Raw genomic sequence first — 115343 nt, 5'->3', positions numbered from 1 at the left:
GGAACCCCGCCCGTAGGGGCCAGAGCCGGTCGCGGTCCAGGCCAGAACGGCGCCGAGTGCGAAGACATCACTGGCGGCGGTGGTGGGGTCGCCCACCAACTGTTCAGGGGAGATGAAGCCAGGGGTGCCGATGAGCATGCCGGTCTGGGTGAGCTGAGTGTCATCGGCCGCCAGCGAGATCCCGAAGTCGATCACCCGCGGGCCGTCCGCGGCCAGCAGCACATTCAACGGCTTCAGGTCCCGGTGGACCAGGCCGGCCTGGTGGATCCCCTCCAGGGCCTCCGCCAGGGCGGCCCCCAGCGTGCGCACAGCCCGCTCGGACCACGCCCCGTACTCCGCAACCGCCGTACTCAGCGGCAACCCGGGCACATACGCGGTGGCCAGCCAGGGGGGATCGCCCTCCGGGTCGGCGTCCACGACCGCCGCGGTGAAGAACCCGGTCACACGGCGCGCCGCCGCCACCTCACGCACGAAACGACGCCGGAGTCCGGGGTCGTGGCCCAGCTCCGCTCGCACCACCTTCACCGCGACCAACCGCCCGCTCGCGGACCGCCCCAGGTACACCTGGCCCATCCCGCCCCGTCCCAGCCGCCCGACGAGCCGGTACTGCCCCACCTGCTCCGGGTCCTCTGCCGACAGCGGCGTGTACGACGGTGCCACAGCGCCCTCTCCCCCTACCGTGCCCGGCCGGCTCCGCAGTACGCCGTCGCCAAGCTTCCTCCGCAGCGGCGGTCCGCACAGAGGACGGTGCGCGATGTCTCAACTGCCGTCGATCCTAACGTGGTTGTACAACCAGGGGCCACGGGCTGTGCCGCAGTGCGTGACAAGGTCCCCCGGTTCTGCTCGTACCGGCCCCAGCGGCGCGGCTGCAGGCGCTCCCAGAGCGACCTAGCGATCTAGGGATTTAGCGATCTGCCGGCACTCCGTCGACGCCTCGGACCTCGAACCGGTCCGCGCAAGGGAGACCAAGGGGGTGCGGTCGGGAACGAGGCGCCTGGCCGCGCAAGGCGGGCTTGCTGGTCGAGTCGGGCGCGGCAGAAGGCATCCGACTCGGCCAGCGCATCGCAGAGCGCCGGCCACGCCTCGCAGGGTGGAGGCGCATCGGGTGGAGGGCCGCCGCACATGGGGGCGACACGGACATCGAGATGGTGGTGGGTGACCGACTGCGAGCCCGCCTGCGCGCAGACGCCAGGCATGCGCGGTGCCGGGCTGCTTCCGGTGGCGGACCACTCCAGGACCTCCACGGCCTGGCTCGGCTGAGGGACGGCCGCCGACTCCGCGGTGCGCGGCGATGTCCGTGTCGGTGGAATCGGACAGGCCGGCATCACGCCGCCAGGGGCGACGCGTGGAGGGACGTGAACGGTACTCTCTCTCGCTTCGTCTCCCTCCGCACACCACGCGACGCAGCACGAACAGTGCGGGGGTGCCGCGGATCGGCAGAAGAGGTCGGCATCCTCCAGCAGACAGGTGCTCTGCGTGGAGATGCCGAACGACCCGAGTGTGGCGCGAGCCCGGTCAGGGGGCGGCGGGGTGGAGGGCAGGAGACAGCGCCGGTGCCGGAATCGGTGTGGCTGGCCACGCAGGCCGGCAATACCGGTGGCACGGCAATCGGTCGTCTGGGAGAAAGAACGGGATACCCAACCGATTCCGTGAGGCTTCCCGTGACGATCGCATGGCGCAGACTCGACGAGTCCGACTTCCCGCAGCTGAGAACGTGGCTCCTCCAGCCTCATGTCGCACGCTGGTGGAACCACGAGACCTCGCCCGAGGCGGTCGCACGCGACTTCGGGCCGGCGGCCCGGGGCGAGGAGCCTTCGGAGGACTTCGTCGTCGATATCGACGGAAACCCGGTCGCTTTGGTGCAGCGATGCTGGTTCGCCGACTATCCCCAGTACCTCGGCGATCTGAGGCCCCAGGTGGAGGTTCCCGAGCAGGCGATGACGGTCGACTACCTGATCGGTGACCCGCAGCTGACCGGCCGGGGGCTCGGCACGCGCATCATCCGAGCTTTCGTCGCGGCCACCTGGACCGATCACCCTGAGGCGGAGAGCATCATTGTCCCCGTCCACTCCGCGAACCGCGCCTCCTGGCGGATGCTGGAGAAAGCGGGTTTCCACCGCTGCACGGAGGCTCTCCTGAAACCCGACAACTCCATTGACGACCGCCTGCACTTCGTCTACCGCGTCGATCGCCCGACCGGCTAACCGCTCCCCGCCAACCCCCCAGGCGCCCCGAAAGACAGCCCTCTCCCCCGACGCGCCGGGAGCGGCCTCACCCGAGCCGACCTGTCGGCTGTCTCCACGGCCTGCTGACAGGCGTGCACCGCCGAGAGCTCATGCTTCCCAGGTCCCGCACCTTCCGGCCCCCCTCGCCACCCGCCACAGCCCCGTCGAGTCGTGGTGGGCAACAGCCATGGCGAAGGCCCCCGGTGCAAGGGGCCCGTCTCACATGTTGCCGAGGTTGTCGGCAACGGTGGAGGCCGGGGTGTAAAGGATGGCATCGAAGGCGTCGAGGATGGGGGTGTGGAGGTAGGCGCTTTGTATCCGGATGCGGTCCGGGCCCGGGGCCAGGCCGGCATCTGCCTGGGCCGCTTGCGTGCGTGCCGGGTGGAGTCCGGCGATGCTGAGCCCGAGTTGCGCGTCGGCGAAGGCGGCTTCGATGCTTCCCGGCTCGGCCGGCTCCAGCGCGGTGGCCTCGATGGTGAAGCCGAAGGGTGTGTTCTCGTCGCGGGGCATGTCTGCGGTATGCCCGGTGGTGCTCGTCAGGCCGACGGCGAAGTAGTCATCACCGAGCGCGCCGTGCAGATGCTGTCCCATGGGGAGTGCTGTGGTGTGGCCGTTGAAGGAGACCGGTGTCTTCTGGATATGGGCGTTGTGAGCCGCCAACACGACGCGGGTCCCGGGTTCGAAGCGCTCCAGGTGCCACAGGAGTGACTCGGCCATGTAGACGTCGCGGGCGGAGGTGTCGGCGGCCGGCCCTTTGCCCGCGAAGAGATCGGCCATGGCGCGGAAGGTGTAGTCGGCGTGGCAGGCGCCTTCGAGCCGGCGCAGGGCGATGTCGTAGCTGTGCTGGTCGCCGCGTGAGACGTACAGCGGTTCCACGGAGCGGAACCGGATGAGCAGGCGCGACAGCTTCGCGCTGAGAGCATGCTGTTCGGCGGTGGGCAGACGGGCCCACCTGGGTGCGGCGACGGCCCCGGAGCCACTGGCGAATGTTTCGGCGATCCGCATCGCCTCCTGGACGACCGGCAGGGTTTCGGGGTCGGTCCGGCGCAGGTAGTCGGCGACCGGGGCCAGGGCGGGGAGCAAGGACCCGCCGGCCGCGGGGATGTCGACGCCTGCGAAGCGCACCGGTGTCGAGGCGGTGCGGTTGTACCGGCGGATCCAGCGCAGCGGCTCGTCGACTCCCACGGGGATCGCCCCGGCGAGGTCCGCGGACAGCTCGTCATCGGTGCCTTCCCCCTGGGCCCATGCGTCGAGCGAGAAGCCTTCGCTGAAGCCGTACTCGAAGGCCAGGACGGTGAATCCGCAGCGCTCGACCAGGAAGCGAAGGATACGCGCGCGCATGGCCGCGAACTCATCGATGAAGTGGGAACTCTCACCGATCGCGACGACACGTGCGTTACCGATGATGGCGCGCAGCGGTTCCAGATCGTCAAGTGGTGCCTCGGGGTTCAGATGGTCGAGGGCGACGGCGTGGGTGCTAAGCCAGTCGGTGAACGGGTCGTGGCGGGGTGAATCAGGCATACGGACAGCTCATCTCCCGGTACTGGAGTGGTGGGGCGCGGCGAGGCAAGCGGATCGCCGCGCGGGTCGTCATCGGCCGGGTCGGCTCGGCGGTCCGTGGCCTGCTGGGTTGGTGCGTCCTGACGTTCGGTTTCCCGCTGCTACGGCGCCACGTCTTCCAGGTCGTCGATGGTGCCGGACATGATCGTGCGGATGTGTTCGGTGAGGTGCTGGAGCGGCCAGTCCCACCAGGCCAGGGCGAGGAGGCGGTCGATGTCGGCGTCGCTGTAGCGGCGGCGGATGAGGCGGGCGGGGTTACCGCCGACGATGCCGTAGTCGGGCACGTCGCCGACGACGACGGAGCCGGAGGCGATGACGGCTCCGTGCCCGATGCGGACGCCGGGCATCACCATGGACCGGTAGCCGAACCAGACGTCATGACCCACCACAGTGTCGCCTCGTCCGGGCAGGCCGGTGATGAGGTCGAAGTGCTCGGACCAGGAACCGCCCATGATCGGGAAGGGGAACGTGGAGGGGCCGTCCATGCGGTGGTTGGCACCGTTCATGATGAACCGCACGCCCTCGCCCAGCGCGCAGAACTTCCCGATGACCAGCTTCTCCGGCCCGTAGTGGTACAGCACGTTGCGCGTCTCGAAAGCGGTCGGGTCATCGGGGTCGTCGTAGTAGGAGAAGTCCCCGGCCTCGATCAGCGGTGAGGTGATCAGGGGTTTCAGCAGCACCAACCTCGGCTGCTCGGGCATCGGGTGCACCACGGCCGGGTCGGCGGGAACAGGCGGCATCACGGATCTCGTCCTTCCTGCGGATCACGCAACTAGTGCAACGTATGCCGCGTCAGGACCCTGTCACAACGACGACGTTCCGAGCAAAGGTATTCAGCGATGGCTCCCGCAGGCCCAAGGCCGGATGGCACCCGTCCGCCTTCGGGCCGCCGTCGGCCCGGAGGCCGCACCGCCCGGATCCGTCAGCACGTGATCGACGCGGTCATCGCCGAGTTCGGCGAACACGGGTATGACGGGCTCAGCACCCATGCCGTCGTCGCAGCCGACGGCGCCTTCGCCGAGCGCCGTCAGCACGCGGTGGCTGAGCGGGACCTCAGCAGTGTCGGCATCCCCCACGCGCCGAACCCTCGGCGTGCCGACCCGCCGCGGGCGAGCCGGCGTCGAACACGAGAGGGCGTCACTGGCCGGCTCGGCCTTCCCCAAGGCTCGACGGACCGGCCGGCTGACACACCACCCGGTAGCGGAGGTGGACGACTTTCGAGCTGAAGGTGCGGGTCTCGACGAGTTCGAGGTCCACCCGGCGCTCGTGCTGGGGGAAGAACGGAATGCCGCCGCCGACCAGCACCGGGTGGATCCGGATCCGGTACTCGTCGATGAGCCCCAACGCGGCCGCCTCGGCGGCGAGCGTCGCGCCGCCGATCGCGATGTCGCCGTCCCCCGGCTCGGCCCGCCAACGCTCGATCTCTTCCGCCAGGCCGCCTGAGGCCAAGCGGGCATTGCCCTGTACCGCCGAAAGCGTGGTGGAGAACACCACCTTGGGGAGCCGCTTCCAGATCGCGGCGAACTCGAGCGTCGAGAAGTCGAGCGAGGGATTCTGGTCGGCGGTCTCCCAGTACAGCATTGTCTCGTACAGCCGTCGTCCCAGCAGGTGGACGCCGGCCTCTCGCACCTCGTCGGTGGCGAAGCGAAAGACCTCCTCCAGGGGCGCCGTCCAGTCGAAGCCGCCGTCCGGCCCGACGATGTATCCATCGAGTGAGACACCCATCGAACAGGTCACGCTGCGCATCAGAAGTCCTCCTCGGTGCCGGGTCCGACAGTACGACCGCCGGACGCCGCAGAACTCATCGCGGCTCGCGACATCTCTTGGGCCGAGTCACCCTCGCGAGGTCATGGTGTGTGGTGTGAGCAGCGCAGCGGACGCTTCCCGCCCGGTACGGGGAAGCGCCCGCTGTCACCGGCCCGTCAGGTCTGCTGTGAGGCAAAGGTCAGTGGCTCTTCGCGGCAGCACGACTGCTGCCACGCCGCGCGTCCTCGATGCGCCCGCTGTCCATGGGCAGGACGGCACCACCCACCACAGGGTTGCCGAGCGGATGCGGGCCCGGCTGGAGATGCCGGCGTCGAGCTGAGTGGTGGTCAGGTCACGGCCGCAGCGAGCATGAAGGCGGCCACGGCCAACAGGACGACCGCGAAAGCGCGCTGCAAGCGGGGCCCGGAGACCTTCGCGGCCATGCGCTTGCCGTCCCAGGCGCCCAGGATCGCGGCGCCGATGAACGGGCCGGTCGTCGCCCAGTCGAGCGAGGCAGCGGCGCCGGAGCGAGTGGCCAGAGAAGCCAGCGAGTTGGCCGTGATGACCAGCAAGCTGGTGCCGACGGCTGCCTCCATCTCAAAGGCCAGGACGGAGACCAGGGCGGGGACGGCGAGGAAGCCGCCGCCTACACCGAGCAGCCCGGTCAGGGTGCCCAGGCCGGCTCCGGTCCCGGCCGCCTTGCCGAGCCGTACGTCGCCGCCTCCATGGCGGGTGGCCCCACCGGTCCGGAGCATGGCGACGGCGGCGACAGCTGCTACAGCGGCGAAGGCGGTGGTGAGGAGCGCCTGGGGCAAGTGGGCGGAGGCTGCTCCGGCGGCGGCCGCCGGGAGGATCCCGGCGGCCGCGAACGCCGCTCCCGCCTTCCACCGCACGTGGCCTGCCCGGGCGTGCGCGTACAGGGCGGTCAGGGAGGTCACGGTGACGATGATCAGGCTCGCGGTGACGGCCGCGGCGGGGGTGAAGCCGAGCAGGTAGATCAGCGCCGGTACAGCCAGGACGCCGCCGCCGCCACCGAGGGCGCCGAGGGCGAGACCGACGACGGCTCCGGCGGTCAGGGCCAGGATGAGGGCGGTCACGCTCTGATCCCGCTGTGTCCGAGCCCGCCCAGTGGTGCGGCATGGTCGCCGCTGACGCGGATGCGGGCCTGTTCGGTGTCGGGGCTGCGATGACCGCGGAGGGAGAGGGACATCAGTGCCTTCGTTGTGCGGGTGGGCAAGGGAGTCAGGGGCGGGTGAGGTTCAGGCCCGCGTCGAGGGCGGCCTCGAAGCCGTCATCGACGGCGACGACCTTCCGTCCGGTCGCGTCCAGGAGGGAGGCGGCGATTGCCGCGCGCATGCCGCCGGCGCAGTGCACCCACACCGTGCCGCCGGGCACCTCGCCGATCCGGCCGTGCAGCTCGTGGAGCGGAATGTGCACGGAGCCGGTGATGAAGCCGTTCGCACGCTCGGAATTCCGGCGGACGTCCAGGACCACCACGTCCTCGCCGCGCTCGCGTGCCTCGGCGAGGGCGGTGAAGCGGGCACGGGGGAAGGAGGCGAGCTGTTCTCCTTCGCGTATCCAGGCGGCCGGGTTTCCGGTGGCGGCGGCGGCCGGGCGGTCGATGCCGACCCGGACCAGCTCCCGCTGGGCGTCGGAGATCTGCGCCGGGGTTTCGGCGAGCAGGGTGACCGGCTTGCCCCACGGGATCAGCCAGGCCAGGTAGGTGGCCGGCTGGCCGGTGCCCTCGAAGTTGAACGACCCGGCCACATGGCCGTCCGCGAAGGCGGTCCGGCTGCGCAGGTCCACCAGCCACTCGCCGGCTGCGAGCCGCTTGGCGATCTCGTGGGCGTCGGCGGGCTCGGGCGGGGTCAGGTCGACCGGCGAGGGACCGGCGGCGTTGGCGGGACCCATGTGCGCGTAGTAGGCGGGAACGTCGTCCAGCCCGTCCAGGAGCCGCTTGACGAAGGTGTCCTCGTCCAAGGTGAGAGCGTCGTTGCCGGCGCGTTCCTTGCCGATCGTGGTGGCGTCGCCTTCGGCCTGGGAGGAGGAGCAGAAACTGCCGAAGCCGTGCGTGGGCAGCACGGGCACCTCATCGTCGAGCGTGGCCGCCAGCCGGTGAGCGGAAGTGTGCTGCGCCCGGGCCAGTTGCTCGGTCAGCCGGGGGTCGACGAGGTCCGGACGCCCCACGGTGCCGATCAGGAGCGAGCCGCCGGTGAAGACCGCTACCGCGTGGCCGTCCTCCTCCAGCACGTAGGAGGTGTGGTGCGGGGTGTGGCCCGGAGTGGCGATCGCCCGCAGCACCAATTGCTCGTCCACCTCGACCGAGTCGCCGTCCGAGACGGGGGTGCGGGAGAAGGAGACGTCGGCGTCGGCCGGGACCAGGTACCGGGCGCCGGTGAGGCGGGCCAGTTCCAGCCCGCCGGTGACGTAGTCGTTGTGCAGGTGCGTCTCCGCCACGTAGGCGATGCGCACCCCGTGCCGGGCGGCGGTGGCGATGATCTGGTCGACGTCTCGCGGCGGATCGACCACGACCGCTGTGTGCGAACCGCCAGCAAGGTAACTGCGGTTGCCCAAGCCCGCGAACTCCAGGGTGTCGACGAAAAACATGGTACGGCTCCTGCTGGGAATGGTGTAACCGGGTAGCCGGGTGGAATGTGAAGTCTGGGAAATTGGGGGGGCACCGCCGCCTGACCGCGCCCCCGTCGTGTCACAGGCGCGCGCTGCTACGAACTGCTCATGGCGCCAGCGCCTCGCGTCATCGCTCTCTGCGGAAACGGCGGCCGGGATTTTCAGGATTCTCCCGGTGGGGCGAGGCGGGCGGCGGCCCGAACGCCTCATACGGGCGGGCGGGCGGCTGGCCAGCCGGCCGGTACGAGGGTTGTCCGCCGGTCGTTGTCCGTCCTCAGGCCTCGCGCACCGCGGCTTCGGCGCGGTCACGGTTGTTCTCCGCTCCCCCGCGGTCGGCGCGGGTGACCGGCAGCCCTGCCGCTTCCCATGCCTCAAGGCCGCCTGCCACGCTGAAGACGGCGGTCCGGCCCGCGCGGATCGCCCGCGCACCGCCTTGCACGCTGCGAGAGCCCGTACGGCAGACGAAGGCCAGCGGGCCGTCGGGCAGGTCTGGCAGCGAGGCGGGCAGCGTGCTGAGAGGAGCGTGGACGGCGCCGGCCGGGTGGCGTACTGCCCATTCGTCGTCTTCCCGGACATCGACCAGCGTGAGTGTCCCGTCCGCGACCTGACGGTGCGCCTCGGCCGGGGACAGGGCCTCGGGTGTGTGTCCCTGTCCGGGGGCCGGGCCCTCAGCAGGCAGGACCGTGCGGATCGCCTCATAGTTCGAGGCATGGGCGACGGCTATCTGTTGTCCCAGCATCGGGCACACGTTCATCGCCTTCTCCCAGTGAGAGGTGGATTCCCATTCGGCCACGTTCACCAGGGAGAATCTGCTGCCGGGCACGATGGTGCGGAACATGTACGTCCGGATGAAGCCGGGCTGAGCGGCCATCACTTCCGCGGCGTCCTGCCATGCGGCAAGGTATTCGCTCTCCTTCTCCTCGTCGATCTCGATAGGAATGATCACGACATGACGATTTTCCATCTGCTGCCTCCCCGGCTGTTTCGCCTGCTGCATGCCGCTCAGGCCGAAGGAGTGTCCCGGGGAAAGGAGAAGGGGACACGGCCGGTTCCAAGAGGTACCGGCTTTCGGCTGTGAGCCAGCGCTTGCTGGACGCAGCCTGCGCGCACGGGTCCAGGGGCAACAAATATTCTTGCTGAAGCGGCAAGGCGTGGTGAGCGGCACAGCGGGATGCGGGCAGCTCCGGAGGGGCGTGTGACCCGACACGAAAGGCAGCCTTGCCAGAACAGCATGAGATTGGCCGCATCCGTGGTGACGTCACACCCTGGCAGATGGTGACATCACACTCTGACGGCATGCCCCGCAAGGCTCCGGCCACCGGCGCCCCCCACATTCCCCGGCGACCGGGTCAGGTGCTGCGGGCCCTCAGATGGGCCCGTTCCCCCTGGCGTCCGAACAGAATGAGGAGTTCGACGGCCTGGTCGCCGTCGGCGCCGAGCCAGTGCGGCACATGCGTGTCGAACTCCGCGGCCTCACCTGGTTTCAGGCTCAGGCTCTGGTCACCCAGCAGCAGCCTGAGCCGCCCGCCGAGCACATAGAGCCATTCGAACCCCTCATGGGTCTGCAACTCCGGCTCGGCATGAGACGTGGGTGGAATGAGCAGCTTGTACGCTTGAACGCCGCCGGGATCACTGAGCGGCACGAACGTCCTGTCCCCCCGGACCACCGGACGCAGATGAATGCGCGGGTCTCCTGTTCGGGGCGCCCCGACGAGGTGGTCGAGGGGCACCGCGTAGATCTCGGCCAGTGGCAGCAGCAGCTCCAAGGTGGGCTTGCGACTGCCGCCCTCCAGACGAGACAGCGTGCTCTCGCTGATCCCGGTCCGCTGGGAGAGTTCAGCCAGCGTGAGTCCGCGGCGACGCCGCAGCTCCCGCAGCCGGGGCCCCACCGCTTCCAGAACATCCTTCTTCGCACTGTTCACACCTGGATGCTGCCGAAACAGCACGGCGTTTTGCAATACGAGCCGGGCAGGGCCCGGCTGGGAGTGAGGGCGACGGCTGCGGCCATGCGGTGGCGCAGTGGCTGCTCGCGTAGCCCCATGGGCATCGACTGACCCCGGGGTTACGCATACGGCGATGACCCGGCGGGTGCCGGCCTCCTCGCGCTCGCGGCGCCCCACCGGTGCGGACCCTGTCCCGGCGTGGGGCGTACCGAGGATACCACCTTTCGGTTGACCGACCTTAAAAGTAGAGCAGTTGCATTTATTGAGTCGGTGTGCTGTCCTGGCGTGGCGGTCGCGAGGTCGCCGTACACCGCACTTCCACTTCTTGATCATCCAATGCCCGAAAAGAGTGATTCGTCATGTCTGCAGCTCTCCCCTCCGCAGACCCCCCAGCTGTGCCGAAGAACGTGCGCTGGGTGCTGCTCGGCGTCATGCTCGCGATGCTGCTCTCGATGCTCGACAACATGGTCGTCAGCACAGCGATGCCGACCATCGTCGGCGACCTCGGCGGGCTGGAGCACATCTCCTGGGTGGTGACCGCCTACACGCTCGTCACCGCCGTGACCACGCCGGTCTGGGGCAAGTTCGGTGACCTGTTCGGGCGCAAGCGCATGTACCTGGCGTCAACCGCACTGTTCATCGTCGGCTCGGCTCTGTGCGGAGCCGCCCAGTCGATGACCGGACTCATCGCCTTCCGCGTCGTACAGGGCGTCGGTGCCGGCGGCATCGGGGCGGGAGCCTTCGCGCTGATCGGTGCGCTCGTGCCGCCGCGTGAGCGCGGCAAGTACCAGGGCATGACCGCCTCCGTCATGGCCATCGGCACCATCGGCGGCCCACTGCTGGGCGGATTCATCACCGGCCACTTCGACTGGCGCTGGGCTTTCTACATCAACCTGCCGCTCGGTCTGATCGCCCTGGTGTGGCTCGCGTTGATGCTCCACCTGCCCGCCCAGCGCATCAAGGCCCGTATCGACTGGGCCGGCATCGCGCTTCTCACCGTCTCCATCACCGCGGTCGTCCTGGCAGCGACCTGGGCCGGCACCACCTACGCGTGGGGCTCCTGGCAGGTCATCGGCCTCGGCACCGTAGCCGTGCTCGGGCTCAGCGCGTTCGTCGCCGTGGAGAAGCGGGTCAGCGAGCCGCTGCTGCCCCTCAGCGTGTTCACGAACCATCGCAACTTCCCGCTCGCGATGGTGTTGATCCTCGTCGCCGGTGTCGTCATGTTCGGCGCGGGCCTGTACCTCCCCCTGTTCCAGCAGACCGTGCAGAGCGCTTCGGCCACCAACTCCGGACTGCTGATGCTGCCCATGGTGATCCCCGTCGTGATCGTCTCGACCATCGCCGGCAAGATCATGTCGGCAACCGGCCGGTACAAGATCTTCCCCGTCCTCGGCGCCGTCTTCCTCACCACGGGCATGGGACTGCTCACCACCATGGACACGCACACGTCCTCCTGGCTGACCAGTGCCTACATGGTCCTCGTCGGCATCGGCCTGGGCTTCTCCATGCAGATGGCCGGCACCATCGCGCAGAACAGCGTCCCGCTGCGCAACATGGGCGCCGCGATGAGTTCGGTCAACCTCTTCCGCACTCTGGGCGGATCGCTCGGCGTCGCCGTCTTCGGCTCCCTGTTCACCCGCGCCGTCCAGCCCGTGCAGCCCGCCGGAGCCAAGGACGTCTACCTCCAGGCGGTCGCCACCGGTACCAGCCACATCTTTCTGACCACCGCCATTCTGTGCGCGCTCGCCTTCCTCGCCGCCCTCTTCGTCATCGAAGTCCCGCTGAAGAAGGCCGGACCGCCCACTTCCTCGACCGGCTCCAGCAAGAGCGCCCTCGCCACCGCCGCCGACTGACACGGCGTACGGCACCGAGGGACACGCACACCGACGCCCTCCCGTCGCCCCCGTCAGGGGTGCTCATGGAGGCAGCAGCCTCTTGATACGCAGGCGGCCCGCCCGAAAAGCTTCCGGGCGGGCCGCTTTGTGCCCACGGGCGGTTGCGGACCCGAGCGCCGTTCTCCAGGTACCGGTGCGGCCTGCCGAGGGAGGGGGAACAGCCGGACCGGGAGCACCGGCACCTCGCAGCCATGCCCGAAGTATCCGCCCCCGCCGGGTTGTCGGCGGAGGCCGGGATCACTCGGTCGGGTTGTCGGCGATCCGGTCGCGGTGCGGGCCGAGGGCGGCAAGGTTGGACTGTTGGCGCATCTTTGCGAGTGCGGCGGCTACGACGCAGAGCGTATGTGCGCTCCGGTCGACGTGTGCGGCACCCCCGGACGTCAGGCAACTGGCCTAGCTGGTGCGCCGCATCCGCCAAGGGCGGCCATGGCGCGGGGTGGGATGCCGGTGCATATTCGTGAAGCGTCCTCGCCGTAGGTGACGTCCCGCAAGTGGTGCAGGGCCGCAACCGACCAGTGTTACCGGGCGAGTTCGTCGAGTTGTGGTGGGCAGACCTGCTCGGGCAGCAGGCCGGTGATCGCGTAGACGGTCTTGGCCTCGGCCTTGCCGGTCCTTGCGGTGGGTGCGCCGGCGCTTGACCTCCATCGCCTGGACCGCGTGCGCGAAGAGCAGACCTGGCCGGACGGTGCAGACCTTCAGGCAGCGGACCTCACGGCGGCCGTGTCCGGCCCCGGTAGTACGGGCCTGCGGCGGAATCGGCTTCCATGGCAGGCACCGCAGCTGCTTGCGCAGCTTCTTCTGGTTGCCCTTCACGACCAGGAGGTGGTGGCCGCCAGCGGTGATGACGTGCTCGGCGTGGGCGCGCTGGGTGTGCGTCGCATCGGCAGTGACGACGACGCCGCGAAGGTCGATCCGTTCCAGCAGCGGGGCGGAGGCGGCGAAGCCACTTGCTGTGGCGTCGAGAGGGTCAGACGCGGAGTAGGTCGGTCGAGACCCTCCAGAGGCGCTTGGCGGTCTCGGGATCGAGCGCCCATTGCTTGACACCGTGCGGATGCTGCGCGAGGTCGGCGTCGTTCGTGACGGTGTAGGCCTCTTGTGAATCGTCAAGGTAGTGGCCTCCGGAGTGCGCGAACTCCGGGGCGACGGCCGCGACGATGCTGGTGGCAGCCCCCTGCTCGACCGTTTTGTACGTGAAGACTCCGGCGGCTTCGGCCGCATCGAGCGACTCCTTCTGCTGCCTGGTGAAGTTCCGCTGCAGTCCCGTCGCGACACCGCCGGGATTCACCGCATTGGCAACGATGCCGTCGGACGCCCAGAGACGAGTCGCCTCGACGGCGAAGAGTGAGTTCGCCGTCTTCGACTGGGCGTAGGCAATCTGCGGGTCGTAGCTGCGACGCTCGAAGTGGAGGTCGTCGAAATCGATGCCGGAACGCATGTGCGCCGTCGAACTGACCGAGACGATCCGTGCTCCGTCGCGGTCGGCCGCCCCCAGGGCCAGGGCGTCATGAAGGCCGTTGGCGAGGGCGAAGTGGCCGAGATGGTTCGTCGCGAATTGCAGCTCCCAGCCCTCACGTGTTCGTTCGAGGCCACCAGTGACCACGCCCGCGTTGTTGATCAGCAGGTGAAGCGGGCCGCCCCACGCGTCAAAGAATCGCGTGACGGTGGTCCTGTCGGCGAGGTCGAGCCGGACGACTCGGGGCCGTATCCCTCCGGTCGACTTCGCGATCGTCTCAGCGACGGCGTCACCCGCAGTCGGGTTCCGGACAGCGAGCGTCACCTCTGCCCCGGCAGCGGTCAACGCACGAGCCGTCTCGGTCCCGATTCCCGAGGAAGCTCCCGTCACGATTGCCCGGACACCGGTGAGGTCGACGCCCCGCAGTACCTCGTCCGTCGTGCTGGAGGCGGTGAAGGGGGTGGAGATCCGTGCGCAAGTCATGGCGGCGACTATACTCAGTAGACTTGATTTGTATAGTACGACTCTCACTCGTATGCTCGGTCCATGAGCAGTCCCGATGCCGGCCACCGGCCGTCGACAGTCGCCGGTACCGACCGCCGGACCATGGTTCTGGACTCCGCCATGGTCACGTTCGCGCGCTTCGGTTACCGGAAGACCTCGATGGAGGAGGTGGCGCGGGCGGCGCACATCTCCCGGCCCGGGCTCTACTTCCTCTTCTCCTCGAAGGAGACTCTGTTCCGTGCCGCGGTCGCCCAGGCCCTGGAGCGGGACATCACAGCGGTCGAACATGTCCTGGCCGACACCGGCCGTCCCCTTCCACAGCGCCTCGTCGAAGCGTTCGACCAGTGGGCGGGCCGCTACATCGGCCCGCTGACGCGCGATGTCTCGGCGATCATCGAGGACAACCCCGACCTCCTCGGAGAGATCGCCGAGACCGCGCCGCGACGTTTCGAGGAACTGATCACAGAAGCGATCGCCGTCGAGTCAGGACGAGAGGCTGCCCCCCTTGTCGCACAGACGATGATCAGCGCATCGATCGGCCTCAAGCATCAGGCCGCATCACGGGAGTTCTACCTCGAACGGCTGAAGGTCGCCATCGAACTCCTGGTGCGCTGAAGACGCTTACCGAAGCCGCGGGAGAGAGCCCGGCCGAACAACCAGGTCCGCCCGCCCGGCCAGATCTGGCACCGGTCCCCCGCCACTCGACGATGCTCCGGCACCCCCCGGAACGTACGCCAACCCGGCACGTTTCCATCCCTGTTCGGTCCGCTGCAACTCATCGATCCACAGGAAAGATGAGACAGGCGATCGGCTCATCTCGCCGGCTGAGAACGCATCAGTCCTGCCCGGCGCCCCCGGCCGACGCGCAGCCGAGTGGGCACCCGATCCCCCCATCTCGGTGTCGCCGCCCGCCCCGCTGCCGTCCCATGTTCCTCCACCCGGCCAGGAGGTGGTCGTCGGACTTGGTCGTCCGAGTTTCGGGCGGCCATGGACGGGGCGGTCGGGCGAGTTCGAGGGGCGTCAGTCGTCGGCGGCGATGAAGTCCGTTACCGCGGCGGCGACGGCTTCGGGCTGCTCGTCGGGGATGAAGTGTCCGGCGTCGGGCACGATGACGCGGGTGGTGTTGTCGGCCCATGGGCCGATGGAGGCGGCCATGTCCGGAATGGAACCGTGACTGCTGGAGATTCCGAGGACGGGCACGCTCAGGTGCCGCGACTCGAGCGCTTCGCGGTTCTTGCGCGCAGACTCGGCGGCGTCCCGGTAGTACGCGAGGGAAGCGCGCAGGCCGCCCTCGGCGGCGACGGACGCCGCGTAGTGGTCGACTTCGGCGTCGTCGAACGTGTCGGGAGACAGAGTCTTCACCTTCAGGAACCAGTCGACGTACTCGCGTTCACGGCCGGCAAGCAGCGTCTCGGGCAGGTCGGGCACGAGGTGGAACGCGAAATGCCACGTCTTCCACGCTCGATCCGGATCGGTGGGGATCGCCTCCGGGAGAGTGATACCGGGAATCCCGGCGTCGAGCAGAGCGAGCCGGCGCAGGTGGTTCTCGAAGTTGAGGGCGAGGGAGAAAGCGACCCAGGCACCGATGTCGTGGGCGACCAGGGAGTACGTCGACACTCCGAGGGCCTTCACGGCGGCCTGGACGTGCGCGGCGACCGTGTGCGTGTCGTAGCTGCGCTCCGGACGCTCGGAGTGGCCCTGACCAGGCAGATCAATCGCGATGACGTGGAATTGGTGGGCGAGGCCGGGCATCACCTTTCGCCAGGCCCACCAGGTTTGCGGGAACCCGGCGAGCAGGACGACGGCCGGGGCGCCCGGCCGTCCGCCTTCGACGGCGTGGAGGCGGACGCCGTCCGCGTCGACCCAGCGGTGGGTGAAACCGGCCAGATGCTGTAGGGGCAGGTCACGGACGGGGTTGCTTTCGAAGGCATGCGGAGTGCTGGTTGCGGGGCCGGTCACAGGGGTCCTCCGTCGGTGTCAGGTGTGCGGTTGGGACGGTGTGGCTGACGGCGGCTGGGGCCACGAGCTGTGTGTTTCTCGTGCGGTCACGAAAAGTGCGCGGTATGCCCGGCCTGACCACGCTTGAAGGCTAACACATCTTGAACCGAGCAGTTCAAGATAGAATGGTGCGCGACACAGCCCCAACCATCGACGCATCGGCAAGGAAGTGGCCGCGTGGCAGGCAAGAAGCAGTTCGACATGGACACGGCGCTCGACGCCGCGATGATCCAGTTCTGGCGCGACGGCTACGCCGACACCTCATTGGACGATTTGTCCCGGGCAACCGGCCTGAACCGCAGTTCCATCTACTCCTCCCTCGGCGACAAGGACACGCTCTTTTTGCGCTGCCTGGACCTCTACGCCGCGCGCTACGGGGCGAAGTACGACGCCGCCCTGTCGTGTGCGGCCTCGGAACCCGTTGCCGCTGTTCGTGGGTTCTTCGAGGTCACCCTCGAGCGCATAGCCGATCCCGGACTACCTGATGGATGCCTGATCGCCCAGTCGGCCATGGCAATTCCAGTACTGAGCCCGAAGGTCGCTGCGCACGCCAAGCAGGCGCTCGGCTCCCAGCGCGCGCGCCTGCGCGCCGCACTGAAGGCCGGCCGACTCACCGACCAGGACGCCGAGGCTTTCGCCGTTCACGCGGCGGCTGTGAACCAGTCGCTCGCCGTCATGAGCAGGGCCGGGGCGAGCCCGGCGCAGCTCACGGCCATCGTGGACGTGACCGTTGACGCGCTGTCGCAGGCGTTGCACGCATAACGACGTCCGATACGACCGTGGGACCTGCGGCTCGGCACACACGGTGATCGCGTGAGTTCGTGGTGTGTGCGGCGGCTATGCCGATAGGCTCGGGTCTGGTGACTCCGCCGCCGATCGGGCCAGGCCAGAGGCACGCGAGGTCCGGGCCGGGTCAGCCCGGCGCCGACCGCAAGGTACGCCCGCGCCTCGCAGAGGCGGCCCGCGCCTCGCGGAGGCGGCCCGCGCCTCGCGGAGGCGGAATCACCCGGCCGCTGCCTTGAGTCTCTTGAGGTCCGACTTGAGCTTGCGTGCCTGCGCGGAGTCGAGCGGGACGAACCGGGTGCTCGCCGTGATGTTGGCGTGGTGCTCGACGAAGTACTCCACGAAGTCCTCCACCTCCGGCCGCTTCAGCGCTTTCGTGGTGGAGTAGATGAACAGGGGCCGGGACAGCGGCTTGTACGTGCCGTCCTGCACGCTTGTGACGCTGGGGACGACGCAACCGTCCCCGGCGTCGATCATGAGGGATTTGAGGTTGCTCTCGTTCTCCTCGGAGTAGGAGAAGCCGAAGTAGCCCATCCCTCCCCGGGAACCGGCGACGCCCCGAACCGTGTCGTTGTCGTCCGCGGTCGGCCTGTAGTCGGTGCGGGAGGCGCCCTCTTCGCCGTTGATGGCCCTGGTGAAGTAGTCGAATGTGCCCGAGTCCCTGTCGGGGCCGAAAAGGACCAGGGGCTCGTCGGGAAAGCGCGGGTCGACCTGGTGCCAGTTCGTGATGTCGGAGCCCGGTTCCCAGATCCGCTTCAGCTGCTCGGTCGAGAGGCAGTCCACCCAGTGCGCGTTCTTGTTGACCACGACGGTCAGGGCGTCATTGGCGAGCGACAGCTTTTCGTACCTGACGCCCTTCTTCTCACATGCCGCCTTCTCCGTCTCCTTGATCACCCGTGAGGCGTCGGTGATGTCCGTGGCGCCCGCGCAGAACTTCTTGAAGCCTCCACCGGTGCCGGAGGTTTTGACGGTTACCCGGACGCCGGGCTGCTTGTCGGCGTAGAACTGCGCGGCGGCCGTGGCCAGCGGGGCGACGGTGCTGGAACCGTCCACCCTCACCCTGCCCGTGAGTCTCTCCTCCCCAGCCGACTCCCGCCAGAAATGAGTGATCCCGCACGCGCTCAAAGCGAAGAAGGCGACAAGGGCCAGTACGATGACGTTGAAGAGCGCTCTCGGCCTCGTGGATGCGTTCACGTTCCCCGGTCCTTGGCATCGGGCCCACTGCGTACGGCTGGCATTGAGAACGAGCCTGCAACGGCTCCCGTTCAGCAATCCGATGGAAGAGCGGCCGAACGAATTCCAGGTGCACGGAGTGCGGCTTCGGAGTGAACCGCGAACATGAACACATCGACGCCCCCGCCGGGCCGGGGCATCAGCGTCCTCGCGGCCGCGGCAACCCGCATCTCCCGGTACTGCGGCGCGACAGGAGCGGCGTTCTTCCTGGTAGGGCTGGGGCTCCTCCCTGCCGCGGTCTTCGAGGGAGCCTCGTTGGAAGAGTGCGAACGGGATCCGAGCGACTCCAGCACCTCCTGTCCCTGAAGCGTGTGGCAGAGGCTGCGGATCCAGGACGATGATGGCCTTCAGCCGCACACGAGGACCCGTGCATGTGCGGCCCTCTTCCGGGTCAGCCGGATGCCACGACGTCCGCTCGGGCGATGAGCATGTCCAGCAGCGAGAGCAGCGCACCGCGCACGTCGTCCCGGGAGCGGGCGTCGAGCAGGAGGACGGGTGTCTCCGGGTCGACCAGATGAAGCGCCGCCCGGATCTCTTCGACGGTGTACGGCTGTTCTCCGTGGAAACAGTTCGCACCGACCACGAAGGGAAGTCCCCGGTTCTCGAAGAAGTCGACAGCCGGGAAGCTGCGGTCGAGGCGTCGTGTGTCGACCAGCACGATCGCCCCGAGTGCCCCGTTCAGCAGGTCGTCCCACATGAACCAGAAGCGCTCCTGGCCCGGTGTGCCGAACAGGTAGAGGACGACCTGTGCGTCGGTGAGGGTGATGCGGCCGAAGTCCATCGCGACGGTGGTGACCGCCTTGGACTCGATGCCGTCGAGGTCGTCGACGCCGACGCCCGCGCTCGTCAGCCGCTCCTCGGTCCGCAACGGCTCGATCTCGGAGACCGTCTCGACCAGGGTCGTCTTGCCGACGCCGAATCCCCCAGCGATGAGGATCTTGACGGGACGAACTTCCTGGGCAGGGGTGTCATATCCGGGCAAGGTTGTCCCTGATTCTCATGAGCAGGTGGACGTTGGTGGTCTCGGTCTCCTTCAGGGGCGGCCGGTGTGTGATCAGCCCCCGGTCCGCGAGTTCACCGAGAAGAAGCGTCGTCGGAGTGAGGCGCATGTGCATGCGCGCCGCGATCTCGGCGACCGCCAGGCCGCCCGGTGGCGGACACATGGCGAGGACGGCCTGCCACTCGGTGGGCAGACCGGCGTGACCGTCGGCGACGGCCACCGCCGTGATCGTGGTCTCCATGGTGAGGACGGTGCGGGCAGCCTCCGTACGGCCATCGGTCAGCGCGTACAACCGCGTCCGGCGGCTGCCGCCCTGTCGCGGCTCGGGCTCGTCCGCCATTACGACGGCTGCGTCCCGCCGCGCTCAGGCGTGCTCAGCCACTCACCGAGCGCCTGGGCGGTCCGCACGGCTTCCCCACCCAGCTCACCGAGCCGCGCCTTGCGGGAGGTCACCACGATGAGCGTGCTGCCCTCCCCGCATCCGACGATGCAGAGGTAACTGTTATCCAGCTCCACCAGCTGGCGGATCACCCGGCCGCCGTCGATCTCCCTGGACAGCGCCTTCATGGTGGCCGCGATGCCGGAGGCCGCGGCGGCTATGCGCTCCGCCCGGTCCCGTTCCAGCTGGTACGAGCTGAGTTTGATCCCGTCGTTGGACAGGAGGACGGCTCCTTGGACACCTGCGATCCTGCTCAGGTTGTTGTCCAGGACGCTGTAGATCATGTCGTTCGTTGTCGTCATGGCTGATCCTGTCGGAGCTCTTCTTCCACTGTCTGGGTGCCGTGTTCGTAGTCCGCCCAGGCGTCAGCCACCTCTTCCGGCGTCGCCGCGTCCTGCCCGGTGGCGGTTTCCGCTGTGCGTGGCGCGCGGAGCTGCTTGGCGATGTGGGCCTGCGGTACCCGCTCGGGGAGGGCGGGCTTCGCCTGTCGGTCCGGTGCCGCGGAAGGGGCCGGAGGCTCACTCGCCGGCCGTCCGGGCGAGCTTCCGGGCTTCCGACGGCTGGGCAGCCCGCTCTTCGTACGCACGATGGGACCGGGCGGGCTTTCGCCTTCGCCTTCGCCTTCGTTTTCGCTTTCGCCTGCGCCTTCCCCGTTGCCCTCGTTCCCGCCGTCGTCCTGGCGTCCGCCCGTGGGCTCGTCCTGGGATTTACCCCTGGGTTCGTCCTCGGGCTTGTCCCGGGGCCCGCCCCCGGGACCGACGAGAAGGCCCGGTGCCGGGGCGGACGGCTCCGACGCACGAGAGGTTTCCGTTCCCGCCCGGGCCGATTCGGTCGGAACCAGCAGATTCTCGGGAAGGATGACCACGGCCGACGTCCCCCCGTATACCGAGCGGCGCAGCGTCACCGTCGCGCCGAGCTGTTCGGCGAGGTGGCCGACCACGAAGAGACCGAGCCGGTGCGCGTTCTCGGCCAGGACGGAATACGGCGGGGCCGAGCGCAGGCGTGCGTTCATCTCCTCGTAGGTCGCGGCGGTCACCCGGGGGCCACGGTCCTCGATCTCGACCAGCAACCCGTCTGACACGAGTTCGCCACGTACGACCACCTTCGACTGCGGCGGCGAGAACCGCGTGGCGTTGTCGAGGAGTTCCGCCAGGAGGTGGCTGATCTCGCTGACCACCCGCGGTTCCACGCTGATCTCGTCCAGGGCCTGACGCTCGATCCGCCGGAAGTCCTCGACCTCCGCCGCGGCTTCGCGCAGCAGGTCGGCGACGCGCATGGGCTCGGTGTGCGGATCAGGGATCTCGCCGCCCGCCAGGATGAGCAGGTTCTCGATCTGCCGCCGCATACCCACCGTCAGCTGGTCGGACCGCATCAACCCGGCGAGAAGCTCTTCGTCGTGGCCGAAGGCGTCCTGAAGTTCGTCGGTGAGTGCCAGCTGACGGCTGACCAGGTTCCCGGTGCGCGAGGCTATGCCGGCGGCGAACACACCGAAGCCATGGCGCTCGGCCGCGAGCTGCGCATGCCCGTCGACGGAGACCGAGACGACCCGGGCGAACGCGTCGCTGATACGTCCGACCTCGTCCTGGTCCCCGCTGACCGCCGGCAGGGCGTCGTCATCGACCGGCTGGCCACGCCGGAGCCGGGCCACGACACCCGGCAGCGTGTCCTCGGCGATGGCCACCGTACGCCGGTGCAGACGGTTCAGGCGGCGGAGCACGGAGCGCGTGGTGAACACGATGACGGCCGCGACGGCCAGCAGGGCTCCGCCGTTTCCGACGATCAGCCAGGCGACCTGCGTCTCCAGTTTCGCGGCCTTGGCGTCGGCCCGTGCGATGACGTCGCGCGCCTGCTTCACGTTGAGGGCGTCAAGGCGCCCCACGAACTGTTGGTGCGCGGCCTGCCAGGCGCGGACCTCCCTCGGCAGCCTGACGCCGGACCCGAGGTTCCGGTGGTCGGAGATGACCGCGTTCTCGATGCGCTCCTTGGTCTTCCAGCCGTCGGAGCCGATGATCCGCTGGTAGGCCGCTCTGTCCTCGGCCGCGAGATACGGCTCGACCCACTCGGAGTACTGATACCGCTGCGATCCGACCGAGTTGACGAATTCGGTGAACCCCGAGGAACTCAGCCGCCTGGACGGCCCGGCCGACACGAGCAGGGCGGTCTCCCGGGACACCATCTCGGACACCGAGAACATCGTGACGACCACGCCGCTCGCCTGGATGAAATCAGCGTCCTGTGCGTGGCTGAACTCGTCCTGGTACACGTGGATCATGTGGTCGATCAGGCCGGAGTAGTAGCTGATCGTCCGTTCCGCGCCTCCCCTGCGGGTGTCCGCACGCTCGCGGTACGCGGCCAGGTCCGCGAGGTTGTGCTTCAGCTTCGCGATGTGACGCCCGGTCTCGGGCCGCTCCGCCGGGGCTCTGTCCGCCGACCGGAGCAGTTCGTCCACGGCCCGGTCCGTGGCCAGGCGCTTGCCGCGCAGTTCCTCCGCGGACACGGAGCCGCCCGCCCACCGTGCGGCGGTCGCCGTCCGCTCGGCCTGCACCTGGACCATCAGTCTGGACAGGGGCACGCCGACCCGCTCGCCGACCGCCACGTCGGAGCGCAGGTGCTCCGACTGGTCCAGCAACGTCCGTACGGTCATGCCCACTTGGGCGCTCATCGCCAGAATGGGGACGATTGCCAGCCAAATAAGCAGGGTGCGCAGGCGCACGGTACGGCGCCTGCGTGTCGTCGACCGCCCTCGCGGGCCGTCGGTTTCCATGGGAGCCATCAGTCCTCGGGGAGCGGTGGAACGGCGGGTACAGCTCGAAACTGCCGAGAACAGACGCAGTCCTGGGTGGGGGCGCAGGACTGGGGGAAAGTCCGGTTCCGGCTTCGGCAGGGCGTGGGGGGTGTCGATGATAACCAGCCATGCCGAAGAAGCGGAGGGGTGACGTGAATTGACAGTGTGTGGTATTGCGACGGGGAAGTTGCCCGCCGGAGCCCGGACCGAAACCCCACCGAGATGTGCGGCCCCCGGTCGCCCGCGCATGACAAGGACCCTACCGGCGGTCGGCCACCGCCCTCAGCTCTCAACAGCCGCGCCAGCCGACTCGGCAATCCGGTCTCGATACGCACAACTGCCCGTCAGCAACTTCGAAACACGCCCACCGACCTCACTGAATTTTCACACCGCCCCACCGCGGCACCTCATCGTCCCGGGTTGCGGAGAGCGGAACGGCTTGTGCCCAGCGTCACCCCGTACGGCGTGCGGCTCGTCGGCTGGGGCCTTTGGCGTTCCCCGACCGGAGAGGACCACAACCACTTCCCTCGCGGGGTCCGTTGTGCATGAAGAGGCCGACGGTTACGCCGCTGCGTCGAGCAACCGAGCCGCGCGGTCCAGAGTGACCCGTAGATTGTCCTCGTTCGTCGTCTGCCGGGCCTCGTCGAACGAAAGCCAGCGCAAGGGCGCCGAGGGCGTCTCCGGGCGCGCTGCCTCTGGCGTTTCGGAGGCGAGGACGAATCTGAGGTCGGCGTGCTCGTGCGCCGGCTCCGCGCCTGCCGCGGGTACGGGAACGATGACGAGGTGCGCGAGTGCGTCGTCCGGCCAAGGGGTGAGATCAGTGAGCCCGGTCTCCTCCCGCCCCTCGCGCAGGGCCACGTGCAAAGGCACCGTCTCACCGGGGTCCGCGTGGCCGCCGATCTGGAGCCACGACTGCTGACGCGCGTGCCAGCGCAGCAGTACCCGCCGGGTAGGCGGGTGCACGATGACGGCTGACGCCGTGCAGTGCAGAGGGGTTGACCGGCGCCATGGATCGTCCGAGGTCAACAGCGCCCTGGCACGCGCGAGATCACCGGCCTCCGTCTCGTCCCGGGCTCGGTATGTGTTCAGCACTCCGGTGAGAGAGTTCGCTGTCACGGGCGCTGCCCCTCTTCTTCTCGCACACCCTTTGTGGCCCCTTCGCGGCGGCGTGATCGTTGCTCACCGTAGTCCCGTGCCTGGTGATCGGCAACGCCCTCGCATCGTCGACGATCGGCCGCAAGCCGCGCGGGCGGCAACGCGGAGGGCTACCCGGGCACGGGGACGCGTCGAGTACGCCTTCGCCCACGGGAAGCAACAAGATCTTCCGGAGGGGTGAGCGCGAACGGCAGTCGGCGCGCCGCCGCCCGCCCCACGTTCGGCTTCCTGCCGATGGGCAGCGGCGCGGCGACGGCACGCCGACGGGGTGGACCGGTCCGGACCGGGGCCACGTGCGAAACCCCCGCCTTCCCCCCGGAACGATCAGGGCTACTTGGGACTGGTCAGGTCGTAGAAGACCGCTTCGCCGACGGTGACCTTTTTGAAGTGCTTCTGTACCCACGAGCCGATGTCAGATGCGGTACCCGAGCCGCCGGGCCCGCCACCTGGGCCTCGGCCGGAGCCGCCTGAGGTGCCGATGAAATAGTGGATCTTCCTTTCCTTCACGTACTTCTTGAAGTCCGCGAGCGTGGGAAACGGATCGCTCCCGTTGAAGCCGCCGAGCGCCATCACCGGCTTCCCGGTGGCGAGTTGGTAGCTCGCGGCGTTCTGGGAGCCGACCGCGGCCGCCACCCAGGTGTACCGTTCCGCGTTCTTGTCCAGCAGCTTCACCGCCTTGGTACCGACTTCGCTGCCGTGGAGGAGGCCGCCCAAACCGCCACGGCCCATGCCGCCACGGCCGGGAGAGGCGTTCCCGTTGGCGGACTTCGCCTTTCCCCTCCCCTGTCCCTGGTCCTCGGGCCGGCCTGCCCCCTGCCCGTGGCCCTGCCCCTGGGCGTTGCCCTGGGGAGGTCCGCCCGGACCAGGGGTGCCGCCGGGCATGCCGCCCTGGCCCTGGTCCGGAGGGTGACGCTGCTGGTTCCTGCCCGTGTTGCCCTCGCCCGTGGCGGTGGTGCCGTTGGCGCCCGGGGCGCCTTGCGGGGGCTGCGGACCGCCGGCCCCGCCCGGACCACCACCGGGACCGCCGCCGGGACCGCCCCGCGCGGTGGAGGGACCCGCCGTGATGATGGAGCCGCTGTGCGGAGTGGCGACCGTGTTCAGGGTGTACGCCACCTCTCCCGCGGTCATCGCCACGAGGCACAGTCCCGCCGCCAGCCAGGACACCTGCCGAGGACGGGCCGTCCGACGGGGCGAGGTTGCCCGGCGGGAGATCCGCGTCTCCGCGAGCAGCGCTGTCGCGGCGACGACGCCCACCGCGAGCACCGTCCAGCGCAGCCACGGCAGCCAGCCGTCGGTACGGCCGAGGAGCACCGCGGACCAGACCGCCGTGCCGGCCACCGTCGTCGCCAGTGCCGCCGAGGCAGCCGGGTGAGCGCGGCGCCGCCACAGGACGGTCCAGCCCATCGCGACGAGGGCACAGATGTAGGGCGCCAGGGCGACGGTGTAGTACTCGTGGAAGATCCCGGCCATGAAGCTGAAGGTGGCCGCGGTCATCAGCAGCGCACCGCCCCAGGCCAGGAACGCCGCGCGCGTCGCGTCCGTGCGCGCGGCACGCCGCGTCACGGCCAGCCCTGTCGCCAGCAGGACCAGCGCGGCGGGCAGCAGCCAGGCGATCTGGCCGCCCATGGAGTCGGTGAAGAGCCGGCCGAGGCCCGTCCGGCCCCAGCCACCGCCTCCCCCGCCGCCGGGGCCGCTCCCACCGGGGCCGCCACCCTGGCCGCCACCGCCGACGCTGCCCGTCTCGTCTCCGGTGAGCCGGCCGAGGCCGTTGTAGCCGAGGGTCAGCTCCAGAAAGCTGTTGTGCTGCGAGCCGCCCACGTACGGGCGGGAGGCGGCGGGCCACAGTTCGACCAGCGCGACGTACCAGCCGCAGCTGACCACCATGGCCAGCCCGGAGAGCAGGAGCTGTCCCAGGCGGCGCAGCGGGCGGGTGGGAGCGCACACCAGGTACACAAGGGCCAGCGGCGGGAGGATCAGCCACGCCTGGAGCGTCTTGGTGAGGAAGCCGAGGCCGAAGCAGACCCCGGCCAGCACCAGCCACGTGGTGCGAGCCTCCTCCAGCGCGCGCAGGACGCAGGCGATGGCCGAGACCATCAGCAGGCACAGCAACGCGTCCGGGTTGTTGAAGCGGAACATCAGGGCCGCGACCGGCGTCAGGGCCAACAGCGCCCCGGCCAGCAGGCCCGCACCGTGCCGGAAGCGCCGCCGCACCGCCGAGTACAGTACCGCCACCGTGCCCACACCCATCAGGGCCTGCGGAACGAGGATCTGCCAGGAGCCGAGCCCGAAGAGGCGTACGGACAGTGCCATCGGCCACAGCGCAGCCGGGGGCTTGTCGACGGTGATGGCGTTTCCGGCGTCGAGCGAGCCGAAGAGCATCGCCTTCCAGCTGGTGCCGCCCGCCTGGGCGGCGGCCGAGTAGAAGGAGTTGGCGTACCCGGAGGCGCCGAGGCCCCACAGGAAGAGCGCGGCGGTGGCCGCCAGCAGGGCCCAGTAGGCGGCTCGTTCCCGGGATGAGAGCGGCCCGGCCGCCCTGGACGGCGGCCCGTCTTCCCAAGCGGTCTTGCCTGGAGGGAGCGGGTGCGCGGAGGCGAGGGTGGTGGTCATGCGCGGGTCCGTTCGTCGTGAGCGGCCGGGGCGGAGACCCGGTCGGCGTCGGCAGCGGCTGTGGGAACCGGGGTGGCCGTGGGCGTGCCAGTGGGCGCGGTCTCGGGGGCGGGCTCGGACACGTCCGTGGCCGGGTACGGAGTGCCCGTGGCCGAGTACGGGGAGGTGCCCGCGGCCGGGTGCGCGGAGGGCGACGGCTGGGACGCGCGTGCCGGCCGCACCGCCCCGGAGTGGAAGACCCAGGTGCGGAAGAGGAGGAAGCGCACCACGGTCGCGGCGAGGTTGGCGACCACAAGGACGGCGAGTTCGCTGCCGTGCGAGGCGCTCGCGTCGGCGGCGTCCAGCGCGGCCAGCGAGCCGCTGGTCAGCGCCAGCCCGACGGCGAACACCACGAGGCCCTGCGCCTGGTGCCGTACCACGCGGTTCCGGCCCCGTACGCCGAAGGTGAGCCGGCGGTTGGCGGCGGTGTTGGCGAGGGCGGACAGCAGCAGCGCCGACGCGTTCGCCACCTGGGGCGCCGCGCCGGTGCGCAGCAGCGAGTACAGCGCGAGATACAGCAGCGTACTCACCGCCCCGACGGCGCAGAAGCCCAGGAGCTGACGGGCGAGCCCGCCGGGCACACCGGCCAGTCCGCGGTCGCGCGGATCGTCGCCGAAGGGGCGGCGCAGCCGTGCCAGGGGCAGCGCCCCGGTGGCCAGCGCACGCCCGACGCGCCATACGCCCTTGAGGTCGGCGACGGCGGTGGAGACCAGGTCCACGCGGCTGTCGGGGTCGTCCACCCAGTCCACCGGAACCTCGTGGATACGCAGCCCGGCGCGCTGGGCGAGGACCAGCAGTTCGGTGTCGAAGAACCAGCCGGTGTCCTCCACCAGCGGGAGCAGCCGCGCGGCGACCTCGCCCCGGATGGCCTTGAAGCCGCACTGCGCGTCCGAGAAGCGGGCGGCCAGCGACCCGCGCAGGATCAGGTTGTAGGCCCGCGAGACGACCTCGCGCTTGGCACCCCGGACGACCCGTGAGCCTCCCGCCAGCCGGGTGCCGATGGCCAGGTCGGAGTGGCCGGAGATGAGGGGGGCCACCAGCGGCAGCAGCGCGTTGAGGTCGGTGGACAAGTCGACGTCCATATAGGCGCGCACCGGCGCGTCGGAGGACCCCCACACGGCGCGCAGCGCCCGGCCCCGGCCCTTTTCCTCCAGCCGTACGGCCCGCACTTCGTCAAAGGCGCCGACGAGAGCCGCCGCCACCTCGGGGGTGCGGTCGACACTGGCGTTGTCGGCGATGGTGATGCGGAAGCCGTAGGGGAAGTTCCCGGTGAGGAAGGCGTGCAGGCGCCGGACACAGGCTTCGAGGCCGGCCTCTTCGTTGTAGACGGGGATGACTACGTCGAGCACTGTCCGGGAGGGCGGGAGGGCGGGCAGGTGGCGGCGGGCCGGCAGGGCGTCACCGTCGGGCAGCGCCCGCCCGGCGGGCTCCGCCACGGCGTGGAGAGTGCTGCTTGGACTTGGGCGCTCCGTGGGAGTGGTGTCGGTTCGCATGGCAGCGACACTCGCCAGTCGCGCTGTCAGCCCCTTGTGCTGAAGCTGTGCCCCGCCTGTGAGCTTCTTCCGGCGCCGCCGGGGGCCGTCGCACGCGGGGCCAGGCACTCGAACGCGTACGGGCATCCCTCGACCCCGGCTGGGTGTCCCTCGGCTCGTGTGGGCGTCCCTCGGACACCGGCAGGGCTCCCGTCAACACGCCCCCCCGACGCGAAGAAGTGTCCGTCTGCCACGGGCAGCTGACAGCCCGGTGCGGGCGACCACCCGGGGGCAACAGAGGGTCAACCGGGCGCGCGGCTCGGAGAGTCGTCTCCCCGCACGGGCGAGTGGCCCTCCAGCGAGGGCGGTTCGCATTCCGGTGCGGGCAGGTGGACGGTGAAGACGGTGCGGCCGGGCGCGCTCGTCACCGACACCTCTCCCCCGTGAGCCGTGACGACGGCCCTCACGATGGCCAGGCCCAGCCCTGTGCTGCCGTGCGCGCGGGAGCGCGAGGGGTCGCCGCGTGCGAAGCGCTCGAAGATGCGGGGCAGCGTCTGCCGCGGGATCCCGGGCCCGTCGTCCTCGACCCGTACCACCACGCCACCGCCCTCCGCCGCCCGGCGGACGCGCGCTGTCACCATCGTGCCCTCGGGGGTGTGGGTACGGGCGTTGGCCAGCAGGTTCACCAGTACCTGCTGGAGTCGGGGCGCGTCGCCGCGCACCAGTGCCGGCTCCTGGGGCAGGTCCAGCCGCCAGCGGTGCCCGGGACCCGCCGCGCCGGCGTCGCTGACCGCGTCCACCACCAGCGGCGACAGGTCGAAGGTACGGGTGTCAAGGGGACGGCCGGTATCCAGCCGGGCGAGCAGCAGCAGGTCCTCGACCAGACCCGTCATGCGTGCCGACTCCGACTCGATCCGGGCGAGCGCGTGCCGGGTGTCGGGGCCGACGGGCTCGCTGCCCCGGTGGGTGAGTTCGGCATAGCCACGGATGGAGGCCAGCGGGGTGCGCAGCTCGTGGCTGGCGTCGGCGACGAAGCGGCGTACCCGCATCTCGCTCTCGTAGCGCGCGGCCAGCGCCGAACCGACGTGGCCCAGCATTCTGTTGAGCGCGGCGCCCACCTGGCCGACCTCGGTGCGCGGGTCCGTGTCCCGCTCCGGCACTCGTTCGCGCAGCACCACCTCTCCCTGGTGCAGCGGGAGTTCGGAGACGCGCTTGGCGGTCCGCGCCATGCGGCGCAGCGGACGCAGGGCCATCCGTACGCTGGTGGCGCCCGCGATACCCGCGGCCACCAGCCCCGCCGCCGAGACGCAGACCTCCACCACCACCAGCGTGCTGAGGGTGTCCTCGACCTGCGCCGTCGGCAGTCCGACGAGCAGGGTGCCGCCGTCGAACGGGTGGGATGTCACCCGGTAGCCGCCCGCGTGCGGTACGTCCACGCTGTGCGGCTCCCCGTCAAGAGGGACCCTTTCGAGCGCGTCGGTCTGCTCGCGGGTGAGCTGCTGCGCGTCGACCCGGGGCTCGCCCGCTGCGGTCTCGCTCTGCACGCTGATCCCGCCCCGCTGGACATCGCCCCCGCCACCGTCCGGCACCACGGCGCCCATCGTACCGACCGGCTGTCCTCCCATGGTGAGAAACCGCAGGTCAGCGGCGCGGGGAGGCTTGTCGAGCCCCGGCGGCCCGGGGCCCGTCGCGCGCCGGGCGACATCGGAGAGCTGGGTGTCGAGCTGGCTGAAGAGGTACGAGTGCAGGGCGATCGTGGTCACCGTGCTGATGACGGCGGCGACCACCGCGATCAGCACGACGGACGAGACGACCAGCCGGGTCCGCAGCGAGCGGGGCTTGCGCATGGCGGGGACGTCAGCTCTCCGGGGTCGCCGGCGCGGCTGCCTTGAGGACGTAGCCGGCGCCGCGCCGTGTGTGGATCATGGGGGGCCGTCCGGCGTCGATCTTGCGGCGCAGATAGGAGATGTACAGCTCGACGACGTTGGCCTGGCCGCCGAAGTCGTAGTTCCATACCCGGTCGAGGATCTGGGCCTTGCTGAGCACCCGGCGCGGATTGCGCATCAGATAGCGCAGCAGCTCGAACTCGGTGGCGGTCAGCCGGATCTCGTCGCCACCGCGCGTGACTTCGTGGCTCTCCTCATCCAGCACCAGGTCCCCGACGACGAGCAGCGAGGCGGTCCGCTCCGCGGCGGCGCCCGCCCGGCGCAGCAGACCGCGCAGCCGGGCGACGACCTCCTCCAGGCTGAAGGGCTTGGTGACGTAGTCGTCACCGCCCGCCGTCAGCCCGGCGATCCGGTCCTCGACCGCGTCCTTGGCGGTCAGGAAGAGCACCGGCACCTCCGGGACCTCCCGGCGCAGCTTCCCGAGCACGGTGAGCCCGTCCATGTCGGGCAGCATCACATCCAGCACCACGGTGTCCGGGCCCCACGTGCGGGCCGTGCGCAGGGCGGAGGCGCCGTCCCCCTCCGCCTTGACCTCCCAGCCCTCGTACCGCAGCGCCATCGACAGCAGCTCGCTCAAGGCGGGCTCGTCGTCGACTACGAGCACCCGCACCGGCCCGCCGTCCTGCCGGCGCAGTCCCCCACGCCCGGGCGCGGGCGCGGCCGGGAAGGAGAGGAGGAACGAGAGGAGGACGGGGCGGGTGCGGCGGCTTGGGCGGGCGCCGTGGCGCGAGAGGGTGTCCGGGCACGCACCGGCGTGGTAGCACGTGCGGGCATGGGGCCATGCGGGGGCGGGGGCGGCGAGACGGTGCGGGGATCGCTCATGGGGCCAGGCTGCCGTGCGCCGCTGAGAGCGGGCTGTGTGCTGTCTGTGAAACGACTGAGAAGTGAGCGGGCACGCGTGCACCGGACACCACTTGCGCAGGACGCCCGCACGCCGCCCGGACCGGCGGGCCGCCTGTCCGATGGCCGGCTGCGGCGCTATGGCACGTGGTGGTGAGTGGAGGTGGCCGGACTCGGCGTCGGTGAGCCGCGACGCTCCAGCGAGCGCGGCCAGGACGTCACCCGAGGGGCGGGGCCGTCGGCCGAGGGCGCGCCCTGATGGCGAAGCCGACCGTTCTGCGCGGACTCAGCGTCACCACCGGCGTCGTCCCGCTGGGGCTGGGCGCTGCGGTGGCAGCGGTTTCCAGCGGACCTCCGAGGGACGGTCCGGTATTTCTTCCAGCACGCCCGACCATCCAACGCGTTCCCCCACCCCACCGGGGCCGTCCCCCGCTCCTCCAGGAACACCGCGCCCGGCCCCGGACCGACCCCCGACCGGCCTCGGCCCCCTCCTGGCATCCTGGCGTTCGGCAGCGTCGGTCAGAGGGCGGAGACGGTGCTGTCGACGACGTCGAGCAGGGCGTTCCTGTCCTTCTGGATCCGGGCGAGCACACGCAGTCCGTAGTACGTGCTGAGAATCCGGCGGGCGAGCGTGCCGGCACTCCGCTCGGGGGAGATCTCGCCGGAGAGCTGCCCCCGCGCGATGGTCTCGGTCAGTGCCTGTTCCACCGTGGTGAAGTGCCGGCGGATCTCCTCCCGGACGTCGTCGTCGTCGGCTTTCTCCACCGACGCGTTGATGGAGAAGCATCCTGCGGCGTCGGGGTCCGCAAGGTCGGCGTCGATGGCGTGGACCATCAGGTCCCGCAGCCGGTCCTTGACCGGGCCGGGCCTCTCCAGGAGGGCGGTCTGCTCGGCGGTGTGCGTCTCGTAGTAGCGGCGCAGCGCTCGCAGGTACAACTCGCGCTTGTCGCCGAAGACGTTGTACAGGCTCGACTGGCCGAGGCCGGTCGAGTCGGACAGGTCCCGGGTCGAGGTGGCCTCGTATCCCCGCCGCCAGAAGGTTTCCATGGCGGCGGTGAGGACATGCGTTTCGTCGAACTTCCTGGGCCTGGCCATATCCGCATCCTACGGATTCCGGAGCGTCCGCCCGGACGTGCGGGGGCGGATCATCCCGCCACCGCGACGGCCTCGATCTCGATCAGCCAGTCCGGGTCGGCGAGGGAGGAGACCTCGACGAAGGACTCGGCGAACGTGTGCGGGACGAAGTACGCGGCCCTGAGCCGCGCGAAAGCCTCCTGGTCCCGGCCTATGTCGGTGACGAACACGGTGGCCTTGACGACCTGGTCGAGACCGGAGCCCGCGTTCTCCAGGACGAGTGCGAGGTTGGACAGCGCCTGCCGGGCCTGGGCCTCGAAGTCGCCCTTGCCGACCGTCGTGCCGTGCTGGTCGATCGGCCCCTGGCCCGAGGTGAAGACGAGGTCGCCGACGCGGATGCCGAGCGCGATCCCGGCGGGGGCGTACCAGTCGGGGTCGGCGGTGACGCGGGTGCGCTGCGGGGCACCGGATGTGTCGGTCATGGGACGCCTCCTTGGAGCGAAGCCGGAGTTCTGGCGCGGAGGCCAGAGTTTTGAAGCAAGTGCTCCGAAACATGTTAGCGTCCCTCGCGATCGCCCTTCCACTCGTGGGCCGGGGCAACACCGGCTCCCTCTCTCCGCCCTTGGAGGCACACTCATGCCCCTTGCCGTCTACATCCTCGGCTTGGGAATCTTCACCCAGGGCACCTCGGAGTTCATGCTCTCCGGCCTGCTTCCCGGCCTGGCCGACGACCTGGGTGTCTCCATCCCCGATGCCGGGCTGCTGATCTCGGCGTTCGCCATCGGCATGGTCGTCGGCGCACCACTCCTCGCGGTCGCCACGCTCACCTGGCCCCGCCGTACGGCCCTGGTCGCGCTGCAGGCCGTCTTCATCGCCGCGCACATCGCCGGCGCCCTCGCCCAGGGCTACGGGGTCCTGTTCGCCACCCGCGTCATCAGCGCACTCGCCTACGCGGGCTTCTGGGGCGTCGCCGTGGCGACCGCCGTCGCCCTCGTCCCGGCGAACGCCAAGGGCAGGGCGGTCGCGGTCGTCGCCAGTGGGCTCACTCTCGCCACCATCATCGGCGTCCCCGCGGGCACGGTCCTCAGCCAGTTCGCCGGATGGCGCGCCGCCTTCTGGGGCGTGGCCGTGCTGACCCTCGTCAGCCTCGCCTGCTCGGTGCTCGCCATTCCCGGCGGGCGGGGGTCCGCGGAGGAGACGCGTACAGTCCGCGCCGAACTGCGGGCGATGGCCCGGCCGCAGCTCTGGCTCTCGTACGCGGTGACGGCGTTCTCCTTCGGCGCCGTCATCGTCACCTTCAGCTACCTCGCCTCCCTGCTCACCGAGGTCACGGGACTGGCCGACGGCTGGGTGCCCGTCCTGCTGGCCCTGTTCGGTGTCGGTGGCCTGCTCGGCATGGTCATCGGCGGCAGGACCGCGGAGGCGTACCCGATCCGCACACTGGCCCTCGGCACCGGCGTCCTCGCCGCGGCCTCAGCGCTGCTCGCCGTTCTGGCGGAGAACACCGCCGTCACCGTGGCCCTGGTCGTCGTCCTGGGCATGGCCGGATACGTCACCAATCCGGTCCTGCAGTCCCGGGTCTTCGTCGTGGCACCCGGCGCACCGACCCTGGTCGGCGCCACCAACACCTCGGCCTTCAATGTCGGCAACACGCTCGCGCCGGCCCTCGGCGGCCTGGCCATCGACGCCGGGTTCGGCTTCGCCTCGGTGGCCTGGGTCGGAGCCGCACTCGCCGCCGCCGGTCTCCTCGGAACCCTGTGGGCAGGACACCTCCAGTACGGTTCCGGCCCCGCCAAGGGCGGCGTGGTCGCCGCAGGCGGCGCCCTCCAAGGACAGGGGAAGGGGCAGGTGCCGGGTCAGGGGCAGGTGCCGGGTCAGGGACAGGGGCAGGAGCGAACCGAGACCCCTGTGTGACCCGGCAACGACGACCCCGACCCTTCGGATTGGGCTTCGTCTCCTACGACGGCCTCGCCGGAGGACTGCGCGCCGTCGAACAGCTCCGGGCCGTGCCGACCGGCTTGGCGTGCCACTGCTCGTTGCGCCAGTCGATGGCGTTCTTCAGAGCCGCCGGGAAGCTGTGGTTGTACTCCGGCGTGACAATGACGAAGGCGTCGGCCCCGCCGGCCTTGGCGACACCGCGCCGAGCAGCGCTCGACCTCCCTGGAGGGCGGCTGGCCGAAAGCCGGGAGCGCCGTCGGCAGAGGCGTCTCGACGAGGTCGACAAGGTCCGCCGTCATGTGCTCGTGCTGCTGGATGTGGCCCTTCAGCCAGTCGGTCACGACGGGGCCGAAGCGTCCGTCCCTGGTATTGCCGATGATCACCGCGGTTCGCAGCGGGCTGTCGTTCCAGTCCTCCATGGGGCCCCGCGGACGACTCTTACCCCGCGGCGCATCGCCCAGACCGCGGTGGAGGTCGCCGACGCCGAGGGGCTCGACGCGGTCACCATGCGGCGCTGGCCACCGGACTGGGCGTGGCCCCCACGGCGGCCTATCGCTACGTGTCCGGCAGGACAACAAACTGTTGGAGCTGATGGTCGACTTCGTCTACGGGGAACTGAAGCTCCCCGAAGAGGCGGTGGGCTGGCGCGAGGCCATGCGGACGCTCGCCCTGCGCATCCGTGACGTCCTGCTCGACCACTCGACGCTGAGATCCCGGAACTGGTCGAGCCGCGACGAGGCGCGTGCGCAACTGGCCCCGCAGACGTCCTTGCTCATGAAGGCCGGTCGCTACCCGAGGTACGAGCACTGCCTCCGCACCGCCACACGCGAGGACGACCTGCGATGGCAGTTCGAGACCGGGCTCGACTGCGTCCTCGACGGCATCGCGGCACGCCTCGCCACCTGAAGCGCCCGCCACGCCCCCACAGCCCGCTCCCCCATGGCCGAACAGAACCGGCCTTTCCAGCCGAGTGGAGGTGGTGCTATGGCCGCTTTCCGCCGGAACAGGGAGGGTGGCGGGCGACGGGGGCCGGGCAGCGGACGCCAGGGGGCCGGGCCTTCCGCGCGTCGGCCGGTGGGCCCGGTAGGCGCTACCGGGCCTCGGCCGGTGTCGCGCGCTCCGGCGACGGCGCGGAGACCGCGTGTCGCTCGGTACGGCTGACGACGGCCGTGACCGCCGCGGCGGCGAGGACGAAGGCGGCGCCCGCCCAGGCGATCCAGGCGGTGTCCGCCGTTCCGAGGATTCCGGCGCCGAGCGCGCTGGACAGCGAGATCGCCAGATACATCACGGCGGCGTTGAGAGAGGTCGCGAGCGGTTCGCTGCCGGGCTTGACCAACGCCATGACGCGCTGCTGCTGCGGTGCGGTCACCGACCAGGAGCCGATTCCGCTCACCGCTGTCAGCACGATGGCCGTCGCGTACGAGGAGCGGTCGGCGCCCATGAGCGCGAACACCGCCGTGAGCAGCAGCGTCGCGCCGATGACGACCGTACGCGGTCCCTTGCGGTCGGCCAGTCGGCCCGCGGTGAGGTTGCCGGCCGTACCGGCCAGGCCGAACACCAGCAGCAGAGCGGCCACCTTGCCGCCGTTCCCGCCGGTGGCGGGCTCGAAGACGGCGCTGATGTAGGTGTAGGGCAGGTAGATGCCGATGAACGCGAGCAGCGTGCCCGCCAGAACGCCGAGCACTCTGCGATCGGTGAGCGGGGCGAGACGCTGACGCAACCGGGTCGGACCGCCGACGGTCACGTCGGGCAGCCGCAGGGCGATGACCGGGGCCACCACCAGCGCGAGCGCGGTGACGAACCACATGGTGGCCCGCCAGCCCAGCGCGTCACCGATGGCGGTGCCGAGCGGCGCGCCCAGGGCGAGCGAGCCGGTCAGTCCGACGGTGACGATCGCTATCGCCCGCCCACGGTGTTCGGGACCGGCCACCGTGGCCGCGGTGGCGTTCGCGTTGGGCGTGAACATCGCGGCCCCCGCCGCGGCGATCACCCGGGACGCCAGCGCGAGCCCGTAGCCCGGGGCGAGAGCGGTCACCATGTTGCCGGCGGCGAACAGGGCGAGTGCCGCGATCAGGACCGTGCGCCGCGACCAGCGGGAGGTGAGCGCGGCGAGCACCGGTGAGAGCAGCGCGTAGGCCAGCGAGAAGACATTCACCATCTGGCCCGCCGCGCCCACGGACACGTGGAGGGAGTCGCTGATGTCGGGCAGCAGGCCCGCGATGACGAAGGCGTCGGTTCCCACGGCGAAGGTTCCGAGCGCGAGCACACAGGCGTGGCTCCGCCAGGCGCGCTCTCCCTGTGCAGCGGTGAGACTCATGGAAGCACCTGTATTTCGATGAGCATCGACTGAGACGATCGGAATCGTAATACAGCTTCGATGTGTATCGTAAGGTTCGACAGACATCGACATAACTGCCGCCGGTGCTTCACGTCGCGCGGAGCGAGAAGGGCCCGGAGGCGGGAGAGGCAGGAGAGCAGGATGCGAACGACGGAGGAGACCCGGTTGCCGCAACCGGACCTCGCCACAGTGGAGATCGGCACGGTGTTGCAGGCGCTCGCGGATCCGGTACGGCTCCAGATCGTGCGGCTGCTCAGCACTCTCGGTGAGGCGCCCTGCGGCGGGCTGGATCTGCCCGTCAAGCGCTCCACCGTCTCCCACCACCTGCGCACCCTGCGCGAGAGCGGTCTGGTCGAGACCCATCTGCGGGGCAACACCAGGGTGAGCCGTATCCGCGCCGAGGAACTGGAGGAGCGCTTTCCCGGCCTGCTCACCTCGGTCCTGGACGCCGCGCCGGCCGTGCCGCTGGACGAGGCCGCGAACAACGGAGACGGGGGACACTAGATGGGGCGGTACGCGCATCTCGCCTACACCGACACCGTGCGCCGGGCCCAAGAGGAGGAGGGCAGCGCACAGATCGGACTCCGCGCCCTCGCCCAGGAAGATGCCGCCCCGGACGGACTCGGCCCCGCCGAGGCCGGGTTCCTCACCTCCCGTGACGGGTTCTACCTGGCCAGCACCAGCGAAACCGGCTGGCCCTACGTCCAGTACCGGGGTGGCCCTCCGGGCTTCGTGCACGTCCTCGACGAGCGGCGCCTGGCGTGGGCGGAGGTGCGCGGCAACCGGCAGTACATCACCACCGGCAACCTACGGGCCGACAACCGGGTGGCGTTGTTCTTCATGGACTACGCACGGCAGGCCCGCCTCAAGCTGTTCGGCCGGGCCCGCACCGTCCCTCTCGACGAGGATCCCGCGCTCACCGACCGCCTCGAGAACCCGCGCACCGACGGCCGGGTGGAGCGCCTGATGGTCGTCGAGGTCGAGGGCCTCAACTGGAACTGCCACCAGCACATCACCCCCCGTCTGACCGAGCAGGAGCTGGAGACGGCCCTCGCCCCCGTCCGCGCCCGCATGGACGCCCTGGAACAGGAGAACGAGAAACTGCGGGCCCGACTCGCGGAGTTGGGCACACCCGGCTGACGGAGCACAGTGCCCCTGCCAGGCCCACTGCTCGGCCCTGGCAGGCCCACTCCCCCGGCCCCCGTCTCACCTCCTCGCCTCGCCTCTTCCCGGCAAGAGGTGATTCCCGGCAGCCGGGACCATCGCCGTCCGAGCCGTCCTCAAGGGTTGTGGCGTCGGCCGCCCGGCAGGGGCGGCCGACGCGCGGGGACCGTCAGCGTGTCCGGTCCTGACCGGCCGTCGGCGCGGTGAGAGTGACGGCGACGTCGTACAGGGCCGGGCTGGCGGTGATCGGCCGCTGCGTGTCCTCCCGCGCGGCCCTGGCGCGCTCCTCGAAGCCCGGGTCCGCGGTGGCGGCCTCCCAGTCCTCCTGGCTCTCCCAGTGGGCGACATTGACCAATTGGAAGCGGCTGTCCGATGAACGGGCCCGGTGCAGCCGCGAGTCGATGAAACCGGGCTTGGTGCGCATGAGCGCGGCCCGCTTCTCCCATTGGGCGATGAACGCGTCGACGTGCTCGGCGTCCACTTCGAAGACGTTGATGAACGTGACGGACGAGTCCGGCGCGTTCTGCGACCGGTTGTCTGTCGTCATGGGAACCTCCAACAGGGTAGTAGTGGCCGGACGCTCTACGCCGTCCGGCAGTTGATCGACCGGTTCGGCTCGTTCCCGCCCTCTCGCCGATGCCGGTGGTCGGTCCGATCTTGCCCGACGCGCATCCGGCACCTGACGTCGCATGTGCCCAGCCGGCGCCGGAGGGGTGGTCGCCCGTGTGCCGTCGTGCGTCGATGTGCCGCCGGCGCGAGTCGCGGCGACACCGTTGCCCGTCGCCCCGACTTCACGGGGCGTTCTCGCGGGACGGGTCTCCCTGTTTCCCCGTCCTCGGATGCCGTGTCGACAGGGTGCTCCTGGGGCGGTTCGCCAGGGGGTTAGGTGCACCTTCGGCCAGGGGGGCAGGGCCCTCGTCCGGGGCCGGAGTGGCGGGCATCGTGGTGCGGGACGGGGAAGAAGGACGATCGAGGACGGACAACGTGATCAGGAACAAGCGTGTGCTCGGCGGTGCGTTCGCAGTGGCCGCAACCCTCGGCGTCACGGCGGGTGTGCTGCCGGGTAACGCCACCACCACCGCCGCAGCCGCCACCGCCCGGCTCACCACCGAAGCGTCCCCCGGCACCGGGGACGACGACGCTCGGCTGCGGCACCTCCTGCACAGGCTGACCACCACCGACGGCGGCCCCGGGGCGCTCGTCGAGAGACGCGACCGGCATGGCAGCTCGGTGTTCACCGATGGTGTGGCGGACCTCAGGAACCAGGCGCCGGTGCACCGTGACAGCAGGTTCCGGATCGGCAGCATGACCAAAACCTTCACGGCGACTGTCGTGCTGCAGCTGGCCGGAGAGCACAGCATCGCTCTGGACGCGCCGGTGGAACGCTATCTGCCCGGTGTCGTCCGTGGTCACGGCAACGACGGCCGGGAGATCACCGTCCGCCAACTGCTCCAGCACACCAGCGGGCTGCCCGACTTCCTCGACCACCTCGATCCGAAAGAGATACTCGAGGACCCGCTGGCCCACCGCGACCCCCGGGACCTGGTGGACATCGCACTCGCTCACCCGCCGGTCTTCGAGAACCCGGGCGGGGGCTGGAGCTACTCCAACACCAACTACCTGCTGGCAGGCCTGATCATCGAAAAGGTGACCGGCCATCCCTACGGGAAGGAGATCGAGCGGCGCATCATCGAGCCGCTGGGCTTGCGGGAGACGTCCGTGCCGGGTGACGCCCCGACGATTCCCGGACCGCACCCGCGCGGGTATGTGCGACCGGGCAAGGGCGCGCCGCTCATGGACATCACCATGGTCAACCCCACCGCCGGCGGCGCCGCCGGCGGGATGATCTCCAGCGGCACGGACATGAACCGGTTCCTCGACGCGCTCGTAGACGGCGAGCTTCTGCGCCCGGCGGAACTCGAAGAGATGATGCGGACCCGCTGGACCGGCGACGCGGACGGCCGGCGCTACGGCCTCGGCCTGGAGAGCAAGCGGCTTCCCTGTGGCGGCCGTTATTGGGGGCACACCGGTGACTTCCTCGGATTCGAGACGGCTTCCGGCACGCGGGGCGGCAGGCAGGCGACGGTCATGGTGAACCTCGGTCCGGGAAGCTCGGACGCTCAGAGCGACGACATCGAGGCCGCCGTCGAGACAGCGCTCTGCACGCCGCACCACCCCCGCCCCTCGGCCGCCACCTCCGCCTCCGAATAGGCTCAGCGGATCAAGGGCCTGTCCGCCTGGCCCCGCACCGGTCGCAGACGTTCCTGCTGTCCACGGATCCACTCACATGGACGGGCGATCGGGGGCCAGGCCGTGCGGCGCGCCGGACACGGTCACAGGTTCCAGTCCTGCAGATAGGCCTTCAGGGCCGCCGCGAACCCCTGCGGATTGTCCACGGCGCTGTAATGCCCGGCGTCGGGAACGCCGTACGCACGGGCACCGCCCAGTGCCTTGCGCAAGGTGGCCCGGTCGGAGGCGCTGCACAGAGCGTCGTCGCTGCCCACGATCACGCCGCCGGGCAGCCCCAGCCCGCCGGCGCGCAGGGCCGCTCTGCCGTCGGTACGTGCCGCCATGGCGTGCAGGGTCCATGCCACGCCCTCGGGCTCCGCGGTGCGCACCATCCGGTGCAGCGCCGTACGCACGTCGGCCCGGGTGGTGGCGGTGAGACAAGCTGGCAGGTAGTCGGTGACCAGGGACTCCACGTGCCCGTCCGCGCGGATCCGTGCCGCCTGAACGGCCCGGCGTCCGGCTTCCGACGGGGAGTCCGGGGTCACGCGTGTGTCGGCGAAGACAAGTCCGGCCAACAGATCCGGGCGGCGGCGTACCAGTTCGACCATGACGTACCCGCCCAGGGACAGGCCGACGGCGATGACCGGGCCGGTGCCACGACGGTCCAGTTCCGCGGCGATGTCGTCCGCGAAGACGCCCAGATCCGGTTCACCGACGGCTGCGGGGCGCCCGCCGAAGCCCGGGTAGTCCACCGCCAGCACGTCGCGCTCCGCTGCCATCCGTGCGATGACGCCGTCCCACATCGCCGCCGACAGCGGGAACGCGTGCAGGAGAAGGACAGGCGGCCGGCTGCCGCTTCGGGCCCCTTGCTGCTTCATCTGGGGATCACACCTCGCTGGATCATGTGCGGGTCCTCTTGTGTGCGGAGGTGGGCCCGGCCGCCTCCACGCCCGGCCGGAGGAGCCGGTGGACACGCGCTGGTGGACGCGTCAGCGGCGTACGGGCGAACCGGGTGCTCGGTCGACCGGGCGGCTCGGCGGGACGGTGGGACGGCGGGCCCCGGCACCCGCCCTTCGTGCTCGTACAGTCGGCACGCGTGCGAGACAGGGCCGTGTCAGTGGCAGCTGTCCAGCAGTTGCGGGGTCCAGTCGCGGGCGAGAACATCGACCAGTCCGAGGTCGGTGATCTTCATGGTCGGGGAGACGGCCAGAGTGAGGGTCGACACGCTCATGAAGGGGTTGCGGTGCCGCCAGCCCCACTCGGCGAGTTGGTCCCGTACCTGCCGCGAGGAAGCGGCAACTTGCTCGGTGGGGGCCGCGGACATGACGCCACCGACGCTGAGGGGCAGCCGCGCGGTGACCGCCCCCTGCCGGGCGACGGCCACACCGCCGTCGTCGGCGAGCACCGCCTCGGCCGCGGCCCGCATCGACCGGAGGGTGGTGCCGAGGGTGACGAGGTTGTGGCTGTCGTGGGCGTAGGTGGTGGTGACGGCGCCGTCGCCCAGTTCCATCCCCGTCACGGGTACGCAGGCAGTGTGATCGCGGCCATGGCGGTTGCGCACCCAGCACAGGGCGACGTGGCCTTCCCAGTCGACGAGACCGTCGCGGACGTCGAGTTCGATCTCGGCCGGTTCGGTGTAGGTGTCGACCGGGTTGACGCGCAGAGCCCTGAAGCGGTGCCGCCCATCAGGGAGGTCCGCACGCCAGCGGTACTCGTCGTCGGGGAGTGCCGGGACGTGGACCGATCCGGCGAAGGGGTGGTCGCCCGGGTTCGGTTCCTCGTAGGCGACGCGTCCGCCGGAGGCGACGAGTCTCCCGCCGGCGAGCACCGCGTCGACGGCGAAGTCCTCCAGAGGTCCTTCGAGCAGTACCAGGTCGGCACGCTTGCCCGGGGCGACGACGCCGCGATCCGGCAGCCGCAGCCGCTGGGCAGGCGTCCAGGTCAGGGCGCGCAGCACGTCGAGCGCGGGCAGACCGGCGGCCACGGCGACCCGCGCGATGTGGTCCAGATGGCCCTTGTCGGTGATGTGGTCGGCGGCCAGGTCGTCGGTGACCAGGCAGACAGGCGGCAGTCGGGGCAGGGCGAGCAGGGCCCCGACGACGTCAGGTTCGAGGCACTTCTCCTGGAGCATGACGGTCATGCCGAGACGGGCCTTCTCCACCACCACCTCGGGCGCGTTCTTGGTGTGGTCCGAGTCGATGCCGGTGGCCATGTACCGGCTCAGCTCTTCTCCGGCCAAGCCCGGACAGTGGCCGTCCAGGATCACGTCCTGCTCACGGGCCGCCTCGATGATCGAACGCATCCGTGGCTCCCCGGAGACGACGGCGCGGTAGTCCATGACCTCAGCCAGGGCCCGCACGCCGTCCCAGCGCAGCAGTTCACCGACGTCCGCGGCGTCCAGGTGGGCGCCGGAGTGCTCGAAACCGGCCAGCGCGGGCACGCAGGACGGTACGCCCCACAGCTGGGTCTGCGGGGTCGCGCGCCCGGCGTCGATCATCCATCGCATCGCCGTGCGTCCGGCGACATTGACGATCTCGTGCGGGTCGGCCAGCACGGTCGTGGTACCGCGGGGCAGCGTGAGCCAGGCGAACGCGGCGGGGGTCAGGAATGAGCTCTCGACGTGCATGTGGGCGTCGAGGAAACCGGGAACGATCAGCCGCCCGGTGGCATCGATCTCCTCGGTGGCCGGGCCGCCGGTGCCGGGCGGAACCACTCCGCTGATGACCGAGCCGGTGACCAGGACGTCGGCTGCGAAGGTCTCGCCGGTGAAGACCGAGACGATGCGGCCCCCGAAGATGCGGATGTCGTGCACGGTGCGCTTCCGATCAGTGGACGGAGTTGACGAAGAAGTAGAGGAGGAACGGCAGCATGATCCACAGGCCGACGTGGATCTCCTTGAAGCGTCCTGCGGCGGCTTTGATCAGTACGTATCCGGTCAGGCCGGCGGCGATGCCGGTGCCGAAGTTGCCCCAGAACAGCGTGGCGGCCACCACCAGTGCGGCCGGGATGCCGTCGGTGGGGTCCGACATGTCGATCTTCCGCAGCCCGGCCAGCATCGACATCCCGATGAAGATCAGCACCGGTGCCGTCGCGGCCGACGGGATCATCGTCGCGAGCGGAGTGAACAGCAGGAGCACCGAGAACAGCCCGCCGGTCACCACCGAAGTGAGACCCGTACGGCCGCCGCTGTCGGAACCGGCCGCGGACTCCAGGTACGTCGTCATGCTCGGGCCGCCCACCGCGGAGCCGCCGATCACGCTGACCGAGTCGACCAGAAAGGGCTTGTTGAGGCTCGGGATCTGCCCCTTGTCGTCAGCGAGGCCGATCCGCTCCCCCACCGCCATCACCACACCCGTGGTGGAGAAGAACTCGGCGGCGAAGAGAGCGAACAAGTAGGGCAGATACGCGGGCTTGAGCGCACCCAGCAGGTCCACGTGGAAGGCGACCGGGCCGAGGCCACCCGGAAGTTCGAACCAGGAGTCCGGCAGCTCGGCGACACCGAGGGGAACCGCCGCGACGGTCAGCACCGCCATCGTGATGAGCAGGGCGCCGGGGACCTTGCGCGAGGAGAGGGCGGTGACCAGGACCAGACCCGCGAGGGCCAGCAGACCTGCGGCGGAGCCGAGGTCGCCCAGTTTCATGCCGGTCGGGCCGAAGTCGATCAGACCTGCCGAGCGGAACCCCAGCATCGCGATGTAGAGACCGATACCGGAACCGATCGCCAGTCGTACACAGTCGGGAATGACGCGGGTGACGAGCTGGCGCACCCCGAGCAGGGTCAACAGCAGGAACGCCACACCCGACCAGAACACCATGCCCATCGCCACGGGATACGGCACATGCGCGTGCTGGATCAGGGTCACCGCCACCAGAGCCACGCCGCCCAGACCGGGTGCCAGGACGAACGGCAGGTTGGCGTAGAGGCCCATGAACACGGTGGCGAGGACCGTGGAGACGATCACGGCCGTGGTCGCCACCGCGTGGGGCACGCCGGCCGCCGTGAGCATGCCGGGGACCACGACGACCACGTAGGCCGAGGCGAGGAACATGCTCACTCCGGCGAGCACTTCCCTGCGGACAGAGGTGCCGCGCTCCCGCAACCGGAATATCCGGTCGATTCTGGAGGTGTCCCCGGACTTGCCTTCCAACGCGGTTTCCGTCTCCATCACCGCTCCTCAATCGTGCAATCGCTTGCAGCACGCGTTTGCACGGTAGGCTACGGGCGAGCCCAGGAGCTGTAAAGAGTTCAAGGAGGCGGCACAGGATGGTGCGGCTGAAGGACGTGGCCCAGGCGGCGGGCGTCTCGGCGTCCACCGTTTCCCGCGCGCTGAGCAATCCGGAGCTGATCTCCGAAGCCACCCGCGCCCGCGTGCTGGCCGCGGCCGACCGGCTGGGCTACCGCCACCACCCCGCCGCCCGCGCCCTGGTCACCGGCAGGACCGGGCTGCTCGCCTTCAGCGTCCCCACACTGGCCAACCCGTTCTTCGCACCCATCATCGCCGGTGCCCAGGAGGCGGCGGAGGAGGCAGGGTACGAGCTGATCGTCGCGGTGACCGACAGCTCGCCCGAGCGCGAGACGGCACTGTTCGACCGGCTGGCGGACCGCGTGGACGGGTTCGCCGCCGCCGGCCCCCGCTCCCCCGCCTCCCAACTGGCCCGGTTCGCCCGGTCGTTGCCGCTGGTGACGCTCAACCGCCGGGTACGCGGGGTGGATTCCGTCATCATCGACACTCCCGACGGAGTGGGACGCCTCGGCACCCATCTCGCCGGACTCGGCCATCGCAAGATCGCCTACCTCGGGGGCCCCACGGGTTCCTGGCTGGACCCCCGGCGACTGCGCCGCCTGCGCGAAGCCGTTCCGGACTGCGCGATACTTCCTCTCGGCCCCTTCCCTCCGGAGTTCGAAGCCGGCGCCCGCACCGTGGAAACAGTCCTCGATGCCGGGTGCACGGCCGTGATCGCCTACAACAGCACGCTGCTGCTCGGCCTACTGCACCGGCTGACCATGCTGGGCCTCAGCACCCCGGAGGACCTCAGCCTGGCATGCGCCGACGATCTTTCCGCGGCAGGGCTGGCCATGCCCGATGTCACAGCCCTGCATGTGCCGGCCGCCGAAGCCGGACGGCGCACCGTGGAACACGTCCTGAGCCTGGTGGCCTCCGAAAGCCGGAGCGCCGCCCACCAGCTCCTGCCCGTCGAACTCCTGACGCGGGCTTCGACGGGACGCCCCCGAGAACTGCCGATGTCGGGCGGCTGAGATCTTTCTCCCCCGGGACCGGAGCCCCGGGGCCTGGGACCGGAGCCCCGGGGCTGGACCCTGGGGCCCGGTACTCAACGCATGCGTGTGGCGTACCTGTGAGCACAGAGGGAACCGCAGGGGTGCACGGCTCGCCCGGGTGGGCCTGCCGTGCGCGAACTGGGCATCACCGCGGGTCCGCTGTGAACCGACGCGGTGATGTGACCTCCACACGAGCCGTCCGTACCTACCGCACGAGATCCATTCGAAATGGAGAGGTCGCGGAGGGGCGCCGCCACCCCCGGAAGAGGCCGAGGGACGGTACGTACACGTTGCACCGGGCTCTTCGACGTGGGTATGGCACGGCCGTTCGGCAACCGCTGTGCCTGGTGGCGCGGCGTGTGACCGGCCGTCGGAGACCGCACCCAGTTCGGCCGCCCGATCGTGCTCCCCCGGGACAGCATCCGCACCCGCATCTGCCTGACGGCTGAACGGCAGTCCACCCGCGTGGCGCTGCCGAAAGGCCATGGCAAGCCATGGCAGGAAGTCCAGCTCCCGCCGTAGGATCAACCGGCATGGCCCACGGGCATCACGGCAAACGCGCCTTTCTTGAAATCGAAACAGCAGTCGCCGGGTTGACGTTGCGTGGCCTGACCGCGGAGCAGGCCGAGGAGTACTACGCACTCATCGACCGAAACCGCGAACACCTCACCCAGCACGGTGACTACCAGGCGCTGGCCGCGGCAGACCGCAAGACGGCGCGTGCCGAGCTGCTCGACGATCCGGATCCGTCCCGCACAGGGGCTATCGCGCGGATGCGGCGAGACGGTGCCACCCCGGGTGAGCGGCAGTGCGAGCGCGGCGGTCAGGGAGCAGTCGGCCATGCCGGCGAAAAGCGGGACGGCGGTGTCCTCGCCGCCCAGGCCGACGAGCGGTGAGGCGCCACCGCCGAGGATGCCCTGCACGGTTCCGAGTACGGCCGAGCCGGTTCCGGCCGCGTGCGGGACCCGCTCAAGGGCGAGCGCCGTGGCCGGTGCCGAAAACCCGGCCGATGCCGAGGGAGGCGATCCCGGTGAGCCCGGGAGCGAAGACCCGGTTGAGCTGGCTGGCGAGCGAGGCTGATCAGCAGTGCTGCCGTGATGGCGGCCGGCATCGTGGCCAGGCCGATGCGCAGCAGCAGTCGTGGGGGATAGCGACCGGCCAGTTTGGTGTTGGCGGTGCTGGAGCGGGTCGCGGTCAGGGCACCGAGTAAGAAGGCGACGGATGCCTGGTCCACGGTGAGGCCGAGAACGTTCTGGGGCCGGAACGCCGATCCGGCGATGTAGCGGGACAGCGCACCGCAGGTGAGGACAAGGGCGAGGGTGTGCAGTCCACGTCGACGCCATCGGTGAGCACGGACCGGCCGGCCCGCAGGATGGCTCCGGCACCGCCGGGTCGCCGCCGCTCCTTGGGGAGGCTCTCTGGAATGAGGGACAGCGCGCGCAAAAGCATTGGCAACGAGGCAACCGACAGGGACCAGAGGACACCCCGGGTACGGAACCGGGACGAGGGCCCAGCGGTTCGCCGGCCGGGCAGGACGATCAAGTGTCCTGTGCCTGAAGATCGGTGGATGTGTGTAGCGTTGCCTGCGTGGCGCGTACGGGACGGTCGATGGCCGGGTTGACGTTGGTCGACGATGAGCCGTGAGACGCTGGTGCGCTGGTCGCGACGGGCGACGTCCGCGCAGGCCCTGGCTCAGCGGTGCCGGATCGTGCTTGGCTGCGCGGCGGGGCGGACGAACCAGCCCGACCGCTGTGGCACTCTTCCCCCGTGAGCTTGCATTGGTGCTGTGCCGGTTCGGCGAGCGGTTCTTCGACGTGCGCCACTGGACGACGATGCCAGGGGCGGGCACTCCGCTGCCCTGCGGGAGCCCGAGCTCCTCGCCGAGGACATCACGGCTTTCGCCGACCAGCTCGGCCTGCTCTGACCACGCGTGCTTCCCAGCAGCTGAACATCCTGGGTCTCCTGGTCCTCGACCACAGACCACTCTCGAAAGGAGACTCCGTGCCCCACGCGAGCCTGGAGACACGGTACCTGGCCTACCTCGACGCGCTGAACGACCGGCGGTTCAGCGACCTGGATGAGTTCGTCCACGACGAGCTCACTTACAACGACAAGGTGCTCACCCGTCAGGAGTACGCCGACATGATCGCGGCGGACATCAGGGCTGTCCCGGACCTACGCTTCGACGCGCACCTGCTGCTCACCAATGACGACGTCGTGGCGTGCCGCCTGTGGTTCGACTGCACACCCACCGGAACGTTCTTCGGCCGCGCGCCGACCGGGCGGCGCGTCTCGTTTGGCGAGCACGTCTTCTACCGGTTCCGGGTCGGGCGCATCGCGCAGGTCTGGTCACTCATCGACCGCGACGCGGTCGCGACCCAGCTCACCGGGTGACCTTGACGCACCTACCGGGCAGGGCCCGTCGTGCGCGCCAAGCAGATGTGTGGGAGCCGGCGAGGGCGTCAGGGCGTCTGGGCACTCATGAGGTTCTTTCCTCGGGTCGGGTGCCGGGTGACTCGGTTCCTGCCTGCGGGCGTCTTGGCGTCCCGCGCCGGGAATTTGATCAAAATAGGAGGCGAGTCGCTGCGGGATCTGGTCGGCGTCCTTTGCCCGGGCGAAGGGCTTCGGGTCCTCGTTCCCCTGTGCGATCCAGGCCCGGATGTCTCGCTCCAGGGCCTGGAGGTTCATATGGACCCCGCGCCGCATCCACGTGTCCGTCGGCAGCCCGAACCAACGCTCGACCGGGTTGAGCCAGGACGGGTATGCCGGGGTGAAGTGCATGTGAAGCGGGGATTGCACCAGCCACGTGCGGACCGTCGGTGCTGTGCGGGTGCAGCGACTGTCGCAGACCAGGTGGACGTCGGGCTGGGCGGGGACCTCCTTGTCCAGCTTGGCGAGGAACTTCTCGTAGTCTGCCGCCCGGTGACGGTGGTGAAAGGGAGCCGATCACCTCGCCGGTGGCCACGGCGAGAGCGGCGAGCAGAATAGTGATGCCGCGCCGCAAGGAGTCGTGGGTGCGCCGCTCGGGCACATCCCCGGCATCGTCGGCAGGACCGGTGCCGAGCGGTCCCATGCTTGGATCTGGCTCTCCTCGTCCACGCAGAGAACCAGCGCCTTCTCCGGCGGGTCGAGGTAGAGGCCGACGATGTCGCGGACCTTGTCGATGAACTGGGGATCGTTGGACAGCTTGAAGGTATCGACCTGGTGCAGCTTGAGGCCGAAGGTTCTCCAGATCCGCCCCACGGTGGACTTCGACAGTCCGCTCTCGGCCGCCATGGATGCCCGCGACCAGTGCGTGGCGTCTTGGGGGGGTGCGCTCCAAGGCGGCGGCGATGGCCGCTTCCACGTGCTCGGCGGAAATCCTCCGGGGAGCGTCGGAGCGCGGCTCGTCGGACAGGCCGTCCAAGCGGGCCTCCAGGAAGCAGTGGACACCGACCATCAGTTCGCCAACGACGACACCGTCATCCTGCGGATCGGGCCGGAGAACGGGAAGACGGTCCGGGTCACGTACCCGGGCCGGTCGCCGGGCCCGGAGTGCGACGTCACCGGGCCGGGCGCCCCAGGTCTCACCGATCCGGGAGCCGACGTGTTCCTCACCCGTGAGGAGACCTGGACGTCGCTTTGCACCTTCGATGTGCCGCGGGCAGGCGACTACAAGGTCACCTGGCCATCCCGCGCGCGCTCCAGGTACGCCCTCGGGGACTATGGCAACGGCACGGCACCGGAAAGAGCGCGAAAGGCCGGCTTCGCCGTGGCGTGTTCCCGGTGTCCCCGCCCTTTTTCACGGTCCATGCTGCGCGCTGGTGTCGCCTGGCCGGGGTGTACCTGAGACCACCCCGTTTTCCGGGCTCTACCCCTCCTGCCCTTGCCCTCTCCGCGCTCCAAGATGGACCCCACAGCGCAGCGCACAGCCGGGACTTCGGGGCGGCCGGTGCCTGAACCGGCGGACGGGAGTGATGATGAAGGGCCAGTCACGGCGCAGGGTTTTGCAGACAGGCGTGTTCGCCGCGGTCTCGGGTGCGGCAGCCGCGTCAACGACAGGCCGCGCCACAGCCGCCGTCCCCGCCACCCCACCCGGCCCCACCCCACCCGTCCGCAAGTCCGGGGGTGCCCTGCCGTTCCTGGAAGGCGCGTTCACGCCCGCGACCAAGGAGCTGACCGCGTTCGGCCTCGACGTCACCGGAAAGATCCCCCGTGACCTCGACGGCCGCTACCTGCGCACCGGCCCCAATGCCCTCGGCCTCGAAGATCCCCGCGCCCACCACTGGATGCTCGGCGACGGCATGGTCCACGGCGTCCGTCTGCGCGCCGGCCGCGCCGAGTGGTACCGCAACCGCTGGGTCCGCTCCTCCCAGGTCGCCGAAAAGCTCGGCGAAACCTACCCGGGCCCCCTCCCGCCGGACGACTTCGCCTGCAACACCCACGTCATCGGCTACAAGGGCCGCGTCCTCGCCCTGCAAGAGGGCGGCCCTCTGCCCTACGAGCTGGACGGCGACCTCTCGACCCTGCGCACGCACGACTTCCGCTCCACCCTCACGGGCTCGTTCACCGCTCACACCAAGTACGATCCGGCCGCCGACGAACTCCACGCGGTGACCTATTACCCCACCTGGGACCACGTGCGGCATCTGGTCATCGACCGCACCGGCCGCCTCACCCGCACCCACCGCATCCCGGTCGCGGACGCCCCGATGATGCACGACTTCGCCCTCACCGAAAAATATGTCGTCATCGTCGACGTCCCCCTCACCTTCGACGAACAAGCCGCCCGGGCCGGTGCCCTCGTCCCCTACGAGTGGAATCCCCGTCACCCCATGCGTCTGGGCGTGATGCCCCGCACAGGCGGAAACGTCCGCTGGTTCTCCATCGACCCCGTCTACTTCTCCCACACCCTCAACGCCTACGACGACGGCAACCGCCTCGTCATCGAGTACACCTCCATGCCCACCCCCTTCTACGCCGCCGGCCTCGGCAGCGGCGGCCCCACCGCCACCGGCGCCCCCACCCTGGACCGCTGGACCATCGACGTTCCCCGCAACCATGTCACCGCCACCCGCATCGACGACCTGCCCCAAGAGTTCCCCCGCATCAACGAACACCTCACCACCCGCCGCCACCGCTACGGCTACACCGCCAGCGCCGCCGAGATGTGGCGTGCCTACGAAACCGTGGACGGCCACATCCCCGACACCAAGTTCACCAACTGCCTCGTCAAGCACGACATGCTGCGCTCCACCCGCCAGGTACGCCGCTTCCCCACGGGCGCGGCCGTCAGCGAACCCGTCTTCGTGCCCCGCCGTGGCGCCCGCGACGAGGACGACGGCTACGTCCTGTCCTACGTCAACGACCCCGGCCGCGGCGCCACCGACCTCGTCATCCTCGCCGCCCAGGACTTCACCGGCCACCCTCTGGCCCGCATCCACCTGCCCGGCCGTGTGCCCCTCGGCTTCCACGGCAGCTGGGTAGCCGATGCCTGGTAGGTGGCGGATATCCGGGATGGTCGACGCGAGGGGGTCGCTGATGCCGGCGGGCAGGTGCGGATCGGCAGGGCGGCTGCGGTACCGCGTCGTCGGCGAGAGCGGTCAGGAAGGCCAGGGCGAGCATGACGAGGGCGCTGTGCCGTTGCCATGCCGCAGGGGGCAGGTGGCCGGTGACGGATGGTGTCCGCGCGGGCAGGGGTGCCCGTGACCGATCCTCACCCGTGTGGCACAGGAAACGGCGGGAACGTAGCCGATGCCGCGTGCTTCCAGGGCAGGCGATGCCCCATCCGGCGTCCGCAGTCCGCGAAACCGTCCTCGACGGTCGGCAGCACCAGCTCGGCCCGGAAGTACGGCACGCTTCGAAGTGTGCTGTCGCGAAGGACATCGAAGAGGTCGGACCATGCGCTCAGGTCACTCCCGCCTCGCCTCGCCCGGGGCGAAGCGCCCTACCCAGGTGCGCGGCTCACCGTCTACGCTGGCCGGGCAACTGGTTCGCCCCGTCCGCCAGGCGGGAGCGTCGTAAGAGGGAACCCGGTGGGATTCCGGGACTGCCCCGCAGCGGTGAGTGGGAACGACCGCCGTCATACGCACTGGACCCGACGGGTCCGGGAAGCGACGGCCAGTAGGGGTCCGCCGGACGACCGGCAGGCGCGCCCGCGAGTCCGAAGACCTGCCCGTTGCCCGCGCGCGCCCCCGCGTGTGCGGACATCCCGGTGACCTCGAGGGCGGGTCGGCGTACATGGACCGGTGGCCGGACACAGACCGAACGTCCGGGTGTCCGCCGGTCTCCCGTCACCTTCGCGTTCTCGTCATCGATCCGGGATTCGACGAGACATCTCGTGAAGGAGATCTCCGTGACAGGCAAGACCGCAGCCGCGGCAGCGCGAGCGACCGTGTACGGCTACCCCCGCCAGGGCCCCGACCGGGAGCTGAAGAAAGCCGTTGAGGGCTACTGGAAGGGGCGCGTCACCGCCGACGCTCTCCGGCGGACGGCGACCGACCTGCGCAAGGCCAACTGGCGGCAGCTCACCGACGCCGGGCTCCACGAGGTGCCCACCGGCGACTTCTCCTACTACGACCACATGCTGGACACCAGCGTGATGGTCGGAGCCGTCCCGGAACGTCACCGCGCGGCCGTGGAGGCCGACGCGCTGGACGGCTACTTCGCGATGGCCCGAGGCACGCGGGAGGTGGCGCCACTGGAGATGACCAAGTGGTTCGACACCAACTACCACTACCTGGTCCCCGAGCTGGGCCCGGACACCGTCTTCGCGGCGGACTCCGCGAAACAGGTCTCCGAGCTGCGGGAAGCTCTCGGCCTGGGCCTCGCGGCACGGCCCGTGATCGTCGGCCCCGTCACCTATCTCCTGCTGGCCAAGCCCGCTCCCGGCGTCGCCGGCTTCGAACCGCTGAGCCTGCTGGAGAAGCTGCTCCCGGTCTACGCGGAGGTCCTCGCGGACCTGCGGGCCGCGGGGGCGGAGTGGGTGCAGCTGGACGAGCCCGCGCTGGTGCAGGACCGCACAGCAGAGGAACTGGGGGCGGCCTCCCACGCCTACCAGGAGCTGAGCGGACTCGCGGACCGACCGAAACTGCTGATCGCCTCCTACTTCGACGGCCTTGGGGAGGCGCTTCCCGTCCTTGCCAGGACGCCGGTCGACGGGCTGGCGGTGGACTTCACCGGGGCGGCCGCAGCCAACCTGGATGCCATCGCCGCTGTCGGCGGGTTGCCCGGGAAGCGGCTGGTGGCCGGGGTCGTCAACGGCCGCAACGTCTGGATCAACGACCTGGCCGAGTCCCTGACCACCCTCGGCACCCTGCTCGGTCTCGCAGACCGGGTGGACGTGTCGGCCTCCTGTTCCCTGCTGCACGTACCGCTCGACGCCGAGGCCGAGCGCCACATCGCCCCGGAGGCTCTGCGCTGGCTCAGTTTCGCCCGGCAGAAGACGGCGGAACTCGTCACCCTCGCCAAGGGCCTGTCGGAGGGCACCGACGCCATCGCCGGTGAACTGGCCGCCAACCGCGCCGACCTGGCCTCCCGCGCGAACTCCGCCCTCACCCGCGACCCGGCCGTACGGGCCAGGGCAGCCGCCGTCACCGAGGCCCAGACCCGCCGCTCGCACCCCTACGCGGACCGGGCCAGGGCTCAGCGGGCGCGCCTGGGCCTGCCGCTGCTGCCGACCACCACGATCGGTTCGTTCCCGCAGACCGCCGAACTGCGCACCGCCCGGGCCGACTTGCGGGCCGGGCGGATCGACACGGCCGGATACGAGGAGCGGATCAGGACCGAGATCCGCGGCGTGCTGGCCTTCCAGGAGGAGGCGGGCATCGACGTCCTGGTGCACGGGGAGCCCGAGCGCAACGACATGGTGCAGTACTTCGCCGAGCAGCTCACCGGCTACCTGGCCACGCGGCACGGCTGGGTGCAGTCCTACGGGACCCGCTATGTCCGCCCGCCGATCCTGGCCGGTGACATCTCCCGTCCCGAACCGATGACGGTGCGCTGGACCGCGTACGCCCAGTCACTGACCGAACGCCCCGTCAAGGGCATGCTGACCGGGCCGGTCACCATGCTCGCCTGGTCCTTCGTCCGGGACGACCAACCGCACGGCGACACCGCACGCCAGGTCGCCCTCGCCCTCCGCGACGAGGTGGCAGACCTGGAGGCCGCGGGCACCTCGGTGATCCAGGTGGACGAACCCGCACTGCGCGAGACCCTGCCGCTGCGCGCCGCCGACCGGGACGCCTACCTGGCGTGGGCCACCGAAGCCTTCCGCCTCAGCACGGGAGGCGTTCGCCCGGACACCCAGATCCACACGCACATGTGCTACGCGGAGTTCGGCGACATCGTCCAGGCCATCGACGACCTCGACGCAGACGTCATCAGCCTGGAGGCCGCCCGCTCCCACATGCAGGTCGCCCGTGAACTGGCCGCCCGCGGCTATCCGCGCGAGGCGGGCCCAGGGGTCTACGACATCCACTCGCCCCGCGTGCCCGGCGTCCAGGAGATGGCGGCCCTGCTGCGCGAGGGCCTGGAGGCCATTCCAGCCGGACGTCTGTGGGTCAATCCTGACTGCGGGCTGAAGACCCGCGGCTGGCCCGAGACCCGCGCCTCCCTGGAAAACCTGGTCGCCGCGGCGCGCACGGTCCGCCGGGAACTGCTCGACAGGAAGTGACGGTTCCCCCTTCAGGCCGGGGCGGGCGGGCATGTCACGCTGCCGCCGCCCCGGCCTGACGGCACGCCGGCGCCGAGGCGGTCCTTGAGTCCACCGGCCGGTCAGCGCCTCTTCGTGGGCGGCATTTCGCCACGTCACCACGTCACCACGTCACCACGTGACGCGGTGACCAGGTCGAGGTCACAGCACTCGGTCGACCAGCGCGTCGATGTAGTCCGGGGTGAGCGGCCCCGCGCCGAACAGGACGCGGATGTACATCGGGGCCAGGATGTGGTCCAGCACGCCGAGCGCGTCGGGTGGGTGCTCGCCACGGTCGCGGGCGCGGTCGAATATGGACTGCAGTTGCCGGGTGCGTTCGGAGAGGAATGCGTCACGCGCCCGCAGGCCCTGTTCTCCGTTGTTGGACAGGGCGACGGCCAGGCGCAGCACCGCCAGGCCGTCGGGGCCGGTGATCTCGCGGGCCACGGCTGCCGCGTAGGCGCGCAGGTCACCGGCCAGGCTTCCGGTGTCGGGCATCGGCGACTGCGCGTTCAGGCGGGTGACCACCACGTCGGTGAGCAGGTTTTCCAGGCTGCCCCATCGGCGGTAGATGCTGCTGTCGGCCACGCCCGCGCGGGCCGCGACCTCGCCGACGGTGAAGTGTCCGTAGCCGCGTTCGCTGATCAGGCCGGTGACGGCCTGGTGCACCGCCGCACGGACGCGAGCGCTGCGGCCGCCGGGCCGCCGGGCTCGCTGTTGATCGTCCATGCCCCTCACCATAACGCAGCCCACGCTTGCGTTTACGAGATGAGCCACCGTACAGTCCTAACGCAGTCGACGACTGCTTTTATGGTGGTGGCGACTGGCGGTCGTCGGTGTCGTCTTCGCCCTGGCCATGTCCCCGCTGACCGGCGCGACCATCCAGGCCGTCAGCCCCCAGGAGGGCGGACTCGCGTCCGGCATCAGCAGCACCACCCGGCAGATCGGCGCGGTGCTCGGCGTAGCGGTGCTCGGAGCCCTCGTGCGCACCCGGGAATCCGGGGGCGCCTCCTTCGAGACCGGCCTCCATACCGCCTTTGTCGCGGCCGGTGCCGCCACCATGGCCACGGCCGTGCTCACGGGCCTGTGGCTGGTGAGGTCCACGCCCGCGGCCCCTTCTCCCCCATGGGAAGAACCCACCGCCCCACCCGCAGCCACCTCCCGCGTCGAACCGTCAGGGGACAGCCGCTGACACCGAGAACCGCCGGTGCCGGACAGCTGCTTTGCGCACAGCACCGATCCGGCGCCTTGCCGAGGGCGGGAGCGAGAGTGGGCTCGGCAAGGACCGGAACGCCACCGTCTAGCCGGCCGAGCCGGTATCCGCCGGCGGTACCTCGACAACGAAGAACAGGAAGCAGGGCTTGGTCGAGAAGGCGGGGAAGTCGTCGGGGAACAGCTCTCGCGCTGCCGGGTCGGGCTGCGGCTCGCTGATGGCGGAGACGCGGAAGCCGGCGGCGGCGAAGGCGTCCGTCATCGCGTGCAGCGGTTTGCGCCAGAACTTCATCGGGACGGTCTGCCCGCCGAACGACCAGTCGAAGGTGTAGCTGGTGGTCGCGAAGTAGTCGGGCCTCGGTTCCTGGAGCGTGTAAGCCACGAACGGGTGGTCCACCGACGCGATCAGCCGCCCGCCGGGCCTGAGTACGCGCCGCAACTCGGCCAGCGTCGGCCCCCAGTCCTCCAGGTAGTGCAGAACCAGCGACGAGACCACGACGTCGAACGCGCCGTCGTCGAACGGCAGGCGGTCGCGCAGATCGACCTGGTACAGGTCCGCGTCGCCGCCGAGCCGCCGCTCGGCCAGCGCCAGCATCCCGGCGCTGATGTCGATGCCGGTGACGACGGCCCCGCGTTCGCGCAGTGCCGCGGACAGGGGGCCCGAGCCGCACCCGGCGTCCAGGACCCGGCAGCCGGCCACGTCTCCGGCCAGTGTCAGCATCGCGGGCCGCGCGTAGTACGCGTTCACGAGATTGTTCTCGTTCTCCGCCGAGTACGCCTCGGCGAAACTGTCGTAGTCATTCACCTCAGCCGGTTCCACAGACCGGGTGAGGTACTCAGACCGACCGGTTGCTCGTTCCATCGCGGCAGCCTAGTGGCACTGGGGGCATCACTCAGGCCCCGGTTCACCTTCGCACATGATCGCGGTGGGGTGGGCGCCGAACGGGACGGCCTCGACGTGGTGGTGGGAGTGCACACGCGACATCATGCGGTCCTCCCTCGCCCCGTGCCGGCGGCGGTGCCTGTGCCGACACGGGGCCTTCGCTCCGGTCGTCGGTTCGGACAGGGCGGGCGGAGTGTGTGTCCGCCTCACACAGGGGTTGCGACGATGACGCTCATGGAAGAGGAGGTGGGCCGGGTCTCGACGTGCCGCAGGCCCGCCCGTTCGAAGAGGGCGACGAATTCGGCCTCGGTGCGGCTCTGCCCGGTCAGCAGCGTCATCATCACGATGTCCTCGAACTTGCCGAAGTGCGGTACATCGCCCTCCGGCAGCACTTCGTCGATGATGAGCAACCTGCTGCGCGCGTCCATGGCTTTGCGCACGTTGCGCAGGATCGTCACCGAGTCCGCGTCGTCCCAGTCGTGCATGATCCACGACAGGACATAGGTGTCCCCGCCGGCGGGCACCGAGTCGAGGAAGTCGCCGCCGACACACTGCACTCGCTCGGACAACCCGGCCGCCTTCAGATGCGCCTCGGCCTCCGGCACCACCCTGGGCAGGTCGAACACGAGGGCGCGCATGCCCGGGTAGCGCTCCGCCAAGGTGCCCGCCAGAACGCCCCGTCCGCCCCCGACATCGACCAGGAGATTCACGTCGGAGAGGTCATAGGAGTCCAGGGTCGCCGAGCCGACCATGCGGGACATGCTCGACATGGCGCCGTTGAAGAGCGCGCCCAGTTCCGGGTGGTCGGCGAAGTAGCTCCACCAGTCCTGACCGTGCAGGTGGTCGAAGGAGGGTTTTCCGGTGCGCAGGCTGTGGATCACGTGGGTGAACGCACGCTGGCGCTCGGGCATACCCACATAGCGGGCGAGGTCGCGCATCGAACCGGGGACGTCGCTGCGCAGCGTCTCGGCAAGCGGTGTCAGGGCGAAGTGCCGCGGGGTGACCTCGGTGAACACCCCGACGCTCGCCAGTGCCCGCAGCGCCCGGTAGAGGGCGTTGCTGTCGCTGCCGGTGGCCGCGGCCAGTTCGTCGACATGGCGCGGGGAGTCGCCGGCCTCGTCGGCGACACCCAGTTCGGCCACCGCGATGAGCAGTTGGCTGACCAGAGAGCTGTACAGCATTTCGTACATACGGACCGCGGGCGGCACATCACCGGGTCCCACCGCGGGCATCCCGTTGACATTGGGAACGGTCTCGGTCATGACTCCCTCTCTCGGGTCAGATGTGTGAAGGTCTCAGCCGTTGTCAGGAACGAGGCCACGGGATGTTCCGGGCCGCCGCCTATGGCGTTCAAGCCGATCTCGCTCGGCAGCCGCGGGTCGTCCCCTTCGGTGAGGAAGACGTTCTCGTCTCCCTGCCACAGCGAAATATTGTGGTGGCAGCCGTTCGCGGAGACGCCCGTGAACGGCTTCGGCATGAAGCGCGGGTACACGTGCGTCTCCCGGCCGACCTGCCGGTACACCTGCCGGTACACCTGTCGGTGGACGGTGGATTGCCCGCCGTGGTGCCGGCGTCGTCGAATGCGAAGTCCAGCCCCAACTGGCCCGGGGCGTCCTCGTGGTCGCCCTGGATCATGGTGAGCCCCATCGCCTCGCTGTACTCGTGGACGCGATGGATCACCGGCCGCAGCTCGGAGAACTGGTCGATGTGATAGCAGTACGGCTTCGTCCTGCCAACGACGGAGGGGGCGCCGTCCGGATCGAGCTTCAGCCACCTCATCTCTGATGCGGTGCCCGCCCGCGGCTGGAGGCCGGTCTCGCGCTGGAAGTCCTCGGGACCCGTTGCAGGTTGCCGCGGCGGCCGGACGGGAGGAAGGCGCCCGGGTCCTCTTCTTCCTCGCGGCCTCGGAACAAGGTGCTGAAGGCGCGTGCGGCGCGCGGATCCCAGGGCAGGACCCGGAATGTCCCGGATTCGGGTACACCCGCCAGCTCCCAGGCCCCGGCGTCGTCATCGAAGGCGAACAGGCGTATGCGCCGAGAGGTCATCGTGTTCTTCTCCCTTCACCGACCGTGGGGCCGGGGTTGTGCGGGGGCGCCGTGCGCGCGACGTCCCTCATGCGAGGAGCGGACGCAGCACGGCGTGTGCCCAGGCGCCGAGGCTGGTCGGGGTCGTCGTGAGGGCGGAGCGCTCGTCCTCGGGGGTGAAGTCCTTCGTCAGTCCGGCCGACATACCGACGACCGCCTCGACCTGCTTGGGGCCCAGCCCGCTGTCCGAGAGCGTCTTGCGCAGCTCGCCCTCACCGGTCCGCACGGCCTCGACCGGCCTGCCGGTGGCCTTTGAGACGATCTCCGCCGCCTGCGCGGCCGTGAGGTCGCACGGCCCGTGGACGGCCTGCACCCACCGGCCCGACCACCCGTCGCGGAGCAGTCTGGCGACGGCCACGTCTCCGATGTCGCGCGGGTCGACCCAGGGCATCGGGTGGTCCACGGGAAACGGAGTGGCCAGCACGCCCTGGCGGAGCCGGGCGAGGTCCATCAGGAGGTTGGAGAAGAAGTAGCCGCAGCGCAGATGGGTGACCGCGGTCCCCAGCCTGTCGAGCTGCTCCTCGGTCCGGGCCAGGCCGTCGATCTCGCCGACACCGTGCCGCTTCTCGGCGCCCACACTGCTCAGGAAGACCGTCCGGCCGATGCCGTTGTGCTGGATGGCCCGTGCGGCGTTGGCCCCCATCAAGGCATAGGTGGCGACCGGGTCCGGATCGCGGTCCAGTGCCTCGGCCCAGAACAGCGCGTCGACGCCTTCGGTGGCCTTGACGACCGCGTCGGTGTCGCGTTGATCGCACTGAACGGCGCGTACCCTCCCGGCGGTTCCAGGGCTGAGCTTCGAGGGGTCCCGGAGCAGCAGTGTGGGCCGGACCCCTGCCTGGATCAGCAGCTCGGTGACGCGCGATCCCACCTTGCCGGTCGGTGTGGTGACGGCGATACGCATGCGGTTCCCTGCCTTTTCTTCACAGGTGGAACGGTCTTGGTGCGCTTCACCCCGCGCGCTCCTCGCCGCGCATCGGTCCGTCGCCGTGTTTCTCGACGAACGCGGTGATGAGGGCGTCCTGGTCCCTGAGCGGGCCCCGGCCTTCGCACGGCGCGTGGAGCGCCGAGCTGCGCTCGTGATGCGTCCGCCGCGTCGTGTCGTAGGGCATGCTGGTGAATGCCACCGACTGGTAGAGGGCGTGTACAGCTCCGGTACAGCTCGTGCGGTCGTCTCTCCAGCGCGCGGTGTGCGAGGAACGACGAGTCGGCCGCGTGCGCCGAGAGTTCCTGGCCGACCTCGGCCATCCGGTCGGACGCGCCCGGAAACCCGGTGGCGCAGCAGGCGCGGATCTCGCCGGGTGACGACAGGTCCGAGAACTCCCACCGCGGTGTCGCGGCTCACCCACAAGCCGTCGGGGTGCGTCTGGGCGATGGCTTCCCGCACCGCGCTGTGGGCCCCGTCGCAGCCGACGGGCAGAACGGCGGGTACCCACGCGGTGCCGCCGTCGCAGCCCTGTATCAGGGCGGCGGGACGGGCGGTGCCCACATCGACGCACGTCTGCCCGCCGTGGATGCGGACGCCCGCTCGCAGCGCGTGGTCCCGCAGGACGTTCCGCGGGGTCCGGCACGGGAAGGACAGCAGGTGGTGCGGGTCGGCGATGCCGTAGGGCTGTGTGGAGAGCGCGCCGTCACGGTGGTGGAGGGTCCGTTTGACCAGCACGAGGCCCTGGAGGTGGAGGCGGCGCCTGGCCGGCCCGGGCAGGCAGTCGAGCCCGCGCGAGGTGAGGGTGGGGTTGAAGGAGTTGCCGGATTCCGGCTCGACCGCCGCCTCCTCCTCTTCCTCTGCCTCTTCCTCCTTCTCGGAGCCATCCACCCGCACGCCCTGCCTCCGCAACAGCGTGGCCAGCGCGCGGCTGACCGGGCGGCCGGCGCCGACGCTCACCACCGAGTGCCCGCCCGGCTCAGGCGCCGTACGTGAGGCAGGGGCCCGCCAGCCCCCGGGGCCGCGCCGACGGCACCGGCCGCACGGAAGTACGCGAACATCCGCCGGAGCCAACGCGTGTCCGCCGCCGGGAGGGGACATCCCAGGCCGGCGAGGGCGCGTTCGGTCCTCTCGTTGTCGAACGAGATGTTTCCGAGGCGCATCGCGCCTTCCCGCATGAGGGGCACCAGGGGACCGAGCCCCTGCTGCTGGTCGCCGGACTCGACCTGGCTTTCCAACGCGGTCATCCACGTGTCGTGCGAGGTCGGGCGCACCGGGTATCCCTCCGCGCGGATGGTCTGGAGGATCTCGCACCAGGTGAGTCCGCGCGGGTGGAACAGGTGCCAGTTCTCGTTGTCCGTCCCGGTCCCGGAGAGCCGGACGATCGCCCTCGCCACGTAGTCCACGGGGAGCAGGTCGACGGCCGGCGTCCCGGTGATGTCCTCCGGGTAGCGGCCGAGCGCCGCGAAGCCTTTCAGCTGGAGCCAGAAGAAGTCGTCGTGCCGGCAGGCTCCGGTGCGGCTGTGTCCGCCGATGCGGCCGACCCGGTGCACCGTGACAGGCAGGCCGAACTCCCGTGCCCGCAGCGCCACATGCTCGGCGACCCACTTGCTCTGCAGGTACCCGATGCCCAGCGAGGCGGGGTCGCCCGGCACCGCACGCTCCCCGACCGGGCCGGCCGTGGAGTCCGGCGGGAAGACACCGAGGGTCGAGATCACACGCAGCGGTGTGCGGTTGATTCCGCAGAATTCGAGGAGCCGCCGCATGCCGTCGACATTCGTGTGCTTCACGGTGTGGTACGGGACGACGAAGTTGATGTGGGCGGCGGCGTGGTAGACCTCGCTCACTCCGCGTACCCGCGCCTCGTACTCCTCCCCCAGGCCGAGGCGGGGCCTGGTGAGATCGCCGGGCCAGATCTCGGCCTCGTCGATCCTGGAGGTGTCGAGTGCGAACTTCCGCAACGCCGCGCGCAGCCGCCCCCGCCCCTCCTCCACACTGCCGGCGCGGAGCAGACAGGCCACACGGCGGCCGGTGCGCTGGAGTTCGTCGAGGAGGTGGCTGCCGAGGAATCCGGTGGCGCCGGTGAGCAGGACGGTGCCGTCCGCCGGCGCGCTGCGCTCCCCGACCGCGAGATCCCGCAACCGGGCCTCGTGGCGCAGGTCCGGCAGTGTGCCGGCCCGGTCGCCGCCGAGGCTCCGCGCCATGCCGCGCACTGTGGGCGTGCTCAGGAGCGCCGACAGGGCGACGTCGCTGCCCAGCCGCTCCTTGGTCAGCCGGTGCAACTGGACGGCGAGCAGGGAGTGCCCGCCCTCCTCGAAGAAGTCGGCATCCGGTGTGGCGGGCCGGTGCCCGAACACCTGCGTCCACACCTCGGCCATCGCCCGCTCGGCGTCGGTCCAGTCCGCGCCGGGCCCGTCCCCGTCCTCGTCGGCGGGGTCGGGCCGGGCGTCGGTCTTCAGCAGCGCCTCCAGCGCCCGTCGGTCGGTCTTCCCGTTCGGTGTCAGCGGAAAGGTGTCGATGCGCGTGACCGTCCGGGGAATCATGTAGCCGGGCAGGTGGGCGCCGAGGAGGGCCCGCCAGTCCGGCGGGAGCGGAGCGCCGCTCCGCACGAAGGCGTGCAGGACACGGTCACCGCCCGCGGGCACGACGATCACCGCCGCCGCCTCCACCTCCAGCTCCCGCTCCAGTGCGGCCTCGACCTCACCCGGCTCGACCCGGTACCCGCGGATCTTGACCTGGTCGTCCTCCCGTCCGCGGTAGTGCAGCCGCCCGTCGGCCGCCAGCACGACGATGTCCCCGGTGCGGTACATCAGCTGCCCCGGCACGAACGGATCGGACACCATGGCCCGGCTCGTCCTCTCCGGCAGGCCGATGTATCCGGGCGAGACGACCGGTCCCGCGACGCACAGCTCCCCCTCGACTCCGAACGGCGCGCGCTGCGCCGCTTCGGTGTCGCTCAGCACATACGCGTCGACACCGGCGACCACGCGGCCGATCGACGGGAGCGCCGGCCATGTGCCGGGGTCCGCCGGGAGTCGGTCCTCGCTGCACAGGTGCGCCTCGGACGGGCCGTAGGCGTTGATCAGCCGGGCCTCGGGGTTGCGCCGGAACATCTCGCGCAGGTCGTCGGTGATCACCAGTCGCTCGCCCGTGACGTACACCTCGCGCAGGTCCGGCAGGACCGCCCCGGACAACCGTACGGCGGCGGCGAGTTCGCGGAGCGCGACGTAGGGGAAGTACGCACGCTCGATCCGCTGCCCGGCCATGAACGCGGCCAGCTGCGCGAAGTCGGTGCGGGCGTCGGCCGGCGGTATGACGAGGGTGCCTCCGCCGCACAGGGTCCCGAAGACCTCCAGGGTGAACACGTCGAACGCCGGCGGCATGTACTGGAGGGTGTTCATCCGGCGCCCGGACGAGAGGATGTGCTGGTTGCGGACCAGGTTGGCCAATGTGGTCTCCGGCAGCCCGACGCCCTTGGGCCGGCCCGTCGAGCCGGAGGTGTAGACGACGTACGCCGTGTCCCGCGGCGTCTTCCGCTCCCGCTCGGGCGGTGCCCCGGCGCGGGAGATCCGGGACAGGTCGACGGCTTCGAGGCCCTCGGGCAGCTCGACATCCGCCGCAGTGGTCCCGGCCGCGCGCACCAGGATCCGCGCGCCGCAGTCGCGCAGGATGAAGCCCAGCCGCTCCGGTGGATGGCCGGCGTCGAGCACGACGTAGCTGCCGCCGGCCCGGAGGATGCCCAGGATCGTCACCACGAGGTCGGTACCGGGAAGCATCAGCACGGCGACGGGCGCGCCGGCGCGGACTCCCCGGTCCGCGAGGCCCGTGGCCACCGCATCGGCCCGGCGTGCCAGCTCGGCGTAGTCCGTCGTCACGCCGTCCGCCACGACCGCCGGGTCGGCGGGTGTCGCCTGGGCGCTCGCGGTGAACCGGTCCGCCGTCAGCTCGGTGCCCAGCTGCGGCGCATCGGCCCGGCGGGCGCAGAACCCGGCGATCGCCCGCTCCTCCTCGTCACTGGTCCAGCGCAGGTCGTGGACCCGGGTGTCCGGTGCGTCCAGCACGCTCTCGGCCAGCGTCCTCAGGCGCTGGGCCAGACAGCCGGTGAAGCTCTCGCCGTCGTCCGCCGCCGTGGTGTGCTCGACGACCAGCGTGTAGTGATCCGGGGTCTCGTCCACCAGGAGCGCCAGGTCGTACTTCGCTCCTCCCGGCACGTGCTCCCATGTGTCCGCTCCCCACTCGCGCAGGTCCAGCCGGCGGGAGCCGGACGGCATCACGGTGATCATGGCGTTGAAGAGATCGCCGGCGCCGCCGAGGTCGGCGCCGGACGCCCGGAGTTCGCCCACCACCGCCTCCAGCGGGGTGTGCCGGTGCCGGAGCGCTTCGAGGATGTCGCGCTTCACCGCACGGAGCACGTCCCGCGCGCTCGCACCGGCCGTCAGCCGGTGCCGGAGCACGACGGTGTTGGTGAGGTGCCCGAGGACCTCCGCGTCCCCGGTGTCCCGCACGGTGACCGGGATGCCGAGGAGGAGGTCGTCCTGGCGGGTCTGCCGGTGCAGCAGCACGAAGCCGAGGGCGACGAAGAACATGCTGGTGGTGATCGCCTCGGCGCGGCAGAACTCGGCCACCCGGGCGGACAGCCCCTCGTCCAGGACAAGGGTTCGGGTGAGGTGGCGGGCGGGGCCCTCGCCCGGCAGGCCGATCCTCGGCGGGGCCGGCGCGTCGGCCAGCCTGTTCCGCCAGTGGTCCGGCGCCTCGGCCCGCCTCCACCGCTCGGTCCAGCGCGCGTAGGACTCGACGGCCTGGCGCCGTGCCCGCACATCCGGTTCACGGCCCGCCGCCAGCGCGGTGTAGGCCGCCTCCAGCCGGCTGAGGTAGGGCTTGAAGGACATGCCGTCGAAGACGGTGTGGTGGATGTTGAAGACCAGCACGCTCCGGCCCTGCGCTGGAAGGCGGAGGTGCCGCACGTGCACGAGGGGCCCGGCGAGCAGGTCGAACCGGATCCCCGCGACCTCCGCCACCTGTTCGGCCACCCAGCCGTCGGGGTCGGGCCCCGCGTGGTCGCGCTCGTCGGTGATCGGTTCCAGCTCATGGTGCACGATCTGGCTCAGCTCGCCGTCGGCGTCCATCTCGAACGTGGTGCGCAGCGCGGAGTGTGCCCGGTGTACGGCTCGCAGCGCCTCGACGAGGACGGCGTGGTCCAGCGTCACCCGCAGCGGCAGCAGCAGGGGCTGGTTGTACGCCGTGGAGTCCGCGCCGTAGACGCTCGCGAACCACATGCCGGGCTGGGCCGGTGACGCGGGGAAACGCACCGCGTCGGGGGCCGGTCGGTTGCTCGGAGAGGTCATCTCAGTCCCGGCCTCGCTTGGTGCGGATCAGGCCGGCGACACCGCGCGCGGTGCCGGCCGCGGCGATCTCGTCGGGCGCCAGGGCGACTCCCACCACGTCCTCCAGGCGGGCGCCGAGGTCGATCAGGTGCAGCGAGGTGACCCCGCTCTCCAGCAGGCCGTCGTCCGGGCCGATCTCCTCGCCGTCGCGCACATCGGCCAGCGTGGAGGTCACGACGTCGGTGAGCCGGTCCCGCCTCGTATCGCCCCGGCTTCTGCCGCTGCCGCGGACCGCGAGCCGCGACGAGAGCTGCCTGCGGTCGATCTTGCCGTTGGCGTTGAGGGGGAAGGCGTCGAGGACGAGCACGGCGGACGGGACCATGTAGTCGGGCAGGCGCTCGCGCAGGTCCGTGAGCAGCTCTCCCTCCGCGAGTTCGTGGCCGGGTTCGGGCACGCACCACAGCGCGAGCCGGTCCGCGGCCCCGTCGCTGGGCACGGCCAGCACGACGGCGCGCTCGACACCGGGCACCGTCTCGGCGGCCATCTCGACGTGCCGCGGTTCGACGCGGAAGCCGCGGACCTTCACCATCTGGTCCGTGCGGCCGGCCAGCACGATCTCGCCGTCCCCGGTCAGCTTGGCCAGGTCTCCGGTGCGCAGCAGGCGCCGGCCCTCGTGCCGGACGAACTTCCGCTCCGTGAGCCCGGGGTCGCCGTGATACCCCAGCGCGAGGCCGTGGCCCGCGATGCACAGCTCGCCGATCTCACCAGGGGGACACTCCTCGAGCGTCTCCGTCCGCACCGTCATCTCGACGCCCGGCAGGGGGCGGCCGATCGGGATCTCGGCGGTGGACAGGTCCTCCGGGATGACCCTGTGCACGGCGGTCAGCGTGGAGTTCTCCGTGCACCCGAAGGCGTTGAACAGGTCGCCGCCGTCCATGACGTCGAGCGCGCGCCCGATGTGCCGGGCGGAGGGGAAGTCGCCGCTGACGAGCACCCGACGGACCCGGGCGACGGCCTCCGGGTGGTGCTCGACGAGCAGGTTGAACAGGTCAACGGGCAGGTGGAGCACCGATATCCGTTCGTGTGCCACCAGTCGCGCGAGGTCACCGAGCGGGGGCATGTCCTGCGGGGCGACGGTGAGCCGGCCGCCTCTCAGCAGGCAGCTCCAGGTGTCGGTGGTCGACGCGGCGAAGGTCGGCTGCGCCAGTTGCAGGAACCGGTCCTCGGGTCCGGGCGTGAAGCCGGCGAGCTGCCCGGAGAGCTGCGCGATGCCCCGATGGGCGAGGAGAACACCCTTGGGCTCGCCCGTGGAGCCCGAGGAGAAGAGCACGAAAGCGGGGGCGTCCGCGGTCGTCCCGCACCGTACGGGCTCGCTGGACGCCGTGGCGGCGGCGGAGAGCAGGTCGGCAAGCGGCAGGCGGGTCCCGGCGGGGATGCCGTCGGCCGCCGTCGTGCCCGTCACGGTCAGGGACGGCCCGGCGATCCGGCACATCCGCGACTTGTGGTCGGCGGGGTGGCGGGGGTTGAGGGGGAACACCACGAGACCCGCCTTGAGGGCCCCGAGGAAGACCTGATATGTCGCGAGACCGCGGTCGAAGTGCGCCCCGACGATCTCACCCGGGGCGAGTCCGCGCCCGTGCAGCACACGCGCGATCTGGTTGCCGAGGGCGTCGAGTTCGGCGTACGTGAGCGTCGTTTCGCCGTCGGAGAGCGCCTCGCGTGCGGCGTGCTCCCGCGCTGTCCGCTCGAAGGCGTCGGTGATCGTCTCGGTGGGCGGGGCCTCGGCCGTGCCGGCGGCGGTGTCCCTTCCCGCGGCCCGGAGCGGTGTGACGGTGGCTGGGTCTGTCATCGCGTGGTGTCACCGTTTCTTCTCGAAGTGGGGTTCCGCCGGGTCCAGCTGCCCCGGGCTGACGCGGCCGAACGGTGTCGCCGGGTCGGCCAGGTCCAACGGCAGGTCGAAGTGGCCCCGGTCGGGCACCGTCCACGTGGTCGCCGGGACGCCGAGCGCCGGGAGGCGGGGCCGCGTACGGGTTCTGCCGACGCCGGTACGTCGCCGTCTCGTACTCACCGGCCGCGAGCAGGACCCCGGCGCACTGCGGAGCGCGCACTCTCAGCGGGCTGCACTCCCGGGCGAGTCGGGGCATCAGGCCGAGGGCGTCGTTGACGTAGGTCCGCGGGATCCGTCACGGTGTCCGGCCTCGTCCAGCAAGCCTCTGTCCGGGAGCGGCGTGGTCGTCCCGGACCCGGGGTGTGTCGTCATTCCGTCCTCGCCTTCCGGTCGCCGTCGGCCCACACCCGCGCCGTGACCCGCACCTCGGCCGTGCCGTCGCGCAGTGAGCCGGTGCAGCGCAGCACCGACTCGGTGCCCCTCCGCGTCACCTGGCGGACCGTCACCGGCTCCTCCCGGTCGCCGGGGGCTGCCAGGCCCAGTGCGGTGACGCCCAGCGCGGAGGCCGCCGGGAGGCAGCCGGGGTCCTCGGCAAGGCCGAAACCGGGGGCGAAGACACGGGCGAGGACCTCTTTGCGGTCCGGGTCCCAGCGGAAGAGCGTGAGATCGGTGAGGCCCAGGTCCGCCATGCGCGCGGCGTCCGGCGCCGGCAGCGACCGCGGGTCCTCGAAGACGCGCAGGAGCGTGAACGCCCTGCCGATGCCGCCCGCCCGTGGCGTGCCGTCGTAGGAGCCGAACAGTGCGGGGTCGGCGGGGATCTCGTGGTCAACGACCGGGCCGCTGAACGGCACCTCCACCTCCTGCCCGTCGGTTCGCAGCCACTGGTATCCGGCGTCGGTCCTGCGGCCGACCTCCCCTGGGCCGAGGTGCCCCTTCCTGACCAGAAGGGCGGCGACACCGGCCAGCGAGTGCGTGCCGAACGGCGTCTCCCCGCCGGTGTTGAAGATCCGCGACGCGAAGGTCCGCCGCTGCCGGGAGCACTCGCTGACCAGCGCGCTCTCGACCGTGTCGTCGGTGGTGCGCGCGTGGGCGGCGGCGCTTTCGACCGCGTCCTTGGTGCAGGGGCCTGCGGGGACGAGTACGTCGAGCGCGCTGCCGCGGCCGGGGGCCACCCCGAACATGTCCACCCTCGTCATGTTCATCGTTCACCCGCCAGGTGTTTCTCGGCGAAGTCGACGACGACCTGTTCGTCGCCCTGGTACGGCGGTTCGGGGCGGGGCCAGTGCACGACGAGATCGGTGAAGCCGGCCTCCTCCAGCTCGCCCGCGGCGTCCTCGTAGGCGCCCAGGGACCCGGTGATCCCGCCCGCAGAGGCGTCGGCCACGAACAGCCTGCGCAGCGTGCCCGGGTCCCGTCCCTCGTGCTCACACGCCGCTTCGACGCCGCGCAGCTGCTTGCGCAGTACCGGCATGACCTCGCGCAGCGGCCTCGTGCCGAAGTCGGCGGGCGGGCCGGAGGTGATCCAGATCTGTCCGAAGCGCGCGGCGAGTGCCATGCCTCTCGGCCCGGTCGCCGCCACCGCGAACGGCAGCCGCCGCCCGTCCCCGGCCCTGGGGTGGAAGGTCACCCCGGACGCGGTGTACCAGGCCGACGTCTCGTCCACGTCGCCCCGGACGAGCACGGCGTCGAGCAGCTCGACGAACGCGTCGAACCGGTCGGCCCTCGCGCGGGGGGTGAGCGCCGCGCCTCCCAGGATGCTCACGTCGTACCCGGGAGCGCCGGCGCCCAGCCCGCAGACGAGCCGTCCCTCGGCGATGTCGTCGACGCTCACGAGGTCTTTCGCGAGTACCACCGGGTGGCGGAAGTTCGGGGTGGCGACCAGGATGCCGAGCCCGATGGCGCGGGTCACCGCGGCCGCGCCGGTGAGCGTCGGTATCGAGCCGTACCACGGGCGGTCGGCCAGCCAACGCCACATCAGGTGGTCATAGGTCCAGGCGTGGTCGTACCCGAGCTGCTCCGCGGCCCGCCAGCGCTCGGCCGCCGCCTTCCACCTGTGCTCGGGGAGCAGCACGATGCCGTGCTTCATACGCCCACGCCTGCGAGCTGCTGCCCCGCGACCAGCCGGGTCGCCTTGTCGAGGACGCGGAGCACGCCGGGGACGAAGGTGATCAGGACGGCGCCGGACGGTCCGGTGACGACCGGATGGTGGTGCCCGCCGACGTTCGGGTAGAGGCCGTTGTGCGCCAGGTCCGCGCCCACCTCGGCGGCGCGCTCGCGCAGGTGGCGGAGGAACTCGACGCGGCTGATGGGACGGCGCACGGTCAGGAAGAAGTTGTCGTACAGCTCCTCCTTGTCCCGCAGCACGGTCAGGTTCGCCGCCTGTACGGATTGCCGCAGCAGGGAACGCCCGTCCGCCACGAGATGGCCCGCGATGTACTCGTGGGCCTCGGTGTTGCGCGCCAGGGCCGCGCGCAGGGCCTGGCAGGACGGGTCGCCCTGCCAGGGCAGCCGGCCCCGGAAGAGCCGGCGGACCGGCCGGTAGTCCGGCGCCCAGGTTCCGCTGAAGGCCGGGTGGTGCAGCATCATGCGGTGCCGGATGTGGCTGTGGTAGTGGGCGCGCGGCACCGTTGACGCATAGAGCAGCATCGCGCTGTACGCGTCGACGCAGGCGGTCAGCGAATCGAGCTGAGGAGGGCTCGGCATCCGCTCGCGACGGTCCCCGATGATCTCGTACATGGCGCGCCAGAGGGCGAACGCGACCTGGTGTCCGAGGATCCAGCGGTACCAGAAGAGCCGTTCCGTCTCGACCGGGTGCGCTCCGAAGACGTTGTACTCCGGCACTTCCGGTTCCATGGCGCCGTCGTCGGGGTCCTCGCCTCTCCCGGGGCCGAACTCCCGGCCGGGCGGCGGCAGGAACAGCGGGCGCAGCTGCAACTGGGGAGCCCGGGCCCGGCCCGGCCCCGTCCCCGGTTCCCGTCGTCCGTCGTTCACGACGCCTGACCCGAGAAGTGGATGAACTCCATCTCCAGGCCGTTGGGATCCAGTACGTAGAGGCTCTGCATCCCGTCGTCGTCGGTAACGATGTCCGACGGCGGCTCGTCGCGCGCCCATGTGAGGTCCTGCCGCTCCCGCGCCCGCCACCAGCGCTTCCGGAGCTCGACGAGGTCGTCGTGGCTGTCGACGGTGATCCCGATGTGCTGGAACTGGTAGCCGCGCGGGTCGGGCCCGCGCCGGGTGTGCCCGGCCCGGTCGAAGACGTGGAACCGCACGGTGCCCACTTTCAGCTCGACCAGCTTCTCGATCCCGGGCAGGCGCGAGCGAGTAAGCGGTGAGAACGCGCTGAGCGTCCACTCCACCGTGGCCCCGAGGAATTCCTCGTACCACTTGACGGTGGACTCCACATCGTCGGTCTGGACAGCGACATGGTGAATTCTCGGCGCGATCGCAAGTGCGTTCATCAAGACCCTTTCGTCGCGAAGACGCGGCTGGCTCAGCACTGCCACCACAAAGCCGGTCAATGGGTCAGGCCCTTGAAAGAATGGGGCGAAGGGCCAGCAACGCAATGCTCCCCGACAGACGGCTCCAGGACAATCAGAGGTTCCTCAAAAGAGTCTCAAGTCGCCCTCGCCGAGCGGTCCGCGCAGCGCCGAGAGCCGATGTCCTGCCTGGTCACGCCTGGAACGTCGGCGGAGTGCCTCCCCGTCGGGCGGCAGCCACCGAGAAGACCGAAAGAGGTTCCCCGTACGTCAACTGCCTGAAATGTTGCCCCGCACGGAGGCGCTGAGGAATTTGAAGAATCTTGAACAGTAACTTCAGGATCTTCTTCGGCTCCCCGGGCGGTGCGCCACGCTACGATGATGAATCGAGGAGCAATCACCCAGAAAAAAGTGCCGCTCCAGACGAAAGCACCGAGGCGCACATACCGTTTCGGCGGGAAACGAAGTGCGCGGCAGACGAACCGCCATCGCAGATCAGGAGAGGAGGCAATGACCCGCTCGGATTCCCCGGGGGAGGCCGCGGTCGTGGGACACGCGCCGGCGCTCGACGGTGAGCTGCTGGTCGACAGGGGCTCCGGCAGGCGTACGCCACCGACCTGGGCGACTTCACCGCCGACGAGCCCTGTGCCGTGCTCCGGCCCGGCCCTGCGCGGGACATCGCCGCGATGATCCGCTGCCGCCGGTCCCACGGCATCGCGGTATCGGTCCGAGCCGGTGCGAGCACGCCCTCGGCCAGACCCTTTCCAGCGGCCTGGTCATCGACCCCCGGTCCCCCGACCGCATCCACGCGGTCGGTACGGCGCGGGACCGGCGCACTCACTTCGGTGACCTGTGGCGGCCCGCCTTCAGCGCGGTGAAGGACCGCTGCGACCCCGACGCCCTCCTCCCACCTGGACCGGGCATCCGCCACAAGAGTCCGCTCGTCAGGAGCTGACACCGCCGAGGCCGCGCCCTGCGGTCTCTCCCTCATCCAAAGCAGTTGGGAGTAGCTGCATGCTGCCGTCCAAGCCGGAACTCCACGGTTCCGTGGGTGCCGTCGCCAGCACCCATTGGCTCGCCTCGTCCGCGGCCATGCGCGTCCTCGCCAATGGCGGCAACGCGTTCGACGCCGCTGTCGCCGCCGGATTCGTCCTCCAAGTGGTCGAGCCGCACTTCAACGGCCCCGGCGGCGATGTGTCCATAGTGGCGCACCGGGCCGGGCACGACGACGTCCAGGAGATCTGCGGGCAGGGCCCCATGCCCCAGGCCGCCGCTATCGAGACGTTCCGCCGGCTCGGTCTCGACAGCATCCCCGGCTCCGGGCTGCTGCCCGCCTGCGTGCCGGGCGCGTTCGGGGGGTGGATGCGGCTGCTCGGCGAGTTCGGAACCATGCGCCTCGCCGATGTCCTCGAACCGGCGATCGGTTACGCGGAGAAGGGGTTTCCGCTGCTACCCGAGACCGCGCTGGCCGTCTCCACGCTCGCTCCGCTGTTCCGCGACGAGTGGCCCGGATCCGGACAGACCTATCTGACCTGCGGCCCCGACCCCGCCCCCGGCAGCCGCTTCCGCAATCCCACGCTCGCCCAGACCTACCAACGCCTGCTCAAGTGCGCCGAGTCCGCCTCGTCGGACCGCGAGGCCCAGATCGAGGCCGCCCGGCACGCCTACTACCAGGGCTTCGTGGCCCAGGAGATCTCCGACTTCCTCGCCTTAGGGCCCATGCTCGACGCGACCGGCCGGCGCCACGCCGCACTGCTGACCGGCGACGACCTCGCCCGCTGGGAGCCGACCGTCGCGGCCGCGACCAGCCGCGCGTACGGCCCCTACCAGGTCTTCAAGCCCGGCCCCTGGTCGCAGGGCCCGGTGTTCCTCCAGCAGCTCGCACTGCTGGAGGGGTTCGACCTGCCCGCGATGGGCCAGGGCAGCGCCGCGTACATGCACACCGTGGTGGAGTGCGCGAAACTCGCCATGTCCGATCGCGAGGCGTGGTACGGCGACCCCGACTTCAGCGACGTGCCGCTGGCGGCGCTCCTCGGTGAGGACTACGCGCGGCAGCGGCGCGCCCTTGTCGGGGACTCCGCCGCGCTCAGCCTGCGGCCGGGCTCCCCCGACGGCCGCACCCCGTTCATCCCGCCCGTGCCCACACCGGACGACACCGAGCCCGACTCGGAGGTGATGTCCCAGCTGCGCAACGGGCTTCCGACGATTCTCAAGATCACCACGGCCAAGGCGGACACCTGCACGGTCACCGTGGTCGACCGGCACGGCAACATGGTGGCGGCGACGCCCAGCGGCGGGTGGATGAAGAGCTCGCCGGCCATCGGCAGCCTCGGCTTCCCGCTGGGCACCCGCGGTCAGTGCATGTACCTGGCGGAGGGGCACCCGAACTCGCTGGAGCCGGGCAAACGGCCCCGGACGACGCTCTCCCCCACGATCGTGCTGCGGGACGGGCACCCGTTCCTCGCCTTCGGGACCCCGGGCGGCGACCGGCAGGACCAGTGGACGCTGCAGTTCTTCCTCAACGCCGTCGCGTTCGGGCTCGACCTCCAGCACTCGACCGAGACGACGGCCTTCCACACCGACCAGGTCCCCTCGTCGTTCACCCCCCACGCGTACCGCCCCGGGGTGCTCGTGGCCGAGGAGACCTGCGAGCCGGGAACGGTCGAGCAGCTCCGGCGGCGCGGCCACGAGGTGGAGCTGGTGCCGGCCTACTCGCTCGGACGGGTCTGCGCGGCCGGGTTCACCCCGGACGGGGAGTTCGTCCGCGCCGCCGCCAGTCCCCGCGGCAGGCACGCCTACGCGGCCTCCGCATAGCACCCCGCTCCGACGACCCCGACCGTGAAAGGACGAGCGCTCGTGACGCCCGCCGACAGCACGCCACCGACCGTCGAACTGCGCGATGTGGAACAGCGCCGGGAATGGGAGAAGTTCACGCTCTCCGGCCTGCCCGAGATGATCAGCGCCATGCACGTGTGCCAAGCGGTCCACGCGCTGTCCGCCACGCCGTTGCTGGAGCGGCTGCGCAACGGGCCCCGGCAGTCCGGCAGCGGGCTGCTGGCCGGCCTCGACCCGGACATCGGCGCCGGCTTCCTGCGCTACCTGGTCAACCGGGGCATCGTCGAGATCCGCGGCCAGGAGTACTTCCTCACCCTGCTCGGGGAGTGCCTCACGGCGGAGACGTCGCTGGCCCGGCTCGGGGTCTACGTCGAGGCGTACGGCGGCGTCACCAGCCGCATCGGCGAGCTGCTCTCCGGCGAGGCGAACTACGGCAAGGACGTCGTCCGTGACGGCGCGGCTCTCGGGGCTCACTGCGCCACGCTGTTCTCCTTCTTCCACACCCCGACCGTGCTGACCGCCCTGCGGGGACGGAAGGTCACGCGGCTGCTCGACGTCGGCTGCGGCGGCGGCCGGCTGATCGTCGACGCCTGCCTCCGCGACCCCTCACTGACCGGCATCGGCATCGACCTCTCCCCCGACGCCATCGCGTGGGCGAGGGACCTGGCCCGGCGGGAGGGCGTGGCCGACCGGGTCGAGTTCGTCGTCGGGGACGCCTTCGCGCCCGGAACCTGGCCGGACGTCTGCGCGGAGGCCGACGGCCTGTGCATGATGAGCGCGCTCCACGAGCACTTCCGCCACGGTGAGCAGGCGGTCGTCGCTCTGCTGGACGAGATCGCGACGAGGTTCCCGCGGCTGAAGATCCTCTTGGTCGGTGAGCCGGAGCTGCGGTTCGACAGCCGGGAGAACGACGACGACTTCTTCCTGATCCATGTGCTGAGCGGACAGGGTCTCCCCCGCGACCGGTCCGCCTGGTTCGACGTCTTCGAGAAATCCCGGCTGGAGTGCCGCCAGGTCTACACCCGGCCCGGCGCCGGGCCCCGGATCTGCTTCTACGACCTCGCGGCGCGTTGACGCACACGCTCTGGAGAGAGCCGGACGTGACCCCGGTGACGACGGCCGGCCCGGTGCCCGAGAGCGACGTGGGGCTCTCGGGCACCGCCTCGCTGACGGACCCCTACCCCCGCCGGCGATCACCAGCACGCGTCGCTGCCGGAGGTCCGGACGCTCGCGCGGTACCTCGCCGAGAAGGCCCGTCTCCTGGGACAACAGCGAGCGCGGCGTAGAGGGGGATGTACATCCTGCCCGAGCACGGCCGCCACGCGTTGACGGAGTACGCGTGGCGGCCGGAGGGCGGATCCACTTCGCCGGCGAGCACATCGCGTACGAGCCCAACGGCGGTTCCATGAGCTACGCCCTGGAGTCCGCCGTCCGGGTCCTCATCGAGCTGCCGGGCACATGACGCCGCGGACCGGCCGGGGCGGCGGGCAGGTCACAGACGGCCGAGGCGGGCGCCGAACCGCCGCAGCGCCGCGCGGAACTCCTCGGGCTCCTCGACGGTGAAGTCGGCGTCGAGGGAGGCGAGCCGCGGCAGGAGCCACTGCCAGGAGTCGAGCATCAGGACGGCGTGGGTCCCCCCGCCGGCGGTCGCGGTGAGATCGGCGTCCTCGAGGGCGAACGCGTCCGCCACCGCCGCCATGGGGGCATCGATGGCCACCACCACGCGCTGCCGGTTCCGCTTGATGCTCCGGCGGAGGTAGTCGGCGCCGGTCCCGGTGGGCAGCGGACGGGGCGAGAAGGTGCGGGTCTGCTCCGTGAGTTCTGCCATGCGGTCGATGCGGAAGACGCGCCAGTCCTGCCTGTCGAGGTCCCAGCCCAGCAGGTACCACCGCATGAGCAGGTGGATCTGGCGGTAGGGCTCGACCGTGCGCGTGGTGGCGTTCCCGGTCGCCCCGACGTAGTGGAAGACCACGACACGCTCGTGCGCGATCGCCTCGGCCAGCGTGCTCATCGTCTCCGCGCTGGTGCTCGGGGCGGGCGTCGGCGTCGTCTCCAGGCTGGCGCGCAGCGCGGCCACGCGGGGGCGCAGCCGCTTGGGCAGGAACTGGTCGACCTTTCCGTAGGCGCGGATCGCCGCGTCGTCGATGCTGCCCTCGCTCGCGTCACCGGTCGCGCCGAGGGCGGCCAGGCCGAGCAGCGTCGCGATGGCCTCGTCGTCGTCGAGCAGCAGCGGCGGCATCGTCTGCCCTGCCGTGAGCCGGTAGTAGCCGCCCGGGCCCGGCTGCGTCTCGACCGGGTACCCGTAGCCACGGAGCCGGTTGATGTCGCGGCGCAGCGTGCGCGGGGGGACGTCCAGCCGCGCCGCCAGTTCCTCGCCCGTGAACGTCTTGCCCGACTGCAGCACCACCAGCAGGGTCAGGACCCGTTGCATGACGTCGGCCATGACCGCATCGTCGCAGAAATCGCGGCCATTTTCCGGCCACATCTCGAAGTAGGGTCCTGACCATGTCGAACCGCAGTATTCGGATCCGGGGCGCCCGTACCAACAACCTCAAGGATCTCGACGTCGACGTGCCGCGCTCACGGGTCGTGGTCTTCGTCGGGGTGTCGGGCTCAGGCAAGTCGTCGCTGGTGTTCGACACGATCGCCGCCGAGGCGGGCTACCAGCTCACCGAGACATATCCGCCCTACATCCGCAACCGGCTGCCGAAGTGGACCCGGCCCGAGGTCGGCCGGATCGAGGGGCTCTCCCCCGTCGTGGTGATCGACCAGCGGCGTCTGGGCGGGAACGCCCGCTCCACCGTCGGCACGGTCACCGACACCTGGACCTACCTCCGGCTGCTGTTCTCCCGGGTGAGCACGCCGCATGTCGGCGAGTCCAGCCACTTCTCCTTCAACGACGCGGCCGGCATGTGCCCCACGTGCTCCGGCCTCGGCGAGGTCGTGGCCAGCGCCGTCGACCGCTTCATCGACGAGGACAAAGCGCTGAGTGAGGGCGCCGTCCTGCTGCCCGGATTCGCCACCGGCGGCTACTGGTACACGAACTTCGCCGACATCGGCGTGTTCCACCTCGACAAGCCGTTGCGCTACTGGAGCCGGACCGAGCGGGACGCGCTGCTGTACGGCACCGGGTCGGCCGGGCCGCTGGCGAGCAGGCTCCCCAAGGGCTACCAGGGCATCGTCGAGCGGTTCGAGCGCATCTTCCTGCGTACCTCCGACGACATGAACGAGCGCAAGAAGGAGGCCCTCGCGAAGTTCACCCGCTCCGAGAGGTGCCCGGACTGCCACGGAGACCGTCTCAACGCCGCGAGCCGGAGCGCCACGGTACTCGGTCGCACCATCGGCGAGATGGCGCGGATGGAGATCGGTGAGCTGGCACAGCTGGTGACGGGCGTGACCGACCCCATCGTGGCGCCGGTGGTGTCCGCGCTGACGGAACGACTGCGGGCCATGGTCACCATCGGGCTCGGCTACCTTCACCTCGGCCGCGCCACCACGACGCTCTCGGGGGGCGAGTCACAGCGCATCAAGACCGTCAAGCACCTGGGCAGCAGCCTGACCGAGATGGTCTACGTCTTCGACGAGCCCACGACCGGCCTGCACCCCCACGACGTCTCCTCCATGACCAAGCTGCTCGAGCAGCTGCGGGACCAGGGCAACACCGTGCTGGTGGTCGAGCACGATGTCGCGGTCATGGCCATGGCCGACCAGATCATCGAGGTCGGGCCGCGCGCGGGCGCCCACGGCGGCACGCTCGTCTACCAGGGCAGCTTCGACGGCCTGCGCACGGCCGGCACCGCCACGGCGGAGGCGCTCTCGCAGCAGCGGCCCGTCAAGGACGATCCGCGCACTCCGCGCGGCCATATCACCGTGGCCAACGCCACCCGCAACAACCTCAAGAACATCACCACGGACATTCCGGCGGGCGTGATGACGGTGCTCACCGGGGTGGCCGGTTCCGGGAAGTCCAGCCTCGCGAGCGAACTCGTCGCCCAGCACGACGCCGTCGTGATCGACCAGAAGGCGGTCAGCACCAACCGCCGCTCGACCCCCATCACCTACACCGGCATCGCCACCGCCCTCCGCAAGGTGTTCGCACGCCACAACCACGTCCCGGCCGGCCTGTTCAGCGCCAACTCCGAGGGGGCGTGCCCGGAGTGCAAGGGCCTCGGGGTCGTCTCCACCGACCTCGCGTTCATGGAGGACCAGGAAACGGTCTGCGAGACGTGCCAGGGACGCCGGTTCACCCCCGAGGTCCTCAGGCACAAGGTCGACGGGCTGTCCATCGCCGATGTCGACGACCTCACGATCACCAATGCCATCGAGCGGCTCTCCGATCCCGCGATCACCAAAGCGCTGCGCCATCTGCAAGAGGCCGGCCTGGGGTACCTCCGGCTCGGCCAGCCCCTGACGACCCTCTCCGGGGGTGAGTGCCAGCGTGTGAAGATCGCCAGGGAGCTGCGGGACTCCACGAGCCCGACCCTCTACGTCCTCGACGAGCCCACCACAGGCCTGCACCTCAGCGATATCGACACCCTGCTGAGCCACCTCGACAGCCTGGTGGACCGCGGCCACACCGTCGTGCTGATCGAGCACAACCTCGACGTCATCCGGCGGGCCGACTGGATCATCGACCTCGGCCCCGGGCCCGGCAAGCACGGCGGGCGCATCCTCTACGAGGGTCCCGTGGCGGGCATCACCGGCACGGCCACCGCCGAGGCGCTGCACCAAGCCGGCTGATCCCGCCTCCCGGTGCCTCCGGGCGCGCTACACGCGCTCCCCCTGGGAACGAGCCCTGTGTCTCACCGCGTTCGGCTCGCCTGGTACCGTCTCATCACTGAACCGGAAGCCGATACCGCGCACGGTGACGATCCACTGCGAGGAACCGAGCTTCTTGCGGATGCTGCTCAGGTGCGTGTCGATGGTCCGGCTTGCCAAGGATGTCACTCCCGTGTCGGTGTTGTCGTAGCCCCATACGCGCCGCAACAGCTCGGACCGGGAGAAGATCTTTCCGCGCTCGGCCGCGAGCAGGTGGATGATCTCGTACTCCTTGCGGGTCAGTTCGATCAGCCGGCCATCGACCCGGACCTCGCGCAGGTTGGGGTCGATCTCCAACTGCCCGGCGACGAGCAGCGGTTGGGTCCTGGACCGCACGCGCCGCAGCAGCGCTCCGAGGCGTGCCATCAGCTCACGGCTGGGATAGGGCTTCGTGACGCAGTCATCGCACCCCCCTTCCAGGGCCAGCACCCGGTCGAGCTCGTCCACGGAAGCGAAACCGATCATCGGGACATGGCTGGCCTCGCGGATCCGCTTGCACAGCGTGAGTCCGTCGAAGTCGGTGAGGTCGAGATCGATGAGAACGACATCGAAGTCATCAGCAGCGGCCGTTGCCTCCGCGCCCGTTCCGACCCTTTCGGCCTCGAAACCGTGGCGCTCCAGATCCTTGATCATTTCGTCGGCCCCTCCGCAGTCCGCAACGACCAATACGCGTGCTTCTAAGTCGATCAATGCTTCCCTTCCCCCTCGTCGAAGCGGTCACAAGGTGCACTGCCCTCAGCGACACCGTCGTGACCTGCGGTAGACGGGGCACCGGCAGCTTGCACCCCGCTCAGCGTGATGTGGAAGCTCCCATTTTCGACCCGGTCCGCTCGCGGTCGGGCCTCGCACACCAGGCCCGAGGAACGGATTCGGACATCTCCCACCAGGCCCGACGGCCGGTGGCGCGACGCGAGAGGGGGCTGCCGCGACGCCGCCGCAACTCCGCCGCTGACGGGGAATCCAGCGGCGGCGGACGGCCGGTCGGCGCGGGCCGGGCTGGCTCCATAGATGGCGGGAAAGGACCGTCACGACTACGGCGGCGGACGGATGTCCGGCGCTGCGGCCGACGGGAGGGGTCCGCATGGCCGGGCACACGGCCTCGTCACCGGTGGGGGGCACTCAAGCGGAACGCGCAAGGCGCCAGCGCAGCCGCGAGGCGGGGGCGCGCGGAGCTGATCCAGGGAGCCTGGACGTCGTAGGAGCCCTCGAGTACGAAGAGCGAGCGGGTGGGGAGGGCCGCGCCCAGTACCGGTGAGCTGCCCCGCGAGATACCGGGCGGCCTGGTGGAGCCCCTTTTCGGCACCGCCGGAGCTGACTACCCAGCTCTTGGCCGCCAGGTTTGCCGGCCGCCGAACGGGAAACGGCCATCCGCTCTCCACAGCGCCAGGGACCCCGTCGAAGATATTGAACGTGTCGTCATCGGCCGGGAAGTTCGGACGACCCCCGCATACCAGTGACATCCACGCAATTCCAGTTGGAGGACGTTCCCGCTGCACTCGGGCACCCGGTCCGGATGAAGATCGTCCGCGCGCTGGCCTCAGGTGAGGGGAAGTACTGCGGGGAGATCGAGGCCGGGACGCCCAAGTCCACCCTCGCGCACCACTGGCGAGTACTGAGAGAGAGTGGCGTGATCTTCCTGCGCCACTCGGGCCGCAGGAACTACCTCACTCTGCGCGGTGACGACTTGGAAGCACGCTTTCCCGGCTCCTCGCGGTCGTACTCCAGGAAGCCGGCGAACGGCGGGGGACGTCGGGCGCCCCCTGACCACCCAGGTCATGCCCCCTCCGGCACGACTGCCCGCCGCACTCCGGCGGCGGCCAACACACCCAACACCTCCGCTATGCGCCGACGGACCTCCGGATCGGTGAGGAGACCGCCGTCATCAAGTGCCGTCCGGTCCACCTGGAGCTTCACACAGGCCGGCTCCACGACGTCCGCGCCGGTATAGGCCAGTACCGACCGCAGCGTAGCTTCGGCTCCATGCCCTCGGCCGGGAGCGGCCGCATTGATCCAGGCGACGGGCTTGTCGCAGATCTCGGTTCCGCCGACGGTCCAGTCGAGCAGGTTCTTGAACGACCCGGGCAGCGTGCCCGCGTACTCCGGCGAGCAGATGAGGAGCCCGGCCGCCGCATCGATCGCCCCGCGCAGTCCGGCCACGGGCGCGGGCAGGGGGTCGGTGTCCTCGTCGGGGTTGAAGTGGGGCAGCTCCGCAAGACCGCCGTATATGACGGCGCGTACCTTCGCGGCCGGCGCCACGGCCTGTGCCGTACGCAGAACGGCGTCGTTGGTGGAGCCGGTTCGCAAGCTCCCCGACAGCAGCAGAATCACCGGCAGATCGGACATCTGATCAACCTACCCCGCCTCACCGCGACCTGCGATCGGCACGGTGCTCGGCCGTTCCCCGGCGAGGTTTGACCAAAGTCGCGGCAGAGTACGGCGGTATGCCAAGCGCTGGGTCCGGCGGCGTCTGACACCGAACCAGGCATGCGATCTCCCCGTGAGCAAGTACGAATGTACGAGAGATCCGTACAGTAGCCGTTACCGAGGCCGCGGTGTGCGGCAGCACTCGCACACCACACGCCCCTCTGAGGGGCCGGCCCAAGGGCGACCTCGGGGGTCACGGAGTTCGCGACGGTTGCGGCTGCCCGCGAGTCACCGTCCGGGCTCGCCCCCGTCGAAGTCCTCGCGGTTCCGGACGATTTCGGACTGGTGCTCCTGGACCCAGTGCACGACATGCGTGACGGTGCCGCTGAGCGACCGGCCCAGCGGGGTCAGCGCGTACTCGACGCGAGGCGGTACTTCGGCGTAGGCCGTCCGCGTGACCAGACCGTCGCGCGTGAGCGAGCGCAGCGTCTGGCTCAGCATCCGCTGGGAAATCCCGGCGATCCGCTCGTGCAGGGCCGTGAACCGCAGCGGACCATCGGCGAGTGCGGTGATGACCAGGACGGTCCACTTGTCCCCGACCCGGGCGAGCACATCGCGCACGAGCTCGATGGTCGCCACGCACTCCTCGGCAACCCCGGCGGCCGTCAACTGGGAACGCAGCGCGGAATCCATGGTCTGTTCCCCTCTCGTGCGTAGCTGACTTCAAAGTGCGCGTGGCCGAGACCTTGATCGCAGCAGCCGCACCCCCGTTACATACGGATGGTAACCAAGGGGCGCCCCGCCCTGATCCGCCACAGTGCCACGTGAGGTGAAACATGGCTGCCGCAGAAGCCGCTGCCCCGGACCCCACCGCAGACGGCGCCGTCAGCGCTGCGGTGCCGACGGTGCGGCACGACACCTTCACCGTCGAAGCCCGACTCACAGCTCCCCCGGACAGGGTTTTCGAGGCTTTCGCCGACACAGCAGTCCGGCGCCGGTGGTTCAAGCTGCCGGGCCGCCTGCTGTCCTACCACCATGACTTCGCGGTGGGCCGCGGCGAGACGGTATCGAGCGTCTTCACGACCCCGGGTGCGCAGCCGGAACAACTCACCTACACCTCCCACTACTTCGCCATCACGCCGGGCCGGAGGCTCCTCTACGCGTACACCTCCACCGTGGACGCCATCCCCCGCTGGACCTCGCTGGTGACCGTCGAACTCCAGCCGGAGCCCGACGGCACCCACCTGCGGTGGACCGAGCAAGCGGCCTTCCTGACCCTGTCCGCGGAGCCGGAAGACGATCTCCCCCACCTGCGCGGCGCCACCCGCCTGCGGCTGAACGGCCTCCCGGCGGCCCTGACCGCCGCAGCAGCGGAGCGATTCGGTGCTCGACCACACGAGAGGAACTGAACCCCGGGACCACACAGCCCGGCGAAGAGCTGCCCCATCGTCTCGCACCGAGAAGGCCCAGGGACGAGGAGCGACCGGACCGGACCATGCTGCGACGTCCCGATGGCAAACACCTTCCGGTGTGCGGGATACATCGATTCCGGGCATGCGATCAACATGACATGGAGCCGGCGGGGTACTGGGTGGGGCCGCCCCGGGAGCGGTGCCCCACGACGGGATCAGACGGTGAGGACGAGCTTGCCCTGGAGGTGACCGCCGTCGAGCAGCCGGTGCGCGTCGGCGACGCGGTCGAACGGGAACGTTTCCCGCACATGGACCCGGAGCCTGCCCCGTTCGACGAGTTCGACGAGACCTCGCAGGGCGACCGGATCCGGGTCGACCGCGATGCCGCTGAAGCGCATGCTTGCCGCCTCGTACCGGGCGGCGAGTTCCGCGTCCTCCTCGGCGACCGCTGTCACCAGGTGACCGCCTGGGCGGAGCACTCCGAGCGACCGCTCCGCGGTGTCGCCGCCGATCGTGTCGAGCACGACGTCGATGTCGCGGACCACCTCGGTGAAGTCGACCGCCGTGTAGTCGATCACCTCGTCGGCGCCGAGCCCCTCGACGAACTTCCGTTTGCTCCCGCCTGCGGTCGCGGTCACGTGCGCACCGAGTGCCTTCGCGAGCTGGATCGCGACATGGCCGACCCCGCCACCACCGCCGTGGACCAGGACCCGATCGCCCTCGGTCACGGCGCCGAGGTCGACGAGGCCCTGCCACGCCGTCAGCCCGACGACCGGCAGCGCCGACGCCTCGACGTGCGACAGTGACGCCGGTTTGCGTGCCAGATGCAACGCCGGCGCCGCCACGACCTCGGCGTACGCGCTCGCCGCCCGCGGGAACAGCGGCATCCCGAACACCTCGTCGCCGGGCCTGAACCGCCACGTTCCCGGCACTCCCTCGACCACACCGCTGATGTCCCAGCCCAGGACGAAAGGCGGCCGGCCGAGCAGCGGGAACTCACCGGCACGCAGGCGCGCCTCCAGCGGGTTCAGCCCTATCGCCCTGACACGGACGAGAACCTCGGTGGGAAGGGGCCGGGGCTCGGGCGCGTCCACGATGGTGAGCACCTCGGGGCCCCCGAGCGTCTGCTGGGTGATGACTCGCATGTCTCTCCTGGCTTTCCTTTCGGGGGTGGGGAGAGCCCAGGCTATGTTTCCGACAGGAACCAGCAGGTGCCTTCGGCGCGGGTACCTTGGGCGCCATGAGCGGTTCCGGCCCTGGTGATTCCTTTCTCGCCGACTGCCCGGCGCGTCTGGCCGTCGAGCTGATCGCCGACAAGTGGACGGTGGTCGTGCTCGCGGGCCTCAGCAAGGGCCCGGTGCGCCATGGTGAGCTGACCGAGTTGATCGGCGGCATCTCCCGCAAGATGCTCACCCAGACACTCCGCCGCCTCGAGGCGCACGGACTCGTCCGCCGCCACGCCTACGCCGAGGCCCCGCCCCGCGTCGAGTACGAGCTGACCCCGCTCGGGGAGACTCTGATCGATCCGATCCGCACGCTGACCGAGTGGGCGAGGGCGAACGGCGGCGCGGTACTCGACGCGCTCGACGCCGTACCCGGGCCGGCCGCGCGAGACGTCCGAGACGCCCACTGAGGATTTCCCGACAAATGGCGTTCGACAGGAGGGGAGTACTTTCGCGGGGTGCAGGGTCGATCACTTGCTGTCCAGCGTGACCCCGCGCTCTACGGAATGGCGGCGGAACCCCCTGGACATCGAGGGGCAAGGAGTTCCGCATCGACTGAGCACACCGGGCTGAGTCATCCCGTCAGAGCGGGTCAGCGGTATCGCAGCAGGCGGAAACCGCAGGCGTCCAAGGCGTTCAGATCGGTCACCGGTTCCGATGAGCTGTCGACAAGAGCCGTGCGGCCCTCCGGCGTGCGGAGGGCGTTCAGCAGCAGCCCCACGCTCTCCCGGCCCCGCCCGTCCAGGCGGCGTACCCAGACGAGTGCGCGGGCGCCGGGCGGCAAGGCGGCCAGCTCGTCCAGCACAGCTGCCAGATCGGTGTGCGCGGAGACCGAACGCAGTCCGCCGAGCTGCTCCAGTGTGGACGGTAGCCATGCCGCTGTGGCCGGCTTCGGGGGCATCACCAGGCCGCCCTCACCCGGGTCGGCACCCCGGTCCCAGGACTCGAACCACGACCACGGGTTCGCGTTCGGCAGGCCGAACGGAGGCGATCCGTCCTTCGGCACGACGAGCGCGGCGTCGAGCATGCCCCGTTCCCAGTCGCCGCCGTCCAGGAACGCCGTGGTGTTGCAGGCGAACAGCCAGCCGCGCCGCCGTTCGTCTTCGGGGGACGGTTCGAGGAGTTCGACCGGTTCCCGGTAGGTGTGCGCCAGCCACGTCTCGGCCTTGACCACAGCGGTGGTGAAGCTGTCGGCGGGGCGCCGCCAGGGGGGAACGGGAGGGGCGGGAGGGGTGTCGGGCGCAGGTTGCCGGCGGGCGTACTTCAGAAACCGGACGCCCGCCGTTTCCAGCTGTGCGAGTCCGCCGGTCATGCCGTCGAGGAAGACGACCTTCCCGTCGTTGTTGTGGACGTGCACGAGGTGTCCGGAGACCTCCACCCCCGCTGCCTGCCGCCGGATCCACACCACGCCCCGGGTGCCCGGTCCCGACTCCTGCGTCGCGCGGATGACCTCGTCCCAGTCGCCGCATGTCGACCGGTCGGCGCCGGGGAAGTACCGGCGAAGCAGCAGGTCCCACCAGCCCGGCGCCTCATGAGCGGGCGACCAGGGCAGCGGGAGTGCCGGCGTGCCGGCGAGGCCGCACTCCACAGCGACGACGCAGCCCCGTGCGTTGAGCCGGCGCGCCTGCTCCTCGGCCGGACGCGGCTCACGCGTACGGGCGAACTCGGCCAGGTCGCCCCACAGGTCGTGCGAGGCGGGGTGGAAGGGGCTGCCACCGTCCTTGGGCACGACGACCGAGGCGGCCAGCATCGGCCTGCCGGGATAGCCGGGCTGCGGCACCGCCCGGCAGGCGAAGAGCCGGCTCGCCTCGTCCTCGGCGACCGGTTCGTCGGTCCGCAGCTCGACCAGGCCCCCGTAGGTGGCGCTCAGCCAGTCGAGAGCGGCCCGTCGTGCGTTGTCCTGGTCCACGTGTCTGCCCTGGCCCGTCCGTCAGGCACCGGCCGGTGGCTGTGCGGGGTCGAGGTTTTGCACGTACTCGGCCACCGGCAGATGTGTCGGCGGCAGGTGGGCCGCGGCACCGTCCTTGGGCACGATGACGACGCGGACGAACGGAGCCTGCGTCTCATCCCCCGTTTCCAGGTGTTCCCGGGAGTCGAACCGGATCGCCCAGGCCCTCTCGTACTCGCGCGAGAGTTCCGGTTGCAGGACCAGCGTGAACCGGTCCCCGTACGGCGAGGTGCGAAGAAAGGCGCGAGCGGCCTCGAGAGCGTCGTCGTGGGAGATCATCATGTGCTTCCGGGTGGTGGGGCGAACAGGTCGACGGGCGGGGCCGGGGCCCCAGGGGCAGGGGCCGGGTCAACTTCTGTAGGGCATGTATCCGAGGCGTATCACGTCCTGTTCGAGTCTGGCGAGCGTGCCGGTCTGGCCGTCGAGGAAGGTCACACCGTGCGGCGTGTTGATGACATTGAACAAGTGGCCGGTGCCGTCCTCGCGGCGGATGCTCACGGCACCGCGCGCCTCGGGCCCGCGCTGCTCCATGTCCCGGATGATGTCGTCATAGCTGTTCATGTAGTACTTGAAGCCGTCCGGGTGCCCGCTGCGCAACGCGGAGTTGGGCATGTCGCCTCCTCCGTGCAGCGGGGCCGCGGACACCTCGTGGCCGTCCAGCCGCCGGTCGACCGTGACCACGTTGTTGGGGCAGTTGTGGGTGTAACCCGGCTCCCAGCGGTTGTTCAGGTCCCGCATCCACGGGAACTGGTCGTCCAGGAATTCCTGCGCCTTGGCCGGATCCACCGCATCGTAGTGGATGGCCCGCTCCTGGACGCGTTCCGTGGACCGCGCCAGGCCGCTCCAGTCCCGGCCCGCCCCCGAGGCCTCCCTCGCTCCGGTACGCGCGGCGGCCTCGGCGCCCTCCGCGCCCGCTGGAGCCCCGTAGCGGACCGCCGCCGACCCCTCCTTGGCGGCCACCCGCACCCCGGTACGAGCGGCGCCGAGCCCTTTGGTGCCGAGCAGCTCCGGGATGAGGCGCCCCACCCCCTCACTGGGGTCCTTCTTGAAACTGTCCAGCAGCGCCTGCGGGATGCGCTCCGGGTGGGCAGCCGTGGAGACCAGACCTGCGAGGGTGGTGTTCACGTTCTGCGCGTAGGCGGCCGGGTGCGTCAGGTTGTAGACGTCGAGTGGGTTGAGACCGCGGGCGAAGTTGACGAGGCCCGCGCCGCCTTTCACGATCCCGCCCGCGACGTGGGTCAGCTCGATGGCACCCGCCTGCATGCCGTCCAGGTAGGTGGCAGTGGCCCTGCTCAGCGGAGGCGGTTCCTTGGGGGCGTGGACGAGTGCCTCACGCACCGACTTCGCTGCCAGGCGTGCCGCCTCGTTGCGCTGGCTGCGCGCCCGTCCCAGGATCTCCTCGGCGGCCTCCCGGTGGGTGTCGCCCGGGTCCTTGCCGGGCGGCGGGTCCTCGTCCCGCGCCTTCTTCGACGCCGCCTCTCCCTTCTTGTACTCCCTCACCGCGCGTTCGGCCTCCCGCTGTGCCCAGGCGACGGTGTCGGCGAACGATTCGAGGGCCGCCGCGGCCGTCTCGCAGGCGTCGCTCGCGCGCAGCCACTTCGCCGGGTGCATGGGGAAGCTGTCCCGGAAGGCCTTGGCGGCCTCGCCCTTCCAGTGGGAGGAGTCAAGCTTGCGCATGCCCTTGCCCACCAGGTCGAACGCCTTCTGGAAGTCCCGCAGATGCTTGGCCGAGGAGCGGATGTCGGAGGGCGAGCCGTGCACCAGCTCGTTCGCCTCCTCGGTCTGCCCGAGCTGCTGCTCGTCGACCGACGCGCCCAGCGACGCGGCCGTGTCGTCGCCCCAGTCCTCCACCGCGTCGGCCGCGCCCTCCGCGCCGACCGCGTCCAGGGCGCGCCCGGTCTGGTTCGTCCCCCAGTCGACGAACTCGCCGACGCCGCGCTTGCCCTTCTCCCACCCCTCTTCGAGAGCGCCGAGACCTTCGTTGGCGAGCGACTTCCCACCGTCGACGATGCTTCCGAGGGTGTCGGTGAACCCCATCAGCCGGCACCCGCCGACGAAGGCCCGGCCTGTGTGGCCGTCCGCTGCTCAGGGGCTTGCTCCCCGGGCGGGGGGCCGATCGTCTCCCGCAGCTTCGCGTTCACGTCGTCGCGCAGCCCGGCCGCGTCGACGATGTCCGTCACGGGCGAGGCCGTCGCCGTGCCGGCGTCCCAGGCGGCGGTCTTCCACGCCTGGACGCTGGTGTCGCGGGCTTTCTGGAAGGACTCGGCGCTGTAGTCGGCGTCGCGGATCTGCGTGTAGGCGTTGTCGGACAGCACCTCTCCCCAGTCCTTGCCGGTGATCTCCTCCTCGGTCGCGTACGGGTTGCCCATACCGGCGTTCACCGCGACCTTGAGGGCGCCCTGGATGTACTGGTCCTGCTGGTGCAGCGTCCCGGCGGAGAGGCCGACGCCCTCGGCGAACGAGTTCCCTTCCTGTATCAAGGCGCGTACGCCCCACTCCCACCGGTCGCAGAAGTCACCGAAAGCCGAGGTCAGCCCACCGTGCCCCAGCTGGAGACTGTTCAGCGCCACTTCGGAGAAGCCCCTTCCCACCCCGGCCTCCCCGACCATGCCGAGCTCCTCCAGTTCCGCGAGGGCGTCGTTGATGCCCTTGGTGATGAGGTTCAGCGCGGACTTCGGTGCCGCCAGCTCCGGTTCCTCGCCACTCATGCCCTCACCCCTGAAGATCCGTTCACCTCTGCGCGCAGGCGCTGCTCAACCGCCGCCTGCTCCGGTACCACACCCGCCACCGGCGGCAGCACGCGGCCGTTCTCGCTTCCGGCGTCCAGCGCGATGCCGCAAGGGCCGGACACGGCTGGTGCGACGGCGTCCAGCAGCCGCGCGCCGAGAACGGCCCGGTAGCCGCGCTCTCCGTACAAGTGCCGCATCAAAAGGAAGCGGGAGAGTGTCTCCTCGCTGGAGAACGCCGTGATCCAGCGGATTCCGCCCAACTGGATCGAGTACAGCCCTCCGCCGTCGTCGAAGGGCACCAGCACCACCGAGGCCCGGAATCCGGCGAGGAAGTCCTGGAAGCGCCGCCGGGACGCCGTGGACATCTCGGCAGCCTGTTGCTCGGCAGCCACCAGGTCCGCCAGCCGCACCATCGTGCCTCTCCCGAACGTGTGATCACTTCGCCGAACGCCCGCATCCTGACACCGTCGCGCCTCAGGATGCAAGAAAGTCGCTGGTCAGGCCCTGTGAAGGCACAGGCTCGTGACAAAGAACGCACTCCTGTGACATCACCCCGCGCGGCCCCGCCCCGCGGAAAAGCGTCCCCGCCGGCTGTGGGCAACGCTTTCGTGGCGCCCGTCCCGGTCGAGAACGAAGGTGCAGGCGTTCAGGCGGAGCCGAGGGGCGGGAGGGTGGTCGGGGTCGGGCGCGGCGGCCAGGTACGGGGGGCGAGGAGGCCGAGGACGTAGGCGCGGGCGACGAGGGCGGGTCTGGTGGCGGCGCCCAGGAGGTCGCGGAGCCGGCTGAGGTGGTAGTCCACGGCCTGCCGGGAGAGCTTCAGCGAGGTGGCGATCTCGCCGTTGGTGCTGCCCTGCGCGAGGAGGGACAGTATACGGAGCTGCGCGGCCGTGAGCGGGGGATGCGCCTCGTGGGCGAGGCTCTGGTGGGTGACGACGGCCCACACGCGCGCGGCGCGGCCGGCGGACCGGCGGCTCACCGTGGCCAGGTGGACCTGTGCGCGGCGCTGCCGCCCCCGGGCGTCGAGGAGCATGGCGGAGACCTCCATCCGCCTGACGCGGCGCGTGATCAGCTTCTCCCAGGCGAGGCGGAGTTGGTGAAGCTCCGGCGTGGCGGCGAGCAGGGTGTCCGCCCGGCGCCCGACCAGGTCGGACAGGCGTGTCCCGAAGAGTTCGGCGGTGGCCGCACCCGCCTCCTCGATCCGGCCGTCGGCCGAAAGCAGCGCGCAGGGCAGGCCGCTGTGGTCGCGCAGCGCCCGCAGGTTCTCCTCGGCCTCCCGGCGCTGGTCCATCGCGCGGGTGTGCTCGGTGATGTCCACATAGATTCCGGCGACGCAGGTTCGGCCGTTCTCCTCCACCGGGAAGCGGTGGCCGGCCGCCCGTCCTGTGCTGCCGTCCGAGCGGCGAAAGCTCAAGGTGTGGCGCACCGGCTTGCCACGAGTGAGGACTTCCTGGTCCAGGGCACGGAACTGCGCGGCGTCGGAGGGAAGGTCGACGTCCTCGATCCGGCTGCCGATGACCTGCTCCGGTGTGGTGCCGTAGAGGTACGCGTAGGAGTGGTTGGCCCACAGGTAGCGGCCTTCGCTGTCGCGGATGAAGGCCGCGGCCGGTGCCAGGTCGGCGAATTCCGCGAAGGCCGCCGACCGGCGTCCGGGCGCGGGTTGCGCGCCTGTCTCCCTCGCGAGCCCGCGGACACGGCTCAGGTCCCCGCTCCCGGCCAGGAGCCATCTCACCTCGAAGGTCCGGCCGTCGAACAGGACAAGCCCGTGGCCGCCGCCCTTCTCGGAGTGTCCCCGCAAAGGTGTTTCCCGCCGCGTGCGGTGGAGAAAGCGCTGCACGGTGGGCAGGCCGGCGAAGGCGCCGCCGCCCCACTCCAGAGGCCGCCACTGCCCGTCGGCTTCCCACCAGAACACGGGGAGATGCTCCAGCAGTGCCTTGAGCCCGCACTCATCCACGCACAGCCTTTCCGTCCATGTTTCAACCGATCAGGTCGGGGTGACACCGCGATGCCTATCCCGTGCGAATCACCCTCATGCCCGGTTTCCGGCCGACCTGCGCAGTGCGGGGCACTTCCCACCGCAAAGTGCGCCTATACCTGATCACAGAACCTTCACACCCGGACAGCGCCGTTCACATCTTTGGCATTTGCCTGATCGGCACCGGCCCCTGTGCGGCGTTCCTGGTACCGGTCGCCTGATTCCCTTGAGTACGCATGCGGTGACCGCTCGTGAGACACGCGTCGCGTCACCGGGCGCTCCGCCGGCCCAAGAGGCCCGGGCGCCGGACAGCGGGGCCGGGCCACCGCCCGCGACCTCGATCGGACACGCGAAGGGAGACAAACTTCAGTGAGCACGGTGCTGTTGGTGCACGCCAAGGGTGGTCCGCCGCTCGGCTACGTCCTGTCCCGGGCAGCCGCCAGAGCGGAAGTGCATCTGCTGGCGCTCAGCGCGCTTCCGTCCGCGGTCGCCGCGTCCGCCGACAGTCTGTGTGCCTCGGTCGCGTCGCCCGCCGAGGCGGAACGGACCGACCTGGTATCGCTGATCGTCTCCCGGGCCGAGGCCGTGGGGGCGGACGCGGTGCTCACCTTCTCCGAGTACGCGGTCGTCGCCGTGGCCGAAGCCTGCGAGGCCCTCGGTCTCGCGGGAGCGGGAGGCTCGGCAAGGCTCGCCCGCGACAAGCGGATGATGCGGCACACCTGGCAACAGCAGGGCCTGCCGCAGCCGGCGTTCCGTCCTGTCGCCACGGCCACAGACCTCCAGGAGGCCACCGCCGCCCTGCCCTGCCCCCTGCTGCTGAAGGCGGCCTGGAGCGCGGGGTCCACCGCCCACCAGATCATCGGCTCCCCGCGGGAGGCCGCCGCCGCATGGCGGCGCTCGCAGGAGGTGATGGCCGAATCCGCTCAGCTGGGCTTCGCGGAGCTCCATGTCTCCGATGCCCACGCGCACTTCGTGGTGGAACAGATCGTGACCGGCGCCACCGCGGACTGGTTCGACGAGCCGGGGTGGGGCGATTACGTCAGCGTCGAGGGCGTGGTGGCCCACGGCGTCTTCCACCCCGTCTGCGTCAGTGGCCGGATGCCCACGGTGCGGCCGTTCACCGAACGCGCCGGCATCATCCCGGCGCCGCTCCCCACGGATCTCCAGGCCCGTGTCGTGGCCCTCGCCCGGGAGGCCGTCGACGCCCTCGGACTGCGCGACTGCGGTACGCACACCGAGATCAAGCTCGGTCCCGGCGGACGCATGTGGCTGATCGAGACAGCAGCCCGCTTCGGAGGAGCGATGACCGTCCCCCAGATCGAGGAGGTCTACCGACTCGACCTCGTCGGCATGCTGGTAGACCACCTCCTGGGCCGACCGGTCGCCTGGCCCGAGCGGGCACTGGGTCCCGAGGAGGCGCGCAGCGCCGCGGGGTCCCTGGTCGTCCTCGCGGTGGACCGCGACGGCGGGGCCTGGCCCGACCGCAGGGTCTGGGACTTCTCCGCGGTGGAGGAGGCCGTCGCACTGAGCGAGGGCAGCACCCTGTCGGTCGTCCCGGACAGTTCCCTGCCCGACGGCAGCACCGTGCCGGCCTACGACCCCGCCGCCGGAGCGAACACGATGGCGGCCCTGTGCCTGCTGACCGCCACCGACGCGCACACCGTGCTCCGCGACTGCACGACGCTGGTGGACGCGCTGCCCACCGTGCTGCCACCCGCCACGCCCGGCACGGCCCCCACCGCACAGTCCACGCCCGCCGCCGGCCCTCTTGCCCGGCGGGACGCAGCGGGACACGAGGTCGAGGAGGTCGCCGCATGAGCACCCCACCGCTCACCACCGGCGCCCGGGAGCCCGTGGCCGACCGCACAGTGGTCGGTGAGCACCTGTCGCTGCCGCTGTTCCGCACACTGTCCGGCGTCCTGGCCGGCCACCCGTACCTGAAGGTCGTGGTCGACCGCGCCGAAGACACCTGGCACCTGCTCGACACGGCCGCGCACCCGTTCCACGCCGACTACATCGCCACCCGCGTCCTCGGCATGGACGTCAGCGAACTCGACGCCTCGCTGGACGAGTTCAACGCCTCCGTCTACATGGCCCCGGACCGCCGCTTCCTGCTCGGAGTACTGTCCCTCCACGCCGAGGAAGGACCGGAAGGCCACGAGCGCACCTTTCTCGTGCTGGAGACGACCGAGGCCGACACCATGGACGGAGCGTTGCTGGAGTTCTTCTACACCTTCGTCCGGGAACGCGTCGATGCCAGGCTGCCGCTCCTGCTCAAGCCCGCCAACCACCGCCAGGAGGAGGAACTGGCCGAGGTCAGCGAGCAGCGGGTGCCGCGCATCCTCGGCCACGAACTCTTCGGCACCAGGGCCAGGACTCCGCTCCACCCCGGGGAGGTCACGGGCCGGTTGCGCTGCTTCCGGACCACGAAGGAGTACGAGGCCGCGGCCGGCGGACTCGGCTGGTCGGACATCGTCGCCATGCCCCGCCTGCCGGACGACGTGCAGCGGGTGGCCGGATTCATCAACACCGCGCCGACGACCCCGCTGTCCCACACCAACGTCCTCGCCTCCGGGTGGGACATCCCCAACGCGATCGTCCGCGACTTGGAAGAACTCGTCGAGAAGGACGGCCTGGACGGCGCCTGGGTCCGCTACCGGGTCCGCGAGGACGAGATCAGCCTGACGCGGCTGGAGCAGGCGCCCGAGCTGCGCGCCCCGGCCTGGCACCAGCAGCGGATCCGGCTGGAGCCACCGCTCCTGGAGGACGCGCCCGTGCTGTCCCTGCACCGGCTGCGCGCGTCCGACCGCGACCGCTACGGCACCAAAGCGGCCAACCTCGGGGAACTGCACCACGTGCTCGACAGCCGCACCGCTGACCTCACCGCCTTCTACGCCCGCCCCCGGCCGCCGCGGGAGAACCTCTACGGTCACCTCGCGGCCCGGCTCGGACTGTGCACGCCCTCCCCCGCGGAACTCCGCGCGGCCGCGACCGCCTTCGTCGCCGGCACGGTCGGGGCCCCGGACGGTGTCGCCCTGCCCTTCTCCCTCCAGCACCGCTTCCTCACCTCCTCCCCGGCGCTCCAGCAGGGCATCGGCAAACTGAAGATGGCCCTCGAACTCGGCGCCACCGAGGTGCTCGACGCGCTCTGCCTGGAGATCCAGCATCTGATCCGGCACGCTCCGGTGCCCGGATCCGTCGCCGAGCAGATCACCCGGGCCGTGCCAGCGCCGCTCGCCGGGGACGGCCGCCTCGTGGTGCGTTCCTCCTCCAACGCCGAGGACCTTCCGGGTTTCTCCGCGGCCGGTGTCTACGACTCCGTCACCACTGTGCGCGGCGAGGACGAGCTTCTCGACGCGGTGCGGCAGGTGTGGGCCTCCCTGCTGTCACCGCGCAGCGTGCGGCTGCGTCACCAGGCGGGCATATCCCTGGACGACACGTACATGGGCGTGATCATCCAGGTGTACGTCCCCGCCACGCTCGGCGGCGTCCTGGTGACTTGCGACCCGACCCGGCGCGAGGACTTCCGCACCGTCTATCTCAACTGTTCGCCGGGCTCTCCCGAACAGGTCGTCGAGGGAGGCGTCCTGCCGCAGCAGTACCTCTACAACACCGTCGAAGGCGGCGGCCGCACCGTCGCCCTCGGCACCGCGGGCGAGGAGCTGTCCGCGGGCATCCGTGCCCGGCTCGCGGACCTGTCGCTGACCGGGCGGCTGCTCCAGTCCCACTTCAGCGCACCCGAGGTGGACCGCCCTCTGGACATCGAGTGGCTGCTGACCGACCAGGGTGACTTCCGCCTGGTCCAGATCCGCCCCTACGCGCTGTGAGCGCCCGTCTCCCGCGACCGCGCTGCCGCGCACGGCCCGCGGCCGGCGCTCCGACCGTCACCGCCCGCCGCATCATCCGGCTGGGCTACGGCTTCCAGCTGCTGTTCAACCTGCTGTGGTGGATGCCGGTGTTCTACGCGTACCAGAAGGACGCCGGACTCTCCGACGGGCAGATCTTCGGTATCCAGAGCATCTACTACGTGGCCTTCTGCCTCTTCGAGGTCCCGACCGGGCTGATCGCCGACCGCATCGGCGCCCGCAACTGCCTGCGGGCCGGCGCGGTCGTGATGACGGCGGCGAACCTCGCCCCGGTCTTCAGCGCCTCGTACACCGGGTTCCTCGTCCACTTCCTCGCGATTGCCGCCGGCCGCTCCCTCACCTCGGGAGCTGCCAGCGCCTACCTGTACGACGGGCTGCGTGCCGAGGGGTGCGACCAGCACTATCTCAGGGCGGAGGGCACGGCACGGGCGCTCGGACTCGCCGCGAAGGTCGTGTGCTGGCCACTGGTCGGGCCGCTGATGGCGCTCGCCCACCCCGCCCCGTACGTGCTGAGCGCCGTGAGCGCGGCGGGGTCCCTGGCCTGCGCAGTGGCCCTGCCCCGGCTGGCCTCCCCGGCCAGGGCCGACGGTGCCCGATTGCCGGGCCGCACGGGGAAAGCATCCGGCGCGGGAGGCGGCCGCGGGAGAGGCACCTCGCTGGGAGAGGCGAGGGCCGCGCTGCGCTGTGTCGCCTCCTCGCCGTGGCTGGCCCTGGTGATGGCGCAGGGCGTGGCCGTGTTCACGCTGTCCCGGATCTGCCAGGTCAACCTGTTCCAGCCGATCCTGTTCGACCACGGCATCGACGCGTCCTCGCACGGCGGGGTGCTCGCCGCCATGACCGTGGCGGAGGCCGTGGGGGCGGCGCGCCCCCAGTGGCTCGGTCGTCGCCTGTCACCGGTGGCCTGGGTCTCCCTGCTCAGCCTCGCCCTCGCGGGCTGCCTGGCGGGCGTCGCCCTCGGTGGACCCTGGACGGTCGTCGTGCTGCTCTGCCTGTTCGCCGCAGCCACCGGTTTCGCCTATCCGGTCCAGCGCAAGCTGGTCAACGACGCCGTGCCCGCCCACGCCCCGCGGGCCACACTGCTGTCGGTCGAGTCGATCGTGGACCGCGCGGTGTGCGCGCTGGCGGCCGTCGCCGTAGGCGCCTATCTGTCCGCCGGACGCCTGGACGCCCTGCTATGGCACAGCGCCCTGGCAACCGTGCTGCTGCTCGGTGCCTTGCAACTGGTCCTCCGCACGGCGGCGCGGCGGCGGCCTCAGGAGAAGACGGCGGAAGCGAGCGCGACCCGCGAGTCCGCCGACCGGCCAGGCACCGGCCCGGCCCCGGGCAAGGCTGCTCCCCCGGAGGCGTCGTGCTCGCTGTCCGGGCCGGACCTCTCGGTGCCCCGCCGCTCTCCCACCTCGCTGAAATCACGGAAATCACCTCATAACGAGGGCGCGGTATAAGAGGGCCCTGTTCGCTCCGTCCCGCCGTCCCGCCGTCGAACGCCGCAGCCGTGGCCGGACCGGTCAGCCGAGTCCGGGCGCGGCGGGGGCGGCGTCCGCGCGGTGGCCGCTCATGGTCGCCAGGCTTTCATCGCGGACCGGGTGCGAGGTGTCGCGGTCGGGACGGTAGGGGGCGAGATCGGGGACCGGGTCGGAGGTGGTCAGCTCCCGCGCGGCGAGCGCGCCGAGGAGGGGGGCGAGGGTGACGCCGCTGTGGCTGACGAGGGTGTAGAGGCCGGGTGCCTGCGGGTGCGGCCCGGCCAGGGGGAGGCCGTCCTCGGGGACGGGGCGCACACCGATACGGGTGCCGCTCATGGCGCGGAAGGCCGGAAGGATCGCTGAACACCGGGTGAGCAGGTCCGCCTCGGGCGGGACCGGGGTCGCGGCGTCCGGGTCGAGAAGGGCGTCGACGGGCCAGGAGATGGCGCAGGCCCGGTTACCGGGGGCAGGACGCAGATCGACGCCGGGCGTGGCGACGATGGCGCGCAGCGGGTCGGGCAGCGGCGTGGACTCCCCCACCAGGCCGGGGATCTGCCGCAGCGGCAGCCGCACGCCGGCCAGTCCGGCGATGCGTCCGGCGTCGGGGCCCGCGCAGTTGACGACATGGTCGGCCTCGAAGCGCCGGCCGCGCGCCTCGGCGCCGCGTACGCGCTCACCGTCCCGCAGCAGCGCGGTCACCGGGCTGTCGTGGCGGATGTCGGCGCCCAGGGCCGCCGCGCGGTCCAGCAGGACGCGCGCCAGAAGGGGGGCGTCGTACCAGGCGGCGTCGTCGTGCACGACGAGTTCGGAGGCGCGGCAGGAGGCCGGGTCCACACCGGGTGCCAGCGTGCTCAGCTCACCGGGGTCTGCGCTGCGGCAGGGGTGTCCCCAGGCGGCGAGGCGCTCGGCGCGGGCGCGGAGGGTGCGCTGTTCCTCCTCGCTGTGGCCCCACTGGACCAGTGGGACGGGATGGCGCCATCCGGGGGCGTCCCGTCCGACGCCGAGCTGAGCCTCCAGTTCGCGGTGGAGCGCGGCACTGCGCCGGTTGAGCAGGAAGTAGGAGTGGGGGGTCTTGAGATGGGTGACGTCGATGGAGAAGGTGGCGCTGGAGGTGCCCGGCGTACGGCCGCCGGCGTCGAGCACGGTGACGCTGACGCCCGCCTCGGCCAGGCGGTGAGCGGTCGCGGCGCCCATCACTCCGGCACCGATGACGACGGCTCGGGTGGTCATGGAAACTCCCTCAGGGGTGGCGGTCGGGGGCAGGACGGCCGGCGGCCCCGGCCGGGGCGGTCACAGGACCTTGCTCAGGAACGCGCGGGTACGCTCGTGGCGCGGGTCGCCCAGGACGTCGGCCGGCGTTCCGGTCTCCACGACGATCCCGTCGTCCATGAACACCAGCGAGTCACCGACCTCGCGGGCGAAGCCCATCTCGTGGGTGACGACGACCATCGTCATGCCGTCCTCGGCGAGCGCCCGCATCACCTCCAGCACCTCGCCGACCAGCTCGGGGTCGAGCGCGGAGGTGGGCTCGTCGAAGAGCATCAGTTCGGGCTTCATCGCCAGGGCGCGGGCGATGGCGACCCGCTGCTGCTGTCCGCCGGAGAGCTGAGCGGGGTAGCTGTGCGCCTTGTCGGCGAGGCCGACGCGGGCGAGCAGTTCGGCGCCGCGTGCGCGTGCCTGCTCCTTGGGCTCCTTCCGGACGCGGACGGGGGCCTCGATGACGTTCTGGAGCGCGGTCATGTGCGGGAACAGGTTGAAGCGCTGGAAGACCATGCCGATGCCCTGGCGGCGGCGGGAGACGGCCTTCTCGCTCAGCTCGTGGAGCCGGCCGTCGCGCTCCTGGTAGCCGACGAGTTCGTCGCGGACGTAGAGCCGGCCCCGGTCGATGGTCTCCAGGTGGTTGATGCAGCGCAGGAAGGTGGACTTGCCGGACCCGGAGGGGCCCACCAGGCACATCACCTCGCCGGGCGCGACGGTCAGGTCGATGCCCTTGAGCACTTCGGTCCGGCCGAAGCTCTTGTGCACGCTCTCGGCCCTGATCACGGCCCGGCCCGCCGCGCGGGCGTCGTGCGGTGTCCCGGTGAGTGTCAACGTGCCGTCTCCTCACGGTTCTTACGGGCTGCCGCGCGCAGCCGCTGGAGCGGGGTGGGCGGCAGGTCGCGGCTGGCTCCGCGGCCGAAACGGCGCTCCAGGTAGAACTGGCCGACATTGAGCACGGAGGTCGCCACCAGGTACCAGAAGCACGCGACGACCAGCAGCGGAACCTGCTGGAAATTGCGCGAGTAGATGCCCTGGATGGAGGTCAGCAGCTCGGGTACGGCGATGGCGAAGACCAGTGAGGTGGTCTTCAGCATGGAGATCGCCTGGTTGCCGGTGGGCGGGATGATGATGCGCAGCGCCTGCGGCAGGACGATGCGGCGCAGGGTCTGCCCCCGGGACATGCCCAGCGCCTGGGCGGCCTCGTTCTGGCCGTCGTCGACGGAGGTGATGCCCGCGCGGACGATCTCCGCCATGTACGCCGCCTCGTGCAGGCCGAGGCCGAGTACGGCGGCGGTGAGCTGGGTGATGAGGGTGTTCGTGTCGGCCTGGACGAACGTCGGCCCCCAGGGGATGCCGAGCCCGACGGTGGGGACGACCGCGGACAGGAAGTACCAGAACAGCAGCTGGACCAGCAGCGGGGTGCCGCGGAAGACCCAGATGTAGCACCAGCTCAGCTGGGAGAGTATCGGGTTCGAGGACATCCGCAGAACGGCGAGGACCACGCCGCCGACGACACCGAGCGCCATGGCCAGCACCGTCAGCAGCAGCGTGGTGCGCAGTCCCTCCATGATCACCGGTGAGAAGAGGAACTCGCCGACGGTCCCCCACTGCATACGGGGATTGGTGATCCAGCCCTCCAGGAGGAAGACCAGCAGGAAGGTCACCACGATCGCGGCGAGGCGCAATCCCGGACGGCGCTGCGGGACAGCGCGGAGGGACTCGGCCGCACCGCTGGAGCCGGCGCCGCCGGCACCCGCCCGCACGAGGGTCTCGGTCATGCCGTGCCCCCGTTCACCGTGGCGCGCTTCAGCGCCCCCGACCGGATGTTCCACTGTTTGAGGATCTTCGCGTAGGTGCCGTTGTCCATGAGTTTCTGCAGGGCACCGCGGATCGCCCGTACCAAGGTCCGCTCCTCTTTGTTGATCAGGATCCCGTACGGCAGGAAGCGGTACGGCTCGCCGGCCGTACGGAACCTGCCGTGCGACATCTCCGCCTGGTAGACGACGGTGGGGGTGCCGCCGACGAACGCGTCGGCGCGGCCGGTGGACAGGGCCTGGAAGCAGCCGACGGAGTCGGGGAAGACCAGCTTGGCCGGCTCCGGCTTGCCGGCCGCCGCGCACTTCTTCGCCTGCGCCGCCACGTCGTCCACCTGCGAGGTGCCCTGCTCGACGGCGACCTGGCTGCCGCACAGCCCGGCCAGCGAGTCGAGGTCGTCGGCCGCCTGCTCGGAGGCGAGGATCGAGCTGCTGGTCTTCATGTAGTCGACGAAGGTGACCTGCTCCTGGCGCTCCTTCTTGTCGAGCATGGCCTGGATCGCCACGTCGTAGCGGTGGGATCTGACACCGCCGATGATGCTGTCGAAGTTCGCCTGCACGAGGTGCACGCGGACGCCGAGGACCTGGCCGATGGCGCGGACGAGGTCGGGCTCGGCGCCGATGACGGTTTTGTTGTCGATGTCCAGCAGGGACAGCGGCGGATAGTCGTTGCCGACGGCGGAGGTGAGTGACCCTTTCTCGCGGATGTCCGCCGGGAGCAGGGAGCGGAGTGCGGGGTCGACGCGCTGGGCGGGCACCTTGGACTGGTTGACGGTCGCGGTGCCGCCGCAGGCCGTCGCGGTCGAGGTGAGCAGCGCCGCGAGCGCCAGGGGAAGTGCGGTGGCACGGGCCCGCACATGCCTTCCGGGCACGGTGCCTCCCTTCTGCAGCTGCTGGTCAGGGCCGGGGCTTGGGCTGGTGGACGCCCAATCTGCGGGATGGCTCAGGCCCGGGCAAGGTCAGAGAGAATGAACGTTGCCGGACAGGGTGTTAAGTTCGGCTGATGCTGACCCCGCCGCAGCTGCAGGCCATATGCGAGGTGGTCGCCGCCGGTTCCTTCCGCACGGCCGCCCAGCGCCTCGGCTACACGCCCTCCGCCGTCTCCCAGCAGATCTCCGCCATTGAACGCGCCCTGGACGTGCGGCTCTTCGAACGCTCACCGCGCAGCGTGCGGCCCACCCCGGCCGGGCTGCGGCTCGCCCGGCGCGCCGGGCGCCTGCTGGCCGACCTGTCGGCGACGGAGAACGAGATGCGCGCCTACGCCGCCGCCGAGCGCGGGCGCCTGCGGCTGGGCAGTTTCTGGTCCGCGGGGTTCCGGCTGGTACCGACGGTGCTGGCGGGGTTCCTCCGCGACCGGCCGGAGGTCGAGGTGCGCTACGAGGAGGGCGACCCGCAGGTCACGGTCCCCGCGGTGCTGGAGGGGCGGCTGGACCTGGCCGTGATCTTCGAGTACGGCGTGGTGCCGCACAACTGGCCCGAGGGCCTGGAGCACACGCTGGTACTGGAGGAGCCGCTCTACCTGCTCCTTCCCGCGGCGCACCCCCTGGCGGAACGGCCGCACCTGCGCCTGGCCGAGCTGCGGGACGAGCGCTGGATCAGCTATCACGAGGACACCGACGCCGCACGCTGTCTGCGCCACATCTGCGCCGCCGGCGGCTTCCTGCCCGAAGTGCTCTTCCGTACGAACGACTACAACCTGCCCTACGAGCTGGTCCGGCAGGGGCTGGGGGTGGCCATCGCGCCCGAGCTGGCCGTGGTGGACGCCCCGAACGCGTCGGAGGCTCCGGGGACGCGCCTCGTCCGGCTCACCGACCCCAGCCACACCCGTCGTGTCTACGCCACCCGTCGCACCACCGACCCCAACCCCTTCCTCCCCCAAGCACTCGACCTGCTGCACGCCGCGGCGGCGGCGCTTCCCCGGCGGGACGAGCGGGAGTGCCGCACGGTGACCGGCTGAGCATCGGGCACCTGCCCGCACGGCTCGCAAACGGGCCGGTGGCAGACCGTATGGACGTCGGCACCTCTTGGCCGCGGTCGCTGCTCGCGCGGGCTCAGAAGCCGCGGGCCAGGCGTTCGATCAGACGTGCCGGGAGGTAGGCGGGTCGGCACGGCTGCCCGGTCCGGTAGGCCACGTAGCCGAGGGACGCGGCCACGGCGGTCTCCTCGGCGGTCTCGGCCTGGTAGACGAGGCGGCAGCCGTGCGCGTCCGCCTTGGCACGTTTCCAGAGGACGGGCGACGGCTTGCGCTCCGCCTCGGTGCGCGGGGTGAGGACGCGGTCACCGAAGTCCCCCCAGGCGAAGGGAACGGGACCCTTCCAGGCCCGGTCGACCTCCTTCTTCAGCGCGGCAGCACGCTCGGCGTCGGTGTCGCCCCAGGAGGACGGCACGTTGGTGATCAGTCCGACCTCGATGTTCCGCCTCCGCAACTCACGCAGGTAGGCGGCCGCGCCGGGCATGTAGCCCGTGCTGGAGTCCTCGTCCGTGTGCACCAGGGTCTCGCCCAGGTCGAAGTAGACGAGAGCGCAGCCACGCGCGGCGTGCGCACGGGCCCCGGCCGGAGCCTCGTACGGTGCCTTTGCGGGCACGGCCGCACTCGGCGTGGCGGCCAGTACGACCGACGCCGCAGCGGCGCCCAGAAATGCCCAGCTCGAACGGAAGAAGCCGCGGGAGGCGGATCTGTTCATGGCGTTCGGCGCCCTTCTCCTCGACGCGACGCACGTATGCGCAGCCGGTGCGGCGCATGACACGGGATGAAACCTCCACACGCCCCACCCGCGTGCCCGGAAGAACGCTCTTCCTGCCGCTGTCCCTTCCCGCCATACCCCTGAAACGCGCTCACCAACACCGACTGGCTTGCCACTTGCGCGCCGTCGCACCGAGCAGGCCCCGCCGGCCGACAGGCGCTCTCGCCGGCCTTCAGGCCGACGGATCGCCGGGGCTTCGAGGCGCCGAACGGGAAAGCAAACAAGGGCGGGAAGGGCCGGAGCACATACTCCTTGCCACTTTCAACCTATAGCGCAACGGGGGGCTTGCCGCAAGGCCCGGGTCATGCCGCAGAATCGGCGGCCGAACGCCAGGACCTGCAGGAACGGGAGTCGCAAGTGCGTGTGCTGTTGACGACGTGGGGATCGCGCGGAGATGTGGAACCGTTGGCAGGACTGGCGGTGGGGCTGCGGGAACTCGGTGCGGAGGCCCGGGTTTGCGCGCCGCCGGACAAGGAGTTCGCGGCGCTGCTGGCGCGTGCCGGGGTGCCGCTGGTGCCGCTCGGCCCGGCAGTGCGCTCGGTGGTGGCCGGCACGAAGCCACCGACGGCCGAGGACGCGTTCCGGCTCGCGCCTCAGCTGGTCGCGGCACGGTTCGAGACGCTCATGGCAGCCGCCGAGGGGTGTGACGCGCTGCTGGCGACCGGTCTGATGCCGGCCGGCGCACGGGACGTGGCCGAGAAGCTGGGCCTTCCGTATGTGCTCGCTTGCTTCCACACCCTGGGCCTGCCGTCGCGGCGCTTTCCCCCTGGGCGGCGGCCGGGCACACCGTCGCCGCGGAGCGAGACCGACAACCGGGTGCTGTGGGAGCAGGACGCCCAGCGGGTGAACGCGCTGTACGGCGATGCGCTCAACAGCCATCGGGCGGCGCTCGGCCTGCCGCCGGTGGACAACGTACGCGACCACGTCCTCACCGGCCGGCCGTGGCTGGCGGCGGACCCGACGCTGTGCCCGTCGCAGGGCATGACGGACCTCGACCTCGTGCGGACCGGGGCGTGGATCCTGCCGGACGACCGGCCGCTCCCGGAGGAGCTGGAGGCGTTCTTGGACGTCGGCCAACCGCCGGTGTACGTGGGCTTCGGCAGCATGGCCGCGCATGCCCCCGACGACATCGCCCGCGCGGTCACGGAGGCGGTCAGGGCGCGGGGCCGTCGGCTGGTCCTCGCCCGCGGCTGGGCGGACCTGGCCCCGATCGACGACTCCGACGACTGCTTCGTCGTGGGAGAGGTCAACCAGCAGGCGCTGTTCCGCCGCGTGGCCGCCGTCGTTCACCACGGCGGCGCGGGTACGACGACGACGGCGGCGCTGTCCGGGGCGCCCCAGGTGGTGGTCCCGCGGATCGCGGACCAGCCGTACTGGGCGAGGCGAGTGGCCGAGTTGGGCATCGGTGCGGCACACGAGGGGACGACGCCGACCCCCGGCTCCCTCTCGTCCGCGCTCGCCACGGCCCTGTCGCCGCAGGCGCGGACACGGGCGAGGTCCGTGGCCGGTGCGATCCGCACCGACGGAGCGAGGGTGGCCGCGAAGCTGCTGCTCGACACCATCGCCGGGAAAGAGCCGCCGCACGTGTCCGTGTGAAGTGCACAACAGCGCGGGGCCGGGGCCGCGGACGACGGCACGCACTCCCGGTGTCCCCGGTCGGGCACGGCGACCGACGGCCCGCGTCGGTGCGGTCCCGGACGGGGCTCCTCCCCCGGTCCCCGTCGGCCTCCCCCCGGGCTTTCGCCGCCCCGGGCGCTGCCGTGAAGGAGGCCCAGCACAGCCCTGGTGCGGCTACTCCGCCTGGAGCCCCGCGTACAACGCCCGGTTCAGGGGCTTACGGGCGAGCAGCAGTGCCCCGCCGAGAACGACCGCGGAGCCCGCGACGATCGCGAAGTAGGCGGCGCTCGGGAGGGCGGCGAAGAGCTGGCCGAGCAGGCCGGAGAGCGACGAGCCGAGAGCCAGGGTGAGGAAGTTCAGCCCGACCATCTGGGCTTTGAGCCTGGCCGGTCCGATCTTCGTCGCCAGCGCCAGTCCGATGGGTCCGACGTAGACCTCGGACGACCCGGCGAGCACCATGAACAGGAGGATGAGGAGAAGCGGGATCGTCGCGTTCCCCGTCGCGGTGGAGATGGCGAGGAGGTAGAAGTACGCGAAGCCGATCTGGAGGAGCCCGATGGCGAACTTCGCCACCGGCTTGGGCTGCCGCTCCCCGAGACGGCCCCACAGGCGTGCGACGAGCGGTGTGATCAAGACGGCCGAGAGCGGGCTGACGGCCGTGATCCAGGCGCTCGGAAACCTCCAGGTCCCGATCTCCAGGTCGACCCGGTCGGTGATGAGGATCGAGCTCGCGGTGAACTTCTGGAAGAGGAACCCGAAGTAGACACCCGAGAGCAGGAACAGCGGCAGATAGGCGCTCACCCGCCGCTTCTCGTCGTCCGTCACCTTGGCCGAGGAGAGGATGACGGCGAAATAGCCGGCCGCGGCCACGAGCGCGGCGATCGTGACGACGCTCGACATGTTCTCCGCACGGAACAGCCCGCTGAGCGAGCACACCGCGATGACGGCGACCGCGGCGACCGTGTACCCGAGCGGGGCGAGGATCCGGTCCTTGGGCAGCGGGTTGTTCACTCGTCCCGCGCGTTCGGGCAGCTTCTTCAGTGAGAAGCCGTACTGGACGAGAGCGGCGAACATGCCCACCGCGGCGAGGACGAATCCGTAGTGGAATCCCCACTGGTTCTGGGCGAAGCCGGTGGACAGCGGCCCTGCGACGGCGCCGATGTTGATCGCCATGTAGAAGTAGGAGAACCCGGCGTCACGCCTGGCATCGGTGTGGCCGTCGAGCATGAACCCGACGATCGAGGTGATGTTCGTCTTGAGAGCGCCGGTGCCGAGGATGATGAGTACGAGACCGACCCCGAGACCGGTCAGCCCGGACAGGGCCGCGAGGGCGAGGTGCCCGCAGGTGATGACGATCCCGCCCCAGAGCACGACGTACTTCGGGCTGAGGAGCCGGTCACCGACCCAGGCCCCGGCCAACTGGGCCAGGTAGACGGCGCCGCCGTAGGCTCCGACGATTCCCGACGACGCGGCGGGCCCGAGGTCGAGACCTCCCTCACCGAGGGAGTACAGGAGGTAGAAGGACAGGATTCCCTGCAGGCCGTAGAAGGAGAAGCGTTCCCACAGTTCCGTGAACGCCATGCTCCATATCCGGCGGGGCACGGTACGGTCCTCGGCGGGCGCGGCGAGCCGCGGCGTTGTCGATGTCATGGTGGTACCTCGCAGTCGTGAGCTGACGGTTCGGGGTGGAGAACCGTCGGCAGCGCGGTCGGTCCTGCTACTCGTGGAGTCCGGCCAGCCGGGAGCCGAAGCGGGCGATCAGCGAGGTCCGCCCGGCGCGGCGGTACTGCTCCCAGCCGTCCGCGACCTCGAAGAGCCGGTACATCGCGTGGACGCCGAGCCAGCGGAGGGGTTCGGGTTCCCAGAGCCCGGAGTCGTGGTCGTTCCACGGCAGTGCGGTGCGCGGGGTGGACCTGCCCTCGGCGCGGTCGAGGAGCGTACGGGCCGCCAGCTGGGTCGCCGTCACCCCGTGTCCCGCGTAACCGCGGGCGACGCCGACGCGGGTGTCCGGATCGAAATGGATTCCGGCGCACCAGTCGCGGGTGACGCCGATGGCTCCCCGCCAGGCATGGGCGATCGGCATGTCGATGCCGGGGAAGAGGGCGGCGAGCTTTCCTCGCAGCTGTGCGACGGTCCGCCTGTCGACGGCGCCGCTGCCGGGTGTGCCCGAGTTGTAGGCGTAGGGCGAGCCGCGTCCGCCGATCGCGATCCGGCCGTCGGCGGTGCGCTGGGCGTAGACGAAGGTGTGGGCGGCGTCGCTGAGGCATTCCCGGCCCTGCCAGCCGATACGTTCCCAGGTCTCCTCCGGCAACTGCTCGGTGACGATGATTGAGGAGTTCACCGGGACCAACTGCCGTGCGCCGAGGCCGGGCGCGTCCCCGGTGACGGTGCCCGAATAGGCTTCGAGACAGGACAGGACCGTGGTGCCGCGCACCGGACCGCGATCCGTCAGCACGGTGCCCTTGCTGATGTGACGGACCCGCGTCCCCTCACAGATCCGTACGCCCCGCGCGGCGACGGCCGCGGCCAGGCCCCGGGTGAGCAGCGCGGGATCGACGGCTGTCGTGCGCGCGTAGAGGATGCCGCCGACCGCGCCCTCGACGTTGACGCGGGCCCGTGCCTCGGCCGCGTCGAGGAGCCGGACATCGTCGGTCGAGTAGCCGTAGGTGAGGTCGCTTCGATACGTCGCGCGGATGCGTTCCATTCCGGCCGGGGTCTGGGCGACCTTGAGGTTTCCGCCCTGCGTTTGGTGCGCGTCGATGCCCTCGGTGCCGAGAACGGCCAGCGTCTCGTCGATCGCGGTGAACATGGCCTGCTGGAAGGCGCGGACGGCCTCGGTCCCGTTCCCACCCGCCGCGTCGACGGACTTGGCGTAGACGGCTCGGTTGCCGGGGATCAGGGTCGAGAGCCAGCCCCCGTTGCGTCCGCTCGCGCCATAGCCGACCTCCTCGGCCTCCAGGACGGTGATCGCCCGGTCGGGGTGGTCGAGCGAGGCGTAATAGGCCGCCCACAGCCCGGTGAGCCCGCCGCCGACGATGACGAGATCCTGCTTCTCGGCCGGCAGGGGGACCCGGGACCGGGTGCCGCGCGCGGAAGCGCTCGCGGTCCGTCCGGCCGAACGCTGCCCGGAAAGGTCCGGGGGGACGGAAGCCCGCATCCAGTGCGAGATGTCACCATTACGGTACGTGGTCATTACCTGTTCCTCGACGGTTGCGGAGTCGTGGCGCCCGACCGGGCGGGCCGCACTGGCTGACGGCGCACCGGCACCGCGGTAGGGCGTTCGGCACCGAGGGGACGGATGGCGTACGCCGAGGGTGTCGGGGCGCGCCGCGGCCAACGCCGCGCGTCGCCGCGTCAGGACGCGCGGGCGCAGGTGTGTTCGGGCACGTTCGTCTGGGCCACGCCTCGGGGCGCAATGCGGGGACGTGCGGGGGCGGGAACGTGTTCGGACGGGGACGGTCAGTAGGTCGGAGGAGACATCGCCCACAGGACCCGGGCCTCGGCGGTGCCTGTGCTCTCGGCGACGCGGTGCGGCCGGCTGCTGCGGTAGTGGACCGAGTCGAAGGACGACAGAGCATGGGTCTCGCCGTCGACCGTGACCTCGACGGCACCCTCGATGACGAGGAGGACCTCCTCGGAATCACCATGCGTGTAGGGGTCGACGCCCGTTGATCCGCCTGGTGCGAAGTGGCCGAGGAGGAGTTCGAGGTGGTCGAAGTGCGGCGGTGTCAGCTTGATTTTCGAGGCGCCCTCACCGAAGGCCACGCCTTTGGCGTCCCGGAAGCGGAGTACCGGCCGGGCCGCGGACGAGGTCTGTGCGAAGAGGTCGCCGACGTTGAGACGAAGCACCGCGCAGATCCGCTGGAGTGTCGACACACTCGCATTCGAGCGGCCGCGTTCGATCGAGGAGAGGTGGCCCTCGGTGACCTCCGCACGGGCAGCGACATCGCTGAGGGTGAGTTGCAGTGCTCGCCGGCGACGACGGAGTCGTGCGCCCGGAGTCTGGGTCGTTCCGGATTCGGTGCTCACGGCGGAGAAGCTAACCCAGTTTCGGTGTCACCTCAATAGCTTGGACTGCGGTAAAGAAAAATATGGTGTCCGAGGTCAGGCCCGCTGAACCGCTCGGCCCGAGTCGGGAGTTGCTCCGGTTCAGCCGCGGTTCGGGGGCCGGTCAGTCGACCCGCCCCGCTCGCGGCCCCGGTGGCGGCGCGCGGGGCGTTCCTGTGGGCCGCACGGCCCGCTCCCCGGCCGCCGGGGCCAGCCTGGCGGTGCCCGTCAGTGGCGGTCGGGAGTCCGCAGATAAGCGAGGGTCATGTCGCCGAGCTGGTCGGCGTACCACTTCCAGGCGTCCGCGTCGTCGAGGCCGTCGGGGCGCAGTACGGCGTGGACGCAGGCTCCCAGCACGGTGCGGGCCACGGCGTCGAGGGCCGCGGGGGGGTCGGTGCGCCGGATCTGGCCGAGGTAAGGGGTCGCGGCCTCGTGCAGGAGGCGGCGGACCTCGGCCGCGGTCCGCGCGGCCCGCTCGCTCAGGCCGACCGCCTGGCCGGGCAGCAGGCCGGCGATGAAGCGGCTGCCGGACGCGTAGGAGTACGCCAAGGCGTGGGCGAAGGCGTCCAGCACACCGGGCAGTGAGGGTTCGCAGTCGTCGAGCCGCGCGGCCAGATGGTCCTCCAGCCGCTGGAGGGCGCGCTCGCTCAAGGACAAGACACTGCTCCTCAACGCCCACCCCGAGCACTACGTCGATCCGCCGGAGTACAAGGGAGGCATGGTGGAGACGATCGGTGGCCACCTCACCCGGTTCAAGGTCTCGATGACACGGGAACTGCCCCCGCCGGTACGTGCGTTCCTCGACGCGGCCTACCCGTTGTCGCTGTTGAACGCTTTGCTCAGCCTGGACGACGGCACCCCCTTCGCGTACTGCCTGCACCAGGCACGGAACACCGGAACCGGCGCTGAGGTGGTCGTACGCGTCATCTATCCGTCCGCCGCCCCGGACTCGATGATCCAGAGCCACTGCGAACACCTGGCCATCGAATTCCGGAGCTGTATCCGGAACGCGGCGGCCGCGACCCGGTAGCCGGCCGGCGACAGATGATTTTTCGCGGAGGAGACGCTGATGGGTCTCGGCGCGGCACAAGAGGGCGCAGCCGGTATCCGGCCACTCCGGTTGCCGGTTGCCGGTTGCCGGTTGCCGGTTGCCCGATATCGAAGTAGCGGGGAGTCACCGGTGCGGAACTGTTCGGCTGCCTCGGCACAGCCGTGACGCCGGCTGGTCCGGACGGCCTCATGCACAAGGCTCCCGGTCAGCGCTGCCCCCTCTCCGCCTCATGGCATGTCGGCGCCCGGGGTCAGTGATCGCCTTCGCGGCTTTCGAGACGGAAATCAAACGGAACCGTTCCCGGGTCGAGGGCGGTGACCCCGCCGTCCACGGTGAGGACCGCGCCGTTGACGAAGGACGCGGCGGGCGACAGCAGCCAGCCGATCGCCTCGGCGACCTCGGACGGGTCGCCCGCACGCCCTGTGGGCACCAGTTTCGTGGCCTCCGCGTACGCCTCCTCGGTCCCGCCGCCCAACCCCGACTCCTGAGCGAACCGGGCCATGCGCCGGTCGGCCATCTCGGTGCGCACCCAGGTGGGGCACACGGTGTTGGCGCGCACGCCCCGGCTGCCGTAGTCGACGGCTACCGAGCGGCACAGCTGGAGAAGCGCCGCTTGGGAGGTGGCGTACGCGGCGTTGCCCTTGCCGTTGCGCAGCGCGGAGACCGAGGAGACCGCGACGACCGAACCACCGGTCTCCAACAGGCGCGGAAGAGCCGCGCGCAGCATCAGGAACGGGCCGGTCAGATTGGTGCGGATCACTTCCTCCCAGGTCTCGTCCGAGAGGTCTCCGACCGCGCCGCCGCGTCCGACACCCGCGTTGAGCACCAGCCCGTCGAGCCTGCCGTAACGGGAAACCGTGACCTCGACCAGTTCCTGGACCGCGGCCGGGTCCGTCAGGTCGGCGCGGTGCGCCAGAGCACCGGTCTCGTCGGCCACCTGCCGTAGGGGCTCGAGCCGTCGGCCGCCGACGACGACATGGTGGCCTTCGGCGCGCAGCAACCGGGCGGTCGCGGCACCGATACCGGTGCCCCCACCTGTGACGACGACAACGCGGGCTTCGGGCATGACCGTTGGGACTCCTCGGCTCAACCGGACGGAGGGGGGTCGGAGGAAGGCGATCAGTTTGTGATCATACGCACGACCCGGTCCTGCCGCGCCGCAGGCCCAGGAGCGGGCCGTCCGTGTGACCGTCCGTGCGGCTGCCTGTGCGGCCTTCCGTGCCGCAGTCAGAGATCAGTACGGGATCGGCCGAGCCGACCTCACGTCAGCCGCATTCCCCTCCGGAGCAGTGCGACCGCGATGACACCCGCCGGCCAGGGAAGTGTTCCGGAGCAGCCCAGCTCCGGCGGCAGTCCGGTCGCGCGCAGGTGTCCTTGGCCGGCAGTCCGGCCGGCCCGACGCCGGTGCCGAGCAGGAACATCACGGTCGCCTGCAACCGAGGCCGGGTCAGGAGAGGATGGGCCGTCGGCCCAAGGAGCAGAGGGGGTTTGCTCCTGCGTCACTCCCCCAGAGCCGTGCGGAGGAAGGCGAGGATCTCCGCCTGGGCGGCCTCGACCTGTGGTTCCACGCCGGGCAGGGTGAGGAAGGCGTGCTTGGCTCCGGGGTATTCGGAGAGCCGCACGGGGTTTCCTGCCGTGCGCAGCCGCTCGGCGTAGCGGCGGCCGTGGTCGGCGACCGCGTCTCGGGTGGGCACCACGACGAGGGCCGGGGCGAGCCCGCTCAGGTCCTCCGCGTACAGCGGCGAGAGCGCGCGGGCGTCGTCTCCCGGCGGGACGGCCAGCTGCCGGAGGAACCGCAGGAGCGGCAGGGCCCGGGTCGGGCTGTAGGCGTACTCGGTGGTCGAGGGGTGGTCGAACATCGTCCCGGTCACATCGACCACGGGGTTGACCAGCACCTGCGCCGCGAGCCCCAGACCGTCGTCCCTGGCCCGGAGGGCGGTCAGCGCGCTGATCAGCGCGCCGCAGCTCTCACCGAAGACGGCCACGCGCGCCGGGTCGGCACCCCACCGCGCGGCGTGCCGCACCAGGTGCTGGAGCACGTCCCAGCCGTCGTCGACGGCGTGCGCGAGCGGGGTGTCGGGGGCGATGAGGCGGTGCTCGACGGAGACGACGAGTGCGGGCAGCCGTGCGGCGAGGTGGCTGTTGGTCCAGTCGCACTGCACCGCCGTACCCACGAAGCCGCCGCCGTGGACGTGGACGACGAGGGGCAGGCCGGTGCCCGCCGCGGCCCCGTCCTCTCCCGTCGGGGCCGGCCGGTGGACCCGGACGGGCAGGTCGCGGCCGGGCAGCCCGATCTTCCGCCATTCGATCGCGGCACCGGCGTCCGGCTCTCCGAGGAGCGTCCGCGCCGCGTCGGAGGCCCTGAAGCGGTTCTCCGCCTCGCGGTAGGCGCGCAGCTCCTCGTCCGTGATCGCCGAGAAGTCCGGCTCCGGCGGCCGGGTCATGGCAGAGGTCTCACTCATGCGTCCTTCTCCCCTTCCCGGCCGCAGCCGGGAGTCTCGTCGTGTGGGAAGCGTGTCGACCTCATTATGCACGCACCGCGTGCATCAGCAAGTGCACGGGTAAGGCAACGCTGAGCGCATAAGTTAGGCTGAGTTCGGAACGAGAGGGGCGAGATGACGGGCCGAAGGCGATGGTCGACCGAGGAGATCCTCGGCACGGCGGCGGAATTGCTGCGCACGAGCGACGCCGAGTCGTTCAGCGTGCGCAAACTCGCCGCGGCGCTCGGGACCGACTCCTCCAGCCTCTACCGGCACTTCCGCAACAAGACCGAACTGCTGCGCGCGGTCGCCGACCGCATCCTGCTGACCGCCATGGACGGCTACCGCCCCGAGGGCGACTGGAAACAGCGCATCACCAACCTGGCTTTGCGCATGCGCGAGGCCTTCGGCGAGCAACCCGAACTCGCCGCGGTATGGGGACGCTACGGGTCCGGCGGCACCGGATCACGGCTGCTCATGGAAGAGCTGCTGCAAGCCCTGCGCACATCGGGCCTGCCCGACGCACACGTCCCGGCGCGCTACCACCGCGTCGTGATCCTCATCGCCGCGCTGATCACCTCCGAGGCGGGGTTCGCCACGACCAGCGCCGAGGAGTATGAACAGGGCCTGGAGCAGTTCCGCGTCGCGGTGCTCGGCGCCGACCCCGAACGCTTCCCCGCCCTGGCCCACTACGCCCGCGACATCCGTCCCCTCGGAGCAGACCGCAAGGCCGCATTCGAAGAGATCCTCGCCGCTCAACTCACCTACATCGAGAGCGAGATCGCCTGAGGTGTCGGCTCACAGCACAGCGTCGGCCGAGGTCTCCCCACCCAGCCGGCGCGAGGCCGAAGAGCTGCGGCGTCTTGCCCGCCCTTGGTGCGGGGCCCGGGTCCCGGAGCGAGCAGGCTGACGCGCCGCGGGTTCCCGTGGGGTGCGGGCCGAGGGGCGTTCGGCCATGGCTGCCGCCTTCGGTGACAACGCCATCGCCCTCACCCTCACCGCCGAGCTCGGCCTGCTCATGGGCGGCGGACCGGTCGCCGCCCGCCGGAGCATGCGCGCCACCTGCACCGGCGAGAGCCCCCAGCCCCCGCCCCCATCGGCCCCGGTCCACGTTCCCGGCCTGTCAGACGACCGGACCGCCCGCGTTGCGGATGAGCCGCTGGAGCACCTTCACCGTGGTGACGTAGTCCGCGTCGTCGATACCCTCGTGAAGGGCGGCGCGGATCGCGGGGGCGTTGCGTGCGAGGTCGACGCGGGCCTGCTCCCCCTCCTCGGTGAGCCACAACCGGTCCTCGGCGTCCCGGGACAGCCAGCCGCGCTCCACGAGTACCTCGGCCTCGGCCGCCAGATCGTCCTCGGGCCGGATGTAGGTGGCCATGGCCTCCCGCAGCTCGGCCAGGGTCATCCCCGTGCCGTCGGGAGAGATGTCGTTCTTCGACAAGTTGCGCAGCAGCCAGAACTGGGGCTGGGTGTACCCCTTTTCGGCCTGCCGGGCACGGGTGTAGGCGATGAGCGCCTCGTAGGCGACACCGGTCCAGTAGGCGGCGGGCTGCCCGGCGAGTTCGGCGTCGGACATCTGCTGGGTCGTCATGGGTATTCCCTCTGGTCACCTCGGATACGGAGCCCTGCACAGCTGTGCAGGTTCATGCGACGACCGTAGAACTTCAAGTACGGTTCAGGGCAAGCGGAAGATCTTCCGGACGCCGCCACAGACCTTTCGGACGCCGCCACGCAGAACACCGCTCACGCCGCCGCCGGGCACAGGCGCTGCGGCGTGGTGCCGCGTACACGGCGCCGAGCACGAGGGTCGGCAGGCTGTGGGCCGGATCGCAGGCGGCAGGCGACAATCGGCAGCCGGCAGAAGTAAGCGTGACTGAATTTTTCGGCAACAAAGACTAAATAGAACTTTCCGTTTCAGGCGGGAATGCTGGACGCATGTTCCCGCGCATCGCCTCCCCCCACGTCCTTGCTCTGGCCGGCACTGTCGTGCTGTGGGCCTCGGCCTTCCCCGCCATCCGGATCGGCATCGACGGCCTCGGCGTGGAGGCGCTGTCGTTCCTGCGGATCGCGATCGCGGCCGTGGCGCTGCTGCTCGTGGCACCACTGGCCAAGGTCCGTCTGCCCGGGCGCCGTGATCTGCCCATGATCGCCTTGTGCGGGGCCACCGGCGTCACCGCCTACCAACTCCTGCTCAACTGGGGTGAGGTGGAGGTGGCGGCCGGAACGGCGAGCCTGCTGATCGCGACCGCCCCCGTCTTCAGCGTGCTGCTGGGAAACCTCTTCCTCAAAGAACGGCTGAGCCGCGACATCATCCTCGGCAGCATTGTCGCGATAGCCGGCGCGGCCATCGTCAGCCTGGCCGCGGGCACCAGCGGTTTCACCCTCTCCGCGCTCATCGTCCTGGCCGCCGCGGTGTTCCAGGGGGTGTACCACTTCGCCACCAAGCCCCTGCTGCGCCGCTACACCGGTCTGGAGGTCGCCACCTACGCGATGGTCGCGGGCACCGTCTTCGCTCTGCCGCTCATCCCCGCCACCTGGCACGCGGCCCAGCAAGCCCCGGGCGGTGCGCTGGCCTCCGCCGGCTACCTCGGCTTGCTTCCCTCCGCGCTCGGCTTCGTCATCTGGGCCTACGCCGTTGCCCGCCTGCCTCTCGCGGCCTCCACGGCCGCCCTGTACCTGGTGCCGCCGGTGGCCCTGGTCGTCTCACTCGTCTGGCTGGGCGAGGTGCCCCACCCCATCGAGCTGGTGGGAGGAGCGGTCAGTATCGCGGGCGTGGTCCTGATCAACCGGCACCGGCAGGCACAGCGCCCCTCGGCCTCCGAGGGCGAGGGTGCGCCGAAGGCCACCTCTGGCCGCCAAGCGGCCGACCGCCCCGTATCGACACGGTAAGACCCGTGTCGACACGGTGAGGCCCGTATCGACAGGGTGAGCCCCTGGTCGCACGAGACTCGGTGCGTCTTCGCCCCTCAATCCTCGCCCCCTCAACACCTTCGCCCCTCCCCCTCCCCTCACCCGCCCTCGGAACCGAGCAAGGAGCCGTCCGTGCTTGACGTACGCCGTCTGCGCATCCTCCAGCACCTGGCCGCATACGGAACCGTCGCGGCCACCGCGGAGGCTCTGCATCTGACCCCGCCGGCCGTCTCCCAGCACCTCGCCGCCTTGCAGAAGGAGGCCGGTATGCCTGTGGTGGAGAAACAGGGACGCACACTGCGACTGACCGCGGCCGGGGAACTGCTGGTGGCCCACGCCGACATCGTTCTGGCGGAACTCGCGGCGGCCGAGTCCGGGCTGGCCGCCCTGCAGAGCGGTCGGCACGGCATCGTACGGATCACCGCCTTCGCCTCCGCAGCCCGTACTCTCATCGCGCCCCTGTGGCGACGCCTCGCTGACGCCGATGCCGCCCGTGCGCCGTCCCTGCGGCTGTCGGTCCGGGAACCCGACACAGCCCTCGACGAACTGCGCAAGCACTCAACCGACCTCGCCCTGGTCCACAGCTACACCGTGCTGCCGCGCAGTTTCCCCGTCGCCTGCGAGCACGCCGTCCTCATGGAGGAACCGGTACTGCTTGCCCTGCACCCCCATCAGGCCGACGCGCTGGGACTGGCGGCCGGGCAGTCGGCGGACCTGTCCCGGACGGCGCATCTTCCGTGGCTGACCCCCGGGCCGGAGACCTCCTGCTACGAGATGGTCCAACGTGCCTGCGGCGCGGCCGGGTTCGTCCCGGACATCAGGGCCCGGAGCAACGATTTCTCCGTGCTGGCGGCCCTGGTGGCCGCGGGAGCGGGCGCCGCCCTCGTCCCCCGTATGGCACTGCCGGACGACACCGCCTCCCTCAGCCTCCACCCACTGGTCCAGCCCGTCTCCCGCACCCTCTTCACCGTCAGCCGTACGGGAACCGGTAAACACCCCGATCTGCGGCGCGTGCTGGAGCTGCTCCACGAGCTGGCCGCGGCACCCGACACCGTCGGCGGCGCACCGCACGGCTGACCGGCGGCGGACCCCCGGGGGGCGGGCCACGGTCCGCGACAACGGAAGGCTGCCCGGCGCTCAGGACAAGCTCCGGAGCCCTCCTAGTTGTGGTCGGCTGCCATGGCGCGGCGGACGCTCTCGCGGAGCAGGCTTCGACGCTGGTCGTGCACTTCGGGGGGCTCCTGCGCCGTCGCCGCGTAGACGTTGCTGACCGGTGACCAGGCCATGGACATGGCGATCACCATGGCCATGAGGTCGAACGGGTCTCCCTGGCGCACCGAACCGGCGGCCTGAGCCTCGGCGATGGCGCGCAGTTTCTGGTCGTCGAGACGGTCGTGGTCGTCCACCAGGTGGCCGGCCGGGCGGCGCTCCAGGCGTGCCCAAGTGGCCAGCCGGATGAGGTCGGGACGGCGAAGATACTCGTCGTAGAGGCGTACGGCCCAGTCCGCGAGGTCGGTCGCGTCGATCGGGACGACATTCACGATCCGCTCCAGCGAGCCGAAGAAAATGGCGTCGAAGAGCCCTTCCTTGCTGCCGAAGTAGGCGTAGAGCTGCGCCTTGTTCGTGTGTGCCGCGGCCACGATCCGCTCGACGCGCGCGCCGGCGATCCCGTACTCGGCGAACTCCCGGGTCGCCACATCGAGGATGCGCTGGTACGTCGCGGCTCCACGCGCGGTCAGGGGCTGATCAGCCATGGCGGCACGTTACCAGACAGAACAGTCGGTTTACCCGGGAGGCCGGAGACGCTACGGTGAACAGACCGAACAGTCTGTTTATAAGGGGGCACCATGAGGAGCACCATCGGCTGGCAGGTGGAGGGCACATCGTCAACACTGCGGCGGGCACCGCTGGAGCGACGCGACCTGCGTCCGGACGACGTCGCCGTCCGGGTGGACTACTGCGGTGTCTGCCACTCCGACCTGCACGCCGTCAAAGCCCAGAACAGCGAAGGGGGGCGGCCCCTGGTGCCCGGACACGAGTTCACGGGCGTGGTGACCGAGACCGGTTCCGCGGTCACCCGCTTCACCGCCGGCGACCCCGTCGCGGTGGGCAACATCGTGGACTCGTGCGGCGAGTGCGCCATGTGCCAGGCCGGCCAGGAGAACTTCTGTCACGCCTTTCCCACCCTTACCTACAACGGCACCGACCGGCACGACGGATCGACCACCCTGGGGGGCTACTCCCGCGAGTACGTTGTCCGCGAGCACTTCGCCCACCCCCTTCCCGCCGGACTGGACCCGGCCGCCGCCGCTCCGCTGCTCTGCGCCGGGATCACCGTCTGGGAACCGCTGCGGGCCCTCGGCGCGGGGCCGGGAACCCGCGTCGCCGTGGCCGGACTGGGCGGCCTGGGCCACCTCGCGGTCAAGATCGCGGTGGCGCTCGGCGCCGATACCGCGGTCGTCAGCCGCTCGCCGGACAAGGCCGACGACGCGCACCGTCTCGGTGCCCACGGCCTCATCGTCTCCACCGATCCGGAACAGATGGCGGACGCCCGCGACCGGTTCGACGTCGTCCTCGACACCATCTCCACCCCGCACGACCTCGGCCCTTACCTGCGCCTGGTCGCCGTGGACGGGACGCTGAGCCTCCTCGGACACCTCGGACCCCTCACCCTCGAGACCACCGACCTGCTCCTGGGACGCAAGAAGCTCAGCTCCGCGGGCAGCGGCGGCAGGCCCGCGACCGCCGCCATGCTGGACTTCTGCCGGGAGCACGGCATCACCGCCGACATCGAACTGCTCCCCTCGGCCCGGGTGAACGAGGCCCTCGACCGCCTCCGGCGCAACGACGTCCGCTACCGCTTCGTACTCGACATGTCCGACCTGGACCTCGCGGCGAGCCTCCGGTCGAGCTGAGCGGTCGATCGTGCACGGCAGCCCTCGAACCCCGAGCGCCGACACGGCTCGGAGTGAGGGGACTGCTGGTAACTTCCCGCAGAAAACGTCATCAAGGAGTCAGTAGGCCATGAGGGTCGTGTTCGTCCATGGAGCATGCGTGCGGGATGGATCGTGGTGGTGGCACCGCACCGCTGAGTTGCTGCGGGAGCGAGGGGTGCTGAGCGTGACCCCGGCACTGCCGAGCTGCGGCGAGGCGGGCCCGCCCGGAGGCACCGACGGTCCGGGCCTGTCCGAGGACGTCGCGGCGGTGCGGCACGCGCTGCTCGACAGCGACGAGCCGACCATCGTGGTCGCCCACAGCTACGGCGGCATCATCACCGCGGAAGCCGCCGCGGGTCTCGAGTCGGTACGCCACCTGGTGCTGGTCACCAGCTACCTGCCCGAGGCCGGTCAGAGCCTGTCGGATTTCTCAGGCGAGCAACCCGCCCCCTTCCTCGACATCGACCCGGAAGCCGGCACCTTCGGGGTGCGTCGCGAACTCTTCGTGGACACCTTCCTGCAGGACTGCGACCCCGCGATCCAGACACAGGCGGCGGACCACCTCGCGCGGCAGAGCGTGCGGGTGACAGGGCAGCCGGTCAAAGCGGCCGCCTGGCAACAGGTGCCCTCGACCTATCTCGTCTGCGCCCAGGACCGGGGCACCCCGCCGCGCCTACAGCGTGAATTCGCCCGCCGGGCCGACAGCGTCGTCGAACTCGACGCCGGCCACCACCCGTTCCTGTCCCGGCCAGCCGCGGTCCGGGACCTGCTGCTGAGCCTGTGACAGCAGCCGCAGTCGGCCGGCCGGCAGGTCGGTGCCGCAACGAGACGTGCGGTGACCTATGGCCAGGGCATGGGTTGTGCGGCCTCCGCTTGCCGCGGCCCCGTTGGTGAGAGGCATCCGGCAGTGGAGCCTCCACGAATAATCCGTTGGCGCGCCACGGTGACCGTGGCTAATCTCCTGGAGGCCGTGCGAGACGACGAGGAGGTGGTATCCGTGAACGCAGTATCGACATGGGTGCTCCCCTGCGGGGTCACGGTCGGGCGGTAGATCGTCCGGGAGCGCCGCTGTGAGCACTCCCGGAAGGCCACGACCGTGCACTTCACTTCTGAACAGCGCCTCGA

97 protein-coding genes, 3 pseudogenes and 1 riboswitch (2 of these 101 cut by a window edge) are annotated in these 115343 nt (G+C 70.6%); of the genes and pseudogenes, 34 read left to right on the top strand and 66 right to left on the bottom strand.

Annotation, left to right across the window (positions count from 1 at the left end; genetic code table 11):
- Nucleotides 1–660: the 5' end (the start) of a protein kinase domain-containing protein gene (locus FM076_RS32330; protein WP_173874364.1), read on the bottom strand. 1602 nt of this gene lie to the left of the window's left edge; the window shows 660 of its 2262 coding nt (coding positions 1–660); its start codon is at nt 658–660; its stop codon lies beyond the left edge, outside the window.
- An 893-nt stretch (nt 661–1553) separates the two neighbouring features.
- Here FM076_RS32330 and FM076_RS34480 point away from each other — a divergent pair.
- Entirely contained in the window at nt 1554–2204 is a 651-nt protein-coding gene (locus FM076_RS34480) for a GNAT family N-acetyltransferase (protein WP_345945376.1), read from the top strand.
- A 240-nt stretch (nt 2205–2444) separates the two neighbouring features.
- On the opposite strand, the gene FM076_RS32320 is transcribed toward FM076_RS34480, so the two are convergent.
- The 7 genes from FM076_RS32320 to FM076_RS32290 form a co-directional block, all read right to left on the bottom strand.
- Nucleotides 2445–3746, bottom strand: a complete 1302-nt coding sequence (locus FM076_RS32320; RefSeq protein WP_173874363.1) for an erythromycin esterase family protein — start codon at nt 3744–3746, stop codon at nt 2445–2447.
- A gap of 140 nt (nt 3747–3886) precedes the next feature.
- On the bottom strand, nt 3887–4525 hold the full coding sequence (locus FM076_RS32315) for a CatB-related O-acetyltransferase (RefSeq protein ID WP_173874362.1): 639 nt from the start codon (nt 4523–4525) through the stop codon (nt 3887–3889).
- A 397-nt stretch (nt 4526–4922) separates the two neighbouring features.
- On the bottom strand, nt 4923–5531 hold the full coding sequence (locus FM076_RS32310; RefSeq protein ID WP_173874361.1) for a dihydrofolate reductase family protein: 609 nt from the start codon (nt 5529–5531) through the stop codon (nt 4923–4925).
- A gap of 347 nt (nt 5532–5878) precedes the next feature.
- On the bottom strand, nt 5879–6628 hold the full coding sequence (locus FM076_RS32305; RefSeq protein ID WP_173874360.1) for a TSUP family transporter: 750 nt from the start codon (nt 6626–6628) through the stop codon (nt 5879–5881).
- 145 nt (nt 6629–6773) lie between these two features.
- Nucleotides 6774–8138 carry an MBL fold metallo-hydrolase gene (locus tag FM076_RS32300; protein ID WP_173874359.1) on the bottom strand — a complete coding sequence of 455 codons (1365 nt, stop codon included), beginning with the start codon at nt 8136–8138 and terminating at the stop codon, nt 6774–6776.
- A gap of 295 nt (nt 8139–8433) precedes the next feature.
- Nucleotides 8434–9156, bottom strand: coding sequence for a rhodanese-like domain-containing protein (locus tag FM076_RS32295; protein WP_243274702.1), 723 nt, complete (start codon nt 9154–9156; stop codon nt 8434–8436).
- A gap of 352 nt (nt 9157–9508) precedes the next feature.
- Complete coding sequence (locus FM076_RS32290) at nt 9509–10081, bottom strand: helix-turn-helix domain-containing protein (RefSeq protein WP_173874358.1); 573 nt, start codon at nt 10079–10081, stop codon at nt 9509–9511.
- A gap of 380 nt (nt 10082–10461) precedes the next feature.
- Here FM076_RS32290 and FM076_RS32285 point away from each other — a divergent pair, with 380 nt between their 5' ends.
- Nucleotides 10462–11955 (top strand): MDR family MFS transporter, encoded by a 1494-nt coding sequence (locus FM076_RS32285; RefSeq protein WP_173874357.1) that lies wholly within the window; start codon nt 10462–10464, stop codon nt 11953–11955.
- A gap of 1009 nt (nt 11956–12964) precedes the next feature.
- On the opposite strand, the gene FM076_RS32280 is transcribed toward FM076_RS32285, so the two are convergent.
- Nucleotides 12965–13933 carry an SDR family NAD(P)-dependent oxidoreductase gene (locus FM076_RS32280; protein WP_173874356.1) on the bottom strand — a complete coding sequence of 323 codons (969 nt, stop codon included), beginning with the start codon at nt 13931–13933 and terminating at the stop codon, nt 12965–12967.
- 63 nt (nt 13934–13996) lie between these two features.
- On the opposite strand from FM076_RS32280, the gene FM076_RS32275 reads away from it, so the two are divergent.
- Nucleotides 13997–14569, top strand: a complete 573-nt coding sequence (locus FM076_RS32275; protein WP_428815125.1) for a TetR/AcrR family transcriptional regulator — start codon at nt 13997–13999, stop codon at nt 14567–14569.
- A gap of 405 nt (nt 14570–14974) precedes the next feature.
- On the opposite strand, the gene FM076_RS32270 is transcribed toward FM076_RS32275, so the two are convergent.
- Nucleotides 14975–15913, bottom strand: a complete 939-nt coding sequence (locus FM076_RS32270; protein ID WP_173874355.1) for an alpha/beta fold hydrolase — start codon at nt 15911–15913, stop codon at nt 14975–14977.
- Between the two features lie 216 nt (nt 15914–16129).
- Between FM076_RS32270 and FM076_RS32265 the strand changes: the two genes are divergently transcribed.
- A complete protein-coding gene (locus FM076_RS32265; protein WP_173874354.1) occupies nt 16130–16714 on the top strand; it encodes a TetR family transcriptional regulator in 585 nt (194 codons plus the stop codon).
- A 240-nt stretch (nt 16715–16954) separates the two neighbouring features.
- Here the strand turns inward: FM076_RS32265 and FM076_RS32260 are convergent, their stop codons facing one another.
- Nucleotides 16955–17929 carry a phosphate ABC transporter substrate-binding protein PstS family protein gene (locus FM076_RS32260; RefSeq protein WP_173874353.1) on the bottom strand — a complete coding sequence of 325 codons (975 nt, stop codon included), beginning with the start codon at nt 17927–17929 and terminating at the stop codon, nt 16955–16957.
- Between the two features lie 144 nt (nt 17930–18073).
- Between FM076_RS32260 and FM076_RS32255 the strand changes: the two genes are divergently transcribed.
- Complete coding sequence (locus FM076_RS32255; RefSeq protein WP_173874352.1) at nt 18074–18274, top strand: hypothetical protein; 201 nt, start codon at nt 18074–18076, stop codon at nt 18272–18274.
- Between the two features lie 85 nt (nt 18275–18359).
- Here the strand turns inward: FM076_RS32255 and FM076_RS32250 are convergent, their stop codons facing one another.
- From FM076_RS32250 to FM076_RS32200, 11 genes are all read right to left on the bottom strand, one after another.
- On the bottom strand, nt 18360–18950 hold the full coding sequence (locus tag FM076_RS32250) for a GTP-binding protein (protein WP_173874351.1): 591 nt from the start codon (nt 18948–18950) through the stop codon (nt 18360–18362).
- Nucleotides 18937–19308: a DUF742 domain-containing protein gene (locus FM076_RS32245; RefSeq protein ID WP_173874350.1), complete on the bottom strand. Its 372-nt coding sequence runs from the start codon at nt 19306–19308 to the stop codon at nt 18937–18939. Before FM076_RS32245 ends, FM076_RS32250 begins: the two co-directional genes overlap by 14 nt.
- Complete coding sequence (locus FM076_RS32240) at nt 19308–19709, bottom strand: roadblock/LC7 domain-containing protein (RefSeq protein WP_173874349.1); 402 nt, start codon at nt 19707–19709, stop codon at nt 19308–19310. The genes FM076_RS32245 and FM076_RS32240 overlap by 1 nt, the downstream gene beginning before the upstream one ends.
- Entirely contained in the window at nt 19706–21961 is a 2256-nt protein-coding gene (locus FM076_RS32235; RefSeq protein ID WP_274598964.1) for a sensor histidine kinase, read from the bottom strand. Before FM076_RS32235 ends, FM076_RS32240 begins: the two co-directional genes overlap by 4 nt.
- A 792-nt stretch (nt 21962–22753) precedes the next feature.
- Complete coding sequence (locus FM076_RS32230; protein ID WP_345945374.1) at nt 22754–23308, bottom strand: NUDIX hydrolase; 555 nt, start codon at nt 23306–23308, stop codon at nt 22754–22756.
- A 369-nt stretch (nt 23309–23677) separates the two neighbouring features.
- The gene (locus FM076_RS32225) at nt 23678–25954 is read right to left on the bottom strand and encodes an ArnT family glycosyltransferase (protein ID WP_173874348.1); all 2277 of its coding nucleotides are present in this window, start codon (nt 25952–25954) and stop codon (nt 23678–23680) included.
- On the bottom strand, nt 25951–27486 hold the full coding sequence (locus tag FM076_RS32220) for a glycosyltransferase (protein WP_428815123.1): 1536 nt from the start codon (nt 27484–27486) through the stop codon (nt 25951–25953). The genes FM076_RS32225 and FM076_RS32220 overlap by 4 nt, the downstream gene beginning before the upstream one ends.
- Before the next feature lie 281 nt (nt 27487–27767).
- Nucleotides 27768–29312, bottom strand: a complete 1545-nt coding sequence (locus FM076_RS32215; RefSeq protein ID WP_173874347.1) for a sensor histidine kinase — start codon at nt 29310–29312, stop codon at nt 27768–27770.
- 10 nt (nt 29313–29322) lie between these two features.
- Complete coding sequence (locus tag FM076_RS32210) at nt 29323–30021, bottom strand: response regulator transcription factor (protein WP_428815122.1); 699 nt, start codon at nt 30019–30021, stop codon at nt 29323–29325.
- 749 nt (nt 30022–30770) lie between these two features.
- Complete coding sequence (locus FM076_RS32205; protein WP_173874346.1) at nt 30771–31346, bottom strand: TetR/AcrR family transcriptional regulator; 576 nt, start codon at nt 31344–31346, stop codon at nt 30771–30773.
- A gap of 50 nt (nt 31347–31396) precedes the next feature.
- Nucleotides 31397–31807, bottom strand: a complete 411-nt coding sequence (locus FM076_RS32200) for a RidA family protein (protein WP_173874345.1) — start codon at nt 31805–31807, stop codon at nt 31397–31399.
- A 154-nt stretch (nt 31808–31961) separates the two neighbouring features.
- Between FM076_RS32200 and FM076_RS32195 the strand changes: the two genes are divergently transcribed.
- Nucleotides 31962–33239, top strand: a complete 1278-nt coding sequence (locus FM076_RS32195; RefSeq protein WP_173874344.1) for a Cmx/CmrA family chloramphenicol efflux MFS transporter — start codon at nt 31962–31964, stop codon at nt 33237–33239.
- 43 nt (nt 33240–33282) lie between these two features.
- Here the strand turns inward: FM076_RS32195 and FM076_RS33105 are convergent, their stop codons facing one another.
- Complete coding sequence (locus FM076_RS33105) at nt 33283–33549, bottom strand: NADPH-dependent FMN reductase (RefSeq protein ID WP_243274701.1); 267 nt, start codon at nt 33547–33549, stop codon at nt 33283–33285.
- Nucleotides 33550–33845: 296 nt separating this feature from the next.
- On the opposite strand from FM076_RS33105, the gene FM076_RS32185 reads away from it, so the two are divergent.
- Nucleotides 33846–34169, top strand: coding sequence for a TetR/AcrR family transcriptional regulator C-terminal domain-containing protein (locus FM076_RS32185; RefSeq protein WP_173874343.1), 324 nt, complete (start codon nt 33846–33848; stop codon nt 34167–34169).
- Between the two features lie 184 nt (nt 34170–34353).
- On the opposite strand, the gene FM076_RS32180 is transcribed toward FM076_RS32185, so the two are convergent.
- A complete protein-coding gene (locus FM076_RS32180) occupies nt 34354–35580 on the bottom strand; it encodes an MFS transporter (RefSeq protein WP_173874342.1) in 1227 nt (408 codons plus the stop codon).
- A 162-nt stretch (nt 35581–35742) separates the two neighbouring features.
- Between FM076_RS32180 and FM076_RS32175 the strand changes: the two genes are divergently transcribed.
- Together FM076_RS32175 and FM076_RS32170 are read left to right on the top strand one after the other, a co-directional pair.
- Entirely contained in the window at nt 35743–36105 is a 363-nt protein-coding gene (locus tag FM076_RS32175; protein WP_173874341.1) for an ArsR/SmtB family transcription factor, read from the top strand.
- Nucleotides 36106–36741: a pyridoxamine 5'-phosphate oxidase family protein gene (locus FM076_RS32170; RefSeq protein ID WP_173874340.1), complete on the top strand. Its 636-nt coding sequence runs from the start codon at nt 36106–36108 to the stop codon at nt 36739–36741.
- Between the two features lie 193 nt (nt 36742–36934).
- Here the strand turns inward: FM076_RS32170 and FM076_RS32165 are convergent, their stop codons facing one another.
- A complete protein-coding gene (locus FM076_RS32165; protein ID WP_173874339.1) occupies nt 36935–37312 on the bottom strand; it encodes an antibiotic biosynthesis monooxygenase family protein in 378 nt (125 codons plus the stop codon).
- 437 nt (nt 37313–37749) lie between these two features.
- Here FM076_RS32165 and FM076_RS32160 point away from each other — a divergent pair, with 437 nt between their 5' ends.
- The gene (locus FM076_RS32160; protein ID WP_173874338.1) at nt 37750–38976 is read left to right on the top strand and encodes a serine hydrolase; all 1227 of its coding nucleotides are present in this window, start codon (nt 37750–37752) and stop codon (nt 38974–38976) included.
- A gap of 122 nt (nt 38977–39098) precedes the next feature.
- Here FM076_RS32160 and FM076_RS32155 read toward each other — a convergent pair whose 3' ends face one another.
- The 3 genes from FM076_RS32155 to FM076_RS32145 all read right to left on the bottom strand — a co-directional run bounded on the left by FM076_RS32155 (nt 39099) and on the right by FM076_RS32145 (nt 43160).
- Nucleotides 39099–39872, bottom strand: a complete 774-nt coding sequence (locus FM076_RS32155; protein ID WP_173874337.1) for an alpha/beta fold hydrolase — start codon at nt 39870–39872, stop codon at nt 39099–39101.
- 236 nt (nt 39873–40108) lie between these two features.
- Complete coding sequence (locus FM076_RS32150; protein WP_173874336.1) at nt 40109–41806, bottom strand: adenine deaminase C-terminal domain-containing protein; 1698 nt, start codon at nt 41804–41806, stop codon at nt 40109–40111.
- A 13-nt stretch (nt 41807–41819) separates the two neighbouring features.
- Nucleotides 41820–43160, bottom strand: coding sequence for an NCS2 family permease (locus FM076_RS32145; protein WP_173874335.1), 1341 nt, complete (start codon nt 43158–43160; stop codon nt 41820–41822).
- Between the two features lie 98 nt (nt 43161–43258).
- Here FM076_RS32145 and FM076_RS32140 point away from each other — a divergent pair, with 98 nt between their 5' ends.
- The gene (locus FM076_RS32140) at nt 43259–44251 is read left to right on the top strand and encodes a LacI family DNA-binding transcriptional regulator (protein WP_173874334.1); all 993 of its coding nucleotides are present in this window, start codon (nt 43259–43261) and stop codon (nt 44249–44251) included.
- Nucleotides 44252–44796: 545 nt separating this feature from the next.
- Here the strand turns inward: FM076_RS32140 and FM076_RS35205 are convergent.
- Nucleotides 44797–45195, bottom strand: a complete 399-nt coding sequence (locus FM076_RS35205; RefSeq protein ID WP_207730281.1) for a hypothetical protein — start codon at nt 45193–45195, stop codon at nt 44797–44799.
- Nucleotides 45196–46273: 1078 nt separating this feature from the next.
- Between FM076_RS35205 and FM076_RS32130 the strand changes: the two genes are divergently transcribed.
- Entirely contained in the window at nt 46274–46666 is a 393-nt protein-coding gene (locus FM076_RS32130) for an ester cyclase (protein WP_173874332.1), read from the top strand.
- A gap of 162 nt (nt 46667–46828) precedes the next feature.
- Here the strand turns inward: FM076_RS32130 and FM076_RS35470 are convergent.
- A pseudogene (locus FM076_RS35470) lies at nt 46829–47693 on the bottom strand (IS630 family transposase); the annotation flags it as partial.
- A 538-nt stretch (nt 47694–48231) separates the two neighbouring features.
- Between FM076_RS35470 and FM076_RS32115 the strand changes: the two are divergent.
- The gene (locus FM076_RS32115) at nt 48232–49752 is read left to right on the top strand and encodes a carotenoid oxygenase family protein (protein ID WP_173874330.1); all 1521 of its coding nucleotides are present in this window, start codon (nt 48232–48234) and stop codon (nt 49750–49752) included.
- 471 nt (nt 49753–50223) lie between these two features.
- Nucleotides 50224–50444: riboswitch (cobalamin riboswitch) on the top strand.
- Between the two features lie 162 nt (nt 50445–50606).
- Nucleotides 50607–52925, top strand: coding sequence for a 5-methyltetrahydropteroyltriglutamate--homocysteine S-methyltransferase (gene metE / locus FM076_RS32110; protein ID WP_173874329.1), 2319 nt, complete (start codon nt 50607–50609; stop codon nt 52923–52925).
- Between the two features lie 180 nt (nt 52926–53105).
- On the opposite strand, the gene FM076_RS32105 is transcribed toward metE, so the two are convergent.
- Nucleotides 53106–53672 (bottom strand): TetR/AcrR family transcriptional regulator, encoded by a 567-nt coding sequence (locus FM076_RS32105; RefSeq protein WP_173874328.1) that lies wholly within the window; start codon nt 53670–53672, stop codon nt 53106–53108.
- Nucleotides 53673–53757: 85 nt separating this feature from the next.
- Here FM076_RS32105 and FM076_RS32100 point away from each other — a divergent pair.
- Nucleotides 53758–54135: pseudogene (locus FM076_RS32100) on the top strand (MFS transporter); the annotation flags it as partial.
- 108 nt (nt 54136–54243) lie between these two features.
- Here FM076_RS32100 and FM076_RS32095 read toward each other — a convergent pair.
- The 11 genes from FM076_RS32095 to FM076_RS32045 all read right to left on the bottom strand — a co-directional run bounded on the left by FM076_RS32095 (nt 54244) and on the right by FM076_RS32045 (nt 68714).
- Complete coding sequence (locus tag FM076_RS32095; protein WP_173874327.1) at nt 54244–55017, bottom strand: class I SAM-dependent methyltransferase; 774 nt, start codon at nt 55015–55017, stop codon at nt 54244–54246.
- 227 nt (nt 55018–55244) lie between these two features.
- On the bottom strand, nt 55245–56300 hold the full coding sequence (locus tag FM076_RS32090; RefSeq protein ID WP_243274700.1) for a methyltransferase: 1056 nt from the start codon (nt 56298–56300) through the stop codon (nt 55245–55247).
- Nucleotides 56297–56572: a hypothetical protein gene (locus FM076_RS33100; protein WP_202034945.1), complete on the bottom strand. Its 276-nt coding sequence runs from the start codon at nt 56570–56572 to the stop codon at nt 56297–56299. Before FM076_RS33100 ends, FM076_RS32090 begins: the two co-directional genes overlap by 4 nt.
- Before the next feature lie 578 nt (nt 56573–57150).
- A complete protein-coding gene (locus FM076_RS32080) occupies nt 57151–58023 on the bottom strand; it encodes an NAD(P)H-binding protein (RefSeq protein WP_173874326.1) in 873 nt (290 codons plus the stop codon).
- Between the two features lie 46 nt (nt 58024–58069).
- Nucleotides 58070–58246, bottom strand: coding sequence for a hypothetical protein (locus tag FM076_RS32075; protein WP_173874325.1), 177 nt, complete (start codon nt 58244–58246; stop codon nt 58070–58072).
- Between the two features lie 754 nt (nt 58247–59000).
- Nucleotides 59001–63389: a non-ribosomal peptide synthetase gene (locus FM076_RS32070; protein WP_173874324.1), complete on the bottom strand. Its 4389-nt coding sequence runs from the start codon at nt 63387–63389 to the stop codon at nt 59001–59003.
- Nucleotide 63390: 1 nt separating this feature from the next.
- Nucleotides 63391–65217, bottom strand: a complete 1827-nt coding sequence (locus tag FM076_RS32065; RefSeq protein WP_173874323.1) for a non-ribosomal peptide synthetase — start codon at nt 65215–65217, stop codon at nt 63391–63393.
- A gap of 407 nt (nt 65218–65624) precedes the next feature.
- A complete protein-coding gene (locus FM076_RS32060; protein WP_202034943.1) occupies nt 65625–66458 on the bottom strand; it encodes a hypothetical protein in 834 nt (277 codons plus the stop codon).
- Nucleotides 66455–67342, bottom strand: a complete 888-nt coding sequence (locus FM076_RS32055) for an LLM class flavin-dependent oxidoreductase (RefSeq protein ID WP_173874322.1) — start codon at nt 67340–67342, stop codon at nt 66455–66457. Before FM076_RS32055 ends, FM076_RS32060 begins: the two co-directional genes overlap by 4 nt.
- Complete coding sequence (locus FM076_RS32050) at nt 67339–68247, bottom strand: L-tyrosine 3-hydroxylase (protein ID WP_173874321.1); 909 nt, start codon at nt 68245–68247, stop codon at nt 67339–67341. Before FM076_RS32050 ends, FM076_RS32055 begins: the two co-directional genes overlap by 4 nt.
- Nucleotides 68244–68714, bottom strand: a complete 471-nt coding sequence (locus FM076_RS32045; RefSeq protein ID WP_173874320.1) for a VOC family protein — start codon at nt 68712–68714, stop codon at nt 68244–68246. Before FM076_RS32045 ends, FM076_RS32050 begins: the two co-directional genes overlap by 4 nt.
- Before the next feature lie 1032 nt (nt 68715–69746).
- On the opposite strand from FM076_RS32045, the gene FM076_RS32040 reads away from it, so the two are divergent.
- The 3 genes from FM076_RS32040 to FM076_RS34820 all read left to right on the top strand — a co-directional run bounded on the left by FM076_RS32040 (nt 69747) and on the right by FM076_RS34820 (nt 73029).
- A complete protein-coding gene (locus tag FM076_RS32040) occupies nt 69747–71546 on the top strand; it encodes a gamma-glutamyltransferase family protein (protein WP_173874319.1) in 1800 nt (599 codons plus the stop codon).
- 42 nt (nt 71547–71588) lie between these two features.
- Nucleotides 71589–72641 (top strand): class I SAM-dependent methyltransferase, encoded by a 1053-nt coding sequence (locus FM076_RS32035; protein ID WP_345945373.1) that lies wholly within the window; start codon nt 71589–71591, stop codon nt 72639–72641.
- A 265-nt stretch (nt 72642–72906) separates the two neighbouring features.
- Nucleotides 72907–73029 (top strand): hypothetical protein, encoded by a 123-nt coding sequence (locus FM076_RS34820; RefSeq protein WP_274598870.1) that lies wholly within the window; start codon nt 72907–72909, stop codon nt 73027–73029.
- Nucleotides 73030–73059: 30 nt separating this feature from the next.
- On the opposite strand, the gene FM076_RS32030 is transcribed toward FM076_RS34820, so the two are convergent.
- A complete protein-coding gene (locus FM076_RS32030) occupies nt 73060–74010 on the bottom strand; it encodes a helix-turn-helix transcriptional regulator (protein ID WP_173874318.1) in 951 nt (316 codons plus the stop codon).
- A gap of 62 nt (nt 74011–74072) precedes the next feature.
- Between FM076_RS32030 and FM076_RS32025 the strand changes: the two genes are divergently transcribed.
- On the top strand, nt 74073–76307 hold the full coding sequence (locus FM076_RS32025) for an ATP-binding cassette domain-containing protein (RefSeq protein WP_173874317.1): 2235 nt from the start codon (nt 74073–74075) through the stop codon (nt 76305–76307).
- Between the two features lie 27 nt (nt 76308–76334).
- Here FM076_RS32025 and FM076_RS32020 read toward each other — a convergent pair whose 3' ends face one another.
- Entirely contained in the window at nt 76335–77018 is a 684-nt protein-coding gene (locus FM076_RS32020) for a response regulator transcription factor (RefSeq protein ID WP_173874316.1), read from the bottom strand.
- 880 nt (nt 77019–77898) lie between these two features.
- On the opposite strand from FM076_RS32020, the pseudogene FM076_RS35465 reads away from it, so the two are divergent.
- A pseudogene (locus FM076_RS35465) lies at nt 77899–77958 on the top strand (hypothetical protein); the annotation flags it as partial.
- Between the two features lie 200 nt (nt 77959–78158).
- Here the strand turns inward: FM076_RS35465 and FM076_RS32010 are convergent.
- Both FM076_RS32010 and FM076_RS32005 read right to left on the bottom strand, forming a co-directional pair.
- Entirely contained in the window at nt 78159–78728 is a 570-nt protein-coding gene (locus FM076_RS32010; RefSeq protein WP_173874315.1) for an NADPH-dependent FMN reductase, read from the bottom strand.
- A 309-nt stretch (nt 78729–79037) separates the two neighbouring features.
- On the bottom strand, nt 79038–79442 hold the full coding sequence (locus tag FM076_RS32005; protein WP_173874314.1) for a winged helix-turn-helix transcriptional regulator: 405 nt from the start codon (nt 79440–79442) through the stop codon (nt 79038–79040).
- A 143-nt stretch (nt 79443–79585) separates the two neighbouring features.
- Here FM076_RS32005 and FM076_RS32000 point away from each other — a divergent pair, with 143 nt between their 5' ends.
- On the top strand, nt 79586–80158 hold the full coding sequence (locus FM076_RS32000) for an SRPBCC domain-containing protein (protein ID WP_173874313.1): 573 nt from the start codon (nt 79586–79588) through the stop codon (nt 80156–80158).
- A 218-nt stretch (nt 80159–80376) separates the two neighbouring features.
- Here the strand turns inward: FM076_RS32000 and FM076_RS31995 are convergent, their stop codons facing one another.
- A complete protein-coding gene (locus FM076_RS31995) occupies nt 80377–81306 on the bottom strand; it encodes an NADP-dependent oxidoreductase (RefSeq protein WP_173874312.1) in 930 nt (309 codons plus the stop codon).
- A gap of 95 nt (nt 81307–81401) precedes the next feature.
- On the opposite strand from FM076_RS31995, the gene FM076_RS31990 reads away from it, so the two are divergent.
- Nucleotides 81402–81794: a winged helix-turn-helix transcriptional regulator gene (locus FM076_RS31990; RefSeq protein WP_173874311.1), complete on the top strand. Its 393-nt coding sequence runs from the start codon at nt 81402–81404 to the stop codon at nt 81792–81794.
- A 182-nt stretch (nt 81795–81976) separates the two neighbouring features.
- Here FM076_RS31990 and FM076_RS31985 read toward each other — a convergent pair whose 3' ends face one another.
- From FM076_RS31985 to FM076_RS31960, 6 genes are all read right to left on the bottom strand, one after another.
- Nucleotides 81977–83293 (bottom strand): YrhB domain-containing protein, encoded by a 1317-nt coding sequence (locus FM076_RS31985; RefSeq protein WP_173874310.1) that lies wholly within the window; start codon nt 83291–83293, stop codon nt 81977–81979.
- Between the two features lie 21 nt (nt 83294–83314).
- A complete protein-coding gene (locus FM076_RS31980; RefSeq protein WP_173874309.1) occupies nt 83315–83614 on the bottom strand; it encodes a YrhB domain-containing protein in 300 nt (99 codons plus the stop codon).
- 66 nt (nt 83615–83680) lie between these two features.
- Nucleotides 83681–85369 carry a putative T7SS-secreted protein gene (locus tag FM076_RS31975; protein ID WP_173874308.1) on the bottom strand — a complete coding sequence of 563 codons (1689 nt, stop codon included), beginning with the start codon at nt 85367–85369 and terminating at the stop codon, nt 83681–83683.
- Entirely contained in the window at nt 85369–86040 is a 672-nt protein-coding gene (locus tag FM076_RS31970) for a hypothetical protein (protein ID WP_173874307.1), read from the bottom strand. The genes FM076_RS31975 and FM076_RS31970 overlap by 1 nt, the downstream gene beginning before the upstream one ends.
- On the bottom strand, nt 86037–86474 hold the full coding sequence (locus FM076_RS31965; protein ID WP_243274699.1) for an SseB family protein: 438 nt from the start codon (nt 86472–86474) through the stop codon (nt 86037–86039). The genes FM076_RS31970 and FM076_RS31965 overlap by 4 nt, the downstream gene beginning before the upstream one ends.
- 233 nt (nt 86475–86707) lie before the next feature.
- On the bottom strand, nt 86708–88012 hold the full coding sequence (locus tag FM076_RS31960; protein WP_173874306.1) for a PAS domain S-box protein: 1305 nt from the start codon (nt 88010–88012) through the stop codon (nt 86708–86710).
- A gap of 390 nt (nt 88013–88402) precedes the next feature.
- Here FM076_RS31960 and FM076_RS31955 point away from each other — a divergent pair, with 390 nt between their 5' ends.
- The 3 genes from FM076_RS31955 to FM076_RS31945 are packed head-to-tail and all read left to right on the top strand — an operon-like array spanning nt 88403 to nt 93341.
- The gene (locus FM076_RS31955; protein ID WP_345945372.1) at nt 88403–89851 is read left to right on the top strand and encodes an ATP-grasp domain-containing protein; all 1449 of its coding nucleotides are present in this window, start codon (nt 88403–88405) and stop codon (nt 89849–89851) included.
- Complete coding sequence (locus FM076_RS31950) at nt 89848–91860, top strand: PEP/pyruvate-binding domain-containing protein (protein ID WP_173874305.1); 2013 nt, start codon at nt 89848–89850, stop codon at nt 91858–91860. Before FM076_RS31955 ends, FM076_RS31950 begins: the two co-directional genes overlap by 4 nt.
- Nucleotides 91857–93341, top strand: coding sequence for an MFS transporter (locus FM076_RS31945; protein WP_345945370.1), 1485 nt, complete (start codon nt 91857–91859; stop codon nt 93339–93341). The genes FM076_RS31950 and FM076_RS31945 overlap by 4 nt, the downstream gene beginning before the upstream one ends.
- Nucleotides 93342–93404: 63 nt before the next feature.
- Here the strand turns inward: FM076_RS31945 and FM076_RS31940 are convergent, their stop codons facing one another.
- The 4 genes from FM076_RS31940 to FM076_RS31925 are packed head-to-tail and all read right to left on the bottom strand — an operon-like array spanning nt 93405 to nt 97305.
- Nucleotides 93405–94589 (bottom strand): NAD(P)/FAD-dependent oxidoreductase, encoded by a 1185-nt coding sequence (locus FM076_RS31940; RefSeq protein ID WP_173874304.1) that lies wholly within the window; start codon nt 94587–94589, stop codon nt 93405–93407.
- Nucleotides 94590–94649: 60 nt separating this feature from the next.
- Entirely contained in the window at nt 94650–95450 is an 801-nt protein-coding gene (locus FM076_RS31935; protein ID WP_180217876.1) for an amino acid ABC transporter ATP-binding protein, read from the bottom strand.
- Complete coding sequence (locus FM076_RS31930; protein ID WP_173874303.1) at nt 95447–96397, bottom strand: amino acid ABC transporter permease; 951 nt, start codon at nt 96395–96397, stop codon at nt 95447–95449. The genes FM076_RS31935 and FM076_RS31930 overlap by 4 nt, the downstream gene beginning before the upstream one ends.
- Entirely contained in the window at nt 96394–97305 is a 912-nt protein-coding gene (locus tag FM076_RS31925; RefSeq protein ID WP_173874302.1) for a transporter substrate-binding domain-containing protein, read from the bottom strand. The genes FM076_RS31930 and FM076_RS31925 overlap by 4 nt, the downstream gene beginning before the upstream one ends.
- Before the next feature lie 131 nt (nt 97306–97436).
- On the opposite strand from FM076_RS31925, the gene FM076_RS31920 reads away from it, so the two are divergent.
- Nucleotides 97437–98390, top strand: a complete 954-nt coding sequence (locus FM076_RS31920; protein WP_173874301.1) for a LysR family transcriptional regulator — start codon at nt 97437–97439, stop codon at nt 98388–98390.
- A 94-nt stretch (nt 98391–98484) separates the two neighbouring features.
- Here FM076_RS31920 and FM076_RS31915 read toward each other — a convergent pair whose 3' ends face one another.
- On the bottom strand, nt 98485–99117 hold the full coding sequence (locus FM076_RS31915) for an HAD family hydrolase (protein WP_173874300.1): 633 nt from the start codon (nt 99115–99117) through the stop codon (nt 98485–98487).
- Nucleotides 99118–99534: 417 nt separating this feature from the next.
- Between FM076_RS31915 and FM076_RS31910 the strand changes: the two genes are divergently transcribed.
- Nucleotides 99535–100773, top strand: a complete 1239-nt coding sequence (locus FM076_RS31910) for a glycosyltransferase family 1 protein (protein ID WP_173874299.1) — start codon at nt 99535–99537, stop codon at nt 100771–100773.
- A gap of 195 nt (nt 100774–100968) precedes the next feature.
- On the opposite strand, the gene FM076_RS31905 is transcribed toward FM076_RS31910, so the two are convergent.
- The 4 genes from FM076_RS31905 to FM076_RS31890 form a co-directional block, all read right to left on the bottom strand.
- A complete protein-coding gene (locus FM076_RS31905; RefSeq protein WP_173874298.1) occupies nt 100969–102444 on the bottom strand; it encodes a peptide MFS transporter in 1476 nt (491 codons plus the stop codon).
- Nucleotides 102445–102511: 67 nt separating this feature from the next.
- Nucleotides 102512–103987 (bottom strand): NAD(P)/FAD-dependent oxidoreductase, encoded by a 1476-nt coding sequence (locus FM076_RS31900; RefSeq protein ID WP_173874297.1) that lies wholly within the window; start codon nt 103985–103987, stop codon nt 102512–102514.
- A 266-nt stretch (nt 103988–104253) separates the two neighbouring features.
- Nucleotides 104254–104823, bottom strand: a complete 570-nt coding sequence (locus FM076_RS35190; protein WP_173874296.1) for a cupin domain-containing protein — start codon at nt 104821–104823, stop codon at nt 104254–104256.
- 246 nt (nt 104824–105069) lie between these two features.
- Nucleotides 105070–105498 carry a hypothetical protein gene (locus FM076_RS31890; RefSeq protein WP_173874295.1) on the bottom strand — a complete coding sequence of 143 codons (429 nt, stop codon included), beginning with the start codon at nt 105496–105498 and terminating at the stop codon, nt 105070–105072.
- A 61-nt stretch (nt 105499–105559) separates the two neighbouring features.
- Here FM076_RS31890 and FM076_RS31885 point away from each other — a divergent pair, with 61 nt between their 5' ends.
- Nucleotides 105560–105871 (top strand): hypothetical protein, encoded by a 312-nt coding sequence (locus tag FM076_RS31885; RefSeq protein ID WP_243274698.1) that lies wholly within the window; start codon nt 105560–105562, stop codon nt 105869–105871.
- Nucleotides 105872–106142: 271 nt separating this feature from the next.
- Here the strand turns inward: FM076_RS31885 and FM076_RS31880 are convergent, their stop codons facing one another.
- A complete protein-coding gene (locus FM076_RS31880) occupies nt 106143–106958 on the bottom strand; it encodes an SDR family NAD(P)-dependent oxidoreductase (protein ID WP_173874294.1) in 816 nt (271 codons plus the stop codon).
- Nucleotides 106959–107391: 433 nt separating this feature from the next.
- Nucleotides 107392–108354 (bottom strand): alpha/beta hydrolase, encoded by a 963-nt coding sequence (locus FM076_RS31875; protein ID WP_173874293.1) that lies wholly within the window; start codon nt 108352–108354, stop codon nt 107392–107394.
- Nucleotides 108355–108507: 153 nt separating this feature from the next.
- Here FM076_RS31875 and FM076_RS31870 point away from each other — a divergent pair, with 153 nt between their 5' ends.
- Nucleotides 108508–109161: a TetR/AcrR family transcriptional regulator gene (locus FM076_RS31870; protein ID WP_173874292.1), complete on the top strand. Its 654-nt coding sequence runs from the start codon at nt 108508–108510 to the stop codon at nt 109159–109161.
- Nucleotides 109162–109495: 334 nt separating this feature from the next.
- Here the strand turns inward: FM076_RS31870 and FM076_RS31865 are convergent, their stop codons facing one another.
- Nucleotides 109496–109963, bottom strand: a complete 468-nt coding sequence (locus FM076_RS31865) for a MarR family winged helix-turn-helix transcriptional regulator (RefSeq protein ID WP_173874291.1) — start codon at nt 109961–109963, stop codon at nt 109496–109498.
- A gap of 344 nt (nt 109964–110307) precedes the next feature.
- Between FM076_RS31865 and FM076_RS31860 the strand changes: the two genes are divergently transcribed.
- Together FM076_RS31860 and FM076_RS31855 are read left to right on the top strand one after the other, a co-directional pair.
- On the top strand, nt 110308–111261 hold the full coding sequence (locus FM076_RS31860) for a DMT family transporter (RefSeq protein ID WP_173874290.1): 954 nt from the start codon (nt 110308–110310) through the stop codon (nt 111259–111261).
- A 153-nt stretch (nt 111262–111414) separates the two neighbouring features.
- Nucleotides 111415–112359, top strand: a complete 945-nt coding sequence (locus FM076_RS31855) for a LysR substrate-binding domain-containing protein (RefSeq protein ID WP_173874289.1) — start codon at nt 111415–111417, stop codon at nt 112357–112359.
- Nucleotides 112360–112442: 83 nt separating this feature from the next.
- Here FM076_RS31855 and FM076_RS31850 read toward each other — a convergent pair whose 3' ends face one another.
- Nucleotides 112443–113036, bottom strand: a complete 594-nt coding sequence (locus FM076_RS31850) for a TetR family transcriptional regulator (RefSeq protein WP_173874288.1) — start codon at nt 113034–113036, stop codon at nt 112443–112445.
- A gap of 93 nt (nt 113037–113129) precedes the next feature.
- On the opposite strand from FM076_RS31850, the gene FM076_RS31845 reads away from it, so the two are divergent.
- The 3 genes from FM076_RS31845 to FM076_RS31835 form a co-directional block, all read left to right on the top strand.
- Entirely contained in the window at nt 113130–114197 is a 1068-nt protein-coding gene (locus FM076_RS31845; RefSeq protein WP_173874287.1) for an NAD(P)-dependent alcohol dehydrogenase, read from the top strand.
- A gap of 109 nt (nt 114198–114306) precedes the next feature.
- Nucleotides 114307–115002, top strand: coding sequence for an alpha/beta fold hydrolase (locus tag FM076_RS31840; RefSeq protein WP_173874286.1), 696 nt, complete (start codon nt 114307–114309; stop codon nt 115000–115002).
- A 312-nt stretch (nt 115003–115314) separates the two neighbouring features.
- On the top strand, nt 115315–115343 hold the 5' end (the start) of the coding sequence (locus tag FM076_RS31835) for an alpha/beta hydrolase (RefSeq protein ID WP_173874285.1). It continues 709 nt past the right edge of the window; 29 of the gene's 738 nt are visible here — the first part of the coding sequence; its start codon is at nt 115315–115317; its stop codon lies beyond the right edge, outside the window.

Source organism: Streptomyces albus subsp. chlorinus (assembly GCF_013302895.1).
Classification (GTDB): domain Bacteria; phylum Actinomycetota; class Actinomycetes; order Streptomycetales; family Streptomycetaceae; genus Streptomyces; species Streptomyces chlorinus.
This window is presented reverse-complemented; position numbering and strand designations above follow the sequence as displayed.

What these genes read in the sequence shown, in the direction of transcription:
- FM076_RS31950 (WP_173874305.1), top strand. Translation starts at nt 89,848, where the DNA reads ATGAGCACCCCACCGCTCACCACCGGCGCCCGGGAGCCCGTGGCCGAC.
- FM076_RS32180 (WP_173874342.1), bottom strand. Translation starts at nt 35,580, where the DNA reads ATGAGTCTCACCGCTGCACAGGGAGAGCGCGCCTGGCGGAGCCACGCC.
- FM076_RS32140 (WP_173874334.1), top strand. Translation starts at nt 43,259, where the DNA reads ATGGTGCGGCTGAAGGACGTGGCCCAGGCGGCGGGCGTCTCGGCGTCC.
- FM076_RS31880 (WP_173874294.1), bottom strand. Translation starts at nt 106,958, where the DNA reads ATGCCCGAAGCCCGCGTTGTCGTCGTCACAGGTGGGGGCACCGGTATC.
- FM076_RS32245 (WP_173874350.1), bottom strand. Translation starts at nt 19,308, where the DNA reads ATGGCGGACGAGCCCGAGCCGCGACAGGGCGGCAGCCGCCGGACGCGG.
- FM076_RS31915 (WP_173874300.1), bottom strand. Translation starts at nt 99,117, where the DNA reads ATGAACAGATCCGCCTCCCGCGGCTTCTTCCGTTCGAGCTGGGCATTT.
- FM076_RS32315 (WP_173874362.1), bottom strand. Translation starts at nt 4,525, where the DNA reads ATGCCGCCTGTTCCCGCCGACCCGGCCGTGGTGCACCCGATGCCCGAG.
- FM076_RS32155 (WP_173874337.1), bottom strand. Translation starts at nt 39,872, where the DNA reads ATGAAGCAGCAAGGGGCCCGAAGCGGCAGCCGGCCGCCTGTCCTTCTC.
- FM076_RS32215 (WP_173874347.1), bottom strand. Translation starts at nt 29,312, where the DNA reads ATGCGCAAGCCCCGCTCGCTGCGGACCCGGCTGGTCGTCTCGTCCGTC.
- FM076_RS32205 (WP_173874346.1), bottom strand. Translation starts at nt 31,346, where the DNA reads ATGGCCAGGCCCAGGAAGTTCGACGAAACGCATGTCCTCACCGCCGCC.
- FM076_RS32255 (WP_173874352.1), top strand. Translation starts at nt 18,074, where the DNA reads ATGAACACATCGACGCCCCCGCCGGGCCGGGGCATCAGCGTCCTCGCG.
- FM076_RS32175 (WP_173874341.1), top strand. Translation starts at nt 35,743, where the DNA reads ATGCGAACGACGGAGGAGACCCGGTTGCCGCAACCGGACCTCGCCACA.
- FM076_RS31930 (WP_173874303.1), bottom strand. Translation starts at nt 96,397, where the DNA reads ATGACCGAGACCCTCGTGCGGGCGGGTGCCGGCGGCGCCGGCTCCAGC.
- FM076_RS32055 (WP_173874322.1), bottom strand. Translation starts at nt 67,342, where the DNA reads ATGAAGCACGGCATCGTGCTGCTCCCCGAGCACAGGTGGAAGGCGGCG.
- FM076_RS31885 (WP_243274698.1), top strand. Translation starts at nt 105,560, where the DNA reads ATGGTGGAGACGATCGGTGGCCACCTCACCCGGTTCAAGGTCTCGATG.
- FM076_RS32145 (WP_173874335.1), bottom strand. Translation starts at nt 43,160, where the DNA reads ATGGAGACGGAAACCGCGTTGGAAGGCAAGTCCGGGGACACCTCCAGA.
- FM076_RS32170 (WP_173874340.1), top strand. Translation starts at nt 36,106, where the DNA reads ATGGGGCGGTACGCGCATCTCGCCTACACCGACACCGTGCGCCGGGCC.
- FM076_RS32060 (WP_202034943.1), bottom strand. Translation starts at nt 66,458, where the DNA reads ATGAACATGACGAGGGTGGACATGTTCGGGGTGGCCCCCGGCCGCGGC.
- FM076_RS31905 (WP_173874298.1), bottom strand. Translation starts at nt 102,444, where the DNA reads ATGACATCGACAACGCCGCGGCTCGCCGCGCCCGCCGAGGACCGTACC.
- FM076_RS31965 (WP_243274699.1), bottom strand. Translation starts at nt 86,474, where the DNA reads ATGGTGCGGCTGGCGGACCTGGTGGCTGCCGAGCAACAGGCTGCCGAG.
- FM076_RS32065 (WP_173874323.1), bottom strand. Translation starts at nt 65,217, where the DNA reads ATGACAGACCCAGCCACCGTCACACCGCTCCGGGCCGCGGGAAGGGAC.
- FM076_RS32235 (WP_274598964.1), bottom strand. Translation starts at nt 21,961, where the DNA reads ATGGTCCAGGTGCAGGCCGAGCGGACGGCGACCGCCGCACGGTGGGCG.
- FM076_RS31840 (WP_173874286.1), top strand. Translation starts at nt 114,307, where the DNA reads ATGAGGGTCGTGTTCGTCCATGGAGCATGCGTGCGGGATGGATCGTGG.
- FM076_RS32030 (WP_173874318.1), bottom strand. Translation starts at nt 74,010, where the DNA reads ATGGCCGACGTCATGCAACGGGTCCTGACCCTGCTGGTGGTGCTGCAG.
- FM076_RS32240 (WP_173874349.1), bottom strand. Translation starts at nt 19,709, where the DNA reads ATGACGACAACGAACGACATGATCTACAGCGTCCTGGACAACAACCTG.
- FM076_RS32285 (WP_173874357.1), top strand. Translation starts at nt 10,462, where the DNA reads ATGTCTGCAGCTCTCCCCTCCGCAGACCCCCCAGCTGTGCCGAAGAAC.
- FM076_RS31990 (WP_173874311.1), top strand. Translation starts at nt 81,402, where the DNA reads ATGAGCGGTTCCGGCCCTGGTGATTCCTTTCTCGCCGACTGCCCGGCG.
- FM076_RS32010 (WP_173874315.1), bottom strand. Translation starts at nt 78,728, where the DNA reads ATGTCCGATCTGCCGGTGATTCTGCTGCTGTCGGGGAGCTTGCGAACC.
- FM076_RS32280 (WP_173874356.1), bottom strand. Translation starts at nt 13,933, where the DNA reads ATGACTTGCGCACGGATCTCCACCCCCTTCACCGCCTCCAGCACGACG.
- FM076_RS31980 (WP_173874309.1), bottom strand. Translation starts at nt 83,614, where the DNA reads ATGATGATCTCCCACGACGACGCTCTCGAGGCCGCTCGCGCCTTTCTT.
- FM076_RS32300 (WP_173874359.1), bottom strand. Translation starts at nt 8,138, where the DNA reads ATGTTTTTCGTCGACACCCTGGAGTTCGCGGGCTTGGGCAACCGCAGT.
- FM076_RS31970 (WP_173874307.1), bottom strand. Translation starts at nt 86,040, where the DNA reads ATGAGTGGCGAGGAACCGGAGCTGGCGGCACCGAAGTCCGCGCTGAAC.
- FM076_RS31900 (WP_173874297.1), bottom strand. Translation starts at nt 103,987, where the DNA reads ATGACCACGTACCGTAATGGTGACATCTCGCACTGGATGCGGGCTTCC.
- FM076_RS32005 (WP_173874314.1), bottom strand. Translation starts at nt 79,442, where the DNA reads ATGGATTCCGCGCTGCGTTCCCAGTTGACGGCCGCCGGGGTTGCCGAG.
- FM076_RS32200 (WP_173874345.1), bottom strand. Translation starts at nt 31,807, where the DNA reads ATGACCGACACATCCGGTGCCCCGCAGCGCACCCGCGTCACCGCCGAC.
- FM076_RS32310 (WP_173874361.1), bottom strand. Translation starts at nt 5,531, where the DNA reads ATGCGCAGCGTGACCTGTTCGATGGGTGTCTCACTCGATGGATACATC.
- FM076_RS31850 (WP_173874288.1), bottom strand. Translation starts at nt 113,036, where the DNA reads ATGGCTGATCAGCCCCTGACCGCGCGTGGAGCCGCGACGTACCAGCGC.
- FM076_RS32165 (WP_173874339.1), bottom strand. Translation starts at nt 37,312, where the DNA reads ATGACGACAGACAACCGGTCGCAGAACGCGCCGGACTCGTCCGTCACG.
- FM076_RS32020 (WP_173874316.1), bottom strand. Translation starts at nt 77,018, where the DNA reads ATGATCAAGGATCTGGAGCGCCACGGTTTCGAGGCCGAAAGGGTCGGA.
- FM076_RS31940 (WP_173874304.1), bottom strand. Translation starts at nt 94,589, where the DNA reads ATGACCACCCGAGCCGTCGTCATCGGTGCCGGAGTGATGGGCGCCGCG.
- FM076_RS32295 (WP_243274702.1), bottom strand. Translation starts at nt 9,156, where the DNA reads ATGCAGCAGGCGAAACAGCCGGGGAGGCAGCAGATGGAAAATCGTCAT.
- FM076_RS31865 (WP_173874291.1), bottom strand. Translation starts at nt 109,963, where the DNA reads ATGACGACCCAGCAGATGTCCGACGCCGAACTCGCCGGGCAGCCCGCC.
- FM076_RS32320 (WP_173874363.1), bottom strand. Translation starts at nt 3,746, where the DNA reads ATGCCTGATTCACCCCGCCACGACCCGTTCACCGACTGGCTTAGCACC.
- FM076_RS31975 (WP_173874308.1), bottom strand. Translation starts at nt 85,369, where the DNA reads ATGGGGTTCACCGACACCCTCGGAAGCATCGTCGACGGTGGGAAGTCG.
- FM076_RS32225 (WP_173874348.1), bottom strand. Translation starts at nt 25,954, where the DNA reads ATGACCACCACCCTCGCCTCCGCGCACCCGCTCCCTCCAGGCAAGACC.
- FM076_RS32040 (WP_173874319.1), top strand. Translation starts at nt 69,747, where the DNA reads ATGCTGCCGTCCAAGCCGGAACTCCACGGTTCCGTGGGTGCCGTCGCC.
- FM076_RS32000 (WP_173874313.1), top strand. Translation starts at nt 79,586, where the DNA reads ATGGCTGCCGCAGAAGCCGCTGCCCCGGACCCCACCGCAGACGGCGCC.
- FM076_RS32195 (WP_173874344.1), top strand. Translation starts at nt 31,962, where the DNA reads ATGCCCCTTGCCGTCTACATCCTCGGCTTGGGAATCTTCACCCAGGGC.
- FM076_RS32095 (WP_173874327.1), bottom strand. Translation starts at nt 55,017, where the DNA reads ATGGAACGAGCAACCGGTCGGTCTGAGTACCTCACCCGGTCTGTGGAA.
- FM076_RS31845 (WP_173874287.1), top strand. Translation starts at nt 113,130, where the DNA reads ATGAGGAGCACCATCGGCTGGCAGGTGGAGGGCACATCGTCAACACTG.
- FM076_RS32115 (WP_173874330.1), top strand. Translation starts at nt 48,232, where the DNA reads ATGAAGGGCCAGTCACGGCGCAGGGTTTTGCAGACAGGCGTGTTCGCC.
- FM076_RS32025 (WP_173874317.1), top strand. Translation starts at nt 74,073, where the DNA reads ATGTCGAACCGCAGTATTCGGATCCGGGGCGCCCGTACCAACAACCTC.
- FM076_RS32220 (WP_428815123.1), bottom strand. Translation starts at nt 27,486, where the DNA reads ATGCGAACCGACACCACTCCCACGGAGCGCCCAAGTCCAAGCAGCACT.
- FM076_RS32090 (WP_243274700.1), bottom strand. Translation starts at nt 56,300, where the DNA reads ATGACCGAGACCGTTCCCAATGTCAACGGGATGCCCGCGGTGGGACCC.
- FM076_RS31870 (WP_173874292.1), top strand. Translation starts at nt 108,508, where the DNA reads ATGACGGGCCGAAGGCGATGGTCGACCGAGGAGATCCTCGGCACGGCG.
- FM076_RS32105 (WP_173874328.1), bottom strand. Translation starts at nt 53,672, where the DNA reads ATGGACGATCAACAGCGAGCCCGGCGGCCCGGCGGCCGCAGCGCTCGC.
- FM076_RS31860 (WP_173874290.1), top strand. Translation starts at nt 110,308, where the DNA reads ATGTTCCCGCGCATCGCCTCCCCCCACGTCCTTGCTCTGGCCGGCACT.
- FM076_RS31920 (WP_173874301.1), top strand. Translation starts at nt 97,437, where the DNA reads ATGCTGACCCCGCCGCAGCTGCAGGCCATATGCGAGGTGGTCGCCGCC.
- FM076_RS32275 (WP_428815125.1), top strand. Translation starts at nt 13,997, where the DNA reads ATGAGCAGTCCCGATGCCGGCCACCGGCCGTCGACAGTCGCCGGTACC.
- FM076_RS32045 (WP_173874320.1), bottom strand. Translation starts at nt 68,714, where the DNA reads ATGAACGCACTTGCGATCGCGCCGAGAATTCACCATGTCGCTGTCCAG.
- FM076_RS32080 (WP_173874326.1), bottom strand. Translation starts at nt 58,023, where the DNA reads ATGCGTATCGCCGTCACCACACCGACCGGCAAGGTGGGATCGCGCGTC.
- FM076_RS31995 (WP_173874312.1), bottom strand. Translation starts at nt 81,306, where the DNA reads ATGCGAGTCATCACCCAGCAGACGCTCGGGGGCCCCGAGGTGCTCACC.
- FM076_RS32070 (WP_173874324.1), bottom strand. Translation starts at nt 63,389, where the DNA reads ATGACCTCTCCGAGCAACCGACCGGCCCCCGACGCGGTGCGTTTCCCC.
- FM076_RS31875 (WP_173874293.1), bottom strand. Translation starts at nt 108,354, where the DNA reads ATGAGTGAGACCTCTGCCATGACCCGGCCGCCGGAGCCGGACTTCTCG.